The sequence below is a fragment of the Thiobacter subterraneus genome (genome assembly GCF_055379455.1).
Genome location: NZ_AP042402.1, coordinates 2,486,966 through 2,595,045 on the forward strand (window position 1 = coordinate 2,486,966; position 108,080 = coordinate 2,595,045).

The 108,080-nt window shown below is 67.3% G+C and carries 115 protein-coding genes, 1 tRNA gene and 1 pseudogene (2 of these 117 running past the window's edge); 72 read left to right on the forward strand and 45 right to left on the reverse strand.

What is annotated here, in order from left to right:
• Positions 1-327 carry the 3' portion of a metalloprotease PmbA gene (pmbA, locus tag ACZ42P_RS12235; RefSeq protein WP_464899408.1) on the forward strand. It extends 1,023 nt beyond the left edge of the window, so the window shows 327 of its 1,350 coding nt (coding positions 1,024-1,350); the start codon falls outside the window, past its left edge; its stop codon occupies positions 325-327.
• A 52-nt stretch (positions 328-379) separates the two neighbouring features.
• Positions 380-1,462, forward strand: coding sequence for a TRAP transporter substrate-binding protein (locus ACZ42P_RS12240; RefSeq protein WP_464897815.1), 1,083 nt, complete (start codon positions 380-382; stop codon positions 1,460-1,462).
• A gap of 4 nt (positions 1,463-1,466) precedes the next feature.
• On the opposite strand, the gene ACZ42P_RS12245 is transcribed toward ACZ42P_RS12240, so the two are convergent.
• Positions 1,467-2,846, reverse strand: a complete 1,380-nt coding sequence (locus ACZ42P_RS12245; protein WP_464899409.1) for a TRAP transporter large permease — start codon at positions 2,844-2,846, stop codon at positions 1,467-1,469.
• Between the two features lie 26 nt (positions 2,847-2,872).
• The gene (locus tag ACZ42P_RS12250) at positions 2,873-3,442 is read right to left on the reverse strand and encodes a TRAP transporter small permease subunit (protein ID WP_464897816.1); all 570 of its coding nucleotides are present in this window, start codon (positions 3,440-3,442) and stop codon (positions 2,873-2,875) included.
• A 41-nt stretch (positions 3,443-3,483) separates the two neighbouring features.
• Here ACZ42P_RS12250 and ACZ42P_RS12255 point away from each other — a divergent pair, with 41 nt between their 5' ends.
• The 11 genes from ACZ42P_RS12255 to ACZ42P_RS12305 all read left to right on the forward strand — a co-directional run bounded on the left by ACZ42P_RS12255 (position 3,484) and on the right by ACZ42P_RS12305 (position 12,017).
• Positions 3,484-4,290, forward strand: a complete 807-nt coding sequence (locus ACZ42P_RS12255; protein ID WP_464897817.1) for a potassium channel family protein — start codon at positions 3,484-3,486, stop codon at positions 4,288-4,290.
• 40 nt (positions 4,291-4,330) lie between these two features.
• A complete protein-coding gene (glyA, locus tag ACZ42P_RS12260) occupies positions 4,331-5,581 on the forward strand; it encodes a serine hydroxymethyltransferase (RefSeq protein ID WP_464897818.1) in 1,251 nt (416 codons plus the stop codon).
• Between the two features lie 46 nt (positions 5,582-5,627).
• Positions 5,628-6,101, forward strand: a complete 474-nt coding sequence (gene nrdR / locus ACZ42P_RS12265; protein WP_464897819.1) for a transcriptional regulator NrdR — start codon at positions 5,628-5,630, stop codon at positions 6,099-6,101.
• A gap of 92 nt (positions 6,102-6,193) precedes the next feature.
• Positions 6,194-7,294: a bifunctional diaminohydroxyphosphoribosylaminopyrimidine deaminase/5-amino-6-(5-phosphoribosylamino)uracil reductase RibD gene (ribD, locus tag ACZ42P_RS12270; RefSeq protein WP_464897820.1), complete on the forward strand. Its 1,101-nt coding sequence runs from the start codon at positions 6,194-6,196 to the stop codon at positions 7,292-7,294.
• Between the two features lie 2 nt (positions 7,295-7,296).
• Complete coding sequence (locus ACZ42P_RS12275) at positions 7,297-7,896, forward strand: riboflavin synthase (RefSeq protein WP_464897821.1); 600 nt, start codon at positions 7,297-7,299, stop codon at positions 7,894-7,896.
• Between the two features lie 114 nt (positions 7,897-8,010).
• On the forward strand, positions 8,011-9,129 hold the full coding sequence (gene ribBA / locus ACZ42P_RS12280; protein ID WP_464897822.1) for a bifunctional 3,4-dihydroxy-2-butanone-4-phosphate synthase/GTP cyclohydrolase II: 1,119 nt from the start codon (positions 8,011-8,013) through the stop codon (positions 9,127-9,129).
• Between the two features lie 5 nt (positions 9,130-9,134).
• Complete coding sequence (ribH, locus tag ACZ42P_RS12285) at positions 9,135-9,605, forward strand: 6,7-dimethyl-8-ribityllumazine synthase (protein WP_464897823.1); 471 nt, start codon at positions 9,135-9,137, stop codon at positions 9,603-9,605.
• Positions 9,606-9,651: 46 nt separating this feature from the next.
• A complete protein-coding gene (gene nusB / locus ACZ42P_RS12290; protein WP_464897824.1) occupies positions 9,652-10,089 on the forward strand; it encodes a transcription antitermination factor NusB in 438 nt (145 codons plus the stop codon).
• Between the two features lie 6 nt (positions 10,090-10,095).
• Positions 10,096-11,052, forward strand: a complete 957-nt coding sequence (gene thiL / locus ACZ42P_RS12295) for a thiamine-phosphate kinase (RefSeq protein ID WP_464897825.1) — start codon at positions 10,096-10,098, stop codon at positions 11,050-11,052.
• Positions 11,036-11,527 (forward strand): phosphatidylglycerophosphatase A family protein, encoded by a 492-nt coding sequence (locus tag ACZ42P_RS12300; protein ID WP_464897826.1) that lies wholly within the window; start codon positions 11,036-11,038, stop codon positions 11,525-11,527. Before thiL ends, ACZ42P_RS12300 begins: the two co-directional genes overlap by 17 nt.
• On the forward strand, positions 11,520-12,017 hold the full coding sequence (locus ACZ42P_RS12305) for a CinA family protein (protein WP_464897827.1): 498 nt from the start codon (positions 11,520-11,522) through the stop codon (positions 12,015-12,017). Before ACZ42P_RS12300 ends, ACZ42P_RS12305 begins: the two co-directional genes overlap by 8 nt.
• 36 nt (positions 12,018-12,053) lie before the next feature.
• Here the strand turns inward: ACZ42P_RS12305 and ACZ42P_RS12310 are convergent, their stop codons facing one another.
• Positions 12,054-12,944 (reverse strand): helix-turn-helix transcriptional regulator, encoded by an 891-nt coding sequence (locus tag ACZ42P_RS12310; protein WP_464897828.1) that lies wholly within the window; start codon positions 12,942-12,944, stop codon positions 12,054-12,056.
• Between the two features lie 192 nt (positions 12,945-13,136).
• On the opposite strand from ACZ42P_RS12310, the gene recA reads away from it, so the two are divergent.
• From recA to ACZ42P_RS12335, 5 genes are read left to right on the forward strand one after another with little or no spacing between them, the layout of a single operon-like run.
• Positions 13,137-14,189, forward strand: coding sequence for a recombinase RecA (recA, locus tag ACZ42P_RS12315; RefSeq protein WP_464897829.1), 1,053 nt, complete (start codon positions 13,137-13,139; stop codon positions 14,187-14,189).
• Between the two features lie 20 nt (positions 14,190-14,209).
• Positions 14,210-14,650, forward strand: a complete 441-nt coding sequence (gene recX / locus ACZ42P_RS12320) for a recombination regulator RecX (RefSeq protein WP_464897830.1) — start codon at positions 14,210-14,212, stop codon at positions 14,648-14,650.
• A gap of 59 nt (positions 14,651-14,709) precedes the next feature.
• Complete coding sequence (gene alaS, locus ACZ42P_RS12325; protein WP_464897831.1) at positions 14,710-17,331, forward strand: alanine--tRNA ligase; 2,622 nt, start codon at positions 14,710-14,712, stop codon at positions 17,329-17,331.
• Between the two features lie 49 nt (positions 17,332-17,380).
• A complete protein-coding gene (gene mnmC / locus ACZ42P_RS12330) occupies positions 17,381-19,234 on the forward strand; it encodes a bifunctional tRNA (5-methylaminomethyl-2-thiouridine)(34)-methyltransferase MnmC2/FAD-dependent 5-carboxymethylaminomethyl-2-thiouridine(34) oxidoreductase MnmC1 (RefSeq protein WP_464897832.1) in 1,854 nt (617 codons plus the stop codon).
• Positions 19,231-20,436 carry an NnrS family protein gene (locus tag ACZ42P_RS12335; RefSeq protein WP_464897833.1) on the forward strand — a complete coding sequence of 402 codons (1,206 nt, stop codon included), beginning with the start codon at positions 19,231-19,233 and terminating at the stop codon, positions 20,434-20,436. Before mnmC ends, ACZ42P_RS12335 begins: the two co-directional genes overlap by 4 nt.
• Here ACZ42P_RS12335 and ACZ42P_RS12340 read toward each other — a convergent pair whose 3' ends face one another.
• The 5 genes from ACZ42P_RS12340 to ACZ42P_RS12360 form a co-directional block, all read right to left on the reverse strand.
• Positions 20,437-21,675 (reverse strand): EAL and HDOD domain-containing protein, encoded by a 1,239-nt coding sequence (locus ACZ42P_RS12340; protein ID WP_464897834.1) that lies wholly within the window; start codon positions 21,673-21,675, stop codon positions 20,437-20,439.
• A 40-nt stretch (positions 21,676-21,715) separates the two neighbouring features.
• Positions 21,716-22,096, reverse strand: coding sequence for a hypothetical protein (locus ACZ42P_RS12345; protein ID WP_464897835.1), 381 nt, complete (start codon positions 22,094-22,096; stop codon positions 21,716-21,718).
• A gap of 348 nt (positions 22,097-22,444) precedes the next feature.
• Positions 22,445-23,455 carry a quinolinate synthase NadA gene (nadA, locus tag ACZ42P_RS12350; RefSeq protein WP_464897836.1) on the reverse strand — a complete coding sequence of 337 codons (1,011 nt, stop codon included), beginning with the start codon at positions 23,453-23,455 and terminating at the stop codon, positions 22,445-22,447.
• Positions 23,456-23,478: 23 nt separating this feature from the next.
• Positions 23,479-24,150, reverse strand: a complete 672-nt coding sequence (locus tag ACZ42P_RS12355) for an NUDIX hydrolase (RefSeq protein WP_464897837.1) — start codon at positions 24,148-24,150, stop codon at positions 23,479-23,481.
• Between the two features lie 91 nt (positions 24,151-24,241).
• Entirely contained in the window at positions 24,242-24,817 is a 576-nt protein-coding gene (locus ACZ42P_RS12360; protein ID WP_464897838.1) for a LexA family protein, read from the reverse strand.
• Between the two features lie 193 nt (positions 24,818-25,010).
• On the opposite strand from ACZ42P_RS12360, the gene ACZ42P_RS12365 reads away from it, so the two are divergent.
• Positions 25,011-25,310: a hypothetical protein gene (locus ACZ42P_RS12365; RefSeq protein WP_464897839.1), complete on the forward strand. Its 300-nt coding sequence runs from the start codon at positions 25,011-25,013 to the stop codon at positions 25,308-25,310.
• Between the two features lie 11 nt (positions 25,311-25,321).
• Positions 25,322-25,789 (forward strand): hypothetical protein, encoded by a 468-nt coding sequence (locus ACZ42P_RS12370; RefSeq protein WP_464897840.1) that lies wholly within the window; start codon positions 25,322-25,324, stop codon positions 25,787-25,789.
• 157 nt (positions 25,790-25,946) lie between these two features.
• Here ACZ42P_RS12370 and ACZ42P_RS12375 read toward each other — a convergent pair whose 3' ends face one another.
• The 3 genes from ACZ42P_RS12375 to coaBC form a co-directional block, all read right to left on the reverse strand.
• Positions 25,947-27,422 carry a GGDEF domain-containing protein gene (locus ACZ42P_RS12375; RefSeq protein WP_464897841.1) on the reverse strand — a complete coding sequence of 492 codons (1,476 nt, stop codon included), beginning with the start codon at positions 27,420-27,422 and terminating at the stop codon, positions 25,947-25,949.
• A gap of 146 nt (positions 27,423-27,568) precedes the next feature.
• The gene (gene dut, locus ACZ42P_RS12380; protein WP_464897842.1) at positions 27,569-28,018 is read right to left on the reverse strand and encodes a dUTP diphosphatase; all 450 of its coding nucleotides are present in this window, start codon (positions 28,016-28,018) and stop codon (positions 27,569-27,571) included.
• An 86-nt stretch (positions 28,019-28,104) separates the two neighbouring features.
• Positions 28,105-29,307: a bifunctional phosphopantothenoylcysteine decarboxylase/phosphopantothenate--cysteine ligase CoaBC gene (gene coaBC, locus ACZ42P_RS12385; RefSeq protein ID WP_464897843.1), complete on the reverse strand. Its 1,203-nt coding sequence runs from the start codon at positions 29,305-29,307 to the stop codon at positions 28,105-28,107.
• 38 nt (positions 29,308-29,345) lie between these two features.
• Between coaBC and radC the strand changes: the two genes are divergently transcribed.
• Entirely contained in the window at positions 29,346-30,023 is a 678-nt protein-coding gene (radC, locus tag ACZ42P_RS12390) for a RadC family protein (RefSeq protein WP_464897844.1), read from the forward strand.
• Positions 30,024-30,054: 31 nt separating this feature from the next.
• Here radC and ccmI read toward each other — a convergent pair whose 3' ends face one another.
• From ccmI to ccmA, 9 genes are read right to left on the reverse strand one after another with little or no spacing between them, the layout of a single operon-like run.
• Positions 30,055-31,230, reverse strand: a complete 1,176-nt coding sequence (gene ccmI, locus ACZ42P_RS12395) for a c-type cytochrome biogenesis protein CcmI (RefSeq protein WP_464897845.1) — start codon at positions 31,228-31,230, stop codon at positions 30,055-30,057.
• Positions 31,227-31,700, reverse strand: a complete 474-nt coding sequence (locus ACZ42P_RS12400) for a cytochrome c-type biogenesis protein (protein WP_464897846.1) — start codon at positions 31,698-31,700, stop codon at positions 31,227-31,229. Before ACZ42P_RS12400 ends, ccmI begins: the two co-directional genes overlap by 4 nt.
• Entirely contained in the window at positions 31,697-32,221 is a 525-nt protein-coding gene (locus ACZ42P_RS12405) for a DsbE family thiol:disulfide interchange protein (RefSeq protein ID WP_464897847.1), read from the reverse strand. Before ACZ42P_RS12405 ends, ACZ42P_RS12400 begins: the two co-directional genes overlap by 4 nt.
• Entirely contained in the window at positions 32,221-34,179 is a 1,959-nt protein-coding gene (locus ACZ42P_RS12410) for a heme lyase CcmF/NrfE family subunit (RefSeq protein ID WP_464897848.1), read from the reverse strand. Before ACZ42P_RS12410 ends, ACZ42P_RS12405 begins: the two co-directional genes overlap by 1 nt.
• Positions 34,180-34,206: 27 nt before the next feature.
• Complete coding sequence (gene ccmE / locus ACZ42P_RS12415) at positions 34,207-34,665, reverse strand: cytochrome c maturation protein CcmE (protein WP_464897849.1); 459 nt, start codon at positions 34,663-34,665, stop codon at positions 34,207-34,209.
• Complete coding sequence (gene ccmD / locus ACZ42P_RS12420) at positions 34,649-34,843, reverse strand: heme exporter protein CcmD (RefSeq protein WP_464897850.1); 195 nt, start codon at positions 34,841-34,843, stop codon at positions 34,649-34,651. Before ccmD ends, ccmE begins: the two co-directional genes overlap by 17 nt.
• The gene (ccmC, locus tag ACZ42P_RS12425; protein ID WP_464897851.1) at positions 34,840-35,583 is read right to left on the reverse strand and encodes a heme ABC transporter permease CcmC; all 744 of its coding nucleotides are present in this window, start codon (positions 35,581-35,583) and stop codon (positions 34,840-34,842) included. Before ccmC ends, ccmD begins: the two co-directional genes overlap by 4 nt.
• On the reverse strand, positions 35,580-36,245 hold the full coding sequence (ccmB, locus tag ACZ42P_RS12430) for a heme exporter protein CcmB (RefSeq protein ID WP_464897852.1): 666 nt from the start codon (positions 36,243-36,245) through the stop codon (positions 35,580-35,582). The genes ccmC and ccmB overlap by 4 nt, the downstream gene beginning before the upstream one ends.
• Complete coding sequence (ccmA, locus tag ACZ42P_RS12435; RefSeq protein ID WP_464897853.1) at positions 36,242-36,862, reverse strand: cytochrome c biogenesis heme-transporting ATPase CcmA; 621 nt, start codon at positions 36,860-36,862, stop codon at positions 36,242-36,244. Before ccmA ends, ccmB begins: the two co-directional genes overlap by 4 nt.
• Positions 36,863-36,960: 98 nt before the next feature.
• Between ccmA and rpmB the strand changes: the two genes are divergently transcribed.
• Positions 36,961-37,197 (forward strand): 50S ribosomal protein L28, encoded by a 237-nt coding sequence (rpmB, locus tag ACZ42P_RS12440; protein WP_464897854.1) that lies wholly within the window; start codon positions 36,961-36,963, stop codon positions 37,195-37,197.
• Positions 37,198-37,222: 25 nt separating this feature from the next.
• On the forward strand, positions 37,223-37,390 hold the full coding sequence (rpmG, locus tag ACZ42P_RS12445) for a 50S ribosomal protein L33 (RefSeq protein WP_464897855.1): 168 nt from the start codon (positions 37,223-37,225) through the stop codon (positions 37,388-37,390).
• 130 nt (positions 37,391-37,520) lie between these two features.
• Here rpmG and ACZ42P_RS12450 read toward each other — a convergent pair whose 3' ends face one another.
• From ACZ42P_RS12450 to ACZ42P_RS12470, 5 genes are all read right to left on the reverse strand, one after another.
• A complete protein-coding gene (locus ACZ42P_RS12450; protein WP_464897856.1) occupies positions 37,521-38,657 on the reverse strand; it encodes a DesA family fatty acid desaturase in 1,137 nt (378 codons plus the stop codon).
• A 93-nt stretch (positions 38,658-38,750) separates the two neighbouring features.
• A complete protein-coding gene (locus ACZ42P_RS12455; protein WP_464897857.1) occupies positions 38,751-40,016 on the reverse strand; it encodes a mechanosensitive ion channel family protein in 1,266 nt (421 codons plus the stop codon).
• Positions 40,017-40,043: 27 nt separating this feature from the next.
• Positions 40,044-40,607 (reverse strand): phospholipase D family nuclease, encoded by a 564-nt coding sequence (locus ACZ42P_RS12460; protein WP_464897858.1) that lies wholly within the window; start codon positions 40,605-40,607, stop codon positions 40,044-40,046.
• The gene (locus tag ACZ42P_RS12465) at positions 40,604-41,920 is read right to left on the reverse strand and encodes an RsmB/NOP family class I SAM-dependent RNA methyltransferase (RefSeq protein WP_464897859.1); all 1,317 of its coding nucleotides are present in this window, start codon (positions 41,918-41,920) and stop codon (positions 40,604-40,606) included. Before ACZ42P_RS12465 ends, ACZ42P_RS12460 begins: the two co-directional genes overlap by 4 nt.
• Positions 41,917-42,984, reverse strand: a complete 1,068-nt coding sequence (locus tag ACZ42P_RS12470; protein ID WP_464897860.1) for an AI-2E family transporter — start codon at positions 42,982-42,984, stop codon at positions 41,917-41,919. Before ACZ42P_RS12470 ends, ACZ42P_RS12465 begins: the two co-directional genes overlap by 4 nt.
• A gap of 133 nt (positions 42,985-43,117) precedes the next feature.
• On the opposite strand from ACZ42P_RS12470, the gene ACZ42P_RS12475 reads away from it, so the two are divergent.
• Positions 43,118-43,528, forward strand: a complete 411-nt coding sequence (locus ACZ42P_RS12475) for a hypothetical protein (protein ID WP_464897861.1) — start codon at positions 43,118-43,120, stop codon at positions 43,526-43,528.
• A gap of 3 nt (positions 43,529-43,531) precedes the next feature.
• On the opposite strand, the gene ACZ42P_RS12480 is transcribed toward ACZ42P_RS12475, so the two are convergent.
• The 4 genes from ACZ42P_RS12480 to purM all read right to left on the reverse strand — a co-directional run bounded on the left by ACZ42P_RS12480 (position 43,532) and on the right by purM (position 46,957).
• On the reverse strand, positions 43,532-44,314 hold the full coding sequence (locus tag ACZ42P_RS12480; RefSeq protein ID WP_464897862.1) for a DUF3108 domain-containing protein: 783 nt from the start codon (positions 44,312-44,314) through the stop codon (positions 43,532-43,534).
• A gap of 247 nt (positions 44,315-44,561) precedes the next feature.
• Positions 44,562-45,263: a DUF3108 domain-containing protein gene (locus ACZ42P_RS12485; RefSeq protein WP_464897863.1), complete on the reverse strand. Its 702-nt coding sequence runs from the start codon at positions 45,261-45,263 to the stop codon at positions 44,562-44,564.
• Between the two features lies 1 nt (position 45,264).
• A complete protein-coding gene (gene purN / locus ACZ42P_RS12490) occupies positions 45,265-45,900 on the reverse strand; it encodes a phosphoribosylglycinamide formyltransferase (RefSeq protein WP_464897864.1) in 636 nt (211 codons plus the stop codon).
• A gap of 10 nt (positions 45,901-45,910) precedes the next feature.
• On the reverse strand, positions 45,911-46,957 hold the full coding sequence (gene purM / locus ACZ42P_RS12495) for a phosphoribosylformylglycinamidine cyclo-ligase (protein WP_464897865.1): 1,047 nt from the start codon (positions 46,955-46,957) through the stop codon (positions 45,911-45,913).
• An 81-nt stretch (positions 46,958-47,038) separates the two neighbouring features.
• Between purM and hda the strand changes: the two genes are divergently transcribed.
• A complete protein-coding gene (gene hda, locus ACZ42P_RS12500) occupies positions 47,039-47,731 on the forward strand; it encodes a DnaA regulatory inactivator Hda (RefSeq protein ID WP_464897866.1) in 693 nt (230 codons plus the stop codon).
• 9 nt (positions 47,732-47,740) lie between these two features.
• Here the strand turns inward: hda and trxA are convergent, their stop codons facing one another.
• Together trxA and ACZ42P_RS12510 are read right to left on the reverse strand one after the other, a co-directional pair.
• Entirely contained in the window at positions 47,741-48,118 is a 378-nt protein-coding gene (gene trxA / locus ACZ42P_RS12505; protein WP_464897867.1) for a thioredoxin, read from the reverse strand.
• 249 nt (positions 48,119-48,367) lie between these two features.
• Positions 48,368-50,176, reverse strand: a complete 1,809-nt coding sequence (locus tag ACZ42P_RS12510) for an ABCB family ABC transporter ATP-binding protein/permease (RefSeq protein ID WP_464897868.1) — start codon at positions 50,174-50,176, stop codon at positions 48,368-48,370.
• Between the two features lie 296 nt (positions 50,177-50,472).
• Between ACZ42P_RS12510 and ACZ42P_RS12515 the strand changes: the two genes are divergently transcribed.
• Positions 50,473-51,288 (forward strand): hypothetical protein, encoded by an 816-nt coding sequence (locus ACZ42P_RS12515; RefSeq protein WP_464897869.1) that lies wholly within the window; start codon positions 50,473-50,475, stop codon positions 51,286-51,288.
• Positions 51,289-51,300: 12 nt separating this feature from the next.
• Positions 51,301-52,506 carry a PilT/PilU family type 4a pilus ATPase gene (locus ACZ42P_RS12520; protein ID WP_464897870.1) on the forward strand — a complete coding sequence of 402 codons (1,206 nt, stop codon included), beginning with the start codon at positions 51,301-51,303 and terminating at the stop codon, positions 52,504-52,506.
• A gap of 82 nt (positions 52,507-52,588) precedes the next feature.
• On the opposite strand, the gene ACZ42P_RS12525 is transcribed toward ACZ42P_RS12520, so the two are convergent.
• Both ACZ42P_RS12525 and ACZ42P_RS12530 read right to left on the reverse strand, forming a co-directional pair.
• Positions 52,589-52,771: a hypothetical protein gene (locus tag ACZ42P_RS12525; protein WP_464897871.1), complete on the reverse strand. Its 183-nt coding sequence runs from the start codon at positions 52,769-52,771 to the stop codon at positions 52,589-52,591.
• Between the two features lie 384 nt (positions 52,772-53,155).
• Positions 53,156-53,764, reverse strand: a complete 609-nt coding sequence (locus ACZ42P_RS12530) for a nitroreductase family protein (protein ID WP_464897872.1) — start codon at positions 53,762-53,764, stop codon at positions 53,156-53,158.
• A gap of 75 nt (positions 53,765-53,839) precedes the next feature.
• Between ACZ42P_RS12530 and gluQRS the strand changes: the two genes are divergently transcribed.
• Both gluQRS and hslO read left to right on the forward strand, forming a co-directional pair.
• Positions 53,840-54,775 (forward strand): tRNA glutamyl-Q(34) synthetase GluQRS, encoded by a 936-nt coding sequence (gene gluQRS / locus ACZ42P_RS12535; protein ID WP_464897873.1) that lies wholly within the window; start codon positions 53,840-53,842, stop codon positions 54,773-54,775.
• Positions 54,776-54,983: 208 nt separating this feature from the next.
• Positions 54,984-55,856 (forward strand): Hsp33 family molecular chaperone HslO, encoded by an 873-nt coding sequence (gene hslO / locus ACZ42P_RS12540; RefSeq protein WP_464897874.1) that lies wholly within the window; start codon positions 54,984-54,986, stop codon positions 55,854-55,856.
• Positions 55,857-55,859: 3 nt separating this feature from the next.
• On the opposite strand, the gene ACZ42P_RS12545 is transcribed toward hslO, so the two are convergent.
• Positions 55,860-56,528, reverse strand: a complete 669-nt coding sequence (locus ACZ42P_RS12545; RefSeq protein WP_464897875.1) for an energy-coupling factor ABC transporter permease — start codon at positions 56,526-56,528, stop codon at positions 55,860-55,862.
• An 83-nt stretch (positions 56,529-56,611) separates the two neighbouring features.
• Between ACZ42P_RS12545 and ACZ42P_RS12550 the strand changes: the two genes are divergently transcribed.
• Genes ACZ42P_RS12550 through panD form a run of 10 tightly spaced genes read left to right on the forward strand, consistent with a single transcriptional unit; the run spans position 56,612 to position 66,099 of the window.
• Positions 56,612-57,274 (forward strand): histidinol-phosphatase, encoded by a 663-nt coding sequence (locus tag ACZ42P_RS12550; protein ID WP_464899410.1) that lies wholly within the window; start codon positions 56,612-56,614, stop codon positions 57,272-57,274.
• A 53-nt stretch (positions 57,275-57,327) separates the two neighbouring features.
• Entirely contained in the window at positions 57,328-58,266 is a 939-nt protein-coding gene (locus ACZ42P_RS12555) for a FecCD family ABC transporter permease (protein ID WP_464897876.1), read from the forward strand.
• Positions 58,266-59,033: an ABC transporter ATP-binding protein gene (locus ACZ42P_RS12560; protein ID WP_464897877.1), complete on the forward strand. Its 768-nt coding sequence runs from the start codon at positions 58,266-58,268 to the stop codon at positions 59,031-59,033. The genes ACZ42P_RS12555 and ACZ42P_RS12560 overlap by 1 nt, the downstream gene beginning before the upstream one ends.
• Positions 59,030-61,390, forward strand: coding sequence for a putative bifunctional diguanylate cyclase/phosphodiesterase (locus tag ACZ42P_RS12565; protein WP_464897878.1), 2,361 nt, complete (start codon positions 59,030-59,032; stop codon positions 61,388-61,390). Before ACZ42P_RS12560 ends, ACZ42P_RS12565 begins: the two co-directional genes overlap by 4 nt.
• A gap of 48 nt (positions 61,391-61,438) precedes the next feature.
• Positions 61,439-62,848, forward strand: a complete 1,410-nt coding sequence (gene pcnB, locus ACZ42P_RS12570) for a polynucleotide adenylyltransferase PcnB (RefSeq protein ID WP_464897879.1) — start codon at positions 61,439-61,441, stop codon at positions 62,846-62,848.
• Positions 62,845-63,375 (forward strand): 2-amino-4-hydroxy-6-hydroxymethyldihydropteridine diphosphokinase, encoded by a 531-nt coding sequence (gene folK / locus ACZ42P_RS12575; protein ID WP_464897880.1) that lies wholly within the window; start codon positions 62,845-62,847, stop codon positions 63,373-63,375. Before pcnB ends, folK begins: the two co-directional genes overlap by 4 nt.
• Positions 63,376-63,377: 2 nt before the next feature.
• On the forward strand, positions 63,378-64,022 hold the full coding sequence (locus tag ACZ42P_RS12580; RefSeq protein ID WP_464897881.1) for a deoxynucleoside kinase: 645 nt from the start codon (positions 63,378-63,380) through the stop codon (positions 64,020-64,022).
• Positions 64,023-64,024: 2 nt separating this feature from the next.
• The gene (gene panB / locus ACZ42P_RS12585; RefSeq protein ID WP_464897882.1) at positions 64,025-64,822 is read left to right on the forward strand and encodes a 3-methyl-2-oxobutanoate hydroxymethyltransferase; all 798 of its coding nucleotides are present in this window, start codon (positions 64,025-64,027) and stop codon (positions 64,820-64,822) included.
• A 2-nt stretch (positions 64,823-64,824) separates the two neighbouring features.
• The gene (panC, locus tag ACZ42P_RS12590; protein ID WP_464897883.1) at positions 64,825-65,679 is read left to right on the forward strand and encodes a pantoate--beta-alanine ligase; all 855 of its coding nucleotides are present in this window, start codon (positions 64,825-64,827) and stop codon (positions 65,677-65,679) included.
• A gap of 39 nt (positions 65,680-65,718) precedes the next feature.
• On the forward strand, positions 65,719-66,099 hold the full coding sequence (gene panD / locus ACZ42P_RS12595; RefSeq protein WP_464897884.1) for an aspartate 1-decarboxylase: 381 nt from the start codon (positions 65,719-65,721) through the stop codon (positions 66,097-66,099).
• A gap of 50 nt (positions 66,100-66,149) precedes the next feature.
• Here the strand turns inward: panD and ACZ42P_RS12600 are convergent.
• Positions 66,150-66,236 (reverse strand) — tRNA-Leu (locus ACZ42P_RS12600).
• Positions 66,237-66,491: 255 nt separating this feature from the next.
• Here ACZ42P_RS12600 and queA point away from each other — a divergent pair.
• The 6 genes from queA (at position 66,492) to ACZ42P_RS12630 (ending at position 72,501) form a co-directional block, all read left to right on the forward strand.
• Complete coding sequence (queA, locus tag ACZ42P_RS12605) at positions 66,492-67,523, forward strand: tRNA preQ1(34) S-adenosylmethionine ribosyltransferase-isomerase QueA (RefSeq protein ID WP_464897885.1); 1,032 nt, start codon at positions 66,492-66,494, stop codon at positions 67,521-67,523.
• Positions 67,520-68,638: a tRNA guanosine(34) transglycosylase Tgt gene (gene tgt, locus ACZ42P_RS12610; RefSeq protein ID WP_464897886.1), complete on the forward strand. Its 1,119-nt coding sequence runs from the start codon at positions 67,520-67,522 to the stop codon at positions 68,636-68,638. The genes queA and tgt overlap by 4 nt, the downstream gene beginning before the upstream one ends.
• Before the next feature lie 70 nt (positions 68,639-68,708).
• A complete protein-coding gene (gene yajC, locus ACZ42P_RS12615; RefSeq protein ID WP_464897887.1) occupies positions 68,709-69,032 on the forward strand; it encodes a preprotein translocase subunit YajC in 324 nt (107 codons plus the stop codon).
• A 30-nt stretch (positions 69,033-69,062) separates the two neighbouring features.
• A complete protein-coding gene (gene secD, locus ACZ42P_RS12620) occupies positions 69,063-70,880 on the forward strand; it encodes a protein translocase subunit SecD (RefSeq protein WP_464897888.1) in 1,818 nt (605 codons plus the stop codon).
• 21 nt (positions 70,881-70,901) lie between these two features.
• Positions 70,902-71,834: a protein translocase subunit SecF gene (secF, locus tag ACZ42P_RS12625; RefSeq protein WP_464897889.1), complete on the forward strand. Its 933-nt coding sequence runs from the start codon at positions 70,902-70,904 to the stop codon at positions 71,832-71,834.
• 37 nt (positions 71,835-71,871) lie between these two features.
• Complete coding sequence (locus ACZ42P_RS12630) at positions 71,872-72,501, forward strand: DedA family protein (RefSeq protein ID WP_464897890.1); 630 nt, start codon at positions 71,872-71,874, stop codon at positions 72,499-72,501.
• Positions 72,502-72,612: 111 nt separating this feature from the next.
• Here ACZ42P_RS12630 and tal read toward each other — a convergent pair whose 3' ends face one another.
• Positions 72,613-73,812 carry a transaldolase gene (gene tal, locus ACZ42P_RS12635; RefSeq protein WP_464897891.1) on the reverse strand — a complete coding sequence of 400 codons (1,200 nt, stop codon included), beginning with the start codon at positions 73,810-73,812 and terminating at the stop codon, positions 72,613-72,615.
• Here tal and ACZ42P_RS12640 point away from each other — a divergent pair.
• Positions 73,811-74,644 carry a DUF3025 domain-containing protein gene (locus ACZ42P_RS12640; RefSeq protein ID WP_464897892.1) on the forward strand — a complete coding sequence of 278 codons (834 nt, stop codon included), beginning with the start codon at positions 73,811-73,813 and terminating at the stop codon, positions 74,642-74,644. The genes tal and ACZ42P_RS12640 overlap by 2 nt on opposite strands.
• A 286-nt stretch (positions 74,645-74,930) precedes the next feature.
• Here the strand turns inward: ACZ42P_RS12640 and ACZ42P_RS12645 are convergent, their stop codons facing one another.
• From ACZ42P_RS12645 to queG, 3 genes are read right to left on the reverse strand one after another with little or no spacing between them, the layout of a single operon-like run.
• Positions 74,931-75,743 (reverse strand): M48 family metallopeptidase, encoded by an 813-nt coding sequence (locus tag ACZ42P_RS12645; RefSeq protein WP_464897893.1) that lies wholly within the window; start codon positions 75,741-75,743, stop codon positions 74,931-74,933.
• A gap of 20 nt (positions 75,744-75,763) precedes the next feature.
• The gene (gene murI, locus ACZ42P_RS12650) at positions 75,764-76,570 is read right to left on the reverse strand and encodes a glutamate racemase (RefSeq protein ID WP_464897894.1); all 807 of its coding nucleotides are present in this window, start codon (positions 76,568-76,570) and stop codon (positions 75,764-75,766) included.
• Between the two features lie 22 nt (positions 76,571-76,592).
• Positions 76,593-77,678 (reverse strand): tRNA epoxyqueuosine(34) reductase QueG, encoded by a 1,086-nt coding sequence (queG, locus tag ACZ42P_RS12655; RefSeq protein ID WP_464897895.1) that lies wholly within the window; start codon positions 77,676-77,678, stop codon positions 76,593-76,595.
• 47 nt (positions 77,679-77,725) lie between these two features.
• Here queG and tsaE point away from each other — a divergent pair, with 47 nt between their 5' ends.
• The 4 genes from tsaE to miaA are packed head-to-tail and all read left to right on the forward strand — an operon-like array spanning position 77,726 to position 82,319.
• Positions 77,726-78,214, forward strand: coding sequence for a tRNA (adenosine(37)-N6)-threonylcarbamoyltransferase complex ATPase subunit type 1 TsaE (gene tsaE / locus ACZ42P_RS12660; protein WP_464897896.1), 489 nt, complete (start codon positions 77,726-77,728; stop codon positions 78,212-78,214).
• The gene (locus tag ACZ42P_RS12665) at positions 78,172-79,488 is read left to right on the forward strand and encodes an N-acetylmuramoyl-L-alanine amidase (RefSeq protein ID WP_464897897.1); all 1,317 of its coding nucleotides are present in this window, start codon (positions 78,172-78,174) and stop codon (positions 79,486-79,488) included. Before tsaE ends, ACZ42P_RS12665 begins: the two co-directional genes overlap by 43 nt.
• 55 nt (positions 79,489-79,543) lie before the next feature.
• Positions 79,544-81,313, forward strand: coding sequence for a DNA mismatch repair endonuclease MutL (gene mutL / locus ACZ42P_RS12670; protein ID WP_464897898.1), 1,770 nt, complete (start codon positions 79,544-79,546; stop codon positions 81,311-81,313).
• A gap of 4 nt (positions 81,314-81,317) precedes the next feature.
• Positions 81,318-82,319: a tRNA (adenosine(37)-N6)-dimethylallyltransferase MiaA gene (gene miaA / locus ACZ42P_RS12675; protein ID WP_464897899.1), complete on the forward strand. Its 1,002-nt coding sequence runs from the start codon at positions 81,318-81,320 to the stop codon at positions 82,317-82,319.
• Here the strand turns inward: miaA and xseA are convergent.
• The gene (gene xseA / locus ACZ42P_RS12680; RefSeq protein ID WP_464897900.1) at positions 82,243-83,610 is read right to left on the reverse strand and encodes an exodeoxyribonuclease VII large subunit; all 1,368 of its coding nucleotides are present in this window, start codon (positions 83,608-83,610) and stop codon (positions 82,243-82,245) included. The genes miaA and xseA overlap by 77 nt on opposite strands.
• Positions 83,611-84,102: 492 nt before the next feature.
• On the opposite strand from xseA, the gene ACZ42P_RS12685 reads away from it, so the two are divergent.
• The 10 genes from ACZ42P_RS12685 (at position 84,103) to ACZ42P_RS12730 (ending at position 92,025) form a co-directional block, all read left to right on the forward strand.
• On the forward strand, positions 84,103-84,708 hold the full coding sequence (locus ACZ42P_RS12685; protein WP_464897901.1) for a MotA/TolQ/ExbB proton channel family protein: 606 nt from the start codon (positions 84,103-84,105) through the stop codon (positions 84,706-84,708).
• Positions 84,709-84,715: 7 nt separating this feature from the next.
• Entirely contained in the window at positions 84,716-85,135 is a 420-nt protein-coding gene (locus ACZ42P_RS12690) for an ExbD/TolR family protein (protein WP_464897902.1), read from the forward strand.
• Positions 85,136-85,188: 53 nt separating this feature from the next.
• Complete coding sequence (gene lpxK, locus ACZ42P_RS12695; protein ID WP_464899411.1) at positions 85,189-86,217, forward strand: tetraacyldisaccharide 4'-kinase; 1,029 nt, start codon at positions 85,189-85,191, stop codon at positions 86,215-86,217.
• Positions 86,198-86,383 carry a Trm112 family protein gene (locus ACZ42P_RS12700; protein ID WP_464897903.1) on the forward strand — a complete coding sequence of 62 codons (186 nt, stop codon included), beginning with the start codon at positions 86,198-86,200 and terminating at the stop codon, positions 86,381-86,383. Before lpxK ends, ACZ42P_RS12700 begins: the two co-directional genes overlap by 20 nt.
• 19 nt (positions 86,384-86,402) lie before the next feature.
• The gene (gene kdsB, locus ACZ42P_RS12705) at positions 86,403-87,164 is read left to right on the forward strand and encodes a 3-deoxy-manno-octulosonate cytidylyltransferase (RefSeq protein ID WP_464897904.1); all 762 of its coding nucleotides are present in this window, start codon (positions 86,403-86,405) and stop codon (positions 87,162-87,164) included.
• 164 nt (positions 87,165-87,328) lie between these two features.
• Positions 87,329-87,985: an adenylate kinase gene (adk, locus tag ACZ42P_RS12710; RefSeq protein ID WP_464897905.1), complete on the forward strand. Its 657-nt coding sequence runs from the start codon at positions 87,329-87,331 to the stop codon at positions 87,983-87,985.
• Positions 87,986-87,998: 13 nt separating this feature from the next.
• Positions 87,999-88,340: a hypothetical protein gene (locus ACZ42P_RS12715; protein ID WP_464897906.1), complete on the forward strand. Its 342-nt coding sequence runs from the start codon at positions 87,999-88,001 to the stop codon at positions 88,338-88,340.
• A 30-nt stretch (positions 88,341-88,370) separates the two neighbouring features.
• Entirely contained in the window at positions 88,371-89,633 is a 1,263-nt protein-coding gene (locus tag ACZ42P_RS12720) for a 6-phosphofructokinase (protein WP_464897907.1), read from the forward strand.
• Positions 89,634-89,685: 52 nt separating this feature from the next.
• On the forward strand, positions 89,686-89,904 hold the full coding sequence (locus ACZ42P_RS12725; protein WP_464897908.1) for a hypothetical protein: 219 nt from the start codon (positions 89,686-89,688) through the stop codon (positions 89,902-89,904).
• A gap of 72 nt (positions 89,905-89,976) precedes the next feature.
• Positions 89,977-92,025 carry a sodium-translocating pyrophosphatase gene (locus ACZ42P_RS12730; RefSeq protein WP_464899412.1) on the forward strand — a complete coding sequence of 683 codons (2,049 nt, stop codon included), beginning with the start codon at positions 89,977-89,979 and terminating at the stop codon, positions 92,023-92,025.
• A gap of 111 nt (positions 92,026-92,136) precedes the next feature.
• Here ACZ42P_RS12730 and ACZ42P_RS12735 read toward each other — a convergent pair whose 3' ends face one another.
• The gene (locus ACZ42P_RS12735; protein WP_464897909.1) at positions 92,137-92,340 is read right to left on the reverse strand and encodes a cold-shock protein; all 204 of its coding nucleotides are present in this window, start codon (positions 92,338-92,340) and stop codon (positions 92,137-92,139) included.
• Between the two features lie 249 nt (positions 92,341-92,589).
• Here ACZ42P_RS12735 and clpS point away from each other — a divergent pair, with 249 nt between their 5' ends.
• From clpS to ACZ42P_RS12750, 3 genes are all read left to right on the forward strand, one after another.
• Positions 92,590-92,898 (forward strand): ATP-dependent Clp protease adapter ClpS, encoded by a 309-nt coding sequence (gene clpS, locus ACZ42P_RS12740; protein ID WP_464897910.1) that lies wholly within the window; start codon positions 92,590-92,592, stop codon positions 92,896-92,898.
• Between the two features lie 17 nt (positions 92,899-92,915).
• The gene (gene clpA / locus ACZ42P_RS12745; RefSeq protein WP_464897911.1) at positions 92,916-95,183 is read left to right on the forward strand and encodes an ATP-dependent Clp protease ATP-binding subunit ClpA; all 2,268 of its coding nucleotides are present in this window, start codon (positions 92,916-92,918) and stop codon (positions 95,181-95,183) included.
• Positions 95,184-95,246: 63 nt separating this feature from the next.
• A complete protein-coding gene (locus ACZ42P_RS12750) occupies positions 95,247-95,624 on the forward strand; it encodes a cyclophilin-like fold protein (protein ID WP_464897912.1) in 378 nt (125 codons plus the stop codon).
• Here ACZ42P_RS12750 and ACZ42P_RS12755 read toward each other — a convergent pair.
• Together ACZ42P_RS12755 and ACZ42P_RS12760 are read right to left on the reverse strand one after the other, a co-directional pair.
• Positions 95,599-97,314 (reverse strand): potassium channel family protein, encoded by a 1,716-nt coding sequence (locus ACZ42P_RS12755; protein ID WP_464897913.1) that lies wholly within the window; start codon positions 97,312-97,314, stop codon positions 95,599-95,601. The genes ACZ42P_RS12750 and ACZ42P_RS12755 overlap by 26 nt on opposite strands.
• Before the next feature lie 12 nt (positions 97,315-97,326).
• On the reverse strand, positions 97,327-97,710 hold the full coding sequence (locus ACZ42P_RS12760; protein WP_464897914.1) for a DUF6394 family protein: 384 nt from the start codon (positions 97,708-97,710) through the stop codon (positions 97,327-97,329).
• Between the two features lie 117 nt (positions 97,711-97,827).
• Here ACZ42P_RS12760 and ACZ42P_RS12765 point away from each other — a divergent pair, with 117 nt between their 5' ends.
• From ACZ42P_RS12765 to ACZ42P_RS12805, 9 genes are all read left to right on the forward strand, one after another.
• Positions 97,828-100,116, forward strand: coding sequence for an ATP cone domain-containing protein (locus ACZ42P_RS12765; protein ID WP_464897915.1), 2,289 nt, complete (start codon positions 97,828-97,830; stop codon positions 100,114-100,116).
• Position 100,117: 1 nt separating this feature from the next.
• Positions 100,118-101,020, forward strand: coding sequence for an ROK family protein (locus tag ACZ42P_RS12770; protein WP_464897916.1), 903 nt, complete (start codon positions 100,118-100,120; stop codon positions 101,018-101,020).
• Between the two features lie 2 nt (positions 101,021-101,022).
• On the forward strand, positions 101,023-102,228 hold the full coding sequence (locus ACZ42P_RS12775; RefSeq protein ID WP_464897917.1) for a class I SAM-dependent methyltransferase: 1,206 nt from the start codon (positions 101,023-101,025) through the stop codon (positions 102,226-102,228).
• Positions 102,225-103,553: an FAD-binding oxidoreductase gene (locus ACZ42P_RS12780; protein WP_464897918.1), complete on the forward strand. Its 1,329-nt coding sequence runs from the start codon at positions 102,225-102,227 to the stop codon at positions 103,551-103,553. The genes ACZ42P_RS12775 and ACZ42P_RS12780 overlap by 4 nt, the downstream gene beginning before the upstream one ends.
• Positions 103,550-104,176, forward strand: a complete 627-nt coding sequence (locus ACZ42P_RS12785; protein ID WP_464897919.1) for a YkgJ family cysteine cluster protein — start codon at positions 103,550-103,552, stop codon at positions 104,174-104,176. The genes ACZ42P_RS12780 and ACZ42P_RS12785 overlap by 4 nt, the downstream gene beginning before the upstream one ends.
• A complete protein-coding gene (locus tag ACZ42P_RS12790; protein WP_464897920.1) occupies positions 104,173-105,078 on the forward strand; it encodes a D-hexose-6-phosphate mutarotase in 906 nt (301 codons plus the stop codon). The genes ACZ42P_RS12785 and ACZ42P_RS12790 overlap by 4 nt, the downstream gene beginning before the upstream one ends.
• A 43-nt stretch (positions 105,079-105,121) precedes the next feature.
• Positions 105,122-105,448: a hypothetical protein gene (locus ACZ42P_RS12795; RefSeq protein WP_464897921.1), complete on the forward strand. Its 327-nt coding sequence runs from the start codon at positions 105,122-105,124 to the stop codon at positions 105,446-105,448.
• A gap of 195 nt (positions 105,449-105,643) precedes the next feature.
• Positions 105,644-105,937 carry a TusE/DsrC/DsvC family sulfur relay protein gene (locus tag ACZ42P_RS12800; protein ID WP_347308203.1) on the forward strand — a complete coding sequence of 98 codons (294 nt, stop codon included), beginning with the start codon at positions 105,644-105,646 and terminating at the stop codon, positions 105,935-105,937.
• Between the two features lie 84 nt (positions 105,938-106,021).
• A complete protein-coding gene (locus ACZ42P_RS12805; protein ID WP_464897922.1) occupies positions 106,022-106,408 on the forward strand; it encodes a hypothetical protein in 387 nt (128 codons plus the stop codon).
• A 1-nt stretch (position 106,409) separates the two neighbouring features.
• On the opposite strand, the gene ACZ42P_RS12810 is transcribed toward ACZ42P_RS12805, so the two are convergent.
• Positions 106,410-107,408, reverse strand: a complete 999-nt coding sequence (locus ACZ42P_RS12810; protein ID WP_464897923.1) for a hypothetical protein — start codon at positions 107,406-107,408, stop codon at positions 106,410-106,412.
• A gap of 86 nt (positions 107,409-107,494) precedes the next feature.
• Positions 107,495-108,080: pseudogene (locus ACZ42P_RS12815) on the reverse strand (ISL3 family transposase); its annotated part runs 229 nt beyond the window's last position; the annotation flags it as partial.

Genomic DNA, 108,080 nt, shown 5'->3' on the forward strand with positions numbered 1-108,080 from the left:
GGCAACGCCGGTGGCAATCACAACCTGATCGTGGCCGACACGGGTGTGGATTATGCGGGCCTGCTCAGGCAGATGGGCACGGGGCTGGTGGTGACCGAGCTCCTGGGTCAGGGCGTGAATCCCGTGACGGGCGACTATTCCCGCGGTGCGGCCGGCTTCTGGGTGGAAAACGGCGAGATCCGCTACCCGGTGGAGGAAATCACCGTGGCGGGCAATCTCAAGGAGATGTTCCAGGGCATCCTCGCCATCGGCAACGATGTCCTGGTGCGTGGCTCGCGTCAGTGCGGCTCCATCCTCATCGAACGCATGACGGTGGCGGGCGAATGAAGGGGCGAGTCCCTGGCGATGATCTTTCGGCACTGATTTCAGGGAGGCTCACATGGAAAGAAGAAAGTTCCTGAAGCGGGCGGGAGCGGGGCTTGCGGCAGGCGTGGTGGCCGCACCGGCGCTGGCGGCGGGCGAGCCGGAAGTGCGCTGGCGCCTGGCCTCCAGTTTCCCCCGCAGCCTGGACACCATTTACGGTGCGGCGGAACTGTTGGCCAAACGCGTGGCGGGCCTCACCGGCGGCAAATTCCAGATCCGCGTGTTCGCCGCCAACGAGCTGGTGCCCGGCCTGCAGGTGCTGGACGAGGTGGGACGCGGGACGGTGGAATGCGGTCATACCGCCAGCTACTACTACGTGGGCAAAAACAAGGCGTTTGCCTTCGACACCGCCCTGCCCTTTGGACTCACCGCGCGCCAGCAGAATGCCTGGCTCTATTACGGCGGCGGGCTGGAGCTCATGCGCGGCCTGTTCCGCGAGCACGGCGTGATCAACTTCCCCGGTGGCAACACCGGCGTGCAGATGGCGGGCTGGTTCCGCAGGGAAATCAAAAGTGCGGCCGATCTCAAGGGCATCAAGATGCGCATCCCGGGCATTGGCGGCGAGATCATGGCGCGCCTGGGGGTGGTGCCCCAGACCCTGGCCGGCCCCGACATCTATCCGGCGCTGGAGAAAGGCACCCTGGATGCCGCCGAATGGGTGGGTCCCTATGACGACGAGAAGCTCGGTTTCCACAAGGTGGCCAAGCACTATTACTACCCGGGCTGGTGGGAGGGTGGGCCGACCCTTTCCTTCCTGGTGAACGTGCGGGAATGGGAGAAACTGCCGGCGAGCTACCGGGAAGCCTTCGAGGTGGCGGCGGCGGAAGCCAACCTGCACATGCTGGCCGAGTACGATGCCAAGAACCCCGCCGCACTGGCGCGGCTGCTCAAGGCAGGCGCGAAGTTGCATCCATTCCCCCGGGATGTCATGGCTGCCGCGCTTGCCGCGGCGGAGCAGCTCTACACCGAGGAAGCTGCACGCAATCCGGTGTTCCGGCGCATCTTCGAGTCCTGGCGGCGTTTCCGTTCCGATGAGTTCCAGTGGTTCCGCGTGGCGGAGCTCAATTACGCCAACTTCGTCTTCGGCGCCGTGAAGTAGGGCGCTACTCCGCAGGCAGTTCGATCCTCAGGGGCGGCGCCTCGTCGCGCGCCGCCTGGTGGCCCGCCACCAGCTGGGGCAAGGCGATCACCAGCGCCACCATCAGGAGCTGCATGAGCACGAAGGGCACCGCGCCCCAGTAGATCTGGCCCGTGCTCACGCCCTCCACCCGCTCGCCGGTCACCCTGTCCACATAGGCCTCGCGCGGCGCGACGCTGCGCAGATAGAACAGGGCGAAGCCAAAGGGGGGATGCATGAACGAGGTTTGCATGTTGAGGGCCAGGATCACCCCAAACCACACCAGGTCGATGCCCAGCTTCTCCGCCACCGGCGCCAGCAGCGGCACCAGAATGAAGGCGAGCTCAAAGAAATCCAGGAAGAAGGCCAGCACGAACACCAGCAGATTGACCGCGATGAGGAAGCCCAGCGCGCCGCCCGGCAGGGCGCTGAGCAGGCCCTCCACCCAGAGATCGCCGTTGACCGCGCGGAACACCAGCCCGAATACGGTGGAGCCAATCAGGATGAACATCACGAAGGCCGACAGCTTGGTGGTGGCGTCCAAAGCCTGCAGGAGCAGCGCGCGTTTCAGCCGCCCCTTGGCCGCGGCCAGCACCAGCGCGCCCACCGCGCCCATGGCGCCTCCCTCGGTGGGGGTGGCCAGCCCGATGAAAATGGTGCCCAGCACCAGGAATATCAGGATCAGCGGTGGCATGAGCGAGCGCGCCACCCGTGCCGCCAGCACGCCTCCTTCCAGGGCGCGTGCCTGGGGCGGCAAGGCGGGCGCCATGCCCGGACGCAGCAGGGCAAGCAGCGCCACGTAGGCGGCATACATTGCGGTGAGCAGCAGTGCCGGCAGCAGCGCCCCCTGGTAGAGGTCGCTCACCGGCTGGCGCAGCTGGTCGGCGAGCACGATCAGCACCAGACTGGGTGGAATGATCTGCGCCAGCGTGCCGGAGGCGGCGATGACGCCGGCCGCCAGCCGGCGGTCATAGCCATAGCGCAGCATGATGGGCAGGGCGATGAGGCCCATGGCGATCACGGAGGCCGCCACCACGCCGGTGGTGGCCGCCAGCAGCGCCCCCACCAGGATCACCGCGAAGCCCAGTCCGCCGCGCACGGGCCCGAACAGCTGGCCGATGGTGTCCAGCAGATCCTCGGCCATGCCGCTGCGTTCCAGGATCAGCCCCATGAAGGTGAAGAAGGGAATGGCCAGCAGGGTCTCGTTCTGCATGATGCCGTAGATGCGCGCCGGCAGGGCCCCCAAGAGCTCCGGCATGAGCAGGCCCTGCTGCATGCCCACCAGCGCAAACAGCAGGCCGTTGGCGGCCAGGGCAAAGGCCACTGGATAGCCCAGCAGCAGGAACGCCACCAGGCTGGCGAACATGAGAGGGGCGAGGGCGTCGGCGGCGATCACTGGCCGTTCTCACGCAGGATCATGTCCTCGCCCTCGGGCGAGTGGGGCGGCAGGGGTGCCGGGGCGCGTCCCACGAGAAACGCGATGCGTTTGATCACCTCGGCCAGGCCCTGCAGCCAAAGCAGGGCGAAGCCCAGGGGAATGAGAAGCTTGCCCGGCCAGAGGATGAGCCCGCCCGGATTGTTGGAGACTTCGCCGCTGTGCCAGCTGTCCAGGAAGAACGGCCAGGCATAGGCCAGCACCAGGCTGGTGAAGGGCAGCAAAAACAGCAGGCCTCCAAGGATATCCAGCACCGCCCGGGCCCGCGGCGGCAGGCGCCCCGCCAGCACGTCGATGCGCACGTGTTCGTTTTTCTGCAGGGTGTAGCCCGCAGCCAGCAGGAAGACCGCGGCGAACAGCGTCCACTGGATTTCCAGGAAGGCGTTGGAGCTCAGGCTGAACAGCTTGCGGCTCACCGCATTGCCGGCGCTGATGAGCACGGTGAGCAGGATGAGCCACATGGTCGCGCGGCCGATGCGGGCGTTGAGGCCGTCGATGGCCCGGGCGAAGGCAAGCAGGGCATTCATGGCGCGGGATTATACGGGCGAAAGTTGCTACCATGCGCCCCATGAAACTGCGTCATCTCGTCGGTATGGGTGGGGTGCCGCCCCACGACAACCCCCGCGCCTATCTCTGGGAACGCCGGTTGCGCTGGGTGATGATGGGCGTGGCCCTGCTCGCCCTGCCTTCCTATTATCTGGAGATGGCCTATGCCACCGGCCCCTGGCACTGGGCGGGGCGCGGGCTGGATGCCCTGATCTTCCTCGCCTTCGGCGCGGAATTTGCCTGGATGCTTCACGTCACGCGCCAGCGGCGGTTGTATGTGCTGCACAACTGGCTGGATCTGCTGATCATCGGTGGTGCCTTCGTAAGTCTGTGGGAGGCCAGCCTCGACTGGTTGCCGGTGGTGCGCCTGGCGCGGCTCATGTACGTCACGCTCATCTTCGCCCGCGTGGTGGCGGTGGTGCGTGACCTGTTGGCCCCTGCTTCCGTACCCTACCTGCTGGGCTGGGGCGTGCTCCTGTTCGGGGCCGCGGGGGCGGGCTTCTACTGGCTCGAGCCCGGGGTGGGCTCATTCTGGGAAGGCGTGTGGCTGGCCTTCGTGACGGGCAGCACCGTGGGCTATGGCGACATCGTCCCCACCACGCCGGGCGCACGCGTGCTCGCCATGCTGGTGGTGCTGGTGGGCTTTGCCATGCTGTCCCTGGTCACCGCGGCTATCGCCGCGTTCTTCATCGGCGAGGACGAGAAGCGGCTGCGGCGGGAAATGCACCAGGACATTCGCGAGCTGCGCGCCGAGGTGCAGGGACTCCGGGCCGAGCTGGCGCGGCTTGCGGCGCTGCTGGAATCCCTGTCCCGGCCACCCCGGACATGATAAAATCGCGCCTTTTCTTCAAACACTTGAGATTTCACTCATGTTCAGCCCCGGGCACACCATCCAGGCCATCGACCCCGAACTCTGGGAGGCGATGGAAAAAGAGCGCCAGCGTCAGGAAGACCACATCGAACTGATCGCCTCCGAGAACTACACCAGCCCCGCCGTGATGCAGGCGCAGGGCTCGGTGCTCACCAACAAGTACGCGGAGGGCTATCCCGGCAAGCGCTACTACGGCGGCTGCGAATGGGTGGACATCGCCGAGCAGCTGGCCATCGACCGCGCCAAGGCCCTGTTCGGCGCGGAATATGCCAATGTCCAGCCCCACTCCGGCTCCCAGGCCAACGCCGCGGTATATTTCGCCATGCTGCAGCCGGGGGAGACGATCCTGGGCATGTCGCTCGCCCACGGCGGCCATCTCACCCATGGCGCGGCGGTGAACTTCTCCGGCAAGATCTTCAAGGCCATCACCTACGGCCTGCACCCGGAAACCGAAGCCATCGACTACGACCAGGTGCAGCGTCTGGCGTCCGAACACCGGCCCAAGATGATCGTGGCGGGTGCTTCGGCCTATTCCCTCGTGATCGACTGGAAGCGCTTCCGGGAAATCGCCGACTCCGTGGGCGCCTACCTGTTCGTGGACATGGCCCACTACGCGGGTCTGGTGGCGGCGGGCGTCTATCCCAGCCCGGTGGGCATTGCCGATTTCGTCACCAGCACCACCCACAAAACCCTGCGCGGGCCCCGTGGCGGCATCATCCTGTCCCGTGCCGAGTTCGAGAAGCCGCTCAATTCCACCATCTTCCCGGGCATCCAGGGCGGCCCCCTCATGCACGTGATCGCCGCCAAGGCGGTCGCCTTCAAGGAAGCCATGAGCAGGGAGTTCCGGCACTACCAGGAACAGGTGGTGGCCAATGCGCGCGTGATGGCCAAGGTGCTCACGGAGCGGGGCCTGCGCATCGTGTCCGGACGCACCGACTGCCACATGTTCCTGGTGGACCTGCGCGCCAGGAATCTCACGGGCAAGGAGGCGGAGGCGGCCCTGGGGCGCGCCCATATCACGGTGAACAAGAACGCCATTCCCAACGACCCCCAGAAACCCTTCGTCACCAGCGGTATCCGCATCGGCACGCCGGCCATGACCACGCGTGGCTTCCGCGAGATCGAGGCCGAGCAGCTGGCCAACCTGATCGCCGACGTGCTGGAAGCGCCCAACGACGACACCGTGATCGCCCGTGTGGCAAACGAGGTGCGCGCCCTGTGCGCGAAGTTTCCGGTGTACGGCAAGTAGCAGGATGCCGGGGATGTCTGCGTGAGTCCGTCGCCCCACTGAAACCATGAAATGCCCCTTCTGCGGTTCCCTGGATACCCAGGTGATCGACTCCCGCGTGAGCGAGGAAGGGGACAGCATTCGTCGCCGGCGCCGCTGCGCAGCCTGCACCAAGCGTTTCACCACCTACGAGACCGCCGAGCTGCGCCTGCCCCAGGTGGTCAAGCAGAACGGCAGCCGGGAGGAATTCTCCAAGGAGAAACTGCGTACCGGGTTCATGCGTGCCCTGCACAAGCGGCCCGTGCCCACGGAATACGTGGATGCGGCCATCGAACGCATCGTGCAGGAGCTCCTCAGCCTGGGACAGCGTGAGGTGGATGCGCGGCGCATCGGCGAGATGGTGATGGCCGAGCTCTACAAGCTGGACAAGGTGGCCTATATCCGGTTCGCTTCCGTCTACAGAAGCTTCGAGGACGTGGACGATTTCCGCGAGGTGCTCAAGGACCTGGGATCGTCCGAGGCCAAGAAGCGCAAGCGGTAAGACTTTCCCGACGCAAGGACGCCGGGCGCGCAACCGACGGCCGGGTTTCCTGCGCGTGTGCGGCGTCCCGGCGTTTTTGCAAGACACCGAAGATGTTTTCTGCTGCCGACCACGAATTCATGACCCGCGCCCTGCGGCTGGCGGAGCGCGGCCTCTATACCACGACACCCAACCCCCGGGTGGGTTGCGTCGTGGTGCAGGACGGCACCGTGGTGGGCGAGGGCTTCCACGAGCGGGCCGGGGAAGCCCATGCCGAGACCCGCGCCCTGGCCCAGGCCGGTGCCCGCGCGCGGGGCGCGACCGTGTACGTGACACTGGAACCCTGTGCCCACCATGGCCGCACCCCCCCTTGCGCCGATGCTCTGGTGAAGGCCGGTGTGGCGCGCGTGGTGGTGGCGATGGAGGATCCCAATCCCCTGGTGGCGGGCCGCGGGCTGGGCCGCCTGCGTACGGCGGGCATCCGGGTGGAGACCGGATTGCTCGGCGCCGAGGCCCGGGAACTCAACATCGGTTTCGTCACCCGCATGAGTCGGGGTCGGCCCTGGGTGCGGGTGAAAAGTGCCGCCAGCCTGGACGGACGTACCGCGCTTGCCAACGGGGTGTCCAAGTGGATCACCGGCGAGGCGGCGCGCCACGACGTGCAGCACTGGCGGGCGCGGGCCTGCGCCATCCTCACCGGCGCCGGCACCGTGCTTGCGGACGATCCGCAACTCACTGTGCGCGACATCCCGACCCCGCGTCAGCCGCGTCGCATCGTGGTGGACAGCTATCTCAGCATGCCCCTGCAGGCGCGCATCCTCGAGGGAGGCACCACGGTGGTGGTGACCGCCAGCGAAGACGCGGCTGCCATAGGCGCGCTGCGCGAGGCGGGTGTGACGGTGGTGGAAATGGGCCGCCCCGGCGGACAGGTGGATCTGGCCCGTCTCATGGGGTGGCTGGCGGAGCAGGGGGTGAACGAACTCATGGTGGAGGCAGGCGCCAGCCTCAATGGTGCGCTGCTGGAGGCGGGGCTGGTGGACGAACTGGTGCTCTATCTCGCCCCGGCGCTTCTGGGCAGCACGGCGCGCGGCCTGTTCGTGCTGCCGGAATTCACCACCATGGCCCAGCGCATCCATCTGGACATTCGTGACGTGCGGGCGGTGGGCCGCGATCTGCGGCTCATCGCCCGTGTCCTGCCGCAGCAGGAGGCCTGAACATGTTTACGGGTATCGTTGCGGCCGTGGGCCGCGTCGTCGCCGCCGAACCGCTGGCCGATGGGCTGCGGGTGACCATCGACGCGGGTGGTCTGGATTTGTCCGACGTGGCCATCGGCGACAGCATCGCTGCCAACGGTGTCTGCCTCACCGTGGTGGCGCGCGAGGGCCGCCGCTATCAGGTGGATGTCTCCGGCGAGACGCTGCGTTGCACCACTGGCTTTCATGTGGGCCAGGCGGTCAACCTGGAGAAGGCGCTGCGCCTCGCGGACCGGCTGGGCGGCCATCTGGTCTCCGGCCACGTGGACGGCGTGGGTGTGGTGACGCGCTTCGAACCGGTGGGCAGTTCGCATCTTCTGGAAGTGGCGGCGCCCCCCGGCCTTGCCCGCTACATTGCCGTCAAGGGGTCCATCACGGTGGATGGTGTCAGTCTGACCGTGAACCAGGTGGCGGGGGAGCGCTTCAGCGTCAATCTCATTCCCCATACCTTGGAAATGACCACCCTCAAGAACCTCACGCCGGGCAGTCGTGTCAACCTCGAGGTGGATCTGCTTGCCCGCTACGCCGAGCGCCTGCTGAGCTACGTTCCGGACAGGGTCTGAGCCGGCAAGGGCACCAGGGGGGAATGCGCCGGGGAATGTCCTTCGCGACCCCCGCGTTTGAATAAAATGCGATAATCCAAGGCCCCAAGGCTGACCGGAAGCGGAGAGCGTATCGTGGCAATCAGCCCCATCGAAGAAATCATCGCCGACATCAAGGCCGGCAAAATGGTCATCCTGGTGGACGAGGAGGACCGGGAAAACGAGGGCGATCTGGTGATGGCGGCGGAGCACGTCACACCCGAGGCCATCAATTTCATGGCCAAGTATGGCCGTGGCCTGATCTGCCTCACCCTCACCGACGCCCGCTGCCGCCAGCTGGGCCTGCGCCAGATGGTGGAAGACAACCAGACGCCCCATGGCACGGCCTTCACGGTGTCCATCGAGGCGGCGCGCGGTGTGACCACGGGCATTTCCGCGGCGGACCGGGCCACCACCATCCGCGCCGCGGTGGCACGTGACGCCAAACCGAGCGACATCGTGCAACCCGGTCATGTCTTCCCCCTGCGTGCCCAGCCCGGCGGCGTGCTGGTGCGTGCGGGGCATACGGAGGCCGGTTGCGACCTGGCCCAGCTGGCGGGTCTGGAGCCGGCGGCCGTGATCTGCGAAATCCTCAAGGACGACGGCACCATGGCGCGGCTGCCGGACCTGGAACGGTTCGGCGCGGAGCATGGCCTGAAAATCGGCACCATCGCCGATCTCATCCACTACCGGTCCAAGACCGAGCGCCTGGTGGAGCGGGTGGCGGAACGCAGGGTGGAGACCATCTACGGCGAGTTCGATCTGATCGCCTACCGCGACCAGACTTCCGGCGAGATCCATCTGGCCATGGTCCGGGGACAGGTGCTGCCGGAGGAGGAGACACTGGTGCGCGTGCATGAGCCCCTGTCCGTGATCGACTTCCTGGATGACGCCGACAACGCCCATTCCTGGGGCATCCATCAGGCCATGAAGACCCTGGCGGAGGCCACCGCTGGGGTGATGATCCTGTTCCGGCGGCCGGAATCCAACGAGGCGCTGCTGGCGCGCATCGCCCACGCGGTGCACAAGCCGGCGGGCAAGGTGGACCTGCGCGATTACGGCATCGGCGCCCAGATCCTGAAGGATCTCGGCGTGCGCCGGATGCGGCTTTTGGCCGCCCCGCGCCGCATGCCCAGTCTGGAAGGCTTCGATCTGGAAGTGACGGGTTACATCCTGCCAACGGATGTGGTGGAACCGAACCAAGTGGAGGAGTGAGCGCCATGGCCCAGAAATACGACAACATCACGGAAATCGAGCGCGACCTCAACGGCGCCGGGCTGCGCATCGGCATCGTCATGGCGCGCTTCAACATCGACGTGGGCGAGGGTCTGCTGGGCGCCTGCGCGGCGGAACTGCGCAAGCTGGGTGTGCATGACGAGGACAGCACCCTGGTCACGGTACCCGGGGCGCTGGAAGTGCCCCTGGCCCTGCAGGCCATGGCCCAGAGTGGCAAATACGATGCTCTCATCGCCCTGGGGGCGGTGATTCGCGGCGAGACCTATCACTTCGAACTGGTGGCCAACGAGTCCGGCAGCGGGATTACCCAGGTGCAGCTGGACACGGGCATCCCCATTGCCAACGGCATCCTCACCACCGACACCGACGACCAGGCCCTGGCGCGCATGGAAGAAAAGGGCCGGGAGTGTGCGCGGGTGGCGGTGGAAATGGCCAATCTCCTGAAAAAGATCTGAGCTTCCGCGCGGCGCGCCCTGGCCGCGCCCCGGTCACGGAAACACTATGCAGAAAAGCCGGCGCAAGGCGCGCGAGTTCGCGCTCAAGGCCCTCTATCAATGGCAGCTCAGTGGCAATGCCGTGGCGGACATTGCCCGGCACATGCGCGAGGAAGAGGGCTTCGAGAGCGTGGACGAAGCGTATTTCCAGACGCTCCTCACGGGTGTCACGGAAGAGGCCGCCCGGCTCGATGAGTACCTCGCGTCCCACCTGGACCGGCCCGTGACCCAGCTCAGCCCCATCGAGCACGCGATTTTGCGCATGGGTGCCTACGAGGCCCTGCATGCGCTGGACGTGCCCTACCGTGTGATCATCAATGAGGCCGTGGAGCTGGCCAAAGCCTACGGCGGCACCGAGGGCCACAAGTTCGTGAACGGCGTGTTGGACCGACTCATGGCGCACCTGCGTCCGGCGGAAACAGGCGCGCCTCCGGCCCGCCCCTGAGGGGCCATGCCTTCCGAGTTCGAACTCATCGCCCGCTACTTCACCCGTCCCGCCCCGCGGACGGTGCTGGGGGTGGGCGACGATGCCGCGCTGGTGCGGGTGGCGGCGGGCAGGGAGCTGGTGGCGGCGGCGGACATGCTCCTGGCGGGCCGGCACTTCTTCCCGGACGATGATGCAGAAGGCCTGGGCCACAAGGCGCTCGCGGTCAACCTTTCGGATTTCGCCGCCATGGGCGCAATCCCCCGCTGGGCGCTGTTGTCCATTGCCCTGCCCGAGGCGGACGAAGCTTGGCTGGCCGCCTTCACACGGGGCTGGTTCGCCCTGGCCGAGGCCCATGGTGTGGCCCTCATCGGCGGCGACACCACGCGCGGTCCCCTTACCCTGGCGGTGACCCTGCTCGGCGAAATCAAACGTGGGGCCGCCCTGCGCCGCAGTGGCGCGCGGGTGGGCGACGAGATCTGGGTGTCCGGCACCCTGGGCGATGCCGCCTTTGCGCTCGCTGCCCTGAGGCGCGAGGTGCCCCTGCCGCCGGGGGCGCTCGCCCCGCTGCTGCCGCGCCTGCACCGGCCCACGCCGCGCCTGGGCCTGGGGCAGCGGCTGGTGGGGCTGGCCCACGCCGCCATCGACATTTCGGATGGACTCCTCGCCGATCTCGGGCACGTGCTGGAAGCCTCGGGCGTGGGCGCGCACATTCACCTGGCTGCCCTGCCCCTGTCGCCGGTGCTGGCGGCCTGGGCGTCGCATCCGGTGGCCCGGCGCGCCATCCTGGCGGGGGGCGACGACTACGAACTGTGCTTCGCCGCCCCACCTTCGGCCCACGGCGCCATCGCGCGCCTCGGGCGGCGCCTGGGCGTGGCCGTGACACCCATCGGCCGCATCACGCGGGAGCCGGGCCTGGTGCTGCTGGATGCCGCAGGCCATCCCCTCGACTGGGAGGAAACAGGGTTTGACCACTTCGCCTGATTTGCGCTACGTGCTGGGCCATCCCCTGCGCTTCATTGCCTTTGGCTTTGGCAGCGGCCTGTCTCCCTTTGCGCCCGGCACGGTGGGCACCCTGGTGGGCTTTCCCCTGTTTTGGCTGATCCTGCGGGCGGAGCCCACGCCGCCGGTTTTCTTCGGGCTGCTGGCACTCCTGTTCGCGCTGGGCGTGGCGGCCTGCGCCCGCGTGGGGCGGGAGGTGGGGGTCGCCGACTACGGGGGCATCGTCTGGGACGAGGTGGTGGCCTTTATCGCCATCCTCTGGTTCACGCCCGTCAGCGTCACCGGCTGGATCACCGCCTTCTTCGTGTTCCGCCTGTTCGACGTGTGGAAGCCGTTTCCCATCCGTTACTTCGACGCCCGTCTCAAGAACGGCTTTGGCGTGATGTTCGACGATCTGCTGGCGGCGATCTACAGTGTGATCACGATCAGGCTGTTGTTCGGAGTGTTCCATGGATGAGCTGGAGACCCTGGCCGCCCGGCTCGGCACGGCGCTCAAGGCGCGCGGCTGGTGGCTGGTGACCGCCGAGTCCTGCACCGGCGGCTGGCTGGGTCAGGTGGTGACTTCCGTGCCAGGCAGTTCCCACTGGTATGACCGTGGCTTCATCACCTACACGAATGCCGCCAAGCAGGAAATGCTGGGGGTGGCGGCCGAGACCCTGGCGCGCTTCGGCGCCGTGTCCGAGGCGACGGTGAGGGAAATGGCGCAAGGGGCGCTTGCGCGCAGCCGGGCCGATGTGAGTGTGGCCATCAGCGGCATTGCCGGACCGGGTGGTGCCACACCGGACAAGCCCGTGGGCACCGTGTGCATGGCCTGGGCGAGTCGCCCGGGTGGCTGCGAGCTGCGCACCTTCCATTTCGCCGGTGACCGGGCGGCGGTGCGCCGCCAGGCCGTGGCCGCCGCCCTGGAGGGACTCCTGCGCCTCGCGGCGCAACCGGCGTCGGCCTGATTCCGCGCGCCGGTCTCCTTTCCCGTCCTGCCCCTGTCAACCCAGGGCCCATGCGGCGAAGGGCTCCACCTCCTCGCGGTTTTCCAGCATGAGCTGATACTGGCGCGGATTGCCCGAGTGGTCGCGGCTGGTGTCCACCATCAGGCGCTGCAGCAGATAGCCCACCAGGGCGCGTCGCACGGTGAGTTCGATCACCCCGTCGCGCGCGCCGTAGTCCAGGGCCAGCGCCGCCCGCCGCGCCTCGTCCAGTCCCCGATGGGGTGCCAGGCGCAGGGTGAGGGTTTCCACCCAGTCCTCGTCGTGTTCCGGATCCGATTCGGCAGCTTCCGGCAGACACTCGGCCCAAGTGAAGCGGGACAGGACAAAATCGCGAAACTCGTAGCGGTCCGCGGCGTAGGCCCGCACGTGCCAGCGCAGACCCGTGTCCACCAGGGCATGGGGTTCCAGGATGCGCACCTCCCCCGCGTCGTTGCCCGTGAGTGAGCGGTAGCTTGCCGCGAGCTTGCGGCGGCTGCGCATGGCCCGGGTGATCTGGGCCAGGATCTCCGCCGCGGGCAGGCGCACGGGCAGGGGCAGCCGCTCCATGGCCAGACCGTAGAGGGGCTGGTCGCCATAGGGACCGCCGGCCACCGCCAGATTGGCGGCGAGCAGGGGCAGCACCGCCGCGGGGGAGAGGTCGGCGAACAGTGGGCGGAAGCCGGGCCCCGGCACGAAGCCGAATACCGCCTGGGTATAGACGAGATTGCCCGGCGCCAGCTCGCCGTAGAGCTTCAGATCCTTGGTGGCGGCGGGATCGGAAATGCCAAAGGCCCGGGCCACGTCGGAGCGGGTCACCACCCCCGCGTAGTAGGCCATGACCTCGATGAAGCGCAGGCGCTGGCGGGTGGACCATTTCAGGTCCATGAGCAGTTTGTCTTTGTTCGTCATTGGCTTATGGTGCTGTCGCCGGGAGCGGACAGGGCGATTATAGACACTCCCGACCTGGCTGATAAAAATGGTCGATGTGATAAAAACACTGGACATGGTAAAAAATATTGACACCCGCAAAAGTATGACCTAGAGTGACGGCATGCCGCCCCTGCGCGGCGTCGTTCCCTCAACCCGAAAAAGGAGACCGCCATGGCCACCGCACCCGCAGAAGACAAGATGAAAGCCCTCGCCGCCGCCCTGAGCCAGATCGAGAAGCAGTTCGGCAAGGGGTCGGTCATGCGCCTGGGAGACCACGTGGAAGCCCAGGATCTGCAGGTGGTCTCCACCGGCTCCCTCGGGCTGGACATTGCCCTGGGCGTGGGAGGTCTGCCCCGGGGGCGCATCGTGGAGATCTTTGGGCCGGAGTCCTCCGGCAAGACCACCCTCACCCTGCAGGTCATTGCGGAGATGCAGAAGCTCGGCGGGACCGCCGCGTTCATCGACGCCGAGCACGCCCTGGACCCGAGCTATGCCGCCAAGCTGGGGGTGAACGTGAATGACCTCCTGGTCTCCCAGCCGGATACCGGCGAGCAGGCGCTGGAAATCGCCGACATGCTGGTGCGCTCCGGCTCGGTGGACGTGGTGGTGATCGACTCGGTGGCGGCGCTCACCCCCAAGGCGGAAATCGAGGGCGAAATGGGGGATGCCCACATGGGCCTGCAGGCCCGGCTCATGAGCCAGGCCCTGCGCAAGCTCACCGCCAACATCAAGCGCTCCAACACCCTGGTGATCTTCATCAACCAGATTCGCATGAAGATCGGCGTCATGTTCGGCAACCCGGAGACCACCACCGGCGGCAATGCCCTCAAGTTCTATGCGTCCGTGCGGCTGGACATCCGGCGCGTGGGGTCGATCAAGAAGGGGGAGGAGGTGATCGGTTCCGAGACCAAGGTCAAGGTGGTGAAGAACAAGGTGGCGCCCCCCTTCAAGCAGGCCAGTTTCGACATCCTCTACGGCGAGGGCATTTCCCGTGAGGGCGAAATCATCGAGCTGGGCGTGGCCAACCGCATCATCGACAAGTCCGGTGCTTGGTATGCCTACAACGGCGAGAAGATCGGCCAGGGCAAGGACAATGCCCGCGAATACCTGAAGGAGCATCCGGAAATCGCCCGCGAGATCGAAGCCAAGATCCGCGCCGCGGTGGGGGTGGGCGGCGGCGCGGTGGCCCAGTTCGATCCGGAGGAAGTGCTCGAAGAAGTCTGACCAGTCGCCGCGGGGCAGCCATGGCCACACCGCGCAGCCTGCGCGAGCGGGCGCTTGACCTGCTGGCCCGGCGTGAGCACAGCCGGGCGGAACTCGCGCGCAAGCTGGGCTCCCATGCCGCCGACCGGGAGGCGCTCGAGACCCTCCTTGACGAGCTTGCCCGGCGCGGCTGGCTGTCGGATGCCCGCTTTGCCGAGGCCCTGGTGCACGACCGCCAGGCGCGCTTCGGCAGCGTGCGCCTCGCCCACGAGCTGCGCCAAAGAGGCGTGCCCGAGGACCTGATCCGGGAACAGCTCGACGCCCTGCGCGCCAGCGAGCTTCAGCGCGCGCGCCGGGTCTGGCAGCAGAAGTTCGGGCGCCTGCCTGCCGATGCCCGGGAACGGGCGCGGCAGATGCGCTTTCTCACGCAGCGGGGATTCCCGCTGGAGGTGATCCGGCGCATTCTGGGCACGGAGGACTGACTGCGCCCGGGGGTTTCGCGCTACCATTATGCTTTTGCCAGCATTCCGCCGAGATCCCCATGAAATCCAGCGAAATCCGTCGCCGCTTCCTCGAATATTTCGAATCCCGCGGGCACACCATCGTGCCCTCCAGTTCCCTCATCCCGGGTAACGATCCCACCCTGCTGTTCACCAACGCGGGCATGGTGCAGTTCAAGGACGTGTTCCTGGGGCGCGAGACCCGGCCCTATGTGCGCGCGGCCTCCAGCCAGCGCTGCCTGCGCGCGGGGGGCAAGCACAACGACCTGGAGAACGTGGGCTACACCGCCCGGCATCACACCTTCTTCGAGATGCTGGGCAATTTCAGCTTCGGGGATTACTTCAAGCGCAACGCCATCCAGTTCGCCTGGGAATTCCTCACCCGGGAACTGGGCATCCCGGAAGGCAAACTCTGGGTGACCGTGTACGAGGAGGACGACGAGGCCGCCGACATCTGGCTCAACGAGATCGGCGTGCCGCCGGAGCGCCTCGCCCGCATCGGTGACAAGCCCGGCGCCGGCAAGTATCACTCGGACAACTTCTGGTCCATGGGGGACACCGGCCCGTGCGGCCCCTGCACCGAGATTTTCTACGACCACGGGCCCGAGGTGCCGGGCGGCCCGCCCGGCACACCGGAGGCCGATGGCGACCGCTTCATCGAGATCTGGAATCTCGTCTTCATGCAGTTCAACCGGGACGAGCACGGCGTGCTGCACAGTCTGCCCAAACCTTCGGTGGACACCGGCATGGGGCTGGAACGCATCAGCGCCGTGATGCAGGGCGTGCACTCCAACTACGACATCGACCTGTTCCGCGATCTCATCGCCGCCGCGGCCCGGGAGACCGGCGCATCCGATCTCACGAGCAACTCCCTGAAGGTGATCGCCGACCACATCCGTGCCTGCTCCTTTCTCATCGTGGATGGCGTGATCCCCGGCAACGAGGGACGCGGCTACGTGCTGCGCCGCATCATCCGGCGCGCCATCCGGCATGGCTACAAGCTGGGCCAGAAGCAGCCTTTCTTCCACAAACTGGTGCCCGATCTGGCGCGGGTGATGGGAGAGGCCTACCCGGAACTGCCCGCCGCCCAGGAACGGGTGATGGGCGTGCTGCGCCAGGAAGAGGAGAAATTCGCCGAGACCCTGGAACACGGCATGGGCGTGCTGGAGGCGGCCATGCACGGCACGGGGGGCGACCGCATCCTGGACGGCGAGACGGTGTTCCGTCTCTACGACACCTTCGGCTTCCCCCTCGACCTCACGGCGGACATTGCCCGGGAGCGTGGCTTCACCGTGGATTTCGCCGGCTTCGAGCATGCCATGGCCCTGCAGCGGGAGCGGGCGCGCGCGGCTTCCCGCTTCCACATGGGCCAGGTGGTGAAGTTCGAGGGCCAGCCCACCGCCTTCCACGGCTACGACACCCTCACCCTGCAGGCCCAGGTGCTCGCCCTCTACAAGGAGGGCAGCCAGGTGTCCAGCATCCAGGCCGGCGACGAGGCGGTGGTGGTGCTCGACCGCACGCCCTTCTACGCCGAGTCCGGCGGCCAGGTGGGCGATCGCGGCCAGCTGCTCGGGGCCAACGGCAGCTTCCTGGTGGAGGACACCCAGAAGATCCAGGCCGAGGTGTTCGGCCACAGGGGACGGCTCACCCTGGGCACCCTCTCCGTTGGTGACACCGTGGAAGCCCAGGTGGACCCCGTGGCGCGCCAGCGGGCGGCCTGGAACCATTCCGCCACCCACCTCCTGCACGCCGCCCTGCGCAAGGTGCTGGGCAACCATGTCACCCAGAAGGGCTCCCTGGTGGACGCCCAGCGCACGCGCTTCGATTTCTCCCATCCCCATGCCCTCACCCCTGAGGAAATCCAGCGCGTGGAGAACCTGGTCAACGAGGCCATCCGTGCCAACTATCCGGTGCAGGTGCGCCTGATGAAATACGACGAGGCCATCAAGCACGGCGCCATGGCCCTGTTCGGCGAGAAATACGGCGACGAGGTGCGTGTGGTGGGCATGGGCGACTTTTCCACGGAGCTGTGCGGTGGTACCCACGTCAAGCGCTCCGGGGACATCGGCCTGTTCAAGATCGTCGCCGAATCCGGCGTGGCGGCGGGCATCCGCCGCATCGAGGCGGTGACCGGCGACCTGGCGCTGGAATACGTGCAGCAGGAGGAGGCGCGTCTCCTGGAGGCGGCCGCTGCGCTCAAGACGCCGCCCCAGGAAGTGAACCAGAAGATCGCCCAGATCCTGGACAACGTGAAGCATCTGGAGAAGGAACTGGCCCGTTTGAAATCCAGGCTGGCCGCCGCCCGCGGCGACGAGCTCGCGGACAGTGCGGTGGAGGTGAAGGGTGTCAAGGTGCTTGCCGCCGAGATCGAGGGCGCCGATGCCAAGGCCCTGCGCGACACGCTGGACAAGCTCAAGGACAAGCTCAAGACCGCCGCCATCGTCCTGGCCAGCCGCGAGGGTGGCAAGGTGACCCTGATCGCGGGGGTCACGTCCAATCTCACCGATCGCCTCAAAGCCGGCGAACTGGTGAACCACGTGGCCAGCCAGGTGGGAGGCAAGGGCGGTGGCCGGCCCGACATGGCCCAGGCAGGCGGCACCCAGCCCGAACATCTGCCCCAGGCGCTGGCCTCGGTGGCGGAGTGGGTGGCCGCCAAGCTGTGAAGGGTGCCGCCCGCGCCCCGACCCTGATCGCCTGCGATGACCGCCGGCCATGATCGAATGGCGCAACGGGGCACCCTGGTCGCCCCGCTTCGGCGACGTCTATTTCTCCCCTGATGCCGGGCCCGAAGAGACCCGGCACGTTTTCCTCGCCGGCAATGACCTGGCCCGCCGCTTCGCGCAACTGGCGCCGGGGCAGACCTTCACCCTGGGCGAGACGGGCTTCGGCACCGGCCTCAACTTCCTTTCCGCCTGGCAGCTGTTCGAAACCTGCGCGCCGCCCGGTGCCCAGCTCGACTATTTCAGCGTCGAGGCCTATCCCCTGGAGGACGGGGAACTCGCGGCGGTGACGGCCTGCTGGCCCCTGCTTGAGCCCCTTGCCAAGCCGCTTACGGCCCGCTGGCGGCGGCGCGTGCCCGGCTGGAACCGCTGGCATTTCGCGGGCGGCCGGGTGCGCCTCACCCTGGCCTGGGAAGATGTGGCCACGGCCCTCAAGGGCCTGCCGGCGGCCTGCGTGGATGCCTGGTTTCTCGATGGCTTCGCGCCGGCGAAGAATCCGGAGATGTGGAGTGCCACGGTGTGTGGCGAGCTGGCCCGCGCCAGCCGTCCCGGTGCCAGTTTCGCCACCTACACCGCCGCCGGCTGGGTGCGGCGCAATCTGGCGACGGCGGGCTTCCAGGTGGAGAAATGCCCGGGTTTCGGGCGCAAGCGGGACATGTTGCGGGGCGCAAAGCCCGGCCCCTGGCAGCCGTCGGCGTTCCCCGCCCCGAGGGTGGTGGTGATTGGCGGCGGCCTGGCCGGCACTGCCGCGGGCTGGGCCCTGGCGCGCCGGGGACTGGCGGTGGAACTCGTGGAAGCCGCGCCGGTGCTGGCTGCCGGCGCCTCCGGAAACCCGGTGGGCATGTTGCACCTGCGCCTGGCGGCAGGCATGGGCCCGCTGCAGCGCCTGCTGCTCGCGGCCTGGGGCCATGCCCTGGCCAGCCTGGACGAGGTGTTGCCGGTGGACGGCGAGCGGCGGGCGGAATGCGGCCTGCTGCAGCTTGCGGTCACGCCGGAGGAGGCACGGCGCATCGAACGCCTCGCAGCCCTGCCCTGGCCCGCGCACCTGTGCCTGCCGGTGACGGCCGGCGAGGCCCGGGAGCGGGCCGGTGTGCCCCTTGGGGTGAATGGCCTGTGGTTTCCCCAGGGCGGCTGGGTGGCGCCCGCGGCACTGTGTGCCGCCTTCGCCCAGGGGCTGTCCCTGCAGCCTGGCCGGCCGGTGACGGCGCTGGCGCCGGCCGCGGCAGGCTGGCAGGTGGCCACGCCGGGGGGCGTGGTGGGGGCCGAGGCCGTGGTGGTGGCCAACAGCCATGCCGCGCGGGGTTTCGCGCCCCTCGCGCATCTGCCCCTGCAGCCGGTGCGGGGCCAGATCACGGAGCTTGCCGCCACGCCCGCAAGCCGGCGGCAGGCGTGTGTGTTGTGTGGCGAGGTGTATCTCACGCCGGCGCGGGGCGATCGGCACGTGCTGGGTGCCACCACCCGCTTCGACGATGCCGGCACCGATGTGCGCCTGCCGGAGCACGAGGAGAATCTCGCCCGCCTGGCGGCCCAGTTCCCCGGGGTTTACCAGACCCTGGGCGGCGGGGCCGCCTGCGTCGTCGGCGGACGCGCGGCGATACGCTGCTCGGCGCCCGGGGCGATGCCCCTCATCGGCGAGGTCGCGCCGGGCCTGCTGGTGAGCCTGGCCCACGGCACGCGCGGCCTGCTCACCGCCGCCCTGGCAGGAGAGTGCATCGCCGCGGCCCTCACCCACACGCTGCCGCCGCTGCCGGCCAACCTGGCTGCGGCCGCCTCACCGCAACGGTTCGGCCCCCTTGACGCGTCTCAAGGAAGAGCCGACCGTCACCCTGGAAAATCCAGACCATGAGTGTCGTCCAAATCACGAGCCCCGGGGCGCGTCCCCATCCCTTCGCCCTGTTCAATCTGGGCTTTCGTCCCTTCTTCCTGCTGGCGGCCGCGTTTGCGCCCCTGTCCCTCCTGGTGTGGGTGGGCACCCAGATTCATGGCTGGCCGCTGCCGGCCGGGCTGCCCGTGGCGCCCATGGCCTGGCACGGCCACGAGATGGTGTTCGGCTATGCCATGGCCGTGGTGGCGGGCTTCCTGCTCACCGCGGTGCGCAACTGGACCCAACTGCCCACGCCCCGGGGTCTGCCCCTCGCGGCCCTGGCAGGGGCGTGGCTTGGCGCGCGGCTGGTGATGGCCTGGGCGCCCCACGCCCTCGCCGCCGCCGCGCTGCTGGATCTCGCTTTCGGCCTCGCCCTGGTGGTGGCCATTGCCCGTCCCCTGGCGCGTGCCGGCCAATGGCCGCAGTTCGGCATCGTGGCCAAGGTGGGACTGCTGGTCCTTGCCAATGGGGCGTTCTATGCCGGCGCCCTGGGCTGGCTCGAGGCCGGGGTGCGCTGGGGTCTCTATTCCGGGTTGTATCTGATCCTGTCGCTGATCTTCGTCATGGCGCGGCGGGTGGTGCCCTTCTTCATCGAACGGGGCGTGGGCTATTCCGTCACGCTGCGCAACCGGGTCTGGGTGGACCGCTTGAGCCTCGTGCTCATGCTGGCCTTCTGGGTGGCCGATGTGTTCCTGGCGGTCCCGGCGGCCGTGGCGCTGCTTGCCCTGGCCCTGCTGGCCGTGCACGCGGTGCGCCTGTTCGACTGGCATACGCCCGGCATTTGGCGCAAGCCGCTCCTGTGGGTGCTCTATGTGGGCTATGCCACGGCAGTGCTGGGTTTCCTGCTCAAGGGGCTTTCCGTCTGGGCGGGGGTGTCGCCCTACCTTGCGGTGCATGCCTTCGCCGCCGGCGGCATTGGACTCATGACCGTGGGCATGATGGCGCGGGTGACCCTGGGGCACACGGGACGCAGTGTGCAGACGCCTCCCCGGGCGGTGACTGCCGTGTTCGTCCTGATGGCGGCGGCTTTCGTGGCACGGGTGGCGGCACCGCTGGTGTGGCCCGCGGCGTATGGCGTGTGGCTGGGCCTGGCGATGGGATTGTGGGTGGCGGCCTTCGCGCTGTTCCTGGCGGTCTATGCGCCCATGCTGGTGCGTCCGCGTATCGACGGTCAGCCGGGCTGATCAGCCGCCGCTTTCCGCCAGGCTGTCCACCCAGCGCGCGGCGGCGAGCTGGGCCTCGATGAGGTCGTTGGGATGCAGCTCGGGCAGTTCCCTGAGCAGGGCGGAGACCTGGTCGAAATCGGCCCGTTCCAGGGCCTCGCACAGGGCGAGCAGGCGTCCCAGCCGGCCGCGGCGCTGGAGCAGGGCGCAGCGGATGTCCTCCGACAGCCGCAGCGCCTGCGCCAGCTCCCGAAGAGGCTGCCCCAGCAGGGCATCCAGCAGGGAAAAAATGCCGGTCATGTAGGCCTGGTCCTGGAGCAGACGGTCCTTGCTTGCCGTGATGCGGGCGAGGATTTCCATGGTCTTCCCCCGCGCGGCGGCCAGGCGCATGAGGGGCGGGGGATAGGCGCCGGTGCCGGGTTCCAGGGCGAACAAAAGCAACTGCAGCCAGCGCATGAGCTGGCGCCGGCCGAGCACCACGATGGCCTGCCCCAGGGTGCGGATGCGCTGGTTGGCGCCGCAGGCCACGGAGTTGGTCAGGCGCAGCAGGTTGTAGGTGAGCTTGGCATCTTGCTTGAAAGCGGCCTCCAGCTCCGCCGTTTCCGCATCCTCCAGCACCAGGCCCAGCAACTTGAGCAGGGTGAGCTGGGAGGGGTCGGCACGCTTGCTGGCAAGCACCGTGGGCTTGGCGAAGAAATAGCCCTGGAAATAGTGGAAGCCCAGCTCGCGGCAGGTGTCGAACTGCTCCCGGTTGTCGATCTTTTCCGCGAGCAGCTTGGCCGGCCAGGATTTGAGGCGCGCCACTGCCTCCCGCAGGCCTGCCTCGTCCAGCGCCATGACGTCCACCTTGACCACGTCCACCAGGGGCAGCAGCGCCTGGTAGTCCTCACGCATGCCGGCGAAGTCGTCCAGCGCCAGGGTGAATCCCTGCTTCTTGAGGCTGACGCAACGGTCGATCACGCTGGCGTCCACCGTCACGGTCTCCAGGATTTCCAGCACCATCTGCTGCGCGGGCAGAAGCTCGATCATGTCCGACAGCAGCATGTCGCGGCTCACGTTGACGAAGCCCAGGGCCTGGCCCAGGACCGCCTGCACACCCATCTCGCTGAACAGGTGGGTGACCACCTGGGCGGTGGCCGCCAGATCGCTGGTCACCTCGGCACGGCCAACGTCGCTTTTGCGGAACAGCAGCTCATAGGCGAACAGGTTCTGCTCCCGGTCGAGAATGGGCTGGCGCGCGAGGAATATCTGATCGCTCATGGAGTGTCCTGGGGGGGCTGTCCGCAACGGGTGCAGGCGGTCATCTGGGCGGCAGGCGTTGTGCCCGCGCGCTGGCACGGTTGAAGCGCTCGATGCAGTCACGCACGGTGGCGTGCAGATCGTCATCGGTGGCCACCACGCATTCGCCACTGACGGGCGGCCGCGCCGCCGGCCCTGCAGTCGGGGTGGGGGGCGCAGGGTTTGCCCCGGCCGGGGAAGGCGGCGCAGGCGGGTTCACCGGGGCGGCGGTTAGGGTCACCTGGGGCGCGGCAATGATGCGGGGCAGGTTGCGCAGGGCCTGGTTTTCCCTTTCCAGCGCCGCCTGACGCGCCTGCAGCTCGTGAAGCGCCTGGGCGTTCCGGCCCTGGATCATGAGGGCCGAGGCGAGCGCCCCGGTGCCGGCAAGGGCGATGCCGCCCACGGCAAGCCACAGTGGCCTGGAACGCAGAAAGCCGTGAGCCCGGGATGCCTCGTCCCCAGGGGGCGGACTGACCGGCAGTGCCTCCCCCGCTGGGGGCGGACTGTCGGCGGGGGGTTCGTCTGCGGCGACTGACGCGGTCTCTTCAGTGGGCGCTGGGGCGGTCGTCCGGCGCAGCAGACGCTCCCGCAGAAGGCTCAGGAATTGCATGGCACTCGACGTCCCGGTCGTGGGGCAGGCTGCCCTTTGCCAATTTATCGGCCGGGATGGTCCGGACTTGATGCCCGACAGGCGCGGGCTACTGCCGGGATAGGTCATCCCCGGCTGCGTTTTTTCACGCCTGGCGCGGGCTCAGGGGCGTGGCTGCGTGGCGGCGAAATCCAGCATGCGCTGGATGGAGACCACTGCCCGGCGCCGCACCGCCTCGTCGATCACCACCTCGTTGCGGCCGGTGGCCAGGACCCGTTCCAATGCGTCCAGGCTGTTCATGGCCATCCACGGGCAGTGGGCACAGCTCACACAGGTGGCGCCTGCGCCGCCGCTGGGAGCCTCGATGAAGGTCTTGCCCGGCGCGGCCTCGCGCATCTTGTGGAAGATGCCGTTGTCGGTGGCGACGATGAACTCGGGGTTGGGCAGCTCCCGCGCGGCCCGGATGAGGGTGGTGGTGGAGCCCACCACATCGGCGAGTCCCACCACGCCGGCCGGGGATTCCGGATGCACCAGCACCGCCGCCGCCGGGTGGCGCCGCTTCATGTCGGCGAGCAGCTCGGCCTTGAAGCGCTCGTGCACCACGCAACTGCCGTCCCAGAGCAGCATGTCGGCGCCGGTGACCCGCTGGACATAGCTGCCTAGGTGCTTGTCCGGCGCCCAGAGGATTTTCTTTCCCTCACGGTGCAGATGCTCCACCACCTTGACCGCGATGGCGGAGGTCACCACCCAGTCGGCGCGGGCCTTCACCGCCGCACTGGTGTTGGCATAGACCACCACGGTGCGGTCGGGATGGGCGTCGCAGAAGGCGCTGAAGGCGTCCGCCGGGCAGGCGTCGTCCAGGGAACAGGTGGCTTCCTTTTCCACCAGCAGCACCCGTTTCTCCGGGTTGAGGATCTTGGCGGTTTCGCCCATGAAGCGCACACCGGCCACCACCAGCGTTTTGGCCGGATGGGCATGGCCGAAGCGGGCCATCTCCAGGGAATCGGCCACGTAGCCTCCGGTTTCGTCGGCCAGGGTCTGCAGCGCGCCGTCCGTGTAGTAGTGGGCGACCAGTACGGCATCCTGTTCCACCAGCATGCGCTTGATGCGTTCGATCTGGGCCTCGCGATCGGTGGCAGACGGGACGGGGGCGAAGGGCAGGGCGGGTTCCATGGGCTTTCCTGGGCTGGGTGGGCCTAGCGGATGATCTCGACGCGGCCCGGGTGCTTGTTGCGAAACAGTTTGGCGGGACGGTGGCTGCCGTTGCGACGCTGGGCGCCGGTTTCCTCGATCAGGTTGCGGGCGAGGATCCATTTCCGGAAATTGCGTTTGTCCAGGCGCTCCGAGCGAATGATCTCGTACACCTCCTGCAGCTCGCTCAGGGTGAACTGGGCGGGCAGGAACTGGAAAGCGATGGTGGAATACTCCAGCTTGGCCACCAGACGCTCGTGGGCCTTCTCCACGATTTCACGGTGATCGAAGGCCAGCGCCGGCAGCTCACCATAGGCAAACCAGGCCGCCTCGCTGGCATCGGAACCGGAGCGGAGGACGAGCCGGTCGGCGGGTGCGAGGCCGTAGTAGGCCACGGAAATGACCCGCTCGCGGGGATCCCGGTCGGGCCGGCCGAAGGTGTAAAGCTGCTCCAGATAGACATCGCTGATGCCCGTTTCCTCGTAGAGCTCGCGCAGGGCACAGGCGGCGAGGTCCTCGGCGGGATCGAGAAAGCCCCCGGGCAGGGCCCACTGGCCGGCGAAGGGCGGGTTGCGCCGGCGGATAAGCAGCACCTTGAGGGTCTCCTCCCGGATGGTGAACAGCACCACGTCGGTGGTCACCGCAGGGTGGGGATGGGCATAGCAGAACTGGGCCACGGCCTTGCCTCGTGTCAGGAAGACACCAAGATTAGTGTCTGGTTTACACTATGTCAAGGCGCGGGCCGGAAAGTTCGCCCCTGCGGGATGGTCAGCGGTACTTGCGCACCAGCCCCACCACCACGCCGTAGATTTCCAGGCTGCCGGTCGGGCGGATGGGGGCATAGGCGGGATTGGCGGCCCGCAGGAGAAAGCCCTGGCGGTCCCGGTCCAGGTATTTGAGAGTGAACTCGTTGTCCACCACGGCCACCACGATGTCGCCCACTTCCGCGGCAGGCTTGCGCTCCACCACGACGATGTCCCCGTCGCGGATGCCGGCGTCGATCATGGAATCGCCCTTGACCGGAATGAGCACGGTGCGGGAGGGACGTTCGATGAGATACTCATCCAGGGTGAGGGCATCCGCCGTTCCCTCACCCGCGGGATGGGGCAAGCCGGCGCGCACGCCGTCCACCCGCGGGCGCTCGAAGAAGCGTGCCGTGGGCTTGAGGCGCCGGTCCGGGGCGGTTTCCAGGTAGCCGGCCTGTTTCAGCCGCCCCACCAGGGCGGCCACGGAAGACTTGGACCGCAGGCCCAGAAGCTCGCCCATGGTGGAATAGGCGGGCAGCACCCGGTGGCGGGCGTAGAAGTCCTGGAGCCTGGCGAGATACTGGGCATCATCGGCCATGCCGGCATCCTATCGAACGATGGTTCGATAATCAAGTCGCGCCGGCCTGGCCCGAAACTTGCAACAGTCTTTCCGGGCAGCGGGGCACTGGTCCAAACGGACGTCGCTTGTGTTACGCTTGCATGTCCCGGCAAGGGGCGGGGGTCGTTCCGGAGGAGCGGCGAAAGTCCAATAACAACGAGGAAATGCCAACATGGATGTCGAGATCATCACAGTCATCATGGCGTCGGCCATCATCGTCATGCTCTATTGCCTGTGGCTGGTGTTCAGCCTGAAGTCACGGGTGCCCGGCGGGGTGGTGGGGAAGCGCTGGCGGGTGCTGTCGGGCATGGTGGTGCTGTTTGCCATCGGTTACGCGGCCATGCCCTTCCTGGGTGAGCTGTCGGAAACCACCCTGCGCTACGTGGTGTCGCTGATCTTCTTCTTCGGCGCCATCTACGTGGCCATCACCATCAAGCTCATCTACACCGTGATCGAGGAGCTGTCGGCCTGATGGAGTTCGCCATGGACCCGCGACTCGTATTCGTGCGCACTGCCAAGGGCGAGGAGGAATTCCAGCGGCGCACCCATGGCCTGGCCCAGGCCCTGCGCCGGGTGCTGATCCTGGTGGACGGCAAGTCGCCCGTTTCCCGCATCGTCGAACGCGGCCTGGGGGTGCCCGACGTGGAGGGGGCGCTCACCACCCTGGCCCAGGAAGGCTACATCGCCACCGCCGAGGAGGCCGGTCGGCGCGGGCTCGGCGTGGGGGATCCCAAGGCGGAGCTCGCCACCCTGGCGCGTTCCCTCCTGGGGCCCCAGAGCGCCAAGGTGGTGAAAAAAATCCAGGAGTCCGGCGATACCCCCCAGGAACTGGCCGCCACCATCGACTCCTGCCGTAAGCTCATCAAGCTCTTCATCGACGACGCCAAGGCGGAGGAGTTCGCCCGCCGCGCCCACGAGCTGCTGTTCTCCAGCACCCAGATGGGACACTGAGCGCCCCATCGTCCGGCTGCAGGACGGGGAAGAAACCAGCCCGACGCAGACAACGTCCGGGTGCCGGACTGGACTCGGCCTGCAACGGCCAGGGTGTCGGGAGCAGGGGCTGTCTTTCCGCGCGCCGCGCTTGCCCTGCCGGGACCGTGAACGGGGCTCAGGCGGCCTTCGTTTCCGTTCGGTTGCGCCCGCCGCGCTTGGCTTCCAAAAGTGCCTGGTCGGCGCGCGCCAGGGCCGCATTCTCTGCCTGGTCGTGGCGGTTGAATTCCGACAGGCCGCCGCTCCAGGAGAGCGCATGCACCACCCCCGGGGCCAGTTCCACGGTGGCGGGCATGCTGCGGCGCAGGCGGTCGGCGAGCTCCATGGCGCGCTTCAAGGGGGTGTTGGGGAAGATCACGCAGAACTCGTCGCCCCCCAGGCGCGCCACGAAATCGCTGGAGCGCAGGCGTTCCTTGAGCAGCTTGCCGAACTGGACGATGAGCTGATCCCCGGCATCATGGCCGTAGGTGTCGTTGATGCGCTTGAAGTTGTCGATGTCCAGGATGAGCAGGCTTGCCGGCCAGCCCTCCTTCGCCTGCTGGAAGATTTCCCGCTGCTTGGCGTCGAAGCTGCGCCGGTTGTGCACCTGGGAGAGATGATCGATGCCGGCCGAGTTCACGGCGGCCAGGTGCTTGCCTACCGTCAGTTTGCCCAGCTGATACAGGATGAGGTAGGCCGGCTGCACCTCCTCGAGCTGCACGTTGTAGCTCTTGCGCATGCGGTTGTGCGCCAGGTCGGAGAACAGCTTGGTGATGGCGGCGAGATCGTCCTGCAGGGCCCGGTTGGCGTAGAAGTAGATGAGGGCCAGCGTCAGCCCCAGAAGCACGATCAGGCCCACCCACACCAGCACGAAGCCCAACCGTAGATCGGCGAGCAGCCCCGTGGGGCCCGGCGGCGGCCAGGTGGCGAGCCGCCACGGGGTGCCCGAGATGTCCGTGTAGCGGGGGGCGGAGACGCTCTTGAGACTTTCGTCGCCACGCTTGAGCAGGGTGTCGAAGCGGTTGCCTTCCTGCTGCTGCAACTCGGCGTAGCCATCCAGGAGGGGCGTGCCCGCAAACAGGAGCTGGATATCGGCGAGATCCCGCGCGAGCAGCACGAAGCCCAGGAGGCGGTTGTCCTCGGGGTGGCGCACCGGCGCGGAAAAGCGCAGGTTCAGCCGATCCACGGTCATGGCATCGGTGCTGTCCGGCTGTTGCCGCAGGCTTTCGATCAGCCTGCGCTGGCTGGTGCTGAGGCTGCCGGGAATCGGGCTGCGGCCTGCCGCCTGGTCTTCGGTGAGGATCTGGATTTCGTGGAGTTCCGGGTAGAGGCCGCGCAAGGTGGCGACGAGATTCTGACGTTCGCTGTCCGAACCTTGGGCAAGGGCCTGCACCGTCAGGGGGGAATGGGCGATGGCCCGCGCCTCGCCGCGCAGGCGGATGGGCAGGCTTTGCAGCTGGGCCGCAAGCACCGCGCCGGCATAGGCGGGGGGCCGGCTGCCGGCATAGTGTTGATGCAGGGCCACCGCCGCGTGCAGCAGGAATCCCGCCGCCGAGGCGGCCAGCGCCAGCACGAAAAAACCCACCAGAAACAGGCGGGCGATGGAGGGCTTCATGTCGCTTCCCGCTCCCTTGTGCCTCTCCGGTTCGTGGACCGGAGTGTGTGATGCCGGACCCGGGGACTCGGCCCCTTGCCGGTGTCTCCTTGGCAGCCCGAGAAGCAGCTTCCGTGCCAGCTCGGCGGGGAAGATCCGCCGCGCCGTCAGTGCTGGCCGGTACTGCCGAAGCCGCCACTACCCCGGTGGCTGGCTTCGAAGGATTCCACGATGTTGAAGCCCACCCGGGCCACCGGCACGATGACGAGTTGGGCAATGCGCTCCAGGGGCTGCAGGGTGAAGGCCGCCCGTCCCCGGTTCCAGCAGGAGACGAAGAGCTGCCCCTGGTAGTCGGAATCGATCAGGCCCACCAGATTGCCCAGGACGATGCCATGCTTGTGGCCCAATCCGGAGCGCGGCAGGATCAGCCCCGCGTAGCGGGGATCGCCGATGTGGATGGCAAGCCCCGTGGGGATGAGTTCGGTATCGCCGGGCTCGAGGGTGAGGGGACCGTCGATGGCCGCGCGCAGGTCCAGGCCCGCCGATCCCGGGGTGGCATAGGCGGGCAGCAAATCCCGCACCCGCGGGTCGAGGATCATCAGGTCAATGCGGTCCATGTATGGCTGTCGTCGTGGTTGCCGCGGGGAGGATGGCGCCTATTATGCCCGCCCGCCAGGACGGGTGGAATGGAAGACGGCCCCCCTCAACGCACGGAATGCGTAGCGGCGTACAGGGTGGCGATGTGGCGGATGAGCTGGCGCGCGAGCTCCAGTTTGGGCCCCGGAGCCAGGGCATGCACGCCGTTGTCGTCGAACAGGGTGAGGCGGGATTCGTCGCTGCCCACGGCCTCCTGCACCAGGTTGGCCGCCAGCAGGGGCAGATTCTTGCGCCGGCGCTTGAGCTCGGCGAATTCGTAGAGATTCTCGCTTTCCGCCGCGAAGCCCACGCAGAAGGGGGGATTGGGCCGGCTGGTGACGTTGGCCAGGATGTCCGGATTGGGCGCGAGTTCCAGGGTGAGGATGTGGGCATCCTTCTTGATCTTGTGCTCCGAGGGATTGAGCACGTAGTAGTCAGCCACGGCCGCCACGCTGATGAAGATGTCCGCCTCACCCACCTCGCCGTTGACGGCGTTGAGCATGTCCTGGGCGCTTACCACCGGAATCACCCGGGCACCGCGGGGCGGCTTGAGGGCGGTGGGGCCGGTGATGAGGGTGACGGCCGCGCCGGCCTCCAGCGCGGCGCGCGCCACCGCATAGCCCATCTTGCCGGAGGAGCGGTTGGTGATGCCCCGCACCGCATCGATGGCTTCGAAGGTGGGGCCCGCCGTGACCAGCACCCGCCTGCCTGCCAGGAGCTTGGGCTGGAAGAAGGCTTCCAGATCCTCCAACAGCTCTTCCGGCTCGAGCATGCGTCCCATGCCGGATTCGCCGCAGGCCTGTTCACCTTCCGCCGGCCCCAGCACCAGGATGCCGTCTTCCCGGATCCGTTCCAGATTGCGGCGGGTGGCGGGGTTCTCCCACATTTGCCGGTTCATGGCGGGCGCCACGAGGAGCGGGCACTCCCGCGCCAGACACAGGGTGGACAACAGATCGTCCGCGCGTCCCTGGGCCAGCTTGGCCAGGAAATCGGCGCTGGCGGGCGCCACCAGACAGGCGTCCGCATCACGGGTGAACTCGATGTGGGCCATGCCGTTGTCGATGCGTGGATACCACAGGCTGGTAAAGACCGGCTTGCCCGACAGGGCCTGGAGGGTGACCGGCGTGATGAACTGGGTGGCAGCCTCGGTCATCACCACCTGCACTTCCATGTGGGCCCGGCGCAGGAGTCGGGTGAGCTCCGCGGCCTTGTAGGCGGCAATGCCGCCGGTCACGCCCAGCAATATGCGTTTGGCATCGAAATCGGACATAATCGCTCCATTCTACCGGTAAGCGCGAGGAGTGAGGCATGGCGATCACGGACTGGCCTGTTTCGGAACGGCCGCGGGAGCGGCTCATCGGCCAGGGGGCCCACACCCTCTCCGATGCGGAGCTGCTGGCCATCTTCCTGCGGACCGGCGTGAGTGGCAAGAGCGCGGTGGATCTGGCGCGCGAACTGCTCGCCCGGTTCGGCAGCCTCAATCGCCTGTTCGGTGCGAGTCTGGAGCAATTCTGCGGCGTTCCCGGCATGGGGCCCGCCAAATACGCCCAGCTGCAGGCCGTGCTGGAGATGGCGCGCCGGGCGCTGGCCGAGCGCGCGGAACGGAATGATGCCCTGTCCTCGCCCCAGGCCGTACGCGATTATCTGCGCCTGCGTTTGGGGCCGCTGGAGCACGAGGTGTTCGCTGCGGTCTTCCTCGACGCCCAGAACCGCGTGATCGCCCTGGAGGAACTGTTCCGCGGCTCCCTCAAGGAGACCAGTGTCTATCCGCGGGAAGTGGTCAAGCGCGCCCTGCATCACAACGCCGCGGGGGTCATCTTCGCCCACAACCATCCCTCCGGTGTGGCCGAACCCAGCCGGGCCGACGAGGCGCTCACCCGGGCGCTCAAGGATGCCCTCGCCCTGGTGGACGTTCGGGTGCTCGACCACTTCATCGTCGCCGCCGGCAGCGGTGGGGTGTCCTTCGCGGAACGGGGACTGCTATAGGGCGCGCCTGCCGCGCCCGCGACGGGCGCGTTTACTGCACCACCCGGTCGATCACCAGTGTGATCCCGCTCGCACCCGGCTTGACTGGGCCGGTGCTGCCTTCCAGATCCCCGGGCTGGGGGGTGGCGCTGCCGCGCTTGCTCACGCGCGCGCCGATGATGACACGCTCGAAGTTGGAGAGCTTCATTTGCGGCGCCATGGCCTGGTCGTCGGTCAGGGTGAAGCGCGCTGGCAGCTCGCGGGCGGACAGACGCAGCACCGCCAGGGGCATGCGCGGGCCCTCGGCGGCACGGGCGAAGACGAACACGGTGTCGTCCGGCCCCACCTTGTCGCGCAATCCCTCCGCCAGGCGCACCGTGCCCGACACGCTGGCCGCTTGCGCCGCTTGCGCGGGCTCACCCAGTTCGGCGAGCTGGCGGCGCACCAGATTCGCGTCCTCGGAATCGGCGGGCAGCTGCGCCAGCAGCCGCTTCCAGTGGCCGGCCGCCGCCTGGCGGTCACCGGCTTCCAGGGCGGCGTAACCCGCGAGGTAGAGGGCCTTGCCATTGTCCGGATCCAGCTCGAGGGCGCGGGCCAGGAGTTGCGCCGGCCGCCCCGCCAGCCGCTGGCCCTGGACCATGGCCAGGGCATCGGCGTAATCCGCCAGCACCTGGGCATCCTCGGGCAACAGGCGCGCTGCGTGATCCAGGGCCGTGGCGGCTTCGGGGAAGCGCTCCAGCGCCATGTAGGCCTTGGCCAGCATGCGCCAGCCGGTGGCATCGTCCGGCTGCTGGGCGAGGTGTTTTTCCAGGGCGGGAAGCAGGGTTTCCACCTGCTGCTGGGGCGTCAGGCCGGCCAGACGCGGGGCGGTGATCGCCGCGGGATTTCCGAGCTGCCAGTACAGGCCGGCGGCGAGCAGGGGAATGGCCACCGCTACCACCAGCGCCGGCCAGCGGGGAAAGCGCGTCTCGCCCACGCCCGGTTCGCCCTGTACGTCCTGCAGGAGGCGGCGCTCCAGCTCGTTTTTCGCGGCCTCGAACTGGGATGGGGAGAGGGTGCCTGCATCCAGGTCGGCCTGCAGCTCGGCGAGTTGATCCTGGTACACGGCCACGTTGGCGGCGTCATGGGGCAGCACCATGGGCCGGCTGCGGCGCCGGGCCAGGGGCAGGGCGACGAACAGGACGGCGGCGAGGGTGAGCAGCGCCGCCGCAACGAAAAAGGCAGTCATGATCGGGGCTCTTGGGGAGACTTGCCGAGCAGCGCCTGCACGCGGGCTTCCTCTTCCGGCGAGAGGGGGGCATCGGGCAGGCTGCGGCGGCGGCGCGCAAGGAAATAGATGAAGCCGGCGATGGCGGCCCCGGCCAGCAGAAAGGGCCCGAACCAGAGCAGCCAGGTGGTGGATTTCACGGGCGGGCGGTAGAGCACGAAGTCGCCATAACGCTCCGTGAGATAGCGCGTGATTTCCCCATCGGACTTGCCCTGGCGCATCATTTCCCGGATTTCCCGGCGCAGGTCGGCGGCAAGGTCGGCCTGGGAGTCGGCCAGGCTTTCATTCTGGCAGACGAGACAGCGCAGTTCCTTGGCAAGCCGGTTGAGCCGTGCCTCCAGGACCGGATCCTCCGCCACCGGCACGGCTTCCTTCGCGTGGACGGGCGCGACAACCAGGGCGAGCAGCAGCGCCAGGAACAGCCGTTTCATTTGGAGAGCTCCGCCACCAGGGGCAGGATCTTGGCGTCCAGGACCTCCGGCGTCACCGGCCCGATGTGCTTCATGCGGATGATGCCGGCGCGGTCGATGACGTAGGTTTCGGGCACGCCATACACGCCGTAGTCGATGCCGACCCGTCCGTCGGCGTCGGACACCGACAGGCGGTAGGGATTGCCGAACCGGTCCAGCCAGGCCAGGGCGTCCGGCCGCTGGTCCTTGTAGTTGAGGCCGATGATGGGGACATCGCGGCTTTGCGCCAGATTCACCAGCACCGGGTGTTCTTCCCGGCAGGACACACACCAGGACGCCCAGACGTTGAGGAGCCAAACCTGGCCACGCATGTCCGCGGGGGAGAAGGTCTTGTCCGGTGCATCCAGGCGCGGCAGCTGGAAGGCTGGCGCCGGCTTGCCCACCAGGGGCGAGGGCACCTCCCGCGGGTCGCGCGACAGGCCCTTCCAGAGAAAGCCCACCAGCACCAGGAAGATGAGCAGCGGGACGAGGAAGCGCGCCATTACACCGTGCCTCCCGCGAGTGCCGCCGGCGTCGACCTGGGCAGCGCGCGGCTGGCGATGCGATAGCGCCGGTCGGACAGGGCGAGCAGTCCACCCAGCGCCATGAGCACGCAACCCCCCCAGATCCAGCCCACGAAGGGTTTGTAGTAGATGCGCACCGCCCACGCCCCATCCGGCAGGGGCTCACCCAGGGATACATACAGATCGCGTGTGAGGCCATTGTCGATGGCGGCTTCCGTCATGGGCATGCGCGAGGCGTTGTAGACCCGCTTCTCCGGCCGCAGCAGGGCGACGGTGCGACTGCCCCGGGTCACTTCCACCAGACCCTGGGAGGCCTGGTAGTTGGGGCCGGCGCGTTCCTGGATGCCGCGGAAGGTGAAGGTATAACCGGCCACGGTGGTGCTGTCCCCCACGGCCATCTTCATGTCGCGTTCGATCTCGAAACCCTTGACGATGGTAACCCCGACGATGAACACCCCCACCCCCAGATGGGCCAGATGCATGCCCCAGAAGGCGCGCGGCGGCCTGTTGTTCGTGCCCCGCAGGCGCCGCCACACCGCCACGGCCACGGTGGCGAACACCCAGAAGGCGAGCAGGAAGCCGAGACCGATGAGCGGCGTCCATTTGCCCAGTGTGAGGGGCAGGAGCAGGGCGCTCGCCACTGCCACGGCCAGCGCCCATTTCAGGCGGGTCGCCAGCTCCGGGAGGGACTGTTCCTTCCAACGCGCAACGGGACCCACGCCCATCAGGAAAACCACGGGCGCCATCAGCGGCAGGAACACCGCGTCGAAATAGGGGGGGCCCACCGAGATCTTGCCCAGCCCCAGGGCGTCAATGAACAGGGGATAGAGGGTGCCCAGCAGCACCGCGCCGGCCGCCACCAGCAGCAGCACGTTGTTGGCGAGCAGCAGCGTCTCCCGCGACAGCAGGGCGAACCGGCCACCCACCCCCACGCGCGGCGCACGCCAGGCGAACAGGGTGAGGGAGATGCCGATCACCACGGCCAGGAAGGCGAGGATGAACACGCCCCGGCGCGGGTCGGTGGCAAAGGCATGCACCGAAGTGAGCACGCCGGAGCGTACCAGGAAGGTGCCCAGCAGGGAAAGCGAGAAGGCGAGAATGGCCAGAAGCACCGTCCAGCTCTTGAAAGCACCGCGTTTCTCCGTCACGGCCAGGGAGTGAATGAGGGCGGTGCCCACCAGCCAGGGCATGAAGGAAGCGTTCTCCACCGGATCCCAGAACCACCAGCCGCCCCATCCCAGCTCGTAATAGGCCCAGCCGCTGCCCAGAGCGATGCCCAGGGTGAGGAACATCCACGCTGCCGTGGTCCAGGGACGGGACCAGCGCGCCCACGCGGCATCGAGCCGCCCCGAGAGCAGCGCCGCGATGGCGAAGGCGAAGGCGATGGAGAATCCCACGTAGCCCATGTAGAGCATGGGCGGATGGAATACCATGCCAGGATCCTGCAACAGGGGATTCAGGTCACGCCCTTCCAGGGGCGCGGGCAGCAGTCGCTCGAAGGGATTGGACACCAGCAGCATGAACAGCAGAAAACCCACGCCGATGAAGCCCATCACCCCCAGCACCCGCGCCACCAGATCGTCCGGCAGATGGCGGGAGAAGGCGGCCACGGCGAGCCCCCACAGGGTGAGCATGAAGGTCCACAGCAGCATGGAACCTTCGTGTCCGCCCCACACCGCGGCGAAGCGGTAGTGCGCAGGGAGCTGGCTATTGGAATTGGCCGCCACGTACTGCACCGAGAAATCGTTGGTGAGAAAGGCGTAGGCGAGACAGCCGAAGGCGAAGGCCACGAACACGAACTGGCCCACCGCGGCGGGGCGGGCCAGGGCCACCAGGTTGGGGGCCCGCCTTGCGGCGCCCAGGAACGGCAGGCTGCCCTGGACCAGGGCAAGGAGCAGGGCGAGGATGAGCGCGAAATGGCCGAGTTCAGGAATCATGAGAAGGCTCTCGGGAGGGGCTTGCGCTTACTGACTCAGGGTCTTGCCGGCCTGGGCGGCGGCCTTGCGGGCCTCTTCCAGGGAGTGGGCGGCCTCCGGCGGCATGTAGTTCTCGTCGTGCTTGGCCAGCACCTGGTCGGCCACGAACAGGCCGTCCGTGCCCAGCCTGCCCTGCACCACGGCACCCTTGCCTTCCTTGAACAGGTCCGGAAGGATGCCCTTGTAGCTCACGGGCAGACGGTTCAAGCGATCGGTGATGACGAAATGCACGGTGAGACCGTCCGCGTCGCGGCGCAGACTGCCTTCCTCCACCATGCCGCCGATGCGGAAGGTGCGGTCCACCGGCGCCTCCCGGTTGGCCACCTGGGTGGGCGTGAAGAAGAACACGAGATTGCTCTGGAATGCATTGAGCACCAGCGCAGTGGCCAGCCCCAGCACGGCCAGACCGCCTGCGATCAGGGCGAGTTTTCTATGTCGGGGTTTCATTGCGATCCTGGTTGGCGAGCCTGTGCATCTGATTCAAGGTCTTGAGCAAAGTTCTGCGCCGGCGGGCGAGCAGGAACACTTCCCCGGCCAGGCACAGCAGCGTGACGGCGTAGCTGCCCCAGACGTAGAAGGCATAGCCGCCCATGTGCCAGAAGGCTGACCAGCTTTCCCAGTTCATGGCTTGCGATCCAAAAGCTGCTGCACCCAGGCGGTGTGCTTTTCCCGTTCGAGAATGATGAGGCGGACCCTCGAGAGGGCCGCGGCGATGGCATACATCCAGGCGGCGAGGGCCATGAGCAGCATGCCGGTGAGCATGGTCATGGCCATGCTCGGGGCACGAGTCAGGCTGACGGAAGCGCCCTGGTGCAGGGTGTTCCACCATTGTACCGAAAAATAGATGATGGGCACGTTCACCGCGCCCACCAGCGCCAGGATGGCGCCGGCCTTGTCGGCCCGGCGCGGGTCGTCGATGGCGGCGGTGAGGGACATGTAGCCGATGTAGAGGAAAAGCAGGATGAGCTCCGAGGTGAGCCGCGCATCCCACACCCACCAGGTGCCCCAGGTGGGTTTGCCCCACAGCGCGCCGGTCCACAGCGCGACGAAGGTGAACATGGCACCGGTGGGCGCCAGGGCCTGGGCCATCATGGAGGACAGGCGTGTGTTGAAGGCCAGGCCGATGCCAGCCCAGAACGCCATGACCAGGTAGATGAACATGGACATCCACGCCGCCGGCACATGGATGAAGATGATGCGGTAGGCCTCGCCCTGGGTGGCATCGGTGGGCGCGACGAAGAAGGACACGTAGAGTCCCGCCACGCAGAACAGGACTGCGAGGGTGTAAAACAGGGGAACCAGCCTGCCGGCGAGGGGATAGAAAGTCGCCGGCGAGGAATATTTGAACCAGTTGATGCTCATCATTCCATCGCAATGCGCAGAGCCAGGGCCGACACGAAAGGTGTGGCTGCCAACGCAAGCAGCAGAAACGCGCCCAGCAGCGACAGGTGCCCTTCGGGACTCATGCCGATCATGGTGGTTTCCACTGCCCCGGCGCCAAAAATCAAAACCGGAATGTACAGCGGGAGCACCAGCAGGGACAACAGCACGCCCCCGCCGCGCAGGCCCAGCGTGAGGGCGGCACCAATGGCCCCGATCAGGGACAGCACCGGGGTGCCCAGGACGAGGGAGATCAGCAGCACGCCCAGGGCCGGGCCGGGCAGGTCGAACTGCAGGCCCAGCACCGGTGCCATCAGCGCCAGCGGCAGGCCGGAGACCATCCAGTGGGCCAGCACCTTGGCCAGCACGATGACCGCCAGGGGGGTGGGCGCCAGCGCCATCTGCTCCAGGGTACCGTCCTGGTGGTCCGCCGCAAACAGCCGGTTGAGGGACAGCATGGCGGCCAGCAGGGCCGCCACCCATACCACCCCCGGCGCGATCAGGCGCAGGGTCTCCCGTTCCGGACCCACGCCGAGGGGAAACAGGCTGACCACGATCACGAAGAAGAACAGACTGGTGAGCACGTCCGCCCGCCGCCGGTAGGCGAGCAGCAGATCGCGGCGCAGCATGGTCCAGAAGATGCTCATGGTGTGCCCAACTCCAGCCGGCGTGGCGTGACGTCATCCACCTGGATGGGCTGGTGGGTGGTGAGCACCACCAGTCCACCCGCCGCCAGGTGCGCGGCGAGGCGGCCCTGGATGAGCGCCACGGCGCGGGCATCCAGCGCGGTGAGGGGCTCGTCCAGGATCCACAGCGGCGCCCGCGTGATCAACAGCCGCGCCAGGGCGACCCGCCGACGCTGCCCCTGGGAGAGCAGCCGGGCGGGCAAATCCTCCCGGCCGGCAAGGCCCATGTGGGCGAGGGTGGCCCGTGCCGCATCCTCTGTCAGCGGTTCCCCCGCGAGCCGGCAACTGATGAGGAGATTTTCCCGGGCGGTGAGCTCGTCCTTGACCCCGTTGTGATGCCCGAGATAGAAGAGCTGGCCGCGGAACTCCTCGCCCAGGCCGGCAATCGTCTTGCCCTGCCAGCGCACTTCGCCGCCCGAAGGCGGTGTCAGGCCGCACAGGATGCGCAGCAGGCTGGTCTTGCCTGCGCCGTTGGGGCCGGTCACCAGCAAAAGCTCGCCGGCTGCCAGGGTGAAACTCAGGCCCGAGAACAGCCTGCGGCTGCCGCGTTCACAGGCCAGATCGACTGCTTCCAGCATGGTGGGGAGGACAAAAGCCAGGGACGATACCGGCTCTTGAGGGAATTTGCAAACTTCTGTATAGTTGCGGCTTTTTTCAGCCGAACAAGGGATTTGCCATGGCGCGCGTATGTAAAGTCACGGGCAAGGGGCCGATGGTCGGGAACAACGTCTCCCATGCCAACAACAAGACCAAGCGGCGCTTCCTGCCCAATCTGCAGTACCGCAAATTCTGGGTCGAGAGCGAAAACCGCTGGGTGCGCATGCGTGTCACCAACGCTGCCCTGCGCACCATCGACAAGAAGGGTATCGACGCCGTCCTCGCCGAACTGCGTGCGAAGGGCGAGCACATCTAAAGTCAGCACATCCGGGGATTGAATCATGGCGAAAGGCGGACGGGAAAAAATCAAGCTGGAGTCCACCGCGGGCACAGGCCATTTCTACACCACCACCAAAAACAAGCGCACCACCCCCGAGAAGCTGGAATTCAAGAAGTACGATCCGGTGGCGCGCAAGCATGTCCTGTACAAGGAAACCAAGCTGAAATAGGCGGCGGCTTCAATCGCCCCAGGAACCCGCCCGGTGTGATGCCCGGCGGGTTTTTTGTTGGTGTGCTCCGTGGCGCGCACCAAAGAAAAAGGCCAACCCGTGGGTTGGCCTCTGTGGAGGATGCGCCGCCTCAGGCGTAGGCGCGCAGGCGACGGGCGAACTGTTGCAGGGCTTCGATGCCGCTGGCTTCCGCCCGCTGGCACCAATCCTCCAGGCGTTTCAGCAGCTCTTCCTGGCTGGCGGTGGAGCGCGCCCAGATCGCGGCCAGTTCCTTGCGCATGGCGTAAATGGTGGCGAGCACGCGGCTGGAATGGAGCGCCTGCTCCAGGGTTTCGCGTTCCGGAGCCGGCAGCGCGGCCTCGTCCAGATGCAGCCACTTGCGGAAGGTCTTCACGTTGAGCTGCGGCAGGCGCAGCTTGCCGATCTCCTCCCGCACGATGGATTTGACGCTGTTCACGTAGCGCGCCATCACTTCGTAACGGTGGGTGATCACGGCCTGCAGGGTTGCTGCATCGGGCGTGGTTTTGCTGGGAATGATGCGTGGTTTGCCCGCCACCTTCTTCACCCGCGCCAGGCCCAGCATCTCCAGGATGCGGATGTAGAGCCAGCCGATGTCAAACTCCCACCACTTGGCCGACAGCTTGGCCGAGGTGGGGTAGGCGTGGTGGTTGTTGTGCAGTTCCTCGCCGCCGATGATGATGCCCCAGGGCACGATGTTGGTGGCCGCGTCATCCGAGGAGAAATTGCGGTAGCCCCAGTAGTGGCCGATGCCGTTGATCACGCCGGCGGCGGTGAAGGGAATCCAGGCCATCTGCACCGCCCACATGGTGATGCCGATGGGGCCGAACAGGACCACGTCGATGACGAACATGATGCCGATGCCGAGCACCGTGTGTTTGGAATAGAGATTGCGCTCGATCCAGTCATCAGGCGTACCCTTGCCGTATTTCTCCAGCGTCTCGCGGTTCTTGGCTTCCTTGCGGTAGAGCTCGGCGCCTTCCCACAGCACTTTCTTGAGGCCGAGGATCTGCGGGCTGTGGGGATCGTTCACCGTCTCGCACATGGCGTGGTGCTTGCGGTGGATGGCGGCCCACTCCTTGGTGACCATACCGGTGGTGAGCCACAGCCAGAAGCGGAAGAAATGGCTGGCGATGGGATGCAGATCCAGCGCCCGGTGCGCCTGGTGGCGGTGCAGGAAAATGGTGACGGAAGCGATGGTGATGTGGGTGAGCACCAGGGTGACCGCCACATAGCCCCACCAGGGCATTGAAATCAAACCAGAAAACATAAAAGCTGGATCCTTGCAGTTGAATGAGTCTTCGATTCTACCCGATCGCTTTCAAAAGACAAGAACATCCTGTTACGACGGGTTGAGGATGCGAACATCGCGGTGGGGGTAGGGAATTTCAATCCCCTCCGCCTGGAATCTTTTCCAGATCGCCAGGTTGAGTTCCGAACGCAGGTTGAGCTGGCCTTCCTCCGGGTCGCCGATCCACACCACCAGTTCCAGGTTGATGCCACTGTCGGCGAACTCGCGCAGAAAGGCGGCCGGCTCCCGGTGCCTGAGCACGCGGGGATGGGCCCGGGCCACCTCGATCATGATGGCCATGGCCTTCTCCACGTCACTGCCGTAGCCGACCTGTACCGGCAGATTCATGCGCAGCTCCCGGTCGCTGTAGGAATGGTTGACCACGACGGAGGAGACGAGTGTTTCGTTGGGAATCAGCGCTTCGGTGCCATCCATGGCTTTGAGCACGGTGTAGCGGGTGCTGATCTGGGTCACTTCACCATAGCGGTTGTCGATGGTGAGCAGGTCGCCGATGCGCACCGAGCGGTCCAGCAGGATGATGAAACCACTCACGTAATTGGCGGCAATCTTTTGCAGGCCGAAGCCCAGACCCACACCCAGGGCGCCGCCGAACACGGACAGAAAAGTGATGTCGATGCCGGCCAGGGGCAGGGCAATGATGACCGCGAGCAGCACCAGCAGCGCCCGCACCAGTTTGGCGAACACCAGCCGCAGGCTGGGATCCAGGTCCTCGCTGCGCATGAGGCGGTTGCCCACCAGGCGGCCGAGATAGAGGGCAAACAGCAGGGCGACCGCCACCGAGAGGACGCCCTGCAGCACCAGCAGCAGCGAGACCCGCTGGTGACCCATGCTGAAGCCGATCTCGTCCAGGGCCTGCAACACTTCCTGCGCCAGGCCCGTGAGGTGCAGGCCCAAACCGATGAGCACGGTCCAGGTGATGGTGTGTTCCAACAGCCGCAACATGCCGCTGGGCATGAACACGTAACGCAGGAGTTGCGAGGCCACCCGCATCACGGTGAGGGCGAGCAGCAGGGGAATCGCCACGTTGAGCAGCGTGGGGGCGAACCAGCCTTTCAGCGCGGCCCTGGCCAGAAGGAGCAGGAGCAGTGCGAGCAGCGGGGGCAGCGCGTGACGCAGCCCGTGCAGGGAGGGCTTGCTTGGGTCCGGAAGGGGCATGCGCCGGGTGAGGCGTTTGCCCAGGAACCAGGCCAGGCCCACGGCGAGGCCGATCGCTGCCAACTGCCAGAGCATGGCTGGTTGGTCCAGGTCGGCGGCCGCTTCCAGCAGCAGGTTGTGGACGGATTCAGTGCGGTTCATGGTGGGGCGGACGAACAAAAGAGGTTATCAGGGCCGGAAGGGGCGGGCATGCTCCCGGTGGCGCTGCCAGTTGGCGGCATAGGCTTGCGCCAGGGGCGCATTGCCGCGCAGGATGAGCACGTTCTCCGCATTCCTGAACTGTCCGGCATAGGTGAAATTCATGGATCCGGTGATCACCGTGGCAGCCTGGGTGCCCGGGTCGATCACCATCAGCTTGCTGTGGGCGGCGGCGTGCTGTTCGTCCAGCCATACCGGAATGCCGGCCCGCGCGAGCAGAGGAATGCGGCTGTTGTCCAGCTTGGCAGTCTGCTCCGCGTCAGCCACCACCTGCACATCCACGCCGCGCCGCTTCGCCTCGATGAGGGCGAAGGCGATCTCGTTGCTGGTGAAGCTGAAGGCCTGGACCAGGATGGTGCGGCGGGCCTGGCGAATGGCCTCGACCATGAGATGAATGGCATTGTCTTCCGGAGTGAAGGCGAGTTCGATGCTGCCGGTGGCCGGGAAACGCTGGCCCGCGCCGGCCCAGGCTGGCAGCGCAGCGGCTGCGGGCAGCAGAACGACGGCCAGGAATCGGCGTAACGCCCAACTCATGGCATGCGCTCCAGAACCGCGGCGAAAAAGCCATCGGTGCCATGGAGCACCGGCGACAGTCTGAGGTAGGGGCCGGTGTCGAGGGCAATGTGCTGGCGTGCCAGCACCTCGTTGGCCGGCACCAGCCGGAATTCGGGGTGTTGGGCCGTAAAGGCTGCCACGACGGACTCGTTTTCCTCCGGCAGGATGCTGCAGGTGGCATAGACCAGCCGTCCGCCCGGTTTCACCAGGCGGCTGGCGGCCTCCAGGATGCGCGCCTGCTTGGCGGCAAGCTCGGCGACGCTGTCCGGCGTCTGGCGCCATTTGAGATCCGGATTGCGGCGCAGCGTGCCCAGGCCGCTGCAGGGCGCGTCCACCAGGACCCGGTCGAACCTGCCTGCCAGGCGCTTCAGGCGTGCATCCCCCTCGTCCTGGATGAGCTGGGGATGGACATTGGACAGTCCCGAGCGGGCCAGACGGGGCTTGAGTTTGGCCAGACGCGCGGGAGAAACATCGAAGGCATAGAGCCGGCCCTGGGAATGCATGAGGGCACCCAGCAGCAGGGTCTTGCCGCCCGCGCCCGCGCAAAAGTCCGCCACCCGCTCGTGGCGGGTGGGCGCCAGCAGAAAACCCAGCAGCTGGCTGCCCTCGTCCTGCACCTCGATCGCGCCCTCTATGAACAGCGGATGGCGCTGGATCGCGGGCTTGCCGGGCAGGCGCAACCCCACTGGCGAAAACGGTGTGGGCGTCACCGCGAAACCCTCTGCGGCAAGCCGGGCCTGCACCGCTTCCCGGCTTGCCTTCAGGGTGTTGACGCGCAGATCCAGCGGCGCAGGCTGCTGCAGGGCGCGTCCCAGGGCGAGCACGGCGGCCTCGTCCAGCACCGTGCCCAGGCGTTCCACCACCCAGTCCGGCAGTTCCGCGCGCACCGCCAGGGGCGCATCCTCTGCGGACCGGGCGCGCAGGGCGGCCACCTGCTCGGCCTCGCCCGGCTCGAGCAGGGGGGCGAGCGCACGCAGGCTCATGCCCTGGATGCGGGTCAGGTAGGCAAGGAGCAGCAGCCGGGGTGCGCGCTGTCCCGCCACGTACTCCAGGACGCGCAGATGGCGCAGGATGCCGAACACCGTCTCCGCAATCACGTGACGATCCCGCGCGCCCAGGCGCGGATGGGCGCGCAGGTAGCGCGACAGCAGGGCATCGGCCGGCTGGGCGAAGCCCAGGGTCTCCCCGAGCAGCGCCTCCGCGTGCTTGAGCTGGGTGCGTGTCGGTCCCTTTGCCTCGCCGGGCACGGCCACCTGGGGCGGGCTTTGGCGGGAACGGGCACGCAGGCTCATGTCGCCTCCACCGTTTTGCCGCTGCTCCATTCCCGCAGCAGACTGTAGCTCACGGCGAGCAGGGTCGGGCCCAGGAACACGCCCAGGAAACCGAAGGCGGCGATGCCCCCCAGCACCCCGAACAGCACCAGGATGAAGGGCATGTCCGCCCCCTGGCTGATGAGATAGGGCTTGAGGAAATTGTCGATGCTGGACACCACCAAGGCCCCCCACAGGGCGAGAAACACTGCCATGCCCGTCTCACCCTGGAAATAGAGCCAGGCCGCGGCGGGGATCCACACCAGCGGCGGCCCCATGGGCACCACCGACAGGAAAAAGGTCAGCAGTCCCAACAGCAGCGCCCCGGGCACGCCCGCGATGAGAAAGCCCACGCCCGCCAGGATGCCCTGGGCGAGGGCGGTGCCCAGGATGCCATAGACCACCCCCGTGATGGTGCCGCCGGCCAGCCGCAGCAGACGCACGCCCCTGTCGCCCGCCACCCGTTGCACCGCGGTGGCGAGCCGGGCCGCGAGGGTGACGCCATCGCGATAGACGAAAAAGGCGACGAACACGGCCAGCACCAGCATGGCCACGCCATGCATCAGCGCCAGCCCCTGCTCCAGGACCCAGCGGGAGACGCCGGGCAGGGCAGCGCGTGCCTGCTGGATCAGGGAATCCGGCTGATCCACCGCCTGTTGCCAGGCATCGGCGATGCTCTTGCCCACCAGCGGCAGGTTGGCCAGCCACGCCGGGGGCTGCGTGGGCAGTTGGCTGAGGCTGGCCTGCAGGGTGGTGGACAGACGGCTCACGTTCTCGGCGAGACTCGCACCCACGATCAGGAACGGCACGACCAGCAACAGGCTCACCGCCAGACACATCAGCGTGGCAGCGAGGGTGCGGCGCTGCCCCAGCAGGGTGACCAGGCGCTGGAACACGGGCCAGGTGGCATAGCAAAGGATGGAGGCCCAAAGGAGGGCGGACAGAAAGGGCAGCAATACCAGCAGGGTGCCCAGCGCGAGCAGGAGGAGGGCCGCGACGAGGACGAGGGGCTCGATGGGCACACGGGGCGAGGCGGGAGCGGACATGGCAGAAGGCTAGGCAGGAAACGGGTTATTGTAACGACGAACGGCGGCTGGCGCCCACCGCAGGGGCTGCCCAATGGCCGGGCGAGGGCCGGCGTGCTACCCTTGCAGGCGGATGGCATGAGGGAGACGGCGCATGGATGCGACGGGCAAACGGGTGATGCGGGTGCTGACGGCCGCCGCGGTGCTGGCCCTGCTGCTGTTCGCCGCCTACACCTGGGTGGTGCTGCACTGGAGCTACTCCACGGGCGAGCGCGTCGGCTACGTGCAGAAGTTTTCCCGCAAGGGCTGGCTGTGCAAGACCTGGGAAGGGGAGATGGCCCTGGTGTCCATGCCGGGCACGGTGGCGGAAAAGTTCTACTTCACGGTGCGCGACGAGGCCGTGGCCGCGCGCATCAATGCCACCGCGGGCCAGCGCGTCGCCCTGGAATACGAACAGCACGTGGGCATCCCCAGCACCTGTTTCGGCGACACCCAGTATTTCGTCACGGGCGTGCGGGTGCTGGAAGCACCCAGCCTCCCCGGCGTGGTGCCTGCGCCCCGCTGAAGCCTACTCGGCGCGGATCTCCTCCACGAGCTGCTCGGCCACCTCTCCCTTGCGGTCGATGAAGCGCAGCTTCACCGGCAGGTAGCGGTAGTCCCGGGCCAGCCACAGTTCCAGGCCGTCCTCCCCGGGGCTGCGGACGCGTTCCAGACGTTCGGTGACCAAGGGACCCAGGGGCGTGTCCAGTGTTTCCTCCCCCGCCACGCGGTAGCGGTAGTGGTCGAACTTGCGACCGTTGGTCACCGCCAGCTCCAGCACGCCGGTGTGGGGGGCGGTGTAGGCAAGCTGGTAGAGCACCGAGAGCACGTCCTGGGCGCCGGCCGGCAGCGGCACCGTCTTCTCCTCGCCGGGACGGCCGAAGCGCAGGCTGCCCGCGCCCCAGTCGAAGCTGGCCGTTTCCGTGCGGTTTCCGGCCTGGCCGCGCTGGATCCAGAACAGTTGGGGCTTCAGGCCCTCCGCCACGAGTTCGCCGCGGCTCACCTGGATCAGGGTGCCCGGCACGAACAGGGAAAACAGGCCGCTGGCCCGGGCCAGGCTGGTGACGGTGTACTGGCCATCCGCCGCTTCCCAGTCGTGGGTCATGCGTCCCACCACCAGTCCCTGCTCTCCCTTGATCAAGGCGTAGCGAATTTGCAGGCGCGCCGGCAGCGGCGGGCGTGGCGCGGGCGTCGCCTCCGGGGCAGGCTGGTCGGCAACGGGGCCTGTCCCGGCTGCCGGCTCGGGCGGGCTTGCGGGCACCGTTTCCGACGGGTGCGCCACGCCGCTGGAAGCTTCTGCGGCCGGTTCCACCGGCACCGGCTTGGGCGCCGGGCGTGGCGCGGGGCGGTGCGGTTTGGGGCGCGAAAGAGGGGTGGGGCGTGCCGGGGGCGCTGGCGGGGAGGGCGCAGACACGGGTTCCAGCCGCGCCAGGAGCGGCCGGGAAAGCGTGGCTTCGGGCCATTGCGGGCCAGGCGCCAGCATCAGGGCAAGATGCAGGAGGAGGGACAGCCCCAAAGCCCAGAGCAGTCGGCGCGCAGGCGGTGTCACGGGGTGGGCGTCACTGGGACTCGAGGCGCGTGAGGGTCTGCTCCATGCGGGCACCGGGGCGGCCGTCCTTCGTTTCCTCGAACACCACCTTCACCGGCAGCTGGAAACGCTCGAGGGCCAACCACACGTCCGTGCCGTCTTCGTCCGGGGCATGCACACGGCTGAAGTGCACGGTGCGGAAGGTGCCGGCCGGCGTGGTGATGGTTTCCTCGCCCACCCGGCGGTAGTGGTAGCGGCTGATGCCGCGCCCGTTGCTCATGTCGAACACCAGCTCCGGCGCATCGAGTTTGAGGTACATGAACTGGTACATGAGACTCAGGCGATCCTGCAGCCCGGCAGGAATGGGCTGCGTGTGGGTCTCGCCGTCGTGCCTGAAGTGCGCGGTGCGCGTCTTCCAGTCGAAGTCGGCGATGATCCGCCTGTCTTCCCGGCTGCCCCGGTGATGCTCGAAATGCAGGGGCTTCAGCCCCGCGCGGGTGACCTGACCCTGGGAGAGGAAGCGGATGCTGTCCTGGCTCAACAGACGGAAGACGCCGAGGGCGCGGGTGGTGCTTTCGATGGAATAGCGTCCCCGGCTCTGGCTGAAGGTTTCCACCACCTCGGCCACTTCCTGGCCGTTGCGGCTGAGACTGTAGTGGAGGGTGAGACGCGTGGGCGCGGCCTGGGCGGCGACGGCAATGAGGAGCAGCAGCGCGGCGAGCCAGCGGGCCATGTCAGTTCCAGGGAACGAGCAGGGCCGCCTGGGGCGCCTCCACCCCGTGCACCTGCACGCGGCCTTCCGGCGTGAGCTGGATGCGTCCTTCCAGGAACCAGCGGATCACCCGGGGATAGAGACGGTGTTCCTGTTCCAGCACGCGCGCGGCCAGGCTGTCTGCGGTATCGTCTTCCCGCACCGGCACCGCGGCCTGGGCGATGATGGGACCATGATCCACCGTCGGGGTGACGAAGTGCACGGTGCAGCCGTGGATGCGCACCCCTGCGGCCAGGGCCCGGTTGTGGGTGTCCAGGCCTGGGAACAGGGGCAGCAGGGAAGGATGGATATTGATCAGGCGGCCCTGGTAATGGATGACGAAACCGGGTGTCAGCACGCGCATGAAGCCCGCGAGCACCACCAGGTCGGGCGCGTGTTCGTCGATGGCGGCCTGCAGTGCTGCGTCGAAATCCTCGCGCCGGGCATGCCCCCGGTGATCCACCACGCGGGTGACGATGCCCCGTTCCCGGGCGAAGGCGAGCCCCGCGGCCTCCGGGTTGTTGCTGATCACCGCGGCCACGCGTGCCGGCAGCCCGGCGTCGACAATGGCGCGCAGATTGCTGCCACGCCCGGAGATGAGGACGACCAGGGATTTCACCGCGCAGTGTTCACTGGATCACGGTCTGGGGTTGGCCGGGCTTGCGCGCGGCGATACGGCCCAGCTCGAACACGGTCTCGCCGGCGTCTTCCAGGACGCGGCGCGCCGTTTCGGCGTCCTGGGGGGCCACCACCAGCACCATGCCGATGCCGCAGTTGAAGGTGCGGTACATTTCCCGGTCCTCCACGTTGCCCGCCGCCTGCAGCCACTGGAAGATGGGCGGCACGTCCCAGGCATGACGGTCGAGCATGGCGGTGAGGTCGTCGGCCAGGATGCGCGGAATGTTCTCCAGCAGGCCGCCGCCGGTGATGTGGGCCATGCCTTTCACGGTCACGCGCTTAAGCAGCGCGAGCACCGGTTTGACGTAGATGCGCGTGGGCTCGAGCAGGGTCTCACCCAGGCTGCGGCCGTGGAAGTCTGCCGCGAGGTCGGCCCCCGTGGTTTCCAGCAGCTTGCGGATCAGGGAATAGCCGTTGGAGTGGGGTCCGCTGGAGGCCAGGCCGAGCACTGTGTCGCCCACGGCAATGTCGCGGCCGGTGATGAGGCGGCTCTTTTCCACCGCGCCCACCGCGAAACCGGCGAGGTCGTATTCGCCCGGCGGATACATTCCCGGCATCTCCGCCGTTTCGCCGCCGATCAGGGCGCAGCCGGCCAGCTCGCAGCCCCGGGCGATGCCCTTGACCACGTCCGTGGCGGTGGCCACGTCCAGCTTGCCGCAGGCGAAGTAGTCGAGGAAGAACAGGGGCTCTGCGCCCTGCACCAGAATGTCGTTGACACTCATGGCCACCAGATCGATGCCCACGGTGTCGTGGCGGTTCATCCGGAAGGCAAGCTTGAGCTTGGTGCCCACGCCATCGGTGCCGGAAACCAGCACCGGTTCCCGGTACTTGCCCGTGAGTTCGAACAGGGCGCCGAATCCGCCGATGCCGGCCAGCACTTCGGGTCGCAGGGTGCGGCGTGCCAGGGGCTTGATGTTTTCGACCAGGGCATCGCCGGCGTCGATGTCCACCCCGGCGTCACGGTAGCTGATGGAACGGCTGGAATCGGAGGTGTTCAAGGTTGAGTTCCCGTGGACCGGTCGCTAAAGTGTGACATTAAGCGAAGAAGCGGCATTCTACCGCAAAAGCCGTCCCGACCCATGAAACAGCTCGTCCTGCAGCTCGCGCCGCCGGCGCCCCCCACCCTGGACAACTTCGTCACCGGACCCAATGCCGAGACCGTGGCGGCCGTGCGCGCCCTGCTGGACGGCAGTGCCGGCGAGCGCTTTCTCTATTTGTGGGGCGGGCGGGGCTGCGGCAAGACGCACCTGGCGACGGGTTTCGTTTCGGCCGCGAGCGCCCTGGGCCTGCGGGCGGCCCTGGTGCGCGCAGGCCAGGACACGCTGGACGCCGGCGCGCTGGCTGCTTGCGACGCGGTGGTGGTGGAGGACGTGGCACGGCTCGACGATGCCGCCCAGGTGGCGCTGTTCGATCTGGTCAACCGGCTGCGCGAGGGCACGGGCCTCATGCTGGTGACGGGCTGCGTGCCGCCCATGCGCCTGCGCCTGCGGCCCGAGCTGGCGACCCGTCTGGGCCAGGGCCTCATCTATCAGGTGCACTGCCTGTCGGACCGGGACAAGGAACAGGCCCTCATCGCCCGTGCCCGTGCGCGCGGCTTCACCCTGGCGCCGGAGGTGGCCGCCTATCTGCTGCGCACCTGGCGGCGCGACCTGCCTGCGCTCATGACGCTGCTGGATGCCCTGGACCGCCATTCCCTGGTGGTGAAGCGGCCCATCACCTTGCCCCTGGTGCGCGACCTGCTCGCCACCCTGGCGGACGGCGAGAGGTCCTGAGGGACTGTTTCAGGCCTTGCCGGAGGCCGCCTGCTCGGCGGCGATCTCCGCGCGCACCTGGTCCATGTCCAGGGCCTTGGCGCCCTGCACCACCTGTTCCAGCGCCTGGGCGGGCAGCGCCCCTGCCTGGGAGAACAGGATGATCTGCTCCCGGAACACCATCAGGGTGGGAATGGAGCGGATCTGGAAGTAACCGGCCAGCTCCTGTTCTTCCTCGGTGTTCACCTTGGCGAACACCACGTCCGGATATTTTTCCGAGACGGCTTCATAGACCGGGGCGAAGGATTTGCACGGGCCGCACCAGGGTGCCCAGAAATCCACGATCACCAGATCGTTGTTGAGGACGGTTTGCTCGAAATTGTCTTTGGTCAGTTCCACGGTGGCCATGCTGTTTGCTCCGGAGTGAGGTTGAAGGGGCTGCTGAAAAGGACGGGAAAGCGGGCTTCCAGGCCACCGCAGCGCTCATGGGCGTGCTGCTGCGCCTCTCACCAGGCGTTCCGGTCGGTATCCGTCGGCTCGTTGCGTGCGCTACGGCTGTCGACACCTGCCGGTGCGGGGCGGCGGAAGGCTGCAGGCAGTCCCGGCCGGATTATCCCGCAAATTCCCGCGGGAAGCCAAAGCCGGCAGGCGGCCGGGTCACAGGGCGGCGGCCACGGCTGCGCGTCCGTCCGCATCCTCCTGCTGCTGCAGCGCCCACATGTGGGCGTAGAGGCCGTTCCTCTCCAGGAGTTCCCGGTGTGTGCCGGATTCCACGATGCGGCCGTGATCCATTACCAGGATGCGGTCCGCGTCCACCACGGTGGACAGGCGGTGGGCGATCACCAGCGTGGTGCGGTTTTCGGCAATGCGCCTGAGCTCCGCCTGGATGGCCTTCTCGGACTTGGAATCCAGGGCCGAGGTGGCCTCGTCGAAGATGAGGATCCTGGGGTTCTTGAGGATGGCGCGGGCGATGGCCACACGCTGCTTCTCGCCGCCCGAGAGCTTGAGTCCCCGCTCGCCGACGATGGTGTCGTACTTATCCGGCAGGCTTTCGATGAAGTCGTGGATGTGCGCGGCCCGCGCCGCGGCGATGACTTCCTCGCGGCTGGCATCGGGGCGCCCGTAGGCGATGTTGTAGTAAATGGTGTCGTTGAACAGCACCGTGTCCTGGGGCACGATGCCGATGGCGGCACGCAGGCTTTTCTGGGTCACGTCGCGGATGTCCTGGCCGTCGATCAGGATGCGGCCGCCGGTCACGTCGTAGAAGCGGAACAGCAGGCGCGACAGGGTGGACTTGCCGGCACCGCTGTGGCCCACCACTGCCACCGTCCTGCCGGGCGGCACCACGAAACTCACGTCGAACAGGATCTGGCGGCGCGGCTCATAGGCGAAATCCACGTGCTCGAACCGGATCTCGCCGGCGCTCACCCGGAGGTCCGGGGCGCCGGGCTTGTCCTTCACTTCCGCGTTGACTTCCAGCAGGCCGAACATCTTTTCCATGTCCGCGAGGGAATGCTTGATCTCGCGATAGACGAAGCCGAGAAAGTGCAGCGGCAGGTAGATCTGGATCATGTAGGCATTGACCAGCACCAGATCCCCCAGGGTCATGGTGCCTGCCATCACACCCTGGGCGGCGAGGAACATCAGGATGGTCACGCCCACTGCGATGATCAAGCTCTGGCCGGCATTGAGGGCGGCGAGCGAGGTCTGGTTGCGTACCGCGGCCTTTTCCCACACCTGCAGGCTCTCGTCATAGCGGCGCGTCTCGAACGCCTCGTTGCTGAAATACTTGACGGTTTCGTAGTTGAGCAGGCTGTCGATGGCACGGGTGTTGGCCTTGGAGTCCATGTCGTTCATGGTGCGCCGGAACACCATGCGCCATTCGGTCACGAACAGGGTGAAGGCCACGTACACCACCAGGGTGGCGAACACCACCAGGGCGAAGCGGATGTCGTAATTGGCGATGAGGATGGCGGCCACCAGCCCGATTTCCACCAGGGTGGGCAGAATGTTGAACAGCATGAAGTTGAGCAGGAAGCCAATGCCGCGCGTGCCCCGCTCGATGTCGCGCGACACGCCCCCGGTCTGGCGCTCCAGATGGAAGCGCAGCGACAGGGCGTGCAGATGGCTGAATACCTTGAGGGCCACGCGGCGGATGGCGCGCTGGGTGACCTTGGCGAACACGGCATCGCGCAGTTCGCCAAACAGGGTGCTGGCGAAACGCAGGGCCCCGTACCCGAGCAGGAAGGCCACCGGCAGCACGATCTCCGGCCGCGGCTTGTCCAGGGCGTCCACGATGTGCTTGAGGGCGAGGGGCACCGCCACGTTGGCCACCTTGGCCAAAAGGAGCAGGGTGAGCGCGAGCGCCACCCGCCAGCGGAATTCCCAGAGATAGGGCAGCAGGGTGCGGATGGTTTTCCAGTCGTTGCGGTTTTTCGGAGCGGGTCCGTAGTGTTGGATGCGCATGTCGGAATTACGTCAGCTTGTGCCGTAAAGCGTCGCCCGGCAGGGGGCGGCCAACATAGCACGCTGGTGTTTTCCGAGTCCAGAAGCGGGTTTTCCCTCCCCGCCGGGGCATGGCGGCCGGTGGAATGATTCTTGCTTGGCAGGCCTCGTTAAAGTTGGCAGCAGGCGGGCCGATAATCCCGGACAGGGGAGGAGGCGCGGCGCCGCGCGGCGGTGGGCAGCGCCGCGGTTTTTCCCTAAAATCCCCTGGTCGTCCCGCTTCAGCGTCGGAAACGAGAGAGTGCACAGGAAGATCCATGGCTTTTCTGGACGAACTCAAGAAACAGGCCGAACTTCAGCGCCAGCAGGAGCAAACCCAGACCCAGTCCAAACTGGTGACCGTCAGCCAGAATTTCCTGGCGGTGCAGACCAAGTACAAGGAGATCCAGCGTTACCTCCAGGAGCTGGTCAACCAGCTCAACGTGCTCAACCTCGATGTGCGGCGCAGCTATTTCATCGACGGCTTCGGCCTGATCGACGACTTCCGGCCCCGGGACTACGCCCTCAGCATCGATTCCATCCGTATCGGCCAGAAGGATTTCATCAACACCCTGGTGCTGCGCTTCAAGTGCTTCACCGACAAGGTGATCAAGTTCGAGCGCGACACGCCGCAGCAGATCGACAACCAGAAGGATTACCTCTGGCAGAACAACCTCAAGTACCAGTGCACCGAATTCCGCAATGAGCGCGGGCTGGTGACGCGTGCGGTCTTCACGGTGGCAAGCGAGATCCCGGTGACGGCGCGCTTCTCCGCCGATTTCGAAAATGCGCGCATCACCCTGCAGGTGCGCAATCTCAACGGCTTCACCATCAACGAGTTCGTCTACGAGGTGAACGAGATCACCCAGGAGATGCTGGACGAGTTCGCCAAATTCATCCTGGACAAACCCAACCGCCTGCGCGAAATCGGCGTGCATCAGCAGGCCCGCCGCACCTTGGTGCGCCCCGCGACCCAGGCGATGCGGGCAGCGCCTGCGGCGGCCGCCCCCGCGCAGGACGGGGACGAAACCGACGACGGGGACGGAAGCCGCGGCAAGGGCCTGCTGGGCAAGCTGAAATCCCTGTTTTCCTGATCAGGCATCGCCATGGATCTCACCCAGTTCTTCCGCCTGATGGCGGAACGGCGCGCCTCCGACCTGTTCTTTTCCGCCGGGGCGCCCGTTTACATCAAGATCGAAGGCGAGATCCGCCCGGTCAACCAGCAGATCTTCGATGCCGCCCTGGTCAAGCGCATCGCCTATGCGCTGATGAGTGAGGAGCAAATCCGGGCCTTCGAATCCACGTGGGAGATGAATTTCGGCGTGTCGGTGCCCAACTGCGGGCGCTTTCGCGTCAACGTGTTCCGCCAGCGGGGCTCGGTGGCCATGGTCATCCGCTACATCACGGACCAGGTGCCCTCGGTGGACAGCCTGGGGCTGCCGCCCGTGCTCAAGGATCTGGTAATGCACAAGCGTGGACTCATTCTGGTGGTGGGGGCCACCGGTTCCGGCAAGTCCACCACGCTGGCGGCCATGATCGACCACCGCAATGCCCACTCCACCAGCCATATCCTCGCCATCGAGGACCCCATCGAGTTCATTCACCGGCACAAACGTTCCATCGTCAACCAGCGGGAAGTGGGCATCGATACCGCGTCCTATGCCAGCGCCCTGGTCAATGCCCTGCGCGAGGCGCCGGATGTGCTGCTCATCGGCGAGATCCGCGACCAGGAGACCATGCGCCAGGCCCTGATCTATACCCAGACGGGCCACCTGTGCCTGGCGACCCTCCATGCCAACAACGCCTACCATGCCCTGAACCGCATCATCAGCCTGTTTCCTGCGGAAGCCCAGGAGGGCCTGCTGCTGGATCTGGCCATGAGCCTGAAGGCCGTGATCTCGCAGCGTCTGGTGAAGGGCGTGGATGGCAGGCGGGTGGCGGCGGTGGAGATCCTGATCAACAACCTGCACATCGCCGAGCTCATCCAGCGCCGGGAGATCGACAAGATCAAGGAAGCCATCGAGCAGAGTCTGGTGGAAGGCGCCCAGACCTTCGAGGAGTCCCTGCTCGAGCTCTACGTGGCGGGCCGCATCAGCAAGGAGGAGGCCCTCGCCAACGCCGACTCCCGCACCAACATGGAATGGCTCATCGCCAATTCGAGCAAATACCGGGAAATGCGCGCCCAGCGTGCCCGCGGCGTGATGATCGACGAGGACAAGGTGCGCGAAGACCGGGAAGACAATCTGCCGGGCCTGCTCAGCGTCGAGGATCTCGACAAGCTGGGCGTCGCGGGCCTGTCGTCCCACAAGTAAGGCGCAAACAAAAACGCACCGGCTGCGTCCGGTGCGTCACGTCCTGCCGGGGTGCCCGGGGGCACCTTGTCATTGTTGTGAATCAGCGCGTCGCCAGGTACTGCTGGAATTCCTCGGCGTTCATCTCGCGCACCTTCATGCCCGCCCGCGCGGTAAAGGGATAGTAGAACGTGTAATGGTCGTTGATCTTGACCTTGATGATCACCGTATCCGGGTTGGCCTGGCTGCGGTTGCGAAACAGGCGGTTGGCGAGCCATTTGATCATGATGTGCGCTCCTGAAGCAGGTTTCACAGGGTCTGCCCAGGAATTAGCAATGGCCGTGCCAACCTGCCCGGGGCGTTCAGGATCGTCCCCGGTGGGAAAGCCTATGGGGAAAATCAGGGGCTTAGCGTATGAAGCGGGATTCGGTCCCGCAGCGCTGGCAGCGATAGACCTTGCCTGCCTCGGGATGGGCGTGGAGAAAACGCCAGCGGTGACCGAGAATCCGACACACCAGCCGGAAAAGCCAGGCGCCGGCGGGTGCGGGCGGCGGGAGGGCTTGCTGTTCCATGCCCAGCGCCGTAGCAAAATCAGGGCCACGCGTCTAACTGACTGATGTTAAAAGCGTTCCAGCCTGCGCGCGGGCCGCTCCTGTAAAGTCCGCCGACATCACGGTCCGCTGAAGGGCTGGCCCCAGCGGCCACGGAAGGCGATCTCCTCCAGGGGCAGCCGGCTGCGGGGCGCGGTTTCCCGCTCCCGCAACTCGCCCTCGAGCCGTTCGGGCGCGTCCTGGTAGCCCAGCGCGATCATGGCCATGGGGGTCACCTCGGCGGGGACGCCGAACGTCGCTTTCAGCCGCTCCGCGTCAAAGCCCCCCATCTGGTGGGCCGCCAGGCCCAGGGCCACCGCCTGCAGACACAGGCTCATGGCGGCGGCGCCGGTATCGTAGGCGGCCCAGCGGTTGGGCCGGGCATTGTGGCGGAAGTGGGGCAGGGCCAGGGCCGCAATGAGCACCGGCACGTCCTTGACCCACGCCTGGTTGCCTTCGGCCAGGCAGTCGAAGGCGGCCTGCCAGCCCTGGGGATCGTCGCTCCGGTTCCACACCAGGAAGCGCCAGGGTTGATCGCCGAAGCAGGAGGGCGCCCAGCGCGCGGCTTCCAGCACCGCTGCGACCGCCTGCGCCGAGACCGGCCGGGCGGGGTCGAAGGCGCGCGGGCTCCAGCGCCGGGCGAGCAACTCGTGGATGGGCACGCAAGTCTGGGCGGGTTTTTCCAGCATGGGGGATTCCTGTGAACGGGGCCTCCATTCTACCCGGCGGCTGCCCGGCGGATGCGATAATCCCGGTTTGCTGCCATGCCTGACCATTGCGATCTTCCGGCGCCGCCCCGCTACCGCGGCCGCTTTGCACCTTCGCCCTCCGGGCCGCTGCACTTTGGCTCCCTGGTGACCGCCGTGGGCAGCTACCTCGATGCCCGGACCCAGGGGGGCGAATGGTGCGTGCGCATCGACGACCTGGATCCCCCCCGGGTGGTGCCCGGGGCGGCCGACACCATCCTCCGCACCCTGGAGGCCTATGGTTTCCGGTGGGACGGCCCGGTGGTCTTCCAGAGCGCGCGCACGGACGCCTACGTTGCGGCCTTCGAGACCCTGCAACGCCTGGGTGTGGTCTATGCCTGCGGCTGCACCCGGCGCGAAATCGCCGATTCCATCGTCGGCCTGCCGGGGGCCAGCGTCTATCCCGGCACCTGCCGCGGCGGACTTCCCCCGGGCAAGACGGCCCGGGCCTTCCGGGTCCGTACCGAGGGCGCCCGCATCGCCTTCGAGGACCGGCTGCAGGGGCCCATGATGGTGGATCTGGCGCGCGAGGCGGGGGATTTCATTTTGCTGCGTGCGGACGGTCCCTTCGCCTACCAGCTGGCGGTGGTGGTGGACGATGCCGAACAGGGCATTACCGACGTGGTGCGGGGCGCGGATCTCCTGGATTCCACGCCGCGCCAAATACACCTGCAGCGCCTGCTGGGCCTGCCCACTCCCCGTTACCTGCATCTGCCCGTGGTGGTGAATGCCCTGGGTGAAAAGCTTTCCAAGCAGACCCTGGCGGCGCCGCTGGATCCGGCGCGTCCGCTGCCTGCCCTCATGGCCGCCCTGGCTTTCCTTGGGCAGACACCACCGCCCGAGCTGGCCCGGGCCGATGTCCGGGAACTGTGGCGCTGGGCGCTGGAACACTGGGCCCCCGCCCGTCTGCCCCGGCTGCGGGCCGCGCCGCTGCCGGCGGCCGCACCGGCATGACAAAGGTTTCACTGGTTTTGGGCCGCACGGGGCCGATAATTCCCGGACACCTCAGAAAGACGAGCCATGCTGCTCAACCTGTTCAACTTCGGATTGCTCTCCATCGTGCTCATGAGCCTTGCGCTGGCCTGAGTCCGGCCGGGCACGTCCGCCCGCCGGCCCAGGGGGCCGGGTGTGCTAGAGTTCGGCCATTGCGAGGGCTTGCGCGATGACCGATTCCGACACCCTGCAGCGCTTTCTGTTCGAGGCGGCCGCCGTGCGTGGCGAGCTGGTGCGTCTCGACGCCACCTGGCGCGCGGTGCTCGCCCGCCATGACTATCCACCTGCCGTGGCCCACCTGCTGGGCGAGATGATGGCGGCCTGCGCCCTGCTGGCGGCCACCCTCAAGTTTCGCGGCGCGGTGGTGATGCAGATCCAGGGGAGCGGCCCGCTGCGCCTGGCGGTGGTGGAATGCAGCGCGGGACTGGCCCTGCGGGCCACGGCCAAGTGGGAGGGTACGCCCACCGGGGATTTCGCCAAGCTGGTGGGCCCGGGGCGCTTCGCCATCACCCTGGACCCCCGGGACGGGGGCGCCACCTACCAGGGCATCGTTGCCGTCGAGGGTGGCAGTGTGGCCGAGGCACTGGAACACTACATGGCCCGCTCGGAGCAGCTTGACACCCGGCTGATCCTGGCTGCCGACCATCGGGTGGCCGCGGGACTCCTGCTGCAGAAGCTGCCGGGACGGGCAAGCCAGGACGCGGATGCCTGGAACCGCCTCACCCGGCTTGCCGCCACCCTGAGCCAGGCGGAGCTTCTGCGCCTGCCCTTCCGGGACATCCTGCACCGGCTGTTCCACGAGGAAGACGTGCGCCTGTTCGACGCCGAGCCCACCCACTTCGCCTGTTCCTGCTCCCGCGCCCGTGTGGCCGACATGCTGCGCCTGCTGGGGCCGGAGGAGGTGCGCGCCATCGTGGCCGAGCAGGGGCGGGTGGAAGTGACCTGCGAGTTCTGCAACCAGCGCTATGTGTTCGACGCCGTGGATGCCGAGCAGCTCTTCGCCACGGCGGTGCTCACGCCCCCCGGCTCAAGCCGCCACTGAGCTTCAGCGATTGTGCAGGTAGCGCCGGTCGTCGAAGGTGGCGACCCAGTCCGGGCGGTATACCGCCATCAGGGTGACCGCCATGCCGGTGAGAATGGCCTCCGACCAGCCCATGAGGACGAAATAGGGCAGGTAGTGGCTGAAGAGATAGTCGAGGGTGTAGGTGCCGGACACGGCCATTACCGCCGTTGCCGCCAGGCCGGTGGCGGCCATGGACAGGGCGGCGCCGAAGAAGCCGCACAGGAACACATAGATCATGAAGTGGTTGGGAAGGTGCCGGTCCACCAGGTGATAAATGGCCTGGCTCATGCCCACCGGCACTGCCCCCATCACCAGGAAATTGAGGGAGAGGGCCTGCCAGGCGGGGGCCTCCCCCGCGAGCGTGGTGCCCAGCACCACCAGCGCCAGTGCCAGCAGGGCGAGGGGCCAGCCGAACATGAGGGTGAGGGCGGTGGCGCCCAGGACGTGGAAGCTGAGTCCGGGCTTGACGCCGGTCTTGATGCTCCACAGCACCATGAGCACCACGATCGCCCCCAGCCACAGGTTGAGCCGCCAGGACGCCCTGAGTCCCGCCAGGGGCGCGCGTGCGAGGGCGAGAAGCAGCAGCGCCGCAGCCAGCAGGTGGCCGATCCAGTACCAGGCGGAGGGCAGGAGTTGGTCCGGAATGTTCATGGCGCGCCTCGTCAAATCACCATTTTACGCTATACTGGCCGGCCCCCTGGTGCGACCCATCGCCTCACCCCTGCCGTATGAGCCTGCGTCTGGCCCTGTTCGATCTCGACAACACCCTGCTTTCCGGCGACAGCGACTTCGAATGGGCCCAGTTCCTGATCAGCAAGGGCGTGCTGGACAGGGAGGTGTACGAAGCGAAGAACCTCGAGTTCTACGAACAGTACAAGGCCGGCACCCTGGACATCCACGCCTTTCTCGATTTCCAGCTCAAGCCCCTGTCGCGTCATCCCCGGCGGCAGCTGGATGCCTGGCACAGGGAATTCATGGCCACGCGCATCCTGCCCATGATCACCGACCAGGCGCGCGCCCTGGTGCGGCGCCACCGTGACGCGGGGGATACCTGCGTGATCATCACTGCCACCAACCGCTTCGTCACCCGTCCCATTGCCGATGCCTTCGGCGTGGCACACCTCATCGCCACCGAGCCGGAAGAAGTCGGTGGCGAATTCACGGGCCGCGTGGTGGGCACGCCCAGCTTCCGCGAAGGCAAGGTCGCCCGCCTCGAAGCCTGGCTCGCCGAGCGCGGCAGCCGGCTCGACGAGGCCGAATACAGCTATTTCTACAGCGACAGCCACAACGACCTGTTCCTGCTGGAACGGGTCAGCCATCCGGTGGCGGTGGACCCGGACGATGAGCTGGCCCGCACCGCCCGGGCACGGGGTTGGCCCATCATCAGCCTGCGTTGAGGGTGGCGCGCGTGGCCCCCGAGTCTGCCCGGACCCGCCGGCTGCGAATCCTGATGTTTCTGGCCCTGCTTGCCCCCCTTGCCGGCCTGGCGGGGCTGTTTGCAGGCAGTGTCAGCCTGTCGCCGGCCCAGACGCTGGCCGCCCTGTGGCAGCCGGATGACGGGGTGGCGGCGCGCATCCTGTGGGACCTGCGCCTGCCGCGCGTGGCGGCGGCCTTCGCCTGCGGTGCCCTGCTTTCCCTGGCCGGTCTGCTGCTGCAGGTGCTGGTGCGCAATCCCCTGGCCGAACCCTACATCCTCGGCATTTCCGGGGGTGCCGCCCTGGGCGCCCTGGGGGCGGTGCTGCTGGGAGCCGCCCTGCCGGGGGTGCAGGGAGCGGCCTTCGCCGGGGCCCTGGCGGCCATCGGCACGGTGTTCCTCCTGAGTGGGGGCGTGGGCTTGAATCCCTTCCGGCTGTTGCTCACGGGCGTGGTGCTCTCCGCCGGCTTCGGTGCCGGGGTGAGCCTGCTGCTTGCCCTCGCACCCGCTGCCGACAGCCGTGGCATGCTGTTCTGGCTCATGGGGGATCTGGGGTATGCCACCGCCCCCGGCGGACTGTGGCTGGCCCTGGCCCTGGTGCTGGGCGTTGCGCTCGGTCAGGCGCGGGCGCTGGATGTGCTCGCCGCGGGCGAGCTACAGGCGCGCGCCCTGGGGGTGGCGGTGCGGCCCCTGCAGCTTGTGATCTTCGTCACGGCTTCCCTCGCCACTGCGGTGGTGGTGACCCAGGCCGGCCCCGTGGGGTTCGTGGGCCTGATCGTGCCCCATGCCCTGCGGCTGGCCGGACTGGCGGGGCATCGCTGGCTGCTGCCGGCCGCGGCGCTGGCGGGGGGCAGCTTCCTCACTCTGGCGGATCTCGCCGCGCGCACCCTGGCCGCCCCCCAGCAATTGCCGGTGGGGGTGTTCACAGCGCTCATCGGCGTGCCCCTGCTTCTCTGGCTGCTGGCGTCGCGGTGATGCTGGAAGTGCGCGATCTCGTCCTGGAAGTGCCCGGCCGGCGCCTGTGTTCCGGCCTCACGGCCCGTTTCCTTCCAGGCGAGGTGTGGGGGATACTGGGCGGAAACGGGGCGGGCAAAACCACGCTGCTCCACACCCTGGCGGGGCTGCGCGCGCCTGACGGGGGTGGCGTGTGGTGGCAGGGCGAGCCGCTTGCCGCCCTGCCGCGCCGGCGCCTGGCACGGGAGCGCGCCGTGCTGCTGCAGGACGGGACGGACGGTTTCTTCGGCACCGCCCTGGACTGGGTTTGCCTGGGACGCTATCCCCACGGGGGCGCCTTTGCGGACCCGCATGAGCTGCGGCATGCCCACAGGGCGCTCGCCGAGGTGGGGGCCGGCCACCTGGCCCACCGCAGCATGGCCACCCTGTCCGGGGGCGAGCGCCAGCGGGTGCGCCTGGCCATGGTGCTGGTCCAGGGGGCGCGGGCCTTGCTGCTCGACGAGCCGCTCCAGCACCTGGACCTGGCGGCCCAGCTCGCCGTGCTGGAGCGCCTGACGGAGCAGGCGCGCCAAGCGGGCAGACTGCTGGTCATGGTGCTGCACGACGTGTACTGGGTGTCCCGCTACTGCGACCGGGTGCTGCTGGTATACGGCGATGGCCGTGTGATCCAGGGGGAGACGCAAACGGTGCTCGACCGGGAAAACATGGAGCGCCTCTACGGCTGCTCCCTGCAGGCGGTGGAGGCCGCGGGGGGGCGGCTGTTCCTGCCCACGGGAGGGCGGTCGTGAAATTGCGCCCGCCGCGCACCCTGCACATGCGCCTGGTGCTGGCCATCGCCCTGATCCAGCTGCTGGCCGTGGGGGCGTTTGCCGCCTACTGGCTGGCCATGGAAGTGAGCGCGGCGGTGGATGCGCGGCGTCTGGCCGTCCACCGCCTGCTCAACCTCGCGGCGCCGGGGGCGCAGGCCCTGCTCGCCGCAGGGGACACTCCGGGCCTCGTGCAGCAGCTGGAGCGGCTGACGGCCGATCCCACCGTGGCCCGGGTGACCCTGCGCGACGCCCAGGGACGCCTGTTCTACCGGCGCGAGCTTCCGGACGAGGCCCTCCATGTTCTGGCCGCGTGGTTTGAACCGGTCGCGACCGCCATGGGCATCAGCCGCCAGATCGAGGGGGCGGTGCTCACCCTGGTGCCGGCCAACGCGCCCCTGAACCGCAAGGTGGAGGCGGCGGTGGAGGATGTGCTGGGGTTTCTGCTCATCGTGCTCGCCCTCGATCTCATCGCCACCCAGCTCATCATCCGTTTCTTCGTCGCCCCCCTCAAGCCGCTCACGGAAATGGCCATGAACGTGAGCCAGGGTCTGCTGGACAGCACCGTGCTGCCCGAGCACAGCGCTTCCGAAGAGGTGAAACAGGTGGGCCTGGCTCTGGTCACCAGCGCGCGCATGATGCAGAAGCAGATCCGCGAGCTGGAGCAGACGCGCACGCGCCTCGCCGAGAACGAGCTCAGGCTGCGCACCCTGGTCAACTCCATGCGCGAGGTGCTGTTGGAGCTGGACGAGCATGGCCGCATCCGTTTCCTCAATCCGGCCTGGGAGAAGCTCACGGGTTATGGCCTGGACGAATGCCTGGGACGATTTTTTTCGAGCTTCCTGCGCCAGCCCCAGCAGCAGGCCCTGTTCGTGTTCGGGCGGCTGGAATCCCTGCCTGCGGGCGAACTGGAACTGGAGCTCGCCGCGCGCGACGGCCGGTCCCTGTGGCTGCACATGAACGCCAGCCTGCGGCACGACGCCGACGGACACTGCACCGGGTTGGTGGCCACCCTGGAGGACGTGACGGAACAGCGGCGCCTCCTGGCCCTGCAACGGGAGCACGAGCAGGCGCTCTTCAAGCTATCCATCACAGATCCCCTCACCGGTGTTCACAACCGGCGCCATTTCGACGAGGTGCTGGTCAATCTGCTGCAGCGGAACGTGGCGCGGGGCCGCCCGGTGGCGCTGGCCATCATCGACGTGGATGGTTTCAAGTTCATCAACGACACCTACGGCCACCCCGTGGGGGACGAGGTGTTGCGGCGCCTGGCGCAAATCCTGGGCGAGCACGCCCAGGGTGGGGTGGTGGCGCGCCTGGCGGGAGACGAATTCGCCCTGATCTGGCCGGGCCTGGCCGAGGAGGCGGCGGGACAGCGGGCGCGCCTGCTGCATGAGGCCCTGGGACGCCTGGTCATTCCCCTCCCGGTGGGGCAGCTGCGCATCCAGACTTCCATCGGCGTGGCCGTGGCACCCACCTTCGGCACCACTGCCCAGGAACTGGTGCGCGCCGCGGACGTGGCCCTCTACCACGCCAAGAAGAGCGGGCGCAACCGGGTGGACGTGCTGTCCCGGGACATGGGGGAGGCCATCATGGAAATCTTTTCCCAGGGCTTCGAGCTGCGGCGCGCCCTGGAGTCCGGCATGATCGCGCCCTTCCTGCAACCCATCCACGCGCTGCGCACGGGGGAGGTGATGGCCTACGAGGTGCTGACCCGGCTCAAGCGCGGTGACAGCTATGTCCCTGCCGACGAATTCGTCCTCATCGCCGAGGATCTGGGGCTGATCCGGGAAATGGACCTGTTCGTGATCGAGCGGGTCCTGGCCAGCGTGCCGGCGCAGGTGCATCTGTTCCTCAACATCAGCCTCAATTCCTTCCAGGCGCCGGAATTCCTTGCGGACTTCCGCGCCCTGCTGCAATCGCCGGCCGCGGCCGGCCGCCCGCTCACCATCGAGCTCACGGAACGCCAGACCATCCCGCTGGAGGACGGCTTTCTCGACCTGCTGGGTGAGCTGCGTGCGGCCGGGGTGAGGATCGCCCTGGACGATTTCGGCGTGGGCTACTCCACCTACAGTTACCTGCGGCGGCTGCGTCCCGACTACGTCAAGATCGACGGCAGCTTCGTGGGCAACCTCCTCGCCGATCCCCACGATCAGCGCATCGTCGCCCACATCCATGAGCTTGCCGCCAGCTTCGGCGCTCGCTCCATCGCCGAGCACGTGGAGGACGAGGCGGTGCGCCAGGCGCTATTGCGCATGGGCGTCGATTACGCCCAGGGCTGGCTGTTCGGCCGGCCGGGGCGGGTGGAGGACTATCTGCGCCAGGCCGGCGCGACCTAGGCGCCCTTGCCCTTTGGGGTGGCCTCGGCGACAATTCCGGCCTTTCCTATGATCCAGAAACTCATCCGGCGACTCCTCCGCCCGCGCCGGGCGGGTGAACCCGTCATCCTTCCCCTGAAGAAGCACGGCATCACGCCCGACCGCATCAGTCCCTGTGCGCTGGGCGTGTGCGAGACCCTGCAGCGCGCGGGCCATCAGGCCTTCGTGGTGGGGGGTGCCGTGCGCGACCTGCTGATGGGCAAGACGCCCAAGGATTTCGACGTGGCCACGGACGCCCGACCGGAGGAGGTGCGCCGGCTGTTTCGGCGCTCCCGCATCATCGGCCGCCGCTTCCGCATCGTGCACGTGATGTGCGGACGGGAGACGGTGGAAGTCACCACCTTCCGCGGCCAGGCCGCGCCGCCTCCCGAGGAACGCAGCGAGTACGAGGACGAGGAGGCCACGGAAATGGAGCGCGTGGTGAGCGAGAACGGCCGGCTGCTGCGCGACAATGTGTTCGGCACCCAGGCCGACGATGCCGCCCGGCGCGACTTCACCGTCAATGCCCTCTACTACGATCCCAGCCGGGCGGAGATCTGGGATTACCAGAATGGCGTGGCGGACCTGCGGCGCGGCGTGCTGCGCATCATCGGCGACCCGGAAACCCGTTACCGCGAGGATCCGGTGCGCATGCTGCGGGCGGTGCGGCTGGCCGCCAAGCTGGGTTTCCGGCTCGACCCGGCCACGCGCAGGCCCATCCGGACGCTGGCCCACCTGCTGCAGGACGTGCCCAAGGCGCGCATCTTCGACGAGATGCTCAAGCTCTTCCTTTCCGGTCACGCTCTGGAAAGTGCCAAACGGCTGCGCGAGGAGGGTCTGCACCACGGGGTGCTGCCCCTGCTCGACGTGGTGCTGGAACAGCCCCTGGGCGAACGTTTCGTCACCCTCGCCCTGCAGAACACGGACGAGCGCATCGCGGCGGACAAGCCCGTCTCGCCCGCCTTCCTGTTCGCCACCCTGCTGTGGCACGAAGTGCTGAGCCAGTGGCAGAAACGCGAGGCGGAAGGGCAGCCTCCCATGGCCGCCCTGCAGGAGGCCATCGAGGAAGTCATCGAGCGACAGGTGGAGACCCTGGCCATTCCGCGCCGCTACACCGCGGTCATGCGCGAGATCTGGAGCATGCAGCCGCGTTTTTTGCAGCGTTCCGGCCAGCGGCCGTTCCGGCTGCTGGAGCAGCCCCGCTTCCGGGCCGCCTATGACTTCCTGCAGCTGCGCTGCGCCAGCGGCGAGGTGGATGCGGCCGTGGGCCAGTGGTGGGAAGCCTTCCAGCAGGCCTCGCCCGAGGAGCGGGCGCGCATGCTGGTGAAGGGCGAGGGGGCGGCGCGCAGCCGCCGGCGCCGGCGCCGGCGCAAGGCCGGCGGCCAGGCCGCCACGCAAGGCGCGCCCCAGGCCGGCCCCAGCGAGGACGGACCGGCATGAGTGCAAGCCGACCCTGCCCGGTGGCCTCCGCTGCCCTGCCGGCGCCGGCCCAGGCTTTCATCGCCCTGGGCAGCAACCTCGCCGATCCCGCCGCCCAGGTGACGCGGGCCCTGGCGTGCCTCACAGAGCTGCCGGCCACGCGCCTCATCGCCCGTTCCTCCCTCTACCGCACTGCCCCCGTGGGCTATCGCGATCAGCCGGATTTCATCAATGCCGTGGCGTGGGTGGAAACGGCCCTCGCGCCCCGGGCGCTGCTCGATGCCCTGCTCGGGCTGGAGCACGCCTTCGGCCGCGAGCGCCAGTTCCGCAACGCGCCGCGCATCCTGGATCTGGATCTTTTGCTCTACGGCGATCTGATCCACCACGAGCAGGGGCTCACCCTGCCCCATCCCCGCATGCACGAGCGGGCGTTCGTGCTGGCACCGCTGGTGGAGATCGCGCCGGACTGCGTGATTCCCGGCCGGGGCCCGGCAGCGGGCTTCCTCGAGCGCTGCCAGGACCAGGGGGTGGAACGCCTCGCGGCGTGACCATGGGCGCCGGACTGCTGGAACGCGGCTACATCGTTGTGGAAGGCCCCATCGGCGCCGGCAAGACCAGTCTCGCCCGGCGCCTGGCGGAGCGCCTGGATGCCACCCTGGTTCTGGAAGGGGCCGAGGCCAATCCCTTCTTGCCGCGCTACTACCAGGAACCGGCGCGGTTCGCCCTGGCGACCCAGCTTTTTTTCCTGTTCCAGCGGGTGGAACAGGTGCGGGCGCTGGCGCAGCGCGATCTGTTCGCTCGTCCGGTGGTGGCGGACTTCGTGCTGGACAAAGATCCCCTGTTTGCCCGGCTCACCCTGGGCGACGACGAGTTCCGCCTCTATCAGCAGATCTACGCGACCCTCGAGCCGCAGCGGCCCAGCCCCGATCTGGTAATCTATCTGCAGGCCCCGGTGGACGTGCTTTTGGAGCGGGTGCGCAGCCGGGGCATCGACTACGAGCGGGCCATCGACCGTGACTATCTCGTCCGCCTGTCCGAAGCCTACGCGCAGTATTTCTATCACTACCAGGCGTCGCCCCTGATGATCGTCAACAGCGCCCACATCGATTTCGTCAACCAGCCCGCCGACCTGGATCTCCTGCTGGCGCGCCTGCCCCAGGTGCGTGGCCGGGAATTCCTCAACCGGGGCGAGTGAGCATGGCCCGCCTCACCCTCACCGCCCTGCAGAAAATGGCGCGCGCCGGCGAGCGCATCGCCAGCCTCACCTGCTACGACGCGAGCTTTGCGCGCCTTTTGGAGGCGGCGGGGGTGGACGTCCTGCTGGTGGGCGACTCCCTGGGCATGGTGCTGCAGGGCCGGGAGAGCACGCTGGCGGTGAGCCTCGAGGAAATGGAATACCACACCCGCTGCGTGGCCCAGGGTTCGAGCCGTGCCTTCATCGTCGCCGATCTGCCCTTCGGCAGTTACCAGGGCTCGCCACGGGAGGCCTTCGCCAGCGCCGCCCGTCTGATGCGGGCCGGTGCCCACATGGTCAAGCTGGAAGGGGGGCGGGTCATGGAGGAAACCGTCCGCTTCCTGGTGGAGCGGGGCATTCCCGTGTGCGGGCATCTGGGGCTTTTGCCCCAGTCCGTGCACCAGGTGGGCGGCTACCGGGTGCAGGGACGGGAGGAAAGCGAGGCCGCGCGCCTGCTGGAAGACGCCCGCATCCTGGATGCGGCCGGGGTGGGCCTGATGGTGCTGGAAATGACCACGCGCGCGCTGACCCGCCGGATCAGCGCCACGGTGGCCGCGCCCACCATCGGCATTGGCGCCGGCCCCGACTGCCACGGCCAGGTGCTGGTGCTCTACGACATGCTGGGCATCTACGGCGGCAGGGTGCCGCGCTTCGCCCGCAATTTCCTCGACGGTGCCGGTAGCATCGAGGCCGCGGTGGCGGCCTACGTGCGCGCCGTCAAGGACGGCAGCTTCCCCGGGCCGGAACACGGCTTCGACTGAACATGGAAGTGATCGCCACCATCCACGCCCTGGACGAGCGCCTCACGCAGGCCGGCCGGGTGGCCTTCGTGCCCACCATGGGCAACCTGCACGAGGGGCATCTGGCCCTGGTGCGCCTGGCACGGGCCCATGGCGATACGGTGGTGGTGAGCATTTTCGTCAATCCCCTCCAGTTTGGTCCCAACGAGGACTTCCACAAGTACCCGCGCACCCTGGCCGAGGATTGTGCCAAGCTGGAAACCGTGGGGTGCGACGTGGTGTTCGCGCCCACGGTGACCGAGATGTATCCCACGCCCCAGCAGACGGAAATCCTGCCGCCGCCGGTGGCCGACGAGCTGTGTGGGGCCTTCCGACCCGGACATTTCCGGGGGGTGGCCACCGTGGTGGCCAAGCTGTTCAACATCGTGCAGCCCAGCGTGGCGGTGTTCGGCAAGAAGGATTACCAGCAGCTCTTCATCATCCGCAGCATGGTGCGCGAACTCAATTTCCCCATCCAGATCCTGGCGGGGGAGACGGTGCGCGCCGCGGACGGTCTGGCCCTGTCCTCGCGCAATGCCTATCTGACACCCGCCCAGCGGGCCGAGGCGCCGCGCCTGTACCGGAGTCTCACGGCGGTGGCCGCCGCCCTCGGCCGGGGCGAACGGGACTATGCCGCGCTGGAAGCGAACGCGCGCCGGGAACTGGAGTCCAATGGCTGGCGGGTGGATTACATTTCGGTGCGGGATGCGGCGACGCTGGCGATTCCAGAGGGAAACCCGCAGGAACTGGTGGTGCTGGGCGCGGCCTGGCTGGGCGAGACCCGTCTCATCGACAACGTCGAGGTGGCGGCTTCCGGCACCCCCGCCGGAGCGGTATAATCCGCGTCCTTTTCGATATCTGCGACACGGGGGCCGACCATGCAACGGACCATGCTGAAATCGAAGCTGCACCGGGTGCGCGTGACGCATTCGGAACTGCACTACGAGGGTTCCTGCGCCATCGACGAAGCGCTCCTGGAAGCGGCCGACATCCGCGAGTACCAGCAGATCGAGATCTACAACGTCACCAACGGCGAACGCTTCACCACCTATGCCATCCGCGCCGAGCGCGACTCCGGCATCATCTCGGTGAACGGTGCCGCGGCACACAAGGCCAGGCCCGGCGACATCGTGATCATCGCCGCCTATGCCCAGTACACCGAGCTGGAGCTGCAGAAATACGCGCCCCAGCTGGTGTACGTGGACGAGCACAACCGGATCGTGGACCGGCGCGACAGGATTCCGGTGCAGATGGCCTGACGGGCCGTGGCCGGCACAGGAAAAGGCGACCACGGGTCGCCTTTTTCGTCTGGTGCCGGGAGAGGGACTCGAACCCTCATGGTATCGCTACCGGCGGATTTTGAGTCCGCTGCGTCTACCGATTCCGCCATCCCGGCTTTTGTTGCTCCAACGTGCGGCGGATTTGGGCTCCGACTCACGTTGGGGCTTGCGCCCAAACATGGGTCTGCGCCGCCACCGGCCGGGCCGCGGCCGGTGGTGAGTCCGCTGCGTCCGGCGATTTGGCGATCGCCGATTGCAGCGTTTCGGCGGAAAAGCGCGGATTATCCGGAGAAAGCCCCGGGCCGGCAAGCCGCGCGGGCGGCTCCTGTATAATCCCCGGCTCCCCACGCCCGGCCCCTGCGCGTTTTTCCATGCACATTGCCGAATTCGATTTCTTCCTGCCGCCGGAGCTCATTGCCCAGTTTCCCGCCGAGCGCCGCCGGGAAAGCCGCCTGCTCCACGTGGATGGCGCAAGCGGCGTGCTGGCCGACCGCATGTTTGCGGATTTGCCCGGGTTTCTGCGGGGCGGCGACGTGGTGGTGCTCAACGACACACGGGTGATCAAGGCGCGCGTGTTCGCCACCAAGGAAACCGGCGGCAAGGTGGAGGTGCTGATCGAAAGGGTGCTGGACAGCCATCATGCCCTGGCCCTGGTGCGCGCGAGCCATGCCCCCAGGCCCGGCAGTTTCCTGCGGGTGGGCGACGACTCGGGCCTGCTGGTGGAGGAGCGCGAGGGCGATCTCTACCGTGTCCATCTGCAGGCGGATCGGCCGCTGCTCGAGTGGCTGGAAGTCCACGGCAGCGTGCCGCTGCCGCCCTATATCGGGCGCGCGCCCCAGGCCCTGGACGAGGCGCGTTACCAGACGGTGTACGCCACGCGTCCGGGTTCGGTGGCGGCCCCCACGGCGGGCCTGCATTTCGACCAGGAGATGCTGGCGGCGCTGCAGCAGCAGGGGGTCGTGCTCGCCCGTGTGACCCTGCACGTGGGGGCCGGCACTTTCCAGCCGGTGCGGGTGGACGACGTGCGGGAACACCGGATGCACAGTGAGTGGTATCACGTGCCGGAAGAGACCGTGGCGGCCATCGGGCAGGCACGCGCCACGGGCGGCCGGGTGCTTGCCGTGGGCACCACCTCCCTGCGCGCCCTGGAGGCGGCCGCGGCGAGTGGGACCCTGACCGCAGGCTTTGGCGAGACCAACCTGTTCATTCTGCCGGGCTACCGTTTCCGCGTGGTGGAGCGCCTGCTCACCAATTTCCACCTGCCGCGTTCCACGCTGTTCATGCTGGTGTGCGCCTTCGGCGGCACGGCACTCATGAAGCGTGCCTATGCCCACGCCGTGGAGAGCCGCTACCGCTTCTTCAGCTATGGCGACGCCACGCTCATCGAGCGGATGCCCCAATGAAGTTCGAGCTGCTCGCCACCGACGGCGCCGCCCGGCGCGGCCGCCTCACCCTCGCCCACGGGGTGGTGGAGACCCCTGCCTTCATGCCGGTGGGCACCTATGGCACGGTCAAGGCCATGCGGCCCGATGCCCTGCGCGAGGTGGGCGCCCAGATCGTGCTGGGCAATACCTTCCACCTCTGGCTGCGGCCCGGGCTGGAGGTGATCGCCGCCCACGGCGGGCTCCACGGATTCATGGGCTGGGACGGTCCCATTCTCACGGATTCCGGCGGCTTCCAGGTATTCAGCCTCAACGCCCTGCGCAGGATCAGCGAGGAGGGGGTCCATTTCCGCTCGCCGGTGAACGGCGATTCCTGTTTCCTGTCGCCCGAGGAATCCATGCGCATCCAGCGCGTGCTCGACTCGGACATCGTCATGATCTTCGACGAGTGCACGCCCTATCCCGCCGATCACGCGACGGCCGCGGCCTCCATGCAGCTTTCCCTGCGCTGGGCGGAGCGTTCCAGGCGCGCCCACGAGGGCAATCCCAATGCCCTGTTCGGCATCGTGCAGGGTGGCATGTACGAGGACCTGCGCGAGGCCTCACTCGCGGGCCTGCTCGGGATCGGTTTCGACGGCTATGCCATCGGCGGGCTGTCCGTGGGCGAGCCCAAGGAGGACATGCGCCGCATCCTGGGCTTCACGGCGCCGCGCCTGCCCGCGGACCGGCCGCGTTACCTCATGGGCGTGGGCACGCCGGAGGACATCGTGGAGGCGGTGGCCGCCGGTGTGGACATGTTCGACTGCGTCATGCCCACGCGCAATGCGCGCAACGGCATGCTGTTCACCCGCCATGGCGACATCAAGATCCGCAACAGCGTGCATCGCACCGACACGCGCCCCCTGGACGAGACCTGCGGCTGTTACACCTGCCGGCATTTCAGCCGGGCCTACCTGCATCACCTGGACAAGACCAACGAGATCCTGGGGGCCATCCTCAACACCCATCACAACCTGCATTTCTACCAGACCCTGATGGGTGAGCTGCGCGCCGCCATCGAGGCGGGGCGTCTCGCTGACTACATCGCCGCCTTTCGTGCCGCGCGCACGGGCGCCGCGGGCGGGCCTTCGTGCTAGAATGCCCGCTCCCGCAAACCCGCCGTGTCGCGCAACACGGTGATTCCAATAAAGTTTTTCGGAGGCCGTCGTGATCATCTCTCCTGCCTATGCCGCGCCCGCTGCCCAGCAGCCGGACCCGGTCATGAGCCTGCTGCCCTTCATCATCATCTTCGTGCTGTTCTGGTTCATGCTGATCCGGCCACAGATGAAGCGGGCCAAGGAACAGAAAAAGATGCTGGATGCCCTGCAGAAGGGCGACGAGGTGGTGACCGCCGGCGGCCTGCTGGGCAAGGTCACCAAGGTGGGAGACCAATACGTCTCGCTGGAGATCGCCGACGGCGTGGTGGTGCAGGTGCAGAAACCCACCATCCAGGCGGTGCTGCCCAAGGGCACGCTGAAGAGCGCCGCCTGACCGCCCCGGAACGAATCGGCCCGCCGTGCCATGAACCGCTATCCCCTCTGGAAGTATGTCGTCGTCGCCATCGCCCTGGTGGTGGGCTTGATCTATTCCCTGCCCAATTTCTACGGTGAGTCGCCGGCGGTGCAGATTTCCGCCGGCAAACCCACGCTGCGCGTGGACGGGGCGACCTTGGCACGGGTGGAAAGCGTGCTGAAAGGCGCCCAGGTGCCCTATGACCTCGCCCAGCTCGACAACCATACGGTGCGGGTGCGCTTCGCCGACACGGACACCCAGTTGCGTGCCAAGACCGTGCTGGAAGAACAACTGGGCAGTGACTACGTGGTGGCCCTCAACCTCCTGTCCCGGTCGCCCGCCTGGCTCACCGCCATCCATGCCCTGCCCATGTATCTCGGCCTGGATCTGCGGGGCGGTGTCCACTTCCTGCTGCAGATGGACATGAAGACCGCCATCGACCGGGTGATCGACCGCTATGCCTCTGACGTGCGGGCACTGATGCGGGAAAACCGCGTGCAGTATCTGGCGGTGGCGCGCCGCGGCCAGGCGGTGGAGGTGAAATTCGCGGACGCGGCGAGCCGTACCAAGGCCAGGGACCTCATCGCTGCCAAACTGGACGATCTGGCGCTGCGCGAGGAGGACCGGGGCGCCGAATCCTATCTGGTGGCGACGCTGAAACCGGAGGCTCTCAAGCGCCGCCAGGAAATGGACCTCAAGCAGAATCTCACCACCCTGCGTAATCGTGTCAACGAGCTGGGCGTGGCCGAGCCCATCATCCAGCAGCAGGGCGTGGACCGCATCGTGGTGCAGCTGCCGGGCGTGCAGGACACCGCCCGCGCCAAGCAGATCCTGGGGCGCACGGCCACCCTTGAGCTGCGCATGGCGGACTTCACCGAGACCGAAATCGCCGCGGCGCTCGCCGGGCAAGTGCCCCTCGGGGCCGAGCTCATGCGCGAGCGCAATGGCCAGCCGGTGCTGGTGCGCCGCAATGTGGTCCTCACCGGCGAGTACATCACGGATGCCAGCGCCGGCTTCGACGAGCACGGGCGGCCCGCGGTGCACATGACCCTGGACAGCCGGGGCGCGCGCATTTTCCAGCAGCTCACGCGTGAAAACGTGGGCAAGCGCATGGCCATCCTGCTGATCGAGAAGGGGCAGGCGGAGGTGGTCACGGCGCCGGTGATCCAGACCGAGATCCCCGGGGGGCGGGTGCAGATCACGGGCATGCGCAGCACCGAGGAGGCCAACGACATCGCGCTGCTGCTGCGCGCCGGTGCGCTGGCGGCGCCCATGGAAATCATCGAGGAGCGCACCGTGGGTCCCAGTCTGGGGGCTGACAACATCCGGCGCGGTTTCTATTCCACCCTGGTGGGCTTTCTCGGCATCGTGCTGTTCATGGTGGTCTATTACCGCGTGTTCGGGCTGATCGCCAGTTTTGCCCTGGCGGTCAACCTCATGCTGCTGGTGGCGCTGCTCTCCATGCTGCAGGCCACGCTCACCCTTCCGGGCATCGCCGGTATCGCCCTCACGGTGGGCATGGCCATCGATGCCAACGTGCTCATCTTCGAGCGCATCCGCGAGGAACTGCGCAACGGCAACAGTCCCCAGGCGGCCATCCACGCGGGTTACGACCGGGCCTGGGACACCATCCTGGACTCCAACATCACCACCCTGATCGCCGGTTTCTTCCTGTTCTGGCTGGGATCCGGTCCGGTGCGCGGCTTCGCGGTCACCCTCTGTCTGGGCATCCTCACCTCCATGTTCAGTGCGGTGACCGTGTCGCGCGCGGTGGTCAATCTCACCTACGGCCGCATGAAGCGCATCCGGAAACTTTCCATCGGCTGAGGTCAGCAGCGGGTATCCATCATGGAATTCTTCAGAATCAAGCGCGACATCCCCTTCATGAAGTACGCCAGGGTGACGTCCTTGGTGTCGCTGGCGACCTTCCTCCTGGCCGTGGTCTTCCTGGTCTGGAAGGGCCTCAATCTGGGGGTGGATTTCACCGGCGGCACGGTGATCGAAGTGCGTTATGGCGCGCCCGCCGACATCCAGAAGATCCGGCAGCATCTGGCGGCCAATGGCTATGCGGAAGCCAGCGTGCAGAATTTCGGCACGTCCCGCGACGTGCTGGTGCGCCTGCCGGTGAAGCCGGGGCTTACCAGCGCGCAACTGTCCGAGGCGGTGATGCAGGTGCTGCGCAGCCAGAGCCCGGACGCCACGCTGCAGCGTGTGGAGTTCGTGGGCCCGCAGGTGGGGCAGGAACTGCTCTACGATGGGTCGCTCGCGCTGCTGCTGGTCTCCATCGGCATCGTGATCTATCTGTGGGTGCGCTTCGAGTGGCAGTTCGCGGTAGCGGCCATTGCTGCCACCTTCCACGACGTGGTGATCATCGTCGGCCTGTTCGCCGCCTTCCAGTGGGAGTTCTCCCTCACCGTGCTGGCGGCCGTGCTGGCCATCCTGGGTTACTCGGTCAATGACACGGTGGTGGTGTTCGACCGCATCCGTGAGAACTTCCGCAAGCTGCGCAAGGGGACACCGGCGCAGATCATCGACAATGCCATCACGGCGACGCTGTCGCGCACCATCATGACCCACGTCACCACTCAGATCATGGTGTTCGCCATGCTGTTCCTGGGTGGCGAGATCCTGTTCTACTTTGCCCTGGCCCTCACCATCGGCATCGTGGTGGGCACCTATTCGTCCGTCCTGGTGGCCAGTCCCATCGTCATGTGGCTGGGCATTTCCCGGGAAGCCTTCATCAAGCCCGAGAAAAAGGCGGAGGCCGAGCTGCTGCCCTGAGCAGGCCGTCAGCGCGCGCCGGCCGGAACGGATTGCCTTGGAACTCCTCGCCCAGTTCACCGACATCGTGCTGCATCTGGACCAGCATCTGGTATGGCTGCTGGAGAACTACGGCAACTGGTTTTACCTGGTGCTGTTTCTGATCATTTTCTGTGAGACGGGCCTGGTGGTGACGCCGTTTCTGCCCGGCGATTCCCTGCTGTTCGTGGCCGGCGCCCTGGCCGCCGCTAACGGCATCGATGTGGTGACCCTCTCCGCGGTGCTCATGGCGGCCGCCTTCCTGGGGGACAACACCAATTACTGGATCGGCCGCTATCTGGGGCCGCGGGTGTTCCGCGGCGAAGCACGCTGGCTAAACCGCGCCCACCTGGAAAAAACCGAGGACTTCTACCGCCGTCATGGGGGGAAGACGGTGCTCCTGGCGCGTTTCTTCCCCATCCTGCGCACCTTCGCCCCCTTCGTGGCCGGCATCGGCCGCATGGCCTATCGGCGCTTCGTGGCCTTCAGCGCCGCCGGGGCGCTGCTGTGGATCAATTCCCTGGTGTTCGCCGGCTACTTCTTTGGCAACATTCCCTTCATCAAGGACCATCTCACCGTGGTGATCCTGGGCATCGTGGCCGTCAGCCTGATGCCCGGTTTCTACCACTTCCTGCGGGCCCGGGTCTGAAGGACCAGGTTACGATGCGGTAAGAATTGCGCCTTCTCAATGCAACCGGCTGTCGAAACCGGATAAGCGGCTCCGCTTTCCTGAGCGGGACGGGCGCCGGGGCGCCCGTCCCTACCGCAGGGCGGCGAGAAGCTGGTCGAAGGCGTCCTGGAACAGCTTGACGCCCTGCACCTGCAGTTCCTCGCCCACGTCGCGCATGTTGATGCCCAGGCGTTCCAGGGTCAGATAATCGTTCAGCGCCTGCTCGGCGTTCTGCTCCAGCGTGGGGGCGGCGCGGCCGTGGTCGCGGAAGGCGGCCAGGGTGGCGTCCGGCAGGGTGTTGATGGTTTCCGGCCCGATCAGCGGTTCCACGTAGAGCACGTCGCTGTAGGCCGGATTCTTGGTGCCGGTGCTCGCCCACAGGGGATACTGGGGCCGGGCGCCGGCGGCCCGCAGCGGTGCGAACTCCGCGCCGTGGAAGACTTCCCGGTAGCGGCTGTAGGCCACCTTGGCCATCGCCACCGCGCTTTTGCCCCGCAGCCGCAATGCCTCCTCGGTGCCGATGGCCTCGAGTCGCTTGTCCACCAGGGTGTCCACGCGGGACAGGAAGATGCTGGCCACGGATTTCACCCGGCGGGGGTCGCCACCGGAGGCGATCCAGCGCTCGATCCCGCGCAGATAGGCGCGCATCACTTCCATGTGCTGCAGCAGGGAGAAGATGAGGGTGACGTTGACGCTCACGCCCCGGGCGGTGAGGGTTTCGAAGGCGAGCACGCCCTGGGGCGTGGCGGGCACTTTGATCAGCACGTTGCGGCGGGCGACCCGGGCGTGCAGGCGCTCCGCGGCCGCCACGGTGCCCACCTCGTCATAGGCGAGGCTGGGTGAAACCTCCAGGCTCACGTAGCCATCGTCGCCGCCGCTGGCTTCCCACACCGGCCGCAGCAGGTCACAGGCTTCCTGCACGTCGGCCACCGCCAGGCTTTCGAAGCGTTCTTCAGGCGTGCAATCCTTTGCACGCAGGCGGGCGATGTCGTCGCGGTAATGGGGACTTTCGCTGATCGCCTTCTGGAAGATGGCCGGGTTGGAGGTCACGCCCGACACGCCATCCTGCTCGATGTAGGCCTTCAGGCCGCCTTCCCGCAGCAGGGTCCGGGAGAGGTTGTCCAGCCAGATACTCTGGCCGTAGCGCTTGATGTCCAGCAGGCTGCTGGTGCCGGTGGGCAGAAAGGCCTCTCTTTGCATGGGCGCCTCCGGGTCGGACAGGGCAACGGAAAGAGGATCGGCCGCGAGGCCGATTTCTTTATAGGGACGGCCGGTAGAATTCTCAACCATGGAACCGCCATGGAATCCCGCCCTGCTCGAGGGTGCGCTGTTCGCCTCCCTTGCCCCCGTGCTTGCGCGGCTTGACTGGCCGGCGGGACGCTGGCCCGGGCATGCCCAGTACCAGGCCCTGCTCGATGACGCGCCGTTCCCCGTGGTGAGCGGACTGGGAGTGCCGCTCAAGGTCTGCGAGCCCCTTCCTGCCGAAGATGGTTGGGAGGCGGGCTATGAGCCACGCATCGCCCGGGAAGGCTTTCTGCAGACGCGCCGGGAAAACTGGCACGATCTCTTCAACCTCCTCGTGTGGGTGGCCTTTCCGCGGACCAAGGCGGCCCTGAACCGCTGTCATTACCAGTTGCAGCAGGCGCGGGCGCAACGGGGGGAAGCCGGGCGCACGCGCATCGAGCACGCCCTCACCCAGTTCGACGAAAGCGGCGTGATCGTCATGAGCGCCGATCCCGAACTCACCGCACTCATGCATGCCTTTCGCTGGAAGGAACTGTTCTGGGAGCGACGGGCGCGGGTGGAGACTCGCATGGCCTGCTATCTCTTCGGCCATGGCCTGCTCCACAAGGCGCTCGCGCCTTTCGTCGGCATGACCGGCAAGGGCATGGTGGTGGAGGTGACGGCGGAGCTGTTCCAGGCGCCATTGGCCGAGCGGCTGGCCTGGCTGGATCAGGCCGTGGCCGAGGCGGTGCCGCGACTGGACTCACCCGCCGACTTGCAGCCGGTGCCTGTGCTGGGCTTCCCCGGCTTCACGCCGGACAATGCCAGGCCCGGCTATTACGACAACACGGCCTACTTCCGGCCGGGCCGGCGGCGCGATGCTCCGGCGCCGATCTGACCGGCAGCGGCAGGCCGGTGGACGCCAGGCGTCACTGTCGCCGTGGCGCAAGCCTGCACGCGAGGCGCCGGCGGCCTGGAGTCGGCTCCGGACGCTTGCGATTTTTCATCGGGGATTCAGCAGGCTGGCCGCCATGACAGGACCGTAACCCGCCAGGCGGCGGTGTTGGCACAAGGCTTGCGACACCTGGTGCGGAAGGTGCGCAACAGGGCACCTGCCAGCGGGAAGCGAATGCTCTCCTTGATCCGGGAGCCTGGCCGGACGGTGTGACAGCCGTCCGGTTTTTTTATCCGCGCTGGCGGCGGGCCGCTTCGTAGAGGGGCAGCACGCGGGGCAGATGGGCTTCGATATCCTGCATGCGGCCCGCGGGATTGGGGTGGGTGCTGAGAAACTCCGGTGGCTGGCTGCCGTTCACCGCCATCATCTTTTTCCACACGCTGACCGCGGCGCGGGGATCGTAGCCGGCGCGGGCGGTGAGTTCCAGCCCGATGCGGTCGGCCTCGCGTTCCTTCTCGCGGGAGTTGGGCAGCTGGATCGCCACCGTCGCCGCCTTGTCCAGCAGATCCTGGGTCAGCGAACCCATGTTGAGGGCGGTGGCCAGCACGGCGATGCCCAGCTGCTGGGCCAGCACCTGGGACATGGCCTCCCGGCTGTGCTCGCGCAGGGCATGGGCGATTTCGTGGCCCATCACCGCCGCCAGTTCGTCATCGGTGAGCTTGAGCCGCTCGATGAGTCCGCTGTAGACCGCGATCTTGCCCCCGGCAGCGCAATAGGCGTTGAGGTCCTCGCTTTTGAGCACATTGACTTCCCACTTCCAGCCCGGGGCATCCGGCCGGAACACGCCGGTCTGGGCGATGAGATCGTGGGCGATGCGGCGCACCCGAGCCGTCTGCGCGGGATCCGGATTGAGCGCGCCGCGGATGGCGTATTTTTCCTTCTCCTTGGCGTAGAAGGCGGCGGCGCTGCGCTCGGCGTCCTGCCGGGAGACCAGCAGGAGCTGGCGCCGCTCCACGCCCACGGCGCCGCTCTGGGTGGTGGTGGCGCAGGCGGCGAGCAGGGTGCACAGCAGCAGGATGACGGTGCAACGCAGGGCAGACATGACAGACACTCTCCAAAGGATCACCATTTCACCACGTGCACGTGGGTGAGGCTGCGACCCAGGAAACGTTCGCCGATGGCCTGGAAGCGCAGCGGCACGTCCGTGACATAGAACTCGTAACGGGGCGCGTGGGTGTCCGGGTTCGCCAGGCCCTGCTCGCGCAGCAGCCGGGCGGCGCGTTCCGCCATGGCCTGGGCCGAGTCGATGAGCTGCACCTGCGGTCCCGCCACTTCCTGCAGCAGGGGCTTGAGCAGGGGATAGTGGGTGCAGCCCAGCACCAGGGTGTCGATGTCTTCGCTCAGCACCGGCCGGAGGTATTCCTGGGCGGTGAGGCGGGTCACCGGATGGTCGAGCCAACCTTCCTCCACCAGGGGCACGAACAGGGCACAGGCCTGGGACTTGAGCCGCACCTCCGGATCGATGCGGTGGATGGCCAGGGCATAGGCATTGCTGTTGATGGTGGTGGGTGTGCCGATGATGCCGATGCGCCGCGTGCGGCTGGCCTGCACCGCTGCCAGGGCGCCGGCGTCGATCACGTCCAGCACCGGCACCGGCGACAGATCACGCACCATGCCGGCGGCCACCGCCGCCATGGTATTGCAGGCGATGATGAGCAGCTTCACCTGCTTTTCCAGCAGGAACTCCGCGATCTGGGTGGTGTAGTGGGCGATGGTCTCCACCGACTTCACCCCGTAGGGCACGCGCGCGGTGTCGCCGAAATACACGATGTGCTCGAAGGGCAGGCGTTCCATGAGGGCGCGCACCACGGTGAGGCCGCCGACGCCGGAATCGAACACGCCGATGGGGGAGCGGGGATCAATCTGCATGGCAGACGGTGAAAAGGGCGGATTATAGCCCGTGGCGCGCCAGGGCCCAGGCCACGTGTTCCCGCACCAGCGGCGAAGGATCGTTGCGCCGGGCGCGCAATGCCGCCACCACCTGCGGCGTGGTGGGCGCATTGCCCAGGGCCACGGCGATGTTGCGCAGCCAGCGTTCGTGGCCGATGCGGCGGATGGCGCTGCCGGCCAGACGCGTCTCGAAGGTCTCGGCGCTCCAGGCGAACAGCTCCGTCAGGGGCGCATCGTCGAGGCCGTTGCGTACCTGGAAGTCGGCCTCCCGGGTTGGGGTCGCGAAACGGTTCCAGGGACAAGCGAGTTGACAGTCGTCGCAGCCATAGATGCGGTTGCCCATCAGCGGCCGCAGCGCTTCCGGAATGGCGCCCTTGTGCTCGATGGTCAGATAGGAAATGCAGCGGCGCGCATCCACCACATAGGGCGCGACGATCGCCCCGGTGGGGCAGACATCCAGACAGGCCCGGCAGGTGCCGCAATGGTCGGTGGTGGGGGTGTCCACCGGCAGCGGCAGGTCGGTGTAGATTTCCCCCAGGAAAAACCAGGAGCCGGCCCCGCGGGACAAAAGCAGGGTATGCTTGCCGCGCCAGCCCAGTCCCGCCTTGCGCGCGAGCTCCACTTCCATCACCGGTGCGCTGTCGGTGAAGACCCGATAGTGGAAGGGTCCCGCTTCCTGGGCGATGCGCCGGGCGAGCTGCGCCAGCCGCTGGCGCAGCACCTTGTGGTAATCCCGTCCCAGGGCGTAGCGGGAGACGTAGGCGCACCCGGGGTCCGCCAGCACCTCATGGGGATCGCGTGCGGAAGCGGGGAGATAGTCCATGCGCACGCTGATCACGCGCAGCGTGCCCGGCACGAGTTCCGCCGGCCGGGTTCGGAGGCTGCCGTGACGTGCCATATAATCCATGTCACCGTGCATGCCGGCAGCAAGCCAGGCCGTCAGTCCTGCCTCGGCGGTACTGAGGTCGGTGTCGGCGATCCCCACCGCGGAGAATCCCAATTCCCTGCCCCATTGCCGGATGCGCGCGGCCAGGCGCGTGAAATCGATCCCGGAGAAAAGAGAGGCGGCGTCATGCATGCAGTCCATTATCCCAGGAACGCCGGTGTGCCGCGCGCCGCCTGGGCACCTCATCCATGAAGCGCGAGCTCACGCGGCACCTGCCGGACGAGCACGCCACCCTGGCGCTGGGCGCGGCGCTGGCGCAGGGTTTGCGGCCCGGTCTGGTGGTTTATCTCCATGGGGATCTGGGTGCCGGCAAGACCACCCTGGTCCGGGGGGTGCTCAAGGGGCTCGGCTACGGCGGCCGGGTCAAGAGCCCCACCTATACTCTGGTTGAACTTTATCCGCTTTCTAAGTTATCCTTGTATCACTTTGATTTCTATCGGTTCGCCGATCCCCGGGAATGGCTTGACGCGGGCTTTCGCGAAGCCTTCGGCGGGGAGGCGGTCTGTCTGGTGGAATGGCCGGAGAAAGCCGGTAAAGGCCTGCCGCCGCCGGATCTGGACATCCACCTGTCCTTCCCAGAGGGAGGGGCCGGACGCACGGCGCGGCTGGTGGCACATACGGAGGCGGGGGCGGCATGTCTCGAGCGACTGGCGCAGGAGCTTGGAGGGGGCGGTTAGCCTGGCTGCTGCTCGGCCTGTGCCTGTGGGCCGGGCCGGGCTTTGCGGCCACCGCCATCGTCTCCGCGCGCATCTGGCCGGCCGCCGAATACACCCGCGTCACCCTGGAAGCGCGGGCGCCTCTTCAGTTTTCCCACTTCACCGTACCGGACCCCGAGCGTCTGGTGCTGGATCTCACGGGCGTGGAACTCAGCCCCGCGCTGCAGGCGCTTCCCGCCCGGCTCGCCGCCGACGATCCCTATGTGAAGGCGATCCGCATCGGGCGCTTCAAGCCCGGTGTGGTGCGTGTGGTGCTGGATCTCAAGGTGCCGGCCAAGCCCGCCGTGTTCGAACTGAAACCGGTGGGGGAATACGGCCACCGGCTGGTGCTGGACGTCTATCCGCGCGAGCCCGTGGACCCGCTGCTCGCCCTGCTGGAGACCACACCGGGCCAGGCCGCGGCGGGCCTGGAGGGGGCAGGGGGGCAGGGCGCGCCGGCCGTTGCGCCGCAGGCGCGGGGCGGCGGCGCGGCGAAGGCGGGGGAGGTCGGGAACCGTCCCCGGGGTGGCATGGCGTTCGACCGCCTGATCACCATTGCCATCGATGCCGGCCACGGTGGTGAGGATCCGGGCGCACGGGGCTACCGGGGCACGCAGGAGAAGGACGTGACCCTGGCCATCGCGCGCCGGGTCAAGGCCAAACTGGATGAGGAGCCCAACATGCGCGGTTTCCTGATCCGCGACGGTGACTACTTCATCCCCCTGGGCCAGCGGGTGGCCAAGGCGCGCCGCGTGCAGGCGGACCTGTTCGTTTCCATCCACGCCGATGCCTTCGTCAATCCCGAGGCCAGCGGTTCCTCCGTGTTCGCACTGTCGGAAAACGGTGCCACCAGCGCCGCCGCACGCTGGCTTGCCAAGCGGGAGAACGAGGCGGACCTGATCGGCGGCGTCAACCTGGACGTGAAGGACACCTACCTCAAGAAGACCCTGCTGGATCTCTCCCAGACCGCCACCATCAACGACAGCCTCAAGCTGGGCAAGGCGGTGCTGGCGGAGCTGGGCGGGATCAACAAGCTGCACAAGGGCGAGGTGGAGCAGGCCGGTTTCGCCGTGCTCAAGGCCCCGGACATTCCCTCCATCCTGGTGGAGACCGCCTTCATCACCAATCCCCAGGAAGAGGCGCGCCTCACCGACGAGGACTACCAGGACCGCCTGGCGGCGGCCATCGTCGCCGGCATCAAACGCTACTTCGCCAGGAATCCACCCCTCGCCCGCAGCAAGCTGGCCGCCAACTGAGGCCGGACGGGGCAGCCTGCCGCGTGTCCGGGAACAATCTGGGATAATCCCGGGCATGCCTGCCATCCGTGTGCTGCCCGAGCTTCTCATCAACCAGATCGCCGCCGGCGAGGTGGTGGAGCGGCCGGCCTCCGCTCTCAAGGAAATCCTGGAAAACGCCATTGACGCCGGGGCCCGCGCGATCCAGGTGCGGCTGGCCCAGGGCGGCGTAAAGGAAATCCAGGTGACCGACGACGGGGTGGGCATGAGCGCGGAGGACCTGCCCCTGGCGCTGGCACGCCATGCCACCAGCAAGATCGCCACCCTTACCGATCTGGAAGGGGTGCGCAGCCTGGGTTTTCGCGGCGAGGCTCTGGCCAGCATCGCCGCCGTGTCGCGCCTGCGGCTCGCCAGCCGGCGCCACGACGCCCCCCACGGCTGGGTGGTGGAAGCCGAAGGCGACTGGCGCGCCCCCGTGCGGCCCGAGGCGATCGCCCCGGGCACGGTGGTGAGCGTGCGCGATCTCTACTTCAACACGCCGGCCCGGCGCAAATTCCTCAAGAGCGAGGCGACCGAATACGGCCACTGCGAGGAAATGTTCCGGCGCGCGGCCCTGTCCCGTCCGGACATTGCCTTCACCCTGCATCACAACGGACGTGTGGTCTGGCACCTGCGCAGCGCCACCCGCGAGGCCCGCATCGCCGCGCTGGCAGGGGACGAGTTCGCCCAGGCGGCGGTGGCCGTGGAGGCGCGGGCCGGCGACCTTGCCCTGACGGGTCTCGCGGCGCTGCCGGCCTTCTCGCGCGCCAGCCGCGACCTGCAGTACGTGTTCGTCAACGGCCGCTTCGTGCGCGACAAGCTCATCACCCATGCCCTGCGCGAGGCCTACCGCGACGTGCTGCACCACGAGCGCCATCCGGCCTATGTGCTGTTCCTGGAACTGCCGCCGGAAGCCGTGGACGTGAATGTCCATCCCATGAAGATCGAGGTGCGTTTCCGTGACCCGCGCGGGGTACACCAGTTCGTGTTCCACGCCCTGCAGCGGGCGCTGGCGCGGCCGGCCGGGGGCGGCGCTGCCTCCCAGGCGCCCGCTTTCCGGACGCCGGCGGAGACAGCGGAAGCGGACAACAGATCCAGCCAACCGCGTCAGACTGCGCTGCCCCTGCGCGCCGCCGAACCGCTGGCGTTTTACGACGCCCTGTTCGGCCCGGCGCCGGCCGCCGCCGATGTCGGGCAGACGCAGGCGCCACCGGAGGCGGACGTCCCGCCCCTGGGCTATGCCCTGGCGCAGCTCCATGGCATCTACATCCTGGCGCAGAACGCCCAGGGACTGGTGGTGGTGGACATGCATGCCGCCCACGAGCGCATCGTGTACGAGCGACTCAAGGCGGAGCTGGACCAGCGGCGCGTGGCCAGCCAGCCGCTGCTGGTGCCGGTGGCTCTCCAGGCCTCCGCGCTGGAAGTGGCCACGGTGGAGGAAAACGCCGGGGTGCTGGAGGAACTGGGCTTCGCCATGCCCGTGCTGTCGCCCCAGACCATCGCGCTGCGTGCCGTGCCCGCGCTGCTGGCCCAGGCCGACCCGGTGGCGCTTGCGCGCGACCTGCTGCGGGAACTGCGCGAACTGGGGGGCAGCCGCGTGCTCACCGAGCGCCGCAACGAACTGCTCGCCACCCTGGCCTGTCATGGCGCAGTGCGCGCCAACCGCAAACTCTCCCTCACCGAGATGAATGCCCTCCTGCGCGACATGGAAGCCACGGAACGCTCCGGCCAGTGCAACCATGGGCGGCCCACCTGGTTTCAGCTCTCCCTGTCCGAGCTCGACAAGCTGTTCATGCGTGGCAAGTGAGAGCATGACCGATCAGGCCGGGCTGCCGCCGGCGATCTTTCTCATGGGCCCCACCGCCAGCGGCAAGACCGACGCCGCGGTGGAACTGGTCCAGCGCCTGCCGCTGGAAATCATCAGCGTGGACTCGGCGCTGGTCTATCGCCACATGGACATCGGCACGGCCAAGCCCGATGCAGCCACCCTGCGTGCGGCCCCTCATCACCTGATCGACATCATCGAGCCCACCGAAGCCTATTCCGCCGCCCAGTTCCGCGAGGACGCCCTGCGCCTCATGGCGGAGGTCGCGGTGCGCGGCAGGGTACCGCTGCTGGTGGGCGGCACCATGCTCTACTTCAGGGCCCTGCGCGAAGGCCTGAGTGACCTGCCGCCGGCCGATCCTGCCCTGCGCGCCGAGATCGAGGCCTGGGCGCGCGAGGCCGGCTGGCCGGCGCTGCACGGGGCGCTCGCGCGGCTGGATCCGGAAACCGCGGCCCGGCTCAAGCCTACCGACGCCCAGCGCATCCAGCGGGCGCTGGAGGTGATCCGCCTCACGGGCGAACCCTATTCCGTGTTGCTGCGTCGCCGCGGGCAGGAAGGGCTTCCCTATCGGGTGCTGCCCATTGCCCTCGTGCCGGGGGATCGGGCCGTGCTGCACCGGCGCATCGCGCAGCGTTTCGAACGCATGTTGAGCCAGGGCCTGATCGAGGAAGTGGTCTGGCTCAGGGAACACTATGTGCTGGGGCCCCATCTGCCTTCCATGCGCTGCGTGGGTTACCGGCAGGTCTGGCAATACCTGGAAGGCAGCCTGCCCCGGGGCGAGCTGCGTGACCGGGGAATCTATGCCACGCGCCAGCTCGCCAAGCGACAACTCACCTGGCTGCGGGCCATGGAGGATGCGCTGGTGCTGGATTGTCTCGATCCGGCCCTCACCAACCGGCTGGCCGACGCCATCAACACTTTTCTGGGGGCGCAGCCGGTGCCCGGGTCGCCAGGATGCGTGCATCGGCTCCCCCCACCGCAAAAGTGAGGGCCACGCTTTCGCCGACCTGCACCTGGTCGGCACGGGTCACGATGGCGCCGGCTTCATTGCGCACGATGCTAAAACCCCGGGTGAGCACTGCCTGCGGGTTGAGGTGGTCCAGATGGGTCCCGAGGCTCGCGAGCCGTTGGTGCCAGCGCAGGAAACCCTGTGCGCTCGCCCGCTGCAGTCTGCCTGCCAGATGCTGGAGGTGTTGCCGCCTGCGGGCCAGGTCGGGGCGGGCGGCAGTTAGACGGGTGGCGAGATGGGCAAGCTGCCAGCGCCGGCGTGCAGCAACGCTCTGCATGGCCTGGCCGAGGCGCTGGCGCAACTGGTCGAGCTGCCGCGCCTGCTGGCGCAGCCGCTCGCCCGGATGCCTCAGGCGTTTGGCGAGATGGTCCAGATGCTGCATGCGTGTTTCCAGCGCCCGCTCCATGTCGCGCGCCAGACGGGCCGCCAGCCGGTCCAGCTTGTGGGCGAGCTCCACACGGTTGGGGCTGGCCAGTTCCGCTGCTGCGGTGGGCGTGGGTGCGCGCACGTCTGCGGCGAAATCGGCAATGGTGAAGTCGGTCTCGTGTCCGACGCCGCACACGATGGGAATGTGGCTGGCCACGATGGCGCGGGCCACGATTTCCTCGTTGAATTCCCACAAATCCTCGATGCTGCCGCCGCCCCGGCACAGGATGAGCACATCGCACTCAGCCCGCTGGTTGGCCACGCGGATCGCCTCGGCAATGCGGGCGGCCGCCCCCCGACCCTGCACCGGCGTGGGATAGATCACCACGGGCAGGCGGGGCATGCGCCGGCGCAGGGTGGTGAGCACATCGCGCAGGGCCGCGGCCTCGCGCGAGGTGACGATGCCGATGGCGCGCGGGAAAGGCGGCAGGGGCCGCTTGCGTTCCGGCGCAAACAGGCCCTCCGCCTCCAGCCGTGTCTTGAGCCGCGCGAAGGCCTCGTACAGGGCGCCCAGGCCGCCGGGGCGCAGGGTTTCCACGTTGAGCTGGAAATCCCCGCGCGGCTCGTACAGGGTGACGATGGCGCGCGCCTCCACCTGCATGCCCTCGCGCACTTCGAAATCCACGTACTGGTTGCGATGGCGGAACATCACGCAGCGCACCTGGGCCTTGTCGTCCTTCAGGGAGAAATACCAGTGGCCGGAGCCATGGCGCGTGAGGTTGGAGATCTCCCCGCTCACCCACAGGGGCGGGAAGCTGTTTTCCAGCAGGGCACGGGTGCGGCGGTTGAGCTCGGAAACGGGGATGGCCTGGTCTGGCGCGGGTGGAAAGGGGCTTGACAACATGGCCGCAGTCTATCACCTATCCACATACGGCGTCAGGCCGCGAGCATCCGCTCACTCATCGCGCTGCCCGCCGGGGTGTAGCGCTATCTATCTGAAGGAGCGCACATTTTTGCCCGCACAAAAAACCGGCACCGGACAAATTGCCGCTCCCTTGTGGCACTTAGCGCGTCTTCCCACGTGTTTTCCACAGACTTGTCCACAGGGATTGTGGAAAAGGGGAAAATGCCCTGGGCGGTGCGCGGCTTGCGCGCCCGGGCCATGCCTTTGACATATATGACGGCGGGTTTTATAGTGGGGACCGCGCGTCGGGTCCGGCCGTGACCGTCAGCCCGGGCGGGCGCGCTTGCAGGTGTCACTGTTTCTGCTCCGCTTCGCCCCGGGTTGCCATCCGCCCGGGGCTTTTTTTGTGCTGCCGGCCATGGGGCAAACCGTCGCACTTGCCCATCCCCGGGGTGCAGGCTAAAGTTACGCCCATTTGTCGGGAGGCAGCGGGTGCTCAGCATCATCGAACAGGCAGGTTGGCCCATCTGGCCGCTCATCTTCGCTTCCATCGTTTCCCTGGGCATCATCGGTGAACGGCTGTGGACCCTGCGCAGCGCCGTCATCGCACCGAAAAACCTGCTGCCCCAGGTGCTGCAGGAACTGCAGCAAAAGGGCGTCACGCCCGAGCTGCTGGAACGCCTTGCGCGGGGCGCGCCGCTGGGGCGCGTGTTCGCCGCCGCCCTGCGCAATGCCAACAGTTCCCGTGAAGTCATGAAGGAGGCGGTGGAGGAAGAGGGCCGGGCGGTGGCCCACGAGCTGGAGCGCTTCCTGACCACCCTGGGCACCATTGCCACCGCCGCACCCCTGTGGGGCCTGTTCGGCACGGTGATCGGAATGGTGGAAATCTTCGCGGCCCTGAAAGCCGCCGGCACCGATCCCGCGGAACTGGGCCATGGCATTTCCATCGCCCTGTACAACACGGCCACGGGCCTGCTGGTGGCCATTCCCAGCCTGATCTTCTACCGCCACTTCCGGGCCAAAATCGACGCCCTGATCGTGGAGATGGAACAGCAGGCCATCAAGCTCGTGGAAGTGCTCCACGGCGAGCGGCGCTGAGGGTTCCATGGACTTCCGCCGCGGCCGCGAGCGCGAGGGCGTGGAGATCAATTTGATCCCCATGATCGACGTGCTGCTGGTGATCGTGATCTTCCTCGCGGTCACCACGACCTTCTCCCAGATCGCCCAGCTGCAGATCACACTGCCCACCGCCGAGGCGGAAAAGGCGGCCCGTGAGCCCGCGCCCATCAATGTCGCGGTGGATGCGGCGGGCCGCTATCTGGTGAACGGCAAGCCCTTCGTGGGCAAGGGTCCGGCAGCCCTCAGCGTGGCGCTCAAACAGGCGGCCGGCGACCAGAGCGATCCCATGATCGTCATCAGCGCCGATGCCCAGGCCACCCACCAGTCCGTGATCGATGTCATGGAAGCCGCCCGCATCGCCGGCTTCGCCCGCCTGACCTTCGCCACCCAGGCGGAGCGCCGCTGAGCGCCTGCGCGCGGCCGTCCGGGTGGCGGCCGGTGTTTCCGTCCATGTCTCCCATGCCCCTGCGTGAGTCGCTGAGCCGCTGGCTGCAAGAGCAGTGGTATCGCTGGTCGCCCTGGCATGCCATCCTGCTGCCCCTGGCGGCGCTGTTCGGCCTGGCCGCGGCCCTGCGGCGCAGTCTCTACCGCCTGGGCTGGCTGCCGGTGACCAGTCTGTCGGTGCCGGTGCTGGTGGTGGGCAACATCGCCGTGGGCGGAACCGGCAAGACACCCCTGGTGATCGCCCTGGCGGGTCTGCTGCGGGAGGCAGGCTACCGGCCGGGCATCGTCAGTCGCGGCTATGGCGGCCGGGGACGGTTGCCCCGTGCCGTCGGCCCCCAGGCCGATCCCCTGGAAGTGGGCGACGAGCCGGTGCTGCTCGCCCGCGCGAGCGGCTGCCCGGTCTGGGTGGGACGCGCCCGCGCGCAGGTTGCCCGGGCCCTGCTTGCCCAGCATCCCGAAGTCGATCTCATCATCAGCGACGACGGGCTGCAGCACTACGCCCTGGCGCGGGACGTGGAGGTCGTGGTGGTGGACGCCCAGCGCTGGTTCGGCAACGGTCAGCTCCTGCCCGCGGGGCCCCTGCGCGAACCCACCTGGCGCCTGCAGACGGTGGACGCGGTGGTGATCAACGGCTGGCTGCCGGGCGCGCCGCTGAGGCGCCACGAGTTCACCATGCGCCTGACCGGCGATGTGCTCTACAATCTGCGCAATCCGGCACTCAAGGCGCGGCCCGAGGTGTTCGCGGGCCAGACCGTGGCGGCCATGGCGGGTATCGGTCATCCGGAACGTTTTTTCGGCCACCTGCGCAGTCTGGGATTGTCCATCCTGCCGCGGCCGCTGCCGGACCATCACCGCTACACGCCGGCGGACCTGGAAGCGGCCGCCGGCCGGCCCATCGTCATGACGGAAAAGGACGCGGTGAAATGTGCCGACTTTGCGGGGGACGACGTCTGGGTGCTGCCCGTGCGGGCGGAACTGGACCCCCGGCTTTTGCCCGCCCTCCTCGCGAAACTGAGGGAACACCATGGATCCAAAGCTGCTTGAAATTCTCGTCTGCCCCCTGTGCAAGGGGCCCCTGGTCTATCGCCGCGAGGCGCAGGAACTGGTCTGCCGTGCCGACCGGCTCGCCTTTCCCATACGCGACGACATTCCGGTGATGCTGGAGGAGGAAGCCCGGGCACTGCCTCCCGAGGAAGAGGTGGAATCCTGACGCGCCTCCCCTGCCCGCCATGCCGCCCTTCAAGATCGTCATTCCCGCCCGTCACGCCTCCACCCGCCTGCCGGGCAAACCCCTGGCCGACATCGCGGGCAAACCCATGGTGCTGCGCGTGGTGGAGCGGGCGCTCGCCACCGGTGCCCAGGAAGTGTGGGTGGCCACTGACCACGAAGGGGTGGCGCAGGCCGTGGAGGCGGCGGGGCACCGGGTGCTGCTCACTTCGGTGGACCATGCCTCCGGCACCGACCGCATCGCCGAGGTGGCGATGCGGCTGCAATGGCCCGACGATGCCATCGTGGTCAACGTCCAGGGCGACGAACCCCTGATTGCGCCCGAACTCATCCGGGAAGTGGCCGAAACCCTGGCCGCCCACGACAGCGCGGCCATGGCCACCGCCTGCCATCCCTTCCACGATTTGGCCAGCATGTTCAATCCCAACGTGGTGAAGGTCGTGCTGGACCGCGCAGGCTTCGCCCTTTATTTCTCGCGGGCGCCCATTCCCTACGGACGCGACGCCTTTCTCAACATGCCCTCGCGCCTGCCGGCGGACATGCCGGCCTACCGCCACATCGGCCTGTATGCCTACCGGGTGGGCTTCCTGCGTCTCTACAGCGGGCTTGCGCCGGCGCCCATCGAACAGTTCGAGGCCCTGGAGCAGCTGCGTGCCCTGTGGCACGGGCACCGCATCGCCGTGGCCGTCACCGCCCATGCGCCGGCGCGCGGCGTGGATACCCCCGAGGACCTGGCCTGGGTGCGTGCCCAGTTCCAGACCTGAGGCTTTGCGAGCCTTTATAAAGGGATAAAAACATTTTGGCCGGCCGGGGGCCGCCGCCGGAAACACCCTGACGCCGTGGTGGTATGATTGAACTTCCGCACGGCCGTCGCCGCAGTCCTGCGTGCTTCCGGCGGCAAACACAAAAACAGGACGAAGGAGGATTCATGCGTTTGATTCTGCTCGGCGCGCCCGGCGCCGGTAAGGGCACCCAGGCCAAGTTCATCACGGAAAAATACGGCATTCCCCAGATCTCCACCGGTGACATGCTGCGTGCCGCGGTCAAGGCGGGCACGCCCCTGGGTCTGGAAGCCAAGAAGATCATGGACGCGGGCGGGCTGGTGTCCGACGACATCATCATGGGCCTGATCCAGGAGCGCCTGAAACAGCCGGACTGCGCCAAGGGCTATCTCCTCGACGGTTTCCCGCGCACCATTCCCCAGGCCGAGGCCATGCGCAAGCTGGGTATCGACGTGGATTTCGTGATCGACGTGGACGTGCCGGACGAGGAGATCATCAAGCGCATGAGCGGGCGGCGCGTGCACCTGCCTTCGGGCCGTACCTACCACGTGGTGTTCAACCCACCCAAGGTGCCGGGCAAGGACGATGTGACCGGTGAAGACCTGATCCAGCGCGACGACGACAAGGAAGAAACCGTGCGCAAGCGTCTCGAGGTCTATCACGCCCAGACCAAACCCCTGTGGGATTTCTATACCCAGTGGGCCGCCACGGGCGATCCCAAGGCGCCCAAATGCGTGCGCATTCCCGGCGTGGGGAAGGTGGAGGACGTGCGCGACGCCATCTTCCGCGCCCTGGGCGGCTGAACAGCCCACAGCCATGAGCAGGATCCCGGATTTCACGCCCACCGAGCTGGAGGTGGTGAAACAGACCGTGCGGGAGCGCTACGGCAAGGAGGTGGACGTGCAGGTCGCCGATGCCGAGATCCGCATGTATCCGGACGACCGCGAACTCACCGAAGTGCCCTGCCTGTACTGGGCCGAGCGGGGCTGCCAGTTCGTCATCTTCAAGGTGGGTGAGGGGCGCTACCGCAACCAGTTCTTCTACTCGGTCCGGGAGCAGTATGGCACGGGCCGCGCCGAATACGACGACATCCTCGACTGCGCGCTCACCCTGCTGCGGGTGCAGGCCGACCATGAGGCACAGCGCGCCGGCTTTTGAACATTCCGCAAAAAGACCAAGGAGGCAACCATGGCAAAAATGAACGCGTTCTATGCCCAGTCCGGCGGCGTCACCGCAGTGATCAACGCGTCCGCCTGCGGCGTGATCGAAACGTGCCGCAAGCACAAGGACAAGATCGGCAAGGTGTATGCCGGGCGCAACGGCATCATCGGCGCGCTCACCGAGGATCTCATCGACACCAGCAAGGAATCCGCCAAGGCCATCGCCGCCCTGCGCTACACCCCGGCCGGCGCCTTCGGCTCCTGCCGCTACAAGCTGAAGAGCCTGGAGCAGAACAAGCGCGAGTACGAGCGCCTGATCGAGGTGTTCAAGGCGCACAACATCGGCTACTTCTTCTACAACGGCGGCGGTGACTCTGCCGATACCTGCTGGAAGGTGTCTCAGCTCGCGGAAAAGATGGGCTATCCCATCAAGGCCATCCACGTGCCCAAGACCGTGGACAACGACCTGCCCATCACCGACTGCTGCCCGGGCTTCGGTTCCGTGGCCAAGTACATCGCCATTGCCACGCGCGAGGCGAGCTTCGACGTGGCTTCCATGGCCAAGACCTCCACCAAGGTGTTCGTGCTCGAGGTCATGGGACGGCACGCAGGCTGGATCGCCGCCGCCGGCGGCATGGCCGCGGACAACGAGCACAACATTCCCATCGTGATCCTGTTCCCCGAGATCGAATTCAACCAGGAGAAATTCCTGGCCGCGGTGAAGGACAAGGTGGAGAAATTCGGCTACTGCACCGTGGTGGTGTCCGAGGGCTGTCATTATCCGGACGGAAAATTCCTGGCCGAGGCGGGCACCCGCGATGCCTTCGGTCATGCCCAGCTCGGGGGTGCGGCCCCGGTGGTGGCCAACATGATCAAGGAGGGCCTGGGCTACAAGTATCACTGGGCGGTGGCCGACTACCTGCAGCGTGCCGCGCGCCACATCGCCTCCAAGACCGACGTGGAACAGGCCTATGCCGTGGGCAAGGCCGCGGTGGAGTTCGCGCTCAAGGGTTACAACTCGGTGATGCCCACCATCGTGCGTGTCTCCGACAAACCCTACAAGTGGAAGATCGGCATGGCCCAGCTCAAGGACGTGGCCAACAAGGAAAAAATGATGCCGCGCAACTTCATCACTGCCGACGGTTTCGGCATCACGCCCAAGTGCCGCGCTTATCTTTCCGGACTCATCAAGGGCGAGGACTACCCGCCCTACAAGGACGGCCTGCCCAACTACGTGCGTCTCAAGAACGTGGCGGTGCCGAAGAAGCTCAAGGACGATTTCCAGCTGTGAACGGCGGGCGCAGGCGCTCCCCCTGCGCCTCCAAGGCCTCGGTGGAGGATGCATGACGCTCGAACGGGCCCGCGAACTCCTGCTCCTGCAGGCTGGCTTCGGCAGCTTCTACAACGGCAATTCCGCCAAGCTCATCCTGTCCGAAGTGCAGCGTGAGCATGGCCAGGCGGCCGTGGACCGGCTCATCGTCGAATGCGGGCTGGACCGCGTGTTCGGCTTCGAACCCGGCACCCGTTTCGAAAACGGCATCGCCCATACCCGCTATCAATAAGCAGCCTGCTCCGCGCCGGAAGCAGGCCGGAACAACGACGACAAAGGAGGAGGCAGCATGTCCCAGGAGCTGATGTTTTCGCTGGTGTGCGCGGCGTTGGCCATCCTGTACGGGGTGGTGTCCATACGCTGGATTCTCGGACTGCCCGCCGGCAACGAGCGCATGCGCGCCATCGCAGGCGCAGTGCAGGAGGGCGCCCAGGCCTATCTCAGGCGCCAGTACACCACCATCGCCCTGGTGGGCGTCGTGCTGTTCCTGCTCATCGCCGTCTTTCTGCACCTGTCCACCGCGGTGGGCTTCGCCCTGGGGGCCATCCTCTCGGGCGCTGCGGGCTTCATCGGCATGAACATCTCGGTGCGCGCCAACGTGCGCACCGCCGAGGCCGCGGGACGTGGACTCGATGCCGCCCTCAACGTGGCCTTCCGGGGCGGGGCCATCACGGGTCTTTTGGTGGTGGGGCTGGGCCTGCTCGGTGTCGCGGGCTACTACGCAGTGCTCACGGCCATGGGCATGGAGACCACCTCCGCCGTGCACGCCCTGGTGGGACTGGGCTTTGGCGGCTCGCTCATCTCCATCTTCGCCCGGCTGGGGGGCGGCATCTTCACCAAGGGGGCCGATGTGGGGGCCGACCTGGTGGGCAAGGTGGAAGCGGGCATTCCCGAGGACGATCCGCGCAACCCGGCGGTGATCGCCGACAACGTGGGCGACAATGTGGGCGACTGCGCGGGCATGGCCGCCGATCTGTTCGAGACCTACGCGGTGACCATCATCGCCACCATGCTCTTGGGGGGGCTGATGGCGGCCGGTACCCATACCGTCCAGGCGGTGGCCTATCCGCTGGTACTGGGGGGCGTTTCCATCATTGCCTCCATCATCGGCACCTTCTTCGTCCGGGCCCGCGAAGGCGGCAAGATCATGAATGCCCTGTACCGGGGCCTGATCGTGGCGGGGGCGATCGCGGTGATCGCCTTCTACCCGGTCACCACCTGGATGTTCGGAGCCGGCCTCGGCCTGGCCGACGGCACCACCCTGCCTGCCATCAACCTGTATCTCGCAGCCCTGATCGGCCTGGCGCTCACCGCCGCCATGGTGGTCATCACGGAGTACTACACCGCCACGGAATATTCCCCCGTGCGCCACATCGCCGAGGCCTCCACCACAGGACACGGCACCAACATCATCGCCGGCCTGGGGGTCTCCATGCGCGCCACCGCCCTGCCGGTGCTGGCCGTGTGCCTGGCCATCGCGGCGTCCCACCAGCTGGCGGGCCTGTATGGCATTGCCGTGGCCGCCACGGCCATGCTCTCCATGACCGGCATCATCGTCGCCCTGGACGCCTACGGCCCCATCACCGACAACGCCGGCGGCATTGCGGAAATGGCGGAACTGCCGGAGGCCATCCGCAACATCACCGACCCCCTGGATGCGGTGGGCAACACGACCAAGGCGGTGACCAAGGGTTATGCCATCGGCTCCGCCGGCCTGGCGGCGCTGGTGCTGTTCGCCGACTACACCCACACCCTGGAGGCGGGGGGTAAGCTGGTGGAATTCTCCCTGGCCGACCCCGCCGTGATCATCGGCCTGTTCGTTGGCGGCATGGTGCCCTATCTGTTCGGTGCCATGGGCATGGAGGCGGTGGGCCGGGCCGCCGGCAGCGTGGTGGTGGAGGTGCGCCGCCAGTTCCGGGAGATACCGGGCATCATGGAAGGGCGGGCCAAACCGGACTATTCGCGGGCAGTGGACATGCTCACCCGGGCCGCCATCCGCGAGATGATCGCGCCATCCCTGCTGCCCATCCTGGTGCCCATTGCGGTGGCCGTGGTCATGGGCTGGCTCATGGGGCCGGGGGCCGGGACCAAGGCCCTGGGCGGGGTGCTCCTGGGCTCCATCGTCACCGGCATCTTCGTCGCCATTTCCATGACCACCGGCGGTGGTGCCTGGGACAATGCCAAGAAATACATCGAGGAGGGGAACTACGGGGGCAAGGGCTCGGACGCCCACAAGGCGGCGGTGACCGGCGATACCGTGGGGGATCCCTACAAGGACACCGCCGGGCCTGCCATCAACCCCCTCATCAAGATCATCAACATCGTCGCCCTCTTGATCGTGCCCCTGCTCTGAGGGGGGAAAAAGCCGGCGCAAGCCGGCTTTTTTGTGGGGCGGCCGCGTCCGCTCCAATGAAAAAGGCCATCCCCGCGGGAGCGGAGATGGCCTGGAATGGGGTGTCGCGGATCAGGCGGGCCGGATATTGGAGGCCTGCTTGCCCTTCGGGCCCTGGGTCACGTCGTACTGGACCTTCTGGCCTTCCTTCAGGCTCTTGAAGCCCTGGACCTGGATGGCGGAGAAGTGGGCGAACAGGTCGTCCCCCCCGTCGTCCGGCGTGATGAACCCGTAACCTTTAGCGTCGTTGAACCATTTGACGGTGCCAGTTGCCATGCTGCTGTTTCCTTAACTCAAGAACGGACGGTCAATCCCACCAATTTGCTCCAAAGGCGCAGCGGCCACACCGCCGGAATTCCTTCAAAGTCAAAGACCGCGGCCAGTTTGCGCCCGTCATTTCCGGAAGTCAAGGGCCGGCGGCAGGCCCGGATGCGCCCCGGAAATCCGCCCTGCGGCCAGGGATGCGCGAGGCTTGAAAAAAGCCCGGCAGGAGTCCAAATTAATAGGCTGTCGAGGCAGGTTACCATGGCATTGGACGATCAACTCACTCCGGTTCGGGAGGTGGAAGAGAGCCGGGTCAAACCCCCGCCTCTCTATAAAGTCATCCTCCTCAATGACGATTACACACCCATGGACTTCGTGGTCCTGGTCCTCCAGCGGTTTTTTCACATGGACCGGGAACGGGCCACGCAGGTGATGCTCAAAGTCCACAGGGAAGGGCTCGGCGTGTGCGGGGTCTTTCCCAAGGATATTGCGGCAACGAAGGTCGATCTGGTAGTCTCCTTCGCAAGGCGGCATCAGCACCCGTTGCAGTGTGTGATGGAAGAAACCTGACGCAGCAGGGTAGCCACATGATCTCTCAGGAACTCGAAGTTTCCCTCCACATGGCTTTTGTCGAGGCCCGGCAGAAGCGCCATGAATTCATCACCGTGGAGCATCTGCTGCTGGCCATGCTGGACAATCCCTCCGCGGCGCAGGTGCTGCGCGCCTGCGGTGCCAACATCGAGGCGCTGCGCAAGGCGCTCACGGACTTCGTGCACCAGCACACGCCCGTGGTGGGCGGCACCGGCGAGGTGGATACCCAGCCCACCCTGGGCTTCCAGCGCGTGATCCAGCGCGCCATCCTGCACGTGCAGTCCTCCGGCAAGAAGGAGGTCACCGGCGCCAACGTGCTGGTGGCCATCTTCGGCGAGAAGGATTCCCATGCCGTGTACTTCCTGCACCAGCAGGGCGTGACCCGGCTCGACGTGGTCAACTATATCTCCCACGGCATCAGCAAGGTCCAGGACGGGGCCAACAAGTCAGCGCCGGAAGGCAGCGGCGAGCCCGAGCACGACCAGGAGCAGCAGCCCTCCGGTGCCCTGGAGAATTTCACCCAGAACCTCAACGCCCAGGCCCTGATGGGCAAGATCGATCCCCTGATCGGCCGCGAGCTGGAGCTGGAGCGGGTGATCCAGACCCTGTGCCGCCGGCGCAAGAACAACCCGCTGCTGGTGGGCGAAGCCGGGGTGGGCAAGACGGCCATCGCCGAGGGGCTCGCGCGGCGCATCGTCGAAGGCAACGTGCCGGACGTGCTCAAGAATTCCGTGGTCTATGCGCTGGACATGGGAGCCCTCCTGGCGGGCACCAAGTACCGGGGCGACTTCGAGCAGCGCCTCAAGGCGGTGCTCAAGCATCTGGTGGACAACCAGCGGGCCATCCTGTTCATTGACGAGATCCATACCCTGATCGGCGCGGGGGCGGCTTCCGGCGGCACCCTGGATGCCTCCAACCTGCTCAAGCCCGCCCTGAGCTCCGGCCAGCTCAAGTGCATCGGTGCCACCACCTACAACGAGTATCGGGGCATCTTCGAGAAGGACCACGCCCTGTCGCGGCGCTTCCAGAAGATCGACGTGCCCGAACCCTCGGTGGCAGAGACGGTGGAAATCCTGCGCGGGCTGAAATCGCGCTTCGAGAGCCATCATGGCGTGAAATACACCGCCGCGGCGCTCACCACGGCGGCGGAGCTGTCGGCCAAGTTCATCAATGACCGGCACCTGCCCGACAAGGCCATCGACGTGATCGACGAGGCAGGGGCGGCGCAGCGGATTCTGCCCAAGTCCAAGCAGAAGAAGACCATCACGCCCAAGGAAATCGAGGAGATCGTCGCCAAGATCGCGCGTATCCCGCCGAAGAACGTGTCCTCCGACGACCGCAACGCCCTGAGGAACCTGGACCGGGATCTGAAATCCGTGGTGTTCGGCCAGGACGAGGCGATCGATGCCCTGGCCTCGGCCATCAAGATGGCGCGCAGCGGCTTGGGCAATCCCCAGAAGCCCATCGGCAGCTTCCTGTTCTCGGGCCCCACCGGCGTGGGCAAGACCGAGGTGGCGCGCCAGCTCGCCTACATCCTGGGCATCGAGTTGATCCGCTTCGACATGTCGGAGTACATGGAGCGCCATGCGGTGTCCCGTCTGATCGGCGCGCCCCCGGGCTATGTGGGCTTCGATCAGGGCGGGCTGCTCACGGAAGCCATCACCAAGCATCCCTATTCGGTGCTGCTGCTGGATGAGATCGAGAAGGCCCATCCGGACATCTTCAACATCCTGCTGCAGGTGATGGACCACGGCACGCTCACCGACAACAACGGGCGCAAGGCGGATTTCCGCAACGTGGTGATCATCATGACCACCAATGCGGGGGCCGAGGCGCTTAACAAGTCCGGCATCGGCTTCGCCCAGCCCGCCAAGGCGGGCGACGAGATGGCGGAAATCAAGCGTCTGTTCTCGCCGGAGTTCCGCAACCGCCTGGATGCCATCATCTCCTTCAAGCCCCTCACCAAGGAGATCATCCTGCGCGTGGTGGACAAGTTCCTGATGCAGCTGGAGTCGCAGCTCCACGAGAAAAAAGTGGAGGCGACCTTCACCGAGGCGTTGCGCGAGCATCTCGCCGCACGCGGCTTCGACCCCCTGATGGGGGCGCGGCCCATGGCGCGCCTGATCCAGGACACCATCCGCAAGGCGCTGGCGGACGAGCTGCTGTTCGGCCGGCTGGCCAATGGCGGCAAGGTGACGGTGGACGTGGACGAGCAGGGCCAAGTGAAGCTTTTGTTCGCCGAGGAGCCCGAGGCGGTGGCCTGAAGGCCGCCCCGGGGAGACTGGGAAAAGCCGGGTACGTCCCGGCTTTTTTGTCTGAGGCAGGTCATGCGCAGGATACGTATCCAGGCTGGCAGTGTGACGCTCACGGCGCGTCTGCGTGACACGCCCACCGCCGATGTCATCTGGGCCGCCCTGCCCCTGTCCGCGAGCGCCCAGACCTGGGGTGAGGAGGTCTACTTCTCCGTGCCGGTGAGCGTTGCCCTAGAAAAGGATGCGCGCCAGATCCTCAAGCCCGGCGAGATCGCCTTCTGGGTGCAGGGTCAGGCCATTGCCATCGGCTTCGGCCCCACACCCATCTCCCACGGGGACGAAATCCGGCTGGTCACGCGCTGCAATGTCTGGGCCGATGCCGAAGGCGACGTGCGGGCGCTGGCCGCGGTGCGCGCGGGGGATGCCGTCACGGTGAGCGCGGCTGGCGCCTGAACAGGCGCTGCCCCAGCAACTCCCACACATAGCCGGCGGGCCGCTCCACGCCGGTGACCACATAGGCGAAGCTGTTGTGGTTGCGCTCGATCCACGACAGCTGGCGCCGCGCCTCGACGCGTCCCGCCATGAGCAGCTGGTCGCCCTGGGCCAGGGCCAGGGTGTCGTCCGGCAGCAGGATTTCCGTGTCCCCGCGCTTGAGCAGCAGGGCGATGCCGGGCAGGCGCTCCTCCCGGTTGCGCGGATCGCGCCACAGATCGCCCACCGTCACCGGGATGCCGGCTGCCAGTCCGGCATAGATGGCCGGTGCTTCCAGAGGAGTGATGGTCACGCCCCAAGTCTCGGGGGCCTCCTCGCCGACGATGCCGCCGAGCCGTGCCACCAGCTGATTGGCCCACTCGTTGCCCTGCTTGCGTGCGAGTTCCAGGAATTCGGTGAGCAGCGGCGTGGTGAGCAGGGCGAAGATCTTGTGGGCGATGACGCTGGAGCGCTGCATGAGCAGATCCAGGTGCGCGGCGCGGAACAGGGCGTCGTTTTGGGTTTCGTTCTGGCGCGCCACCATGAACAGACGCGGATTGAGCTCGCGCGCCGTCATGATGATGGAGAGGTTGTTGGCGTCGTTGTCCGTGCCTGCCACGATGCCCACGGCTTCGCGGATACCGGCCTGCTCCAGGGTGTCCGCCTCGGTGCCGCGGCCGACGATGGTGCCCGCGGGCGGCTGGGTGCGTGCCGGATCGGCCTCCACCACGGTGGCCACCACACCCTCCCGCGTGAGACGGGCATGGACCGCCTTGCCGAAACGTCCGTAGCCGCACAGGATCCAGCGTCCCACCGGCGGGAAGATGGGTTCGCGCAGGGGTTCGTGGGGTGCCGCGGTCATCCACTCGTAGAGCAGATACATGCCGGGCGAGTGCAGGGCCATCGCCAGGCGCCCGGCGAAGGTGTTGAAGGCATTGATGATGTGGTCGGTGCCGAAGGAGGCCATGTTGGCCGCCACGTCCATGGTGTCGGCGCGGCAGATGGTAACGAGCCGCGGGCGCAACAGCTTGACGGTGATGGCCACCTTGAGATTGACCTCGTCCCGGTTGGTCAGGGCGATCACCCCCCGGCACTGGGGGTGCTCCAGGCCCGCACGCAAGAGCACTGCCGGTTGGGCGGCGTCGCCGCGCAGGCCCGGCACCACCATGGGCAGCTCTTCCAGCTCCAGGGCGGCGATGCGCTCGGGGTCGATGTCCAGCACCACCGCCTGTATGCCGGAATCCGCGAGGGCGCGCACCAGCATTGCTCCGGTGTCGCCGTAGCCGCACACCAGGTAGAACGGCTCGTGCAGACGGCGCACAGCACGGGTGAAGGCGTTTTCCACCCGGATCAGCCGAAAGGCGGGATCCTGCAGGGTGGCGAGCAGTCCGCCGATGGCATAGAGCCAGACCACCACTGAGGCATAGATGGTACCGGTGAGCCACATGCGCTGGGCGTCCGTGAACAGATGGGGCAGTTCGCCGAAACCGATGGTGGTGGCGGTATAGCTCACCACATAGAAGGCGTGGAAGAAACTCATGCGCCACGGGCGGCCCTGTTCGTCCACCCCCGGGATCAGCACCAGTCCCACCACCGCCACGGCATAGACCAGGATCAGCAGCGTAAGCGGCGTGCGCAGCCGGCGCAGCAGCAGGAACAGGGCGTTGTGCATGGCGCGCCTGCGTCAGCGGCGGATGGCCAGGGTCTCGGCGATGAACAGGACCACTGAGGTAAAGTTGGCCAGCAGCGCGCCGCCCGAGAGGGAGACGATGGCGGCCATGAGATGCGGTGTCAGGCCGCCGGCATGGATGTGTTCGGCGTAGGCCCAGACCACCGCCGCGGCAATGAGCTGGAGATCCGCCACCAGGCTGGTGGCCAGCAGCACCGCGCCGAGATGGGTGCGGTCGCCCAGCTTGAGCACCGTGGCGATGAGGTTCACCACCAGGGCCGCGTACAGCTCATAGATGCTGTGATGCGTCGGGTTGTCGATCTCGCCCACGTAGAAGCCGAAGTTCAGGGTGAGGGCAAGCACGATGAAGAACGCGAACACGACTTTTTCGAGATTCATTGTTTCCTCCTGGGCGACCCTGCGCCGCAGGCGAAGTCTAGCGCGATTTCCGGGGCTTAGGCAGGGCGGGCGCGCGTGCTAGCATAGGGTGCAGTGTCTGCCGCGGAGCAATCGTTCATGGAATCCCTGCCCTTCAGTCAGACCCGCAAGCGCGATGGCCGCGTCGTGCCCTTCGATCCCCAGCGTATCGTCAATGCCGTGCGCCGCGCCATGGAGGCGGCGGGCGAGGGTGACCTGGAGCGCGACCCCCAACGAGTGGCCCAAGCGGTGCTCAGGGCCCTGGCGGAACGTTTTCCGCCCACCCACATTCCCCATGTGGAGGAAATCCAGGACCAGGTGGAGGAGTCCCTGATCCTGCTCGACTTTCCCCGGACGGCCAAGGCCTACATCCTCTACCGCCACGAACGGGCACGCATCCGCGAAAAGGTGAAGGAAGTGCCGGAGCACGTGCGCCGGCTGGCGGCGGAGAGCAAGCGCTATTTCCGCAACCCTCTCTCGGAGTTCATCTACTACCGCACCTATTCCCGCTGGATCGACGAGGAGGGCCGGCGCGAGACCTGGATCGAGACCGTGGACCGCTACATGGCCTTCATGCGGGAAAAACTCGGTGACCGGCTCGCGCCGGCGGAATACGCGGAGCTGCGCGAGGCCATCCTCACCCAGCAGGTCATGCCTTCCATGCGCCTGCTCTGGTCTGCGGGCAAGGCGGCGCGCAACAACAATGCCGCCGCCTACAACTGCTCCTTCATTGCGCCCACCCAACTGGACGATTTCGCCGAGATCATGTTCCTGCTCATGTGCGGCGTGGGCGTGGGCTTCTCCGTGGAAAGCCAGAACGTGCAGCTTCTGCCCATCATCCGCCGGCAGACCGGCGAGATGCTGCCCACCCATGTGGTGGCCGACAGCAAGGAGGGCTGGGGCGACGCCCTCAAGCTGGGCCTCAGGACCTGGTACGAGGGCAAGGACATCCGTTTCGATTTTTCCCGGGTGCGGCCGGCCGGGGCGCGGCTGCATACCATGGGCGGGCGCAGTTCCGGCCCCGGGCCCCTCAAGGCCCTGCTCGAGTTCGCGCGCGCCAAGATCCTCGCCAACCAGGGCAAGCGGCTGTCCAATCTGGACGTGCACGACATCATCTGCAAGATCGGCGAGGTGGTGGAGATGGGCGGCGTGCGCCGCTCGGCCTTGATTTCCCTGTCGGATTTCGACGACGACGAGCTGCGCAGTGCCAAGAGCGGCTATTTCTACATCACCAATCCCCAGCGCGCCATGGCCAACAATTCCGCGGTCTATGAGGCCCGTCCCCGCGCGGTGGATTTCCTGGAGGAATGGCTGGCCCTGGCCAAAAGCGGCAGTGGCGAGCGCGGCCTGTTCAACCGGGGCGGCCTGCCCAGACAGCTGCCGGCACGGCGCTGGCCGTCCTTCGAACCCTACTGGCCCAAGAGCGGCACCAACCCCTGCGGCGAGATCATTCTGCGTTCCAAGCAGTTCTGCAACCTGACCGAGGTGGTGGCGCGCGCGGAGGACACGCCGGAAACCCTGGCGCGCAAGATGCGGCTGGCCACCATCCTGGGCACCTACCAGGCATCCCTCACTTATTTCCCCTATATCTCCGACGAGTGGCGCAGGAACTGCGAGGAGGAGCGGCTCCTGGGGGTTTCCATCACGGGCATGTGGGACTGTGCGGCGGCACGGGATCCGGCCGTGCTGGAGCGCCTGCGCGAGCTGGCGGTAGCCATTAATGCCGAATATGCGGCCCGGTTCGGCATCAATGCATCCACCGCGGTGACCTGCGTCAAGCCCTCGGGCACGGTGTCCCAGCTGGTGGATTCCGCCTCCGGCATGCATCCCCGCTATGCGCGCTACTACCTGCGCCGCATCCGCATTTCCGCCACCGATCCCCTGTTCACCATGCTCAAGGAGCAGAAGTTTCCCTACCATCCGGAAGTGGGGCAGCTGGAAGCCTCGGCCACCAGCTTCGTGCTCGAATTTCCGGTCAAGGCGCCGGAGGGCTGCATCACCCGCAACGATCTCACGGCCCTGCAGCAGCTGGAATTCTGGAAGACGGTCAAGCTCCACTACACCGAGCACAACCCTTCCGTGACCATCTCGGTGGCGCCGGACGAATGGATCGCCACGGCCGACTGGCTGTACGAGAACTGGGACATCCTCGGGGGACTGTCCTTCCTGCCCCGCTCGGACACGGTGTACGAACTCGCGCCCTATGAGGAAATCAGCGCCGAGGAATACGAGCGGCGCGTGGCCAGTCTGCCGCGTATCGATTTTTCCCACATCGTGGTGTACGAGAAGGAGGACACCACCAAGGGCGCGAAGGAGTTCGCCTGCGTGGCGGGGCAGTGCGAGATCGATCCGGAGGAGGGCTCCCTCACCGCCGCGCCGGGGCGCTGACATGCGGCTGGGCATCGATCTGGGCGGCACCAAGATCGAGATCATCGCCCTGGATCAGGCCGGGCAGGTGTGCCTGCGCCGCCGGGTGCCCACGCCCCGCGGGGATTATGGAGCGACTCTTGCGGCCATCGCGGATCTGGTGCAGGGTGCGGAGGCGGCGCTCGGGGTGCGGGGCAGCGTGGGCATCGGCACGCCCGGCGCCCTGTCGCGGGTCACGGGGCGGCTGCGCAATTCCAATTCGGTGTGGCTCAACGGCCAGCCGCTGAAGGAAGACCTGGAGCGGCTTTTGGCGCGGCCGGTGCGCATCGAAAACGATGCCAACTGTTTCGCCCTGTCCGAGACCACCGACGGCGCAGCGGCGGGGGCGCCGGTGGTGTTCGGGGTGATCCTCGGCACCGGCACCGGTGCCGGCATCGTGGTGCATGGCCGCCTGCTCACCGGCCCCAATGCCATCGCCGGCGAATGGGGCCACAACCCGCTGCCCTGGCCCCGGGGCGACGAGCTGCCGGGACCGGCCTGTTATTGCGGGCGCCACGGCTGTCTCGAGACCTGGCTGTCGGGGCCGGGTCTTGCGCGCCTGCATCAGGCACGCACGGGCGAGGCGCTCGCCGCCCACGACATCGCCGCGCGCGCCGCGGCGGGGGATGAACGCTGCGAGGCCACGCTGGCGCAATACGAGGAGCGGCTGGCCCGGGGGCTGGCCCATGTGATCAACCTGCTGGACCCGGACGTGATCGTGCTGGGCGGCGGCCTGTCGAACCTCGAGCGGCTTTATGTGAACGTGCCGCGCCTGTGGCAGCCCTATGTGTTCTCGGACCGGGTGGACACGCGCCTGGTGCAGAACCGCCACGGCGATTCCAGTGGCGTGCGGGGTGCGGCCTGGCTGTGGAACGAGGCGGAGTGAGGGTGGACGTCAGGCGTTTTTTTTGTGATGCGGGCCGGCGCACCGGCGTGCGCTTCCGGGTGTCCTTTCCGGATGGCACGGCGTTCCAGAACGCGCCCGGCGAACCCGAGGTGAGCATCGTGCTGCGCAATCGGCGGGCGCTGTGGCGCACCGCCCTGTTCCGTCATGTGGGCCTGCTGGAATCCTACTTCTGCGGCGACGTGGACGTGGAGGGCGATTTCAGGCTTGCCTTCCGCATCGGCATGGATGCCGGAATGGCGCCGCCTCCCTCCGGCTTCAACCGCCTGCGCAATGCCTGGCACGAATGGCGTTTCGGCAACCGCTCCGTGGCCCGCGCCAAGGCCAACGCCCGGTTCCATTATGGCCTCGGGCATGCCTTCTACAGCCAGTGGCTGGATGTGCCGGCCTTGATGTACACCTGCGCCTACTGGAAGGAGGGCACCCAGTCCCTGGAGGAGGCCCAGCGCAACAAGATGGACCACGTGGCGCGCAAGATCCGCCTGCAGCCGGGTGAGCAGTTCGTGGACATCGGCTGCGGCTTCGGCGGGTTCCTGTTCCACGCCTACCAGCATTTCGGTGCCCTGGGCACGGGCATCAACACGACGACGGAACAGGTGGAGTGGGTCGCGGGGGAGATCCGGCGGCGGGGTCTGGCCAACCAGCTCCGCGTGATCGAGGCGGATTTCCGGGAGATTCCGGGGCAGTACGACAAGGTGGTGTCCATCGGCGTGCTGGAACATGCCGGGCGCGACCAGCTGTTCCAGGTGGTGCGTGCCCATGCCGATGCGCTCAAGCCGGGCGGTCTTGGGATGCTGCACTTCATCGGCCACGTGGGTGTGTTCGATACCGAGTTCTACATCCGCAAGCACATCTTCCCCGGCGGCTGGATTCCCAGTCTGGCCGAGACCATCCAGGCCATGGAAGCCTGCGGCCTGGAAGTGGTGGACATCGAGAATCTGCGCCGGCACTATGCCCTGACCCTGGAGGAATGGGCCAGCCGCTTCGATGCCCGCTGGGAGACCATCCACGCCCTGGATCCGAAGCGCTTCGACGAGCGGTTCCGCCGTACCTGGCGCACCTATCTGTGGTCCTGCGCCGAGATGTTCCGCTCCCCGAACAGCCGCACCCACCTGTTCCAGATCGTGTTCAGCAAGGGCAACATCACGCGCGAGAACTATCCCATGAGCCGGGCCTTCCTCTACCCATGACCCACGCCGAAAAGATCGAGCGGCTGCTCGAGCAGATACGCGCGGCCCAGGCACCCCTGGCCCTCGCCAAGGACACCTCCAACCTGTTCCGTGACCGCCGCGACGTGCCCCGCCAGCGTCTCGACGTGCGCCAGTTCGACGAGGTGCTCGCCATCGACACGGCCGGCGGCCGGGTCGAGGTGGAGGGCATGACGCCCTACGTCAAGCTGGTGGACGCGCTGCTGCCCCACGGCCACATGCCCACCGTGGTGCCCCAGCTCAAATCCATCACCATCGGTGGCGCCGCGGCAGGCGTGGGCATCGAGGCCACCTCCTTCCGCTACGGGCTGGTGCACGAGACGCTGCAGGCCCTGGAGATCCTGCTGCCGGACGGCCGCATCGTCGAGGCCACCCCCGACAACGAATACCGGGACCTGTTCTACGGCTTTCCCAATTCCTACGGCACCCTGGGCTATGCCCTGAAGCTCACGGCGATGATCGTTCCGGTCAAGCCCTTCGTGCACGTGACCCACCACCGCTATGCCGATGCGCGCACCTTTTTCCAGGCGCTGGAGCAGGCGGCGCAGGGCGAGGCGGATTTCCTGGACGGGGTGGTGTTCGCCCCGGACACCCATGTCATGAGCATCGGCCGTTTCGTGGACGAGGCGCCCTACACCAGCGACTATACCTTCGAGCAGATCTATTACCGCAGCCTGCTCGCGCGGAGCGAGGACTATCTCACCGTGCGCGACTACATCTGGCGCTGGGACACGGACTGGTTCTGGTGTTCGAAAAACCTCGGTGCCCAGAATCCCCTGATTCGGCGCCTCCTGGGCCGCAAGCGCCTCAACTCGGTCTTCTATACAAAGGTGATGCGCTTCAACAGCCGCTGGCGCCTGACTCACCGGCTCGATGCCCTGCTGGGCCGGCACCGGGAGTCGGTGATCCAGGACGTGGACATTCCCATCGAAAATGCCCCGGCCTTCCTGGACTTCTTCCACCGTGCCATCGGCATCCTGCCCATCTGGATCTGTCCGGTGAAACCCTGGCGCCGGGACGTGCGCTTCACTCTGTTCCCCATGGATCCGGAGCGGCTCTACGTCAACTTCGGTTTCTGGGACGTGGTGCGCCGGCGCGAGCCTTTTCCCCCCGGCCACCACAACCGGCTCATCGAGGAGAAGGTGGCCGAGCTGGGGGGCATCAAGTCCCTCTATTCCGATTCCTACTACGACCCGGAGACCTTCTGGCGCATTTATAATCGGCCGGCCTACGAGGCCCTGAAACGGAAATACGACCCCGGCGGCCGCGCGCGGGACCTTTACCAGAAATGCGTCCTCAAGCAATGAGTGGCGCCAGACCGCCCTGGCTGCCCGCCCTGGAACGTCTCCAGGCCGTGATCGACACGGCCGTGGCGGCCGGCATCGCCCGGGCCGAGGCCCAGGGGCGTCGTCTCGCCTGCGCGCGGGGGTGCGCCGCCTGTTGCCGCACCCACGCCGACATTCCGGTCTATCCCCTGGAGCTCATGGGCCTGTACTGGTTCGTGCTGGAGCGGCTGCAGGGCAGTCTGCGCACGCGGGTCGCTGAGCAGCTCGCGAACTGGCGCACGCTGCCGGGTTGCCCCTTCCTGGTGGACGAGGCGTGTGCCGTCCATCCCGTGCGGCCCATGGCGTGCCGGCTGTTCAACGTGTTCGACCGCGTGTGCGGCGAAGGGGAGGATGCCTTCCACACCCGCCCGGCGGACGTGCTGCCGCCGCAGGAGGCGGCCAAGTGCGAGGCGCTCCTGATTTTGCTTGCCGCCCAGGGGGTGGAGGACGCGGCGGCACGCAGGGAACTGGTGGCCAGCGGTGCGGTGCACCGGCTGGCGCAAAATCTGCGCGCGCTGCCCTGGGAGCATCTGGCGGCGCGCATGCGGGATTCGCAATCGCGGCAGGCTGCCGCACCTGATGGGAAAGGAGAAAACACGACATGAGCCAGGATCTGGATGCCCTCAACCGCCGTTTCGGTATCGCCGGCCAGGTGAGCTTCAAGCCGGGGCCCGGCGGCATGGATGCGGTGGAAGTGCACAACGAGCACGCCAGCGCCACCATCCTGCTCCAGGGCGCCCATCTCATCGACTGGACGCCTAGGGGCGAAAAGCCCGTGATCTGGACCTCGCCGGAGGCGAAATTCGCTCCCGGCAAGTCCGTGCGCGGCGGGGTGCCCGTGTGCTGGCCGTGGTTCGGTCCCCATGCCAGCCGGAAGGACTTTCCGGCACACGGCTTCGCCCGCACCGTGCCCTGGGAGCCCATCGGTGTGAAAGCCCTGGCCGAGGGCACCTGGCTCGCGTTCCGCCTGATTCCCACGGAGGCCACGCGCGCCATGTGGCCCCACGACACCGAGCTCGTGCTGCAAATGGTCATCGGCCGCACGCTGGACCTGGATCTCGCCACCTGGAACCGGGGCGATACGCCGGTCACCATCGGCGATGCGCTGCATACCTATTTCGCGGTGGGGGATGTGCGCTTCGCCAAGATCCACGGGCTGCACATGGTGGAATACCTGGACAAGGTGGACGGCGGCGCGCGCAAGGTGCAACTGGGGCCGGTGATCATCGACCGCGAGGTGGACCGCATCTACCTCGACACGCCGGACACCTGCGTCATCGAGGATGCGCGGTTCGCACGCCGCATCCGCATCAGCAAGCAGAACAGCCGTTCCACCGTGGTCTGGAACCCGTGGCTTGAGAAGGCCGCGGCCATGGGTGATTTGGGGCCGGACGGCTACCTGCGCATGGTGTGCGTGGAAAGCGCCAACGCAGCCGACGACGTGGTGACCCTGGCCCCCGGCGCCGAGCACCACCTGTGGGTGCGCTACGGGGTCGAACCCATCTGATGCGCCGTCTATACTGAAAGCTCTTGTCTCGGAGCACTCCACCATGAGCCGCGGCACTGAGTTGTTGCGTCACCTGATCCTGCTGCGTCACGACCCGGAGCTGGCCGAGGCCCTGCGCGAGGAGGCCATGAAGGGCGACCGGGACGCCCAGTTCGGCCTGGGCCTGGTCTATGCCGAGGGACGGGGTGTGGAACAGGACGCGGTGGAATCCTACGCCTGGCTCAGCGTCGCCGTGCTGGGCGGAGACGCGGATGCCGACGTGCTGCGCGACGTGGTGCGTCAGGACATGAGCGGCGAGGAGGTGCAGGCCGCCCTCGCCCGCGCCGCCGACTACGTAAGCCGCATCGAAGCCGGCCAGCCCCGCCACTAGCCCCCCTCCGGGCCGTCTGCGCAACCTGCTGATTAGGAAGGGAAAATAGGCCCTGCCCAGACCATCGCCCGCGCCCACGAAAATACTTGACTATCTCGCTCGGTTACTGTCTAATAGCTGAGCAATTTGCTCGATTATTGCGGGCGGACCCCCCGCCCCCGGTCGTTGGTTCATTTGAGGTTGGAGAGGTTGAACATGGAACTACCCAAGCGTGATGGCGATGGCTATCTGGAAGACATGAACGAATGGACGCCGGAAATCGGTCGCGCCATGGCGGAAGCGGACGGCGTGGAGCTCACTGACGAGAAGTGGGACCAGATCATGAAAGCCCGCCAGTATTACGAGGAGTTCGGCTCGGTGCCCCCGATCCGCAAGTTCGCCAAGTACATCGGCTGGGACCAGCAGGACGTGTTCAAGCTGTGGATGACGGGCCCCATGAAGCCCATCACCAAGTACGGCGGCCTGCCCAAACCCACCGGCTGCGTCTGATTCCTCTCCCGCGCGGTGTGTCGCCGCGCGGATGCCTGCCCTGGCCAACCCCACCGGTTGGCCATTTTTTTGTGAGGTCCGGTAATGCCTGCCGCGGAGGACACCACCCTCACCACGCCCGAAACCCTGGCACGCCATCTGGACGCGCTGGGGCAAGACTATCTGCTGCTCACGGCCGTGCCGGCGGCCGTGGCCGAGGTGCGCTTCGTGGGTCCCATGCAGGGGCAGGCCGTGGTGTGGCGCCTGCGTCTGGCCACCCTGGCGCACTACCAGGCGGAGCGGGGGCCGCTGCCCACACCCCCCAGGCGACCCCGCGGGGCGATGCATCTAAGCGAGGAGCGGCCGGGCTGCTGGCGTGCGGAGGTGGCGCTGGCGGTGCCCGTGATCGACGAGCCGGTGGTGCGCAAGGCCATCGTCATGATGCGCAACTACCGGGCCCTGCGGCCGGGGCTGCGGGTGTGGGGGGACTGAGTCAGCGGCCCCGCTCCCAGTCGGGCGGGTTCTGGGCGAGTTCGATGTAGAAGGTGGACAGGGTGCTGTCCCGGCTTGGGGCCTCCTCCGCCTGGGCCCGGCAGAGCATGGCCTCCACCAGCGCGGCGTTGATCATCTTGCGGTCCACCACTTCCGGATAGAGACGGTGGAGCCTCTCCACCACCGCGGCCTGCTCCCGCGCCTTGCGTTCCAGCTCGGCGCGCAGCGCCGTGTCCAGATCGGGCAGGGCGAGCAGCCAGGGCGCCTGCCAGGCCTGGAAATCCGCAGCGAGCTGGCGCAGGCCGCCATCCATCCAGTCCACGGCGAGCAGCAGGGGCGGGAAGGCCGCCGGCGGCAGCCGCCGGCCGGCACCTGCGCCATCGGTATGGGCCAGGCCCGTGCCTGAGCCGTCCGCCTCGCGCCGGAACCACTGGCCGGCACGGGACGCGCCCGCGCGGGCATTGATGTGCCGGGCCAGATGATCCGCGGCCGAGCCGGCCCCCGCGGGCAGCGCATCGCTGCGGAAGCGTTCCCGCGCCAGGAAGCCCGGCCGCCATTCCAGCTCCACGTCCAGATCCATGTCATCCGGTTCCACCACGCTGTGGAGCAGGGCCAGCGGCCGGCCGTCCTCGTCCAGCAGCCAGAACTCGTGACGGTCGCGAAAGGGGAAGGGCACCCGCTGATGCACCTGGGTCAGGTACTGATAGACGATGGCCCCCATTTCCTCCATGCGCAGGAAATCCTCGGAGGGATAGATGGGGCCCCGTTTCAGGCCCTTGGCCAGCGACCAGGCACCGAACCGGATGTCCGTGATCTGGGGATGGCGGCTTGCGTCCAGGCCTTCCAGCAGGCTGTCGTTGGCGACATAGATGTCCCAGTGCACCCCGTCCAGGGTGACGGCTTCCGCCGCTTCATAGCGAATGGTGTGCATGGCACCCCGGAAGGGGTTGAGCAGACGCTGGCCGTAGCATTCGACGGACATGGGGCTAATGTAGAACATTCGTGTTCCAGCGCCAACCGCCCCGAATATCGTCAAACTGGCTCTTTTGAATTTCGAGTGGGTTGCGCGGCATGCGGGTTGATCCGCATGAGGGCATCGAGGTCAGCCCGTTGGCTCTCCGGCAACCGATCCCGGTCCTTGAGCAACGCCCAGTGCAAGCCCTTCAGATCGGGGGCGGTCTTCTGCTCCAGGCGGCGCGTTTTGTCGACGGCGGCAGAGGCCTGGGCGATGACGTGGAATTTGTCCAAGCTGATGCGCGTGTTGGGCAGGTGGTCGGTCACGCCCTTGATGAAGGCCGGCGACATGTCGATGCTCACCGAGCTGATTTGCTCCGGCGTGGCCTGGTGTTGGGTGAGGTGCTCGGCCAGCCGCTCGATGGTTTCGGCCTCCCGACCTTCGGTCGAAAACACCACCTTGCGCTCGTCGGCACCGGCGGCAACGGTGAGGTGGTTGTGGCCGCGCCGGTAGGCGGTCTCGTCGATCGCCAGCGCCGTCGTTGCGGACAGGTCGGCCGCAGCCACGGCCAGCTCCACGTAGCGGGCGCAAATTGCATGCCCCCGGTGCCAGGATTCGCCCACCGTGCGGGCCACCGCCGCAAAGGGCATCTCGCGCGCAAGGGCCAGCACCAGGGCCTTGAAGAGCAGCGTGAAGCCCGAGAGCTTGCCTGCCCAG

Excerpts from the sequence above, each read along its gene's own strand:
- ACZ42P_RS12240 (WP_464897815.1), top strand. The coding sequence starts at position 380 with ATGGAAAGAAGAAAGTTCCTGAAGCGGGCGGGAGCGGGGCTTGCGGCA.
- ACZ42P_RS12245 (WP_464899409.1), bottom strand. The coding sequence starts at position 2,846 with ATGTTCGCCAGCCTGGTGGCGTTCCTGCTGCTGGGCTATCCAGTGGCC.
- ACZ42P_RS12250 (WP_464897816.1), bottom strand. The coding sequence starts at position 3,442 with ATGAATGCCCTGCTTGCCTTCGCCCGGGCCATCGACGGCCTCAACGCC.
- ACZ42P_RS12255 (WP_464897817.1), top strand. The coding sequence starts at position 3,484 with ATGAAACTGCGTCATCTCGTCGGTATGGGTGGGGTGCCGCCCCACGAC.
- glyA (WP_464897818.1), top strand. The coding sequence starts at position 4,331 with ATGTTCAGCCCCGGGCACACCATCCAGGCCATCGACCCCGAACTCTGG.
- nrdR (WP_464897819.1), top strand. The coding sequence starts at position 5,628 with ATGAAATGCCCCTTCTGCGGTTCCCTGGATACCCAGGTGATCGACTCC.
- ribD (WP_464897820.1), top strand. The coding sequence starts at position 6,194 with ATGTTTTCTGCTGCCGACCACGAATTCATGACCCGCGCCCTGCGGCTG.
- ACZ42P_RS12275 (WP_464897821.1), top strand. The coding sequence starts at position 7,297 with ATGTTTACGGGTATCGTTGCGGCCGTGGGCCGCGTCGTCGCCGCCGAA.
- ribH (WP_464897823.1), top strand. The coding sequence starts at position 9,135 with ATGGCCCAGAAATACGACAACATCACGGAAATCGAGCGCGACCTCAAC.
- nusB (WP_464897824.1), top strand. The coding sequence starts at position 9,652 with ATGCAGAAAAGCCGGCGCAAGGCGCGCGAGTTCGCGCTCAAGGCCCTC.
- thiL (WP_464897825.1), top strand. The coding sequence starts at position 10,096 with ATGCCTTCCGAGTTCGAACTCATCGCCCGCTACTTCACCCGTCCCGCC.
- ACZ42P_RS12305 (WP_464897827.1), top strand. The coding sequence starts at position 11,520 with ATGGATGAGCTGGAGACCCTGGCCGCCCGGCTCGGCACGGCGCTCAAG.
- ACZ42P_RS12310 (WP_464897828.1), bottom strand. The coding sequence starts at position 12,944 with ATGACGAACAAAGACAAACTGCTCATGGACCTGAAATGGTCCACCCGC.
- recA (WP_464897829.1), top strand. The coding sequence starts at position 13,137 with ATGGCCACCGCACCCGCAGAAGACAAGATGAAAGCCCTCGCCGCCGCC.
- recX (WP_464897830.1), top strand. The coding sequence starts at position 14,210 with ATGGCCACACCGCGCAGCCTGCGCGAGCGGGCGCTTGACCTGCTGGCC.
- alaS (WP_464897831.1), top strand. The coding sequence starts at position 14,710 with ATGAAATCCAGCGAAATCCGTCGCCGCTTCCTCGAATATTTCGAATCC.
- mnmC (WP_464897832.1), top strand. The coding sequence starts at position 17,381 with ATGATCGAATGGCGCAACGGGGCACCCTGGTCGCCCCGCTTCGGCGAC.
- ACZ42P_RS12335 (WP_464897833.1), top strand. The coding sequence starts at position 19,231 with ATGAGTGTCGTCCAAATCACGAGCCCCGGGGCGCGTCCCCATCCCTTC.
- ACZ42P_RS12340 (WP_464897834.1), bottom strand. The coding sequence starts at position 21,675 with ATGAGCGATCAGATATTCCTCGCGCGCCAGCCCATTCTCGACCGGGAG.
- nadA (WP_464897836.1), bottom strand. The coding sequence starts at position 23,455 with ATGGAACCCGCCCTGCCCTTCGCCCCCGTCCCGTCTGCCACCGATCGC.
- ACZ42P_RS12360 (WP_464897838.1), bottom strand. The coding sequence starts at position 24,817 with ATGGCCGATGATGCCCAGTATCTCGCCAGGCTCCAGGACTTCTACGCC.
- ACZ42P_RS12365 (WP_464897839.1), top strand. The coding sequence starts at position 25,011 with ATGGATGTCGAGATCATCACAGTCATCATGGCGTCGGCCATCATCGTC.
- ACZ42P_RS12370 (WP_464897840.1), top strand. The coding sequence starts at position 25,322 with ATGGACCCGCGACTCGTATTCGTGCGCACTGCCAAGGGCGAGGAGGAA.
- ACZ42P_RS12375 (WP_464897841.1), bottom strand. The coding sequence starts at position 27,422 with ATGAAGCCCTCCATCGCCCGCCTGTTTCTGGTGGGTTTTTTCGTGCTG.
- dut (WP_464897842.1), bottom strand. The coding sequence starts at position 28,018 with ATGGACCGCATTGACCTGATGATCCTCGACCCGCGGGTGCGGGATTTG.
- coaBC (WP_464897843.1), bottom strand. The coding sequence starts at position 29,307 with ATGTCCGATTTCGATGCCAAACGCATATTGCTGGGCGTGACCGGCGGC.
- radC (WP_464897844.1), top strand. The coding sequence starts at position 29,346 with ATGGCGATCACGGACTGGCCTGTTTCGGAACGGCCGCGGGAGCGGCTC.
- ccmI (WP_464897845.1), bottom strand. The coding sequence starts at position 31,230 with ATGACTGCCTTTTTCGTTGCGGCGGCGCTGCTCACCCTCGCCGCCGTC.
- ACZ42P_RS12400 (WP_464897846.1), bottom strand. The coding sequence starts at position 31,700 with ATGAAACGGCTGTTCCTGGCGCTGCTGCTCGCCCTGGTTGTCGCGCCC.
- ACZ42P_RS12405 (WP_464897847.1), bottom strand. The coding sequence starts at position 32,221 with ATGGCGCGCTTCCTCGTCCCGCTGCTCATCTTCCTGGTGCTGGTGGGC.
- ACZ42P_RS12410 (WP_464897848.1), bottom strand. The coding sequence starts at position 34,179 with ATGATTCCTGAACTCGGCCATTTCGCGCTCATCCTCGCCCTGCTCCTT.
- ccmE (WP_464897849.1), bottom strand. The coding sequence starts at position 34,665 with ATGAAACCCCGACATAGAAAACTCGCCCTGATCGCAGGCGGTCTGGCC.
- ccmD (WP_464897850.1), bottom strand. The coding sequence starts at position 34,843 with ATGAACTGGGAAAGCTGGTCAGCCTTCTGGCACATGGGCGGCTATGCC.
- ccmC (WP_464897851.1), bottom strand. The coding sequence starts at position 35,583 with ATGATGAGCATCAACTGGTTCAAATATTCCTCGCCGGCGACTTTCTAT.
- ccmB (WP_464897852.1), bottom strand. The coding sequence starts at position 36,245 with ATGAGCATCTTCTGGACCATGCTGCGCCGCGATCTGCTGCTCGCCTAC.
- ccmA (WP_464897853.1), bottom strand. The coding sequence starts at position 36,862 with ATGCTGGAAGCAGTCGATCTGGCCTGTGAACGCGGCAGCCGCAGGCTG.
- rpmB (WP_464897854.1), top strand. The coding sequence starts at position 36,961 with ATGGCGCGCGTATGTAAAGTCACGGGCAAGGGGCCGATGGTCGGGAAC.
- rpmG (WP_464897855.1), top strand. The coding sequence starts at position 37,223 with ATGGCGAAAGGCGGACGGGAAAAAATCAAGCTGGAGTCCACCGCGGGC.
- ACZ42P_RS12450 (WP_464897856.1), bottom strand. The coding sequence starts at position 38,657 with ATGCCCTGGTGGGGCTATGTGGCGGTCACCCTGGTGCTCACCCACATC.
- ACZ42P_RS12455 (WP_464897857.1), bottom strand. The coding sequence starts at position 40,016 with ATGAACCGCACTGAATCCGTCCACAACCTGCTGCTGGAAGCGGCCGCC.
- ACZ42P_RS12460 (WP_464897858.1), bottom strand. The coding sequence starts at position 40,607 with ATGAGTTGGGCGTTACGCCGATTCCTGGCCGTCGTTCTGCTGCCCGCA.
- ACZ42P_RS12465 (WP_464897859.1), bottom strand. The coding sequence starts at position 41,920 with ATGAGCCTGCGTGCCCGTTCCCGCCAAAGCCCGCCCCAGGTGGCCGTG.
- ACZ42P_RS12470 (WP_464897860.1), bottom strand. The coding sequence starts at position 42,984 with ATGTCCGCTCCCGCCTCGCCCCGTGTGCCCATCGAGCCCCTCGTCCTC.
- ACZ42P_RS12475 (WP_464897861.1), top strand. The coding sequence starts at position 43,118 with ATGGATGCGACGGGCAAACGGGTGATGCGGGTGCTGACGGCCGCCGCG.
- ACZ42P_RS12485 (WP_464897863.1), bottom strand. The coding sequence starts at position 45,263 with ATGGCCCGCTGGCTCGCCGCGCTGCTGCTCCTCATTGCCGTCGCCGCC.
- hda (WP_464897866.1), top strand. The coding sequence starts at position 47,039 with ATGAAACAGCTCGTCCTGCAGCTCGCGCCGCCGGCGCCCCCCACCCTG.
- trxA (WP_464897867.1), bottom strand. The coding sequence starts at position 48,118 with ATGGCCACCGTGGAACTGACCAAAGACAATTTCGAGCAAACCGTCCTC.
- ACZ42P_RS12510 (WP_464897868.1), bottom strand. The coding sequence starts at position 50,176 with ATGCGCATCCAACACTACGGACCCGCTCCGAAAAACCGCAACGACTGG.
- ACZ42P_RS12515 (WP_464897869.1), top strand. The coding sequence starts at position 50,473 with ATGGCTTTTCTGGACGAACTCAAGAAACAGGCCGAACTTCAGCGCCAG.
- ACZ42P_RS12520 (WP_464897870.1), top strand. The coding sequence starts at position 51,301 with ATGGATCTCACCCAGTTCTTCCGCCTGATGGCGGAACGGCGCGCCTCC.
- ACZ42P_RS12525 (WP_464897871.1), bottom strand. The coding sequence starts at position 52,771 with ATGATCAAATGGCTCGCCAACCGCCTGTTTCGCAACCGCAGCCAGGCC.
- ACZ42P_RS12530 (WP_464897872.1), bottom strand. The coding sequence starts at position 53,764 with ATGCTGGAAAAACCCGCCCAGACTTGCGTGCCCATCCACGAGTTGCTC.
- gluQRS (WP_464897873.1), top strand. The coding sequence starts at position 53,840 with ATGCCTGACCATTGCGATCTTCCGGCGCCGCCCCGCTACCGCGGCCGC.
- hslO (WP_464897874.1), top strand. The coding sequence starts at position 54,984 with ATGACCGATTCCGACACCCTGCAGCGCTTTCTGTTCGAGGCGGCCGCC.
- ACZ42P_RS12545 (WP_464897875.1), bottom strand. The coding sequence starts at position 56,528 with ATGAACATTCCGGACCAACTCCTGCCCTCCGCCTGGTACTGGATCGGC.
- ACZ42P_RS12555 (WP_464897876.1), top strand. The coding sequence starts at position 57,328 with ATGTTTCTGGCCCTGCTTGCCCCCCTTGCCGGCCTGGCGGGGCTGTTT.
- ACZ42P_RS12560 (WP_464897877.1), top strand. The coding sequence starts at position 58,266 with ATGCTGGAAGTGCGCGATCTCGTCCTGGAAGTGCCCGGCCGGCGCCTG.
- pcnB (WP_464897879.1), top strand. The coding sequence starts at position 61,439 with ATGATCCAGAAACTCATCCGGCGACTCCTCCGCCCGCGCCGGGCGGGT.
- folK (WP_464897880.1), top strand. The coding sequence starts at position 62,845 with ATGAGTGCAAGCCGACCCTGCCCGGTGGCCTCCGCTGCCCTGCCGGCG.
- ACZ42P_RS12580 (WP_464897881.1), top strand. The coding sequence starts at position 63,378 with ATGGGCGCCGGACTGCTGGAACGCGGCTACATCGTTGTGGAAGGCCCC.
- panB (WP_464897882.1), top strand. The coding sequence starts at position 64,025 with ATGGCCCGCCTCACCCTCACCGCCCTGCAGAAAATGGCGCGCGCCGGC.
- panC (WP_464897883.1), top strand. The coding sequence starts at position 64,825 with ATGGAAGTGATCGCCACCATCCACGCCCTGGACGAGCGCCTCACGCAG.
- panD (WP_464897884.1), top strand. The coding sequence starts at position 65,719 with ATGCAACGGACCATGCTGAAATCGAAGCTGCACCGGGTGCGCGTGACG.
- queA (WP_464897885.1), top strand. The coding sequence starts at position 66,492 with ATGCACATTGCCGAATTCGATTTCTTCCTGCCGCCGGAGCTCATTGCC.
- tgt (WP_464897886.1), top strand. The coding sequence starts at position 67,520 with ATGAAGTTCGAGCTGCTCGCCACCGACGGCGCCGCCCGGCGCGGCCGC.
- secD (WP_464897888.1), top strand. The coding sequence starts at position 69,063 with ATGAACCGCTATCCCCTCTGGAAGTATGTCGTCGTCGCCATCGCCCTG.
- secF (WP_464897889.1), top strand. The coding sequence starts at position 70,902 with ATGGAATTCTTCAGAATCAAGCGCGACATCCCCTTCATGAAGTACGCC.
- ACZ42P_RS12640 (WP_464897892.1), top strand. The coding sequence starts at position 73,811 with ATGGAACCGCCATGGAATCCCGCCCTGCTCGAGGGTGCGCTGTTCGCC.
- tal (WP_464897891.1), bottom strand. The coding sequence starts at position 73,812 with ATGGTTGAGAATTCTACCGGCCGTCCCTATAAAGAAATCGGCCTCGCG.
- ACZ42P_RS12645 (WP_464897893.1), bottom strand. The coding sequence starts at position 75,743 with ATGTCTGCCCTGCGTTGCACCGTCATCCTGCTGCTGTGCACCCTGCTC.
- murI (WP_464897894.1), bottom strand. The coding sequence starts at position 76,570 with ATGCAGATTGATCCCCGCTCCCCCATCGGCGTGTTCGATTCCGGCGTC.
- queG (WP_464897895.1), bottom strand. The coding sequence starts at position 77,678 with ATGGACTGCATGCATGACGCCGCCTCTCTTTTCTCCGGGATCGATTTC.
- tsaE (WP_464897896.1), top strand. The coding sequence starts at position 77,726 with ATGAAGCGCGAGCTCACGCGGCACCTGCCGGACGAGCACGCCACCCTG.
- ACZ42P_RS12665 (WP_464897897.1), top strand. The coding sequence starts at position 78,172 with ATGTCTCGAGCGACTGGCGCAGGAGCTTGGAGGGGGCGGTTAGCCTGG.
- mutL (WP_464897898.1), top strand. The coding sequence starts at position 79,544 with ATGCCTGCCATCCGTGTGCTGCCCGAGCTTCTCATCAACCAGATCGCC.
- miaA (WP_464897899.1), top strand. The coding sequence starts at position 81,318 with ATGACCGATCAGGCCGGGCTGCCGCCGGCGATCTTTCTCATGGGCCCC.
- xseA (WP_464897900.1), bottom strand. The coding sequence starts at position 83,610 with ATGTTGTCAAGCCCCTTTCCACCCGCGCCAGACCAGGCCATCCCCGTT.
- ACZ42P_RS12690 (WP_464897902.1), top strand. The coding sequence starts at position 84,716 with ATGGACTTCCGCCGCGGCCGCGAGCGCGAGGGCGTGGAGATCAATTTG.
- lpxK (WP_464899411.1), top strand. The coding sequence starts at position 85,189 with ATGCCCCTGCGTGAGTCGCTGAGCCGCTGGCTGCAAGAGCAGTGGTAT.
- ACZ42P_RS12700 (WP_464897903.1), top strand. The coding sequence starts at position 86,198 with ATGGATCCAAAGCTGCTTGAAATTCTCGTCTGCCCCCTGTGCAAGGGG.
- kdsB (WP_464897904.1), top strand. The coding sequence starts at position 86,403 with ATGCCGCCCTTCAAGATCGTCATTCCCGCCCGTCACGCCTCCACCCGC.
- adk (WP_464897905.1), top strand. The coding sequence starts at position 87,329 with ATGCGTTTGATTCTGCTCGGCGCGCCCGGCGCCGGTAAGGGCACCCAG.
- ACZ42P_RS12715 (WP_464897906.1), top strand. The coding sequence starts at position 87,999 with ATGAGCAGGATCCCGGATTTCACGCCCACCGAGCTGGAGGTGGTGAAA.
- ACZ42P_RS12720 (WP_464897907.1), top strand. The coding sequence starts at position 88,371 with ATGGCAAAAATGAACGCGTTCTATGCCCAGTCCGGCGGCGTCACCGCA.
- ACZ42P_RS12725 (WP_464897908.1), top strand. The coding sequence starts at position 89,686 with ATGACGCTCGAACGGGCCCGCGAACTCCTGCTCCTGCAGGCTGGCTTC.
- ACZ42P_RS12730 (WP_464899412.1), top strand. The coding sequence starts at position 89,977 with ATGTTTTCGCTGGTGTGCGCGGCGTTGGCCATCCTGTACGGGGTGGTG.
- ACZ42P_RS12735 (WP_464897909.1), bottom strand. The coding sequence starts at position 92,340 with ATGGCAACTGGCACCGTCAAATGGTTCAACGACGCTAAAGGTTACGGG.
- clpS (WP_464897910.1), top strand. The coding sequence starts at position 92,590 with ATGGCATTGGACGATCAACTCACTCCGGTTCGGGAGGTGGAAGAGAGC.
- clpA (WP_464897911.1), top strand. The coding sequence starts at position 92,916 with ATGATCTCTCAGGAACTCGAAGTTTCCCTCCACATGGCTTTTGTCGAG.
- ACZ42P_RS12750 (WP_464897912.1), top strand. The coding sequence starts at position 95,247 with ATGCGCAGGATACGTATCCAGGCTGGCAGTGTGACGCTCACGGCGCGT.
- ACZ42P_RS12755 (WP_464897913.1), bottom strand. The coding sequence starts at position 97,314 with ATGCACAACGCCCTGTTCCTGCTGCTGCGCCGGCTGCGCACGCCGCTT.
- ACZ42P_RS12760 (WP_464897914.1), bottom strand. The coding sequence starts at position 97,710 with ATGAATCTCGAAAAAGTCGTGTTCGCGTTCTTCATCGTGCTTGCCCTC.
- ACZ42P_RS12765 (WP_464897915.1), top strand. The coding sequence starts at position 97,828 with ATGGAATCCCTGCCCTTCAGTCAGACCCGCAAGCGCGATGGCCGCGTC.
- ACZ42P_RS12770 (WP_464897916.1), top strand. The coding sequence starts at position 100,118 with ATGCGGCTGGGCATCGATCTGGGCGGCACCAAGATCGAGATCATCGCC.
- ACZ42P_RS12780 (WP_464897918.1), top strand. The coding sequence starts at position 102,225 with ATGACCCACGCCGAAAAGATCGAGCGGCTGCTCGAGCAGATACGCGCG.
- ACZ42P_RS12785 (WP_464897919.1), top strand. The coding sequence starts at position 103,550 with ATGAGTGGCGCCAGACCGCCCTGGCTGCCCGCCCTGGAACGTCTCCAG.
- ACZ42P_RS12790 (WP_464897920.1), top strand. The coding sequence starts at position 104,173 with ATGAGCCAGGATCTGGATGCCCTCAACCGCCGTTTCGGTATCGCCGGC.
- ACZ42P_RS12795 (WP_464897921.1), top strand. The coding sequence starts at position 105,122 with ATGAGCCGCGGCACTGAGTTGTTGCGTCACCTGATCCTGCTGCGTCAC.
- ACZ42P_RS12800 (WP_347308203.1), top strand. The coding sequence starts at position 105,644 with ATGGAACTACCCAAGCGTGATGGCGATGGCTATCTGGAAGACATGAAC.
- ACZ42P_RS12805 (WP_464897922.1), top strand. The coding sequence starts at position 106,022 with ATGCCTGCCGCGGAGGACACCACCCTCACCACGCCCGAAACCCTGGCA.
- ACZ42P_RS12810 (WP_464897923.1), bottom strand. The coding sequence starts at position 107,408 with ATGTTCTACATTAGCCCCATGTCCGTCGAATGCTACGGCCAGCGTCTG.